This window comes from Pseudomonas sp. LB3P58 (genome assembly GCF_054897895.1).
The window spans coordinates 1,984,335-2,099,076 of record NZ_JBUBVE010000001.1; the positions used below are offsets into that span (position 1 = coordinate 1,984,335).

Annotated in this window: 98 protein-coding genes and 4 pseudogenes (2 of these 102 only partly in view); 59 read left to right on the forward strand and 43 right to left on the reverse strand. The window is 58.0% G+C overall.

The annotated features are described in order from the left end of the window. The 8 genes from catC to ACYZTZ_RS09340 all read left to right on the forward strand — a co-directional run. A protein-coding gene (catC, locus tag ACYZTZ_RS09305) for a muconolactone Delta-isomerase (RefSeq protein WP_046047438.1) crosses the window boundary here: on the forward strand, positions 1–104 show its final stretch. The gene continues 187 nt to the left of window position 1, outside the view; 104 of the gene's 291 nt are visible here — the last part of the coding sequence; its start codon lies off the left edge, out of view; it ends in the stop codon at positions 102–104. A gap of 55 nt (positions 105–159) precedes the next feature. Next, positions 160–1,089: a catechol 1,2-dioxygenase gene (gene catA / locus ACYZTZ_RS09310; protein WP_056744826.1), complete on the forward strand. Its 930-nt coding sequence runs from the start codon at positions 160–162 to the stop codon at positions 1,087–1,089. A gap of 190 nt (positions 1,090–1,279) precedes the next feature. Further along, complete coding sequence (locus tag ACYZTZ_RS09315) at positions 1,280–2,239, forward strand: AraC family transcriptional regulator (protein WP_056740468.1); 960 nt, start codon at positions 1,280–1,282, stop codon at positions 2,237–2,239. A gap of 311 nt (positions 2,240–2,550) precedes the next feature. Continuing rightward, positions 2,551–3,915 (forward strand): benzoate 1,2-dioxygenase large subunit, encoded by a 1,365-nt coding sequence (gene benA / locus ACYZTZ_RS09320; protein WP_461997946.1) that lies wholly within the window; start codon positions 2,551–2,553, stop codon positions 3,913–3,915. Beyond that, a complete protein-coding gene (gene benB / locus ACYZTZ_RS09325; protein ID WP_046053501.1) occupies positions 3,912–4,400 on the forward strand; it encodes a benzoate 1,2-dioxygenase small subunit in 489 nt (162 codons plus the stop codon). The genes benA and benB overlap by 4 nt, the downstream gene beginning before the upstream one ends. A gap of 10 nt (positions 4,401–4,410) precedes the next feature. After that, entirely contained in the window at positions 4,411–5,424 is a 1,014-nt protein-coding gene (benC, locus tag ACYZTZ_RS09330) for a benzoate 1,2-dioxygenase electron transfer component BenC (protein WP_461997947.1), read from the forward strand. A gap of 24 nt (positions 5,425–5,448) precedes the next feature. Continuing rightward, the gene (locus tag ACYZTZ_RS09335) at positions 5,449–6,222 is read left to right on the forward strand and encodes a 1,6-dihydroxycyclohexa-2,4-diene-1-carboxylate dehydrogenase (protein ID WP_461997948.1); all 774 of its coding nucleotides are present in this window, start codon (positions 5,449–5,451) and stop codon (positions 6,220–6,222) included. Positions 6,223–6,263: 41 nt separating this feature from the next. Then, positions 6,264–6,962 (forward strand): alpha/beta hydrolase, encoded by a 699-nt coding sequence (locus ACYZTZ_RS09340; protein WP_461997949.1) that lies wholly within the window; start codon positions 6,264–6,266, stop codon positions 6,960–6,962. A 6-nt stretch (positions 6,963–6,968) separates the two neighbouring features. Here the strand turns inward: ACYZTZ_RS09340 and ACYZTZ_RS09345 are convergent, their stop codons facing one another. Next, entirely contained in the window at positions 6,969–7,331 is a 363-nt protein-coding gene (locus ACYZTZ_RS09345; RefSeq protein WP_461997950.1) for an NUDIX hydrolase, read from the reverse strand. 211 nt (positions 7,332–7,542) lie between these two features. Here ACYZTZ_RS09345 and ACYZTZ_RS09350 point away from each other — a divergent pair, with 211 nt between their 5' ends. After that, positions 7,543–7,746, forward strand: a complete 204-nt coding sequence (locus ACYZTZ_RS09350; RefSeq protein WP_111452175.1) for a DUF2188 domain-containing protein — start codon at positions 7,543–7,545, stop codon at positions 7,744–7,746. Positions 7,747–7,803: 57 nt separating this feature from the next. Here the strand turns inward: ACYZTZ_RS09350 and osmE are convergent, their stop codons facing one another. Together osmE and ACYZTZ_RS09360 are read right to left on the reverse strand one after the other, a co-directional pair. After that, positions 7,804–8,157 (reverse strand): osmotically-inducible lipoprotein OsmE, encoded by a 354-nt coding sequence (osmE, locus tag ACYZTZ_RS09355; RefSeq protein WP_461997951.1) that lies wholly within the window; start codon positions 8,155–8,157, stop codon positions 7,804–7,806. 13 nt (positions 8,158–8,170) lie between these two features. Beyond that, positions 8,171–8,410 (reverse strand): hypothetical protein, encoded by a 240-nt coding sequence (locus tag ACYZTZ_RS09360; protein ID WP_134417118.1) that lies wholly within the window; start codon positions 8,408–8,410, stop codon positions 8,171–8,173. 170 nt (positions 8,411–8,580) lie between these two features. On the opposite strand from ACYZTZ_RS09360, the gene ACYZTZ_RS09365 reads away from it, so the two are divergent. The 3 genes and pseudogenes from ACYZTZ_RS09365 to ACYZTZ_RS09375 form a co-directional block, all read left to right on the forward strand. Beyond that, positions 8,581–8,799 carry a hypothetical protein gene (locus ACYZTZ_RS09365; protein WP_056740484.1) on the forward strand — a complete coding sequence of 73 codons (219 nt, stop codon included), beginning with the start codon at positions 8,581–8,583 and terminating at the stop codon, positions 8,797–8,799. 70 nt (positions 8,800–8,869) lie between these two features. After that, positions 8,870–9,205, forward strand: a complete 336-nt coding sequence (locus ACYZTZ_RS09370; protein WP_056740486.1) for a hypothetical protein — start codon at positions 8,870–8,872, stop codon at positions 9,203–9,205. A 19-nt stretch (positions 9,206–9,224) separates the two neighbouring features. Further along, positions 9,225–9,410, forward strand: a pseudogene (locus tag ACYZTZ_RS09375) (NAD(P)/FAD-dependent oxidoreductase); the annotation flags it as partial. On the opposite strand, the gene ACYZTZ_RS09380 reads toward ACYZTZ_RS09375, so the two are convergent. Then, complete coding sequence (locus ACYZTZ_RS09380; RefSeq protein ID WP_461997952.1) at positions 9,367–9,615, reverse strand: hypothetical protein; 249 nt, start codon at positions 9,613–9,615, stop codon at positions 9,367–9,369. The pseudogene ACYZTZ_RS09375 and the gene ACYZTZ_RS09380 sit on opposite strands and share 44 nt — an antisense overlap. Between ACYZTZ_RS09380 and ACYZTZ_RS09385 the strand changes: the two genes are divergently transcribed. Genes ACYZTZ_RS09385 through ACYZTZ_RS09395 form a run of 3 tightly spaced genes read left to right on the forward strand, consistent with a single transcriptional unit; the run spans position 9,571 to position 12,811 of the window. Beyond that, positions 9,571–10,860 carry an NAD(P)/FAD-dependent oxidoreductase gene (locus tag ACYZTZ_RS09385; protein ID WP_461997953.1) on the forward strand — a complete coding sequence of 430 codons (1,290 nt, stop codon included), beginning with the start codon at positions 9,571–9,573 and terminating at the stop codon, positions 10,858–10,860. The genes ACYZTZ_RS09380 and ACYZTZ_RS09385 overlap by 45 nt on opposite strands. A gap of 25 nt (positions 10,861–10,885) precedes the next feature. Continuing rightward, positions 10,886–11,440, forward strand: a complete 555-nt coding sequence (locus ACYZTZ_RS09390) for a helix-turn-helix domain-containing protein (protein WP_008154577.1) — start codon at positions 10,886–10,888, stop codon at positions 11,438–11,440. 24 nt (positions 11,441–11,464) lie between these two features. After that, the gene (locus tag ACYZTZ_RS09395; protein WP_461997954.1) at positions 11,465–12,811 is read left to right on the forward strand and encodes a glutamine synthetase family protein; all 1,347 of its coding nucleotides are present in this window, start codon (positions 11,465–11,467) and stop codon (positions 12,809–12,811) included. Between the two features lie 258 nt (positions 12,812–13,069). Here ACYZTZ_RS09395 and ACYZTZ_RS09400 read toward each other — a convergent pair whose 3' ends face one another. The 5 genes from ACYZTZ_RS09400 to ACYZTZ_RS09420 all read right to left on the reverse strand — a co-directional run bounded on the left by ACYZTZ_RS09400 (position 13,070) and on the right by ACYZTZ_RS09420 (position 17,056). Next, complete coding sequence (locus tag ACYZTZ_RS09400; RefSeq protein ID WP_461997955.1) at positions 13,070–14,434, reverse strand: purine-cytosine permease family protein; 1,365 nt, start codon at positions 14,432–14,434, stop codon at positions 13,070–13,072. 5 nt (positions 14,435–14,439) lie between these two features. After that, positions 14,440–15,117, reverse strand: coding sequence for a cysteine hydrolase family protein (locus ACYZTZ_RS09405; protein ID WP_461997956.1), 678 nt, complete (start codon positions 15,115–15,117; stop codon positions 14,440–14,442). A gap of 91 nt (positions 15,118–15,208) precedes the next feature. Beyond that, complete coding sequence (locus ACYZTZ_RS09410; protein ID WP_177338838.1) at positions 15,209–15,361, reverse strand: hypothetical protein; 153 nt, start codon at positions 15,359–15,361, stop codon at positions 15,209–15,211. 63 nt (positions 15,362–15,424) lie between these two features. Beyond that, positions 15,425–16,468, reverse strand: coding sequence for an LLM class flavin-dependent oxidoreductase (locus ACYZTZ_RS09415; protein ID WP_461997957.1), 1,044 nt, complete (start codon positions 16,466–16,468; stop codon positions 15,425–15,427). A 102-nt stretch (positions 16,469–16,570) separates the two neighbouring features. Then, positions 16,571–17,056 carry a flavin reductase family protein gene (locus tag ACYZTZ_RS09420; protein ID WP_056740501.1) on the reverse strand — a complete coding sequence of 162 codons (486 nt, stop codon included), beginning with the start codon at positions 17,054–17,056 and terminating at the stop codon, positions 16,571–16,573. 325 nt (positions 17,057–17,381) lie between these two features. Here ACYZTZ_RS09420 and ACYZTZ_RS09425 point away from each other — a divergent pair, with 325 nt between their 5' ends. Continuing rightward, positions 17,382–18,788: a purine-cytosine permease family protein gene (locus ACYZTZ_RS09425; protein WP_461997958.1), complete on the forward strand. Its 1,407-nt coding sequence runs from the start codon at positions 17,382–17,384 to the stop codon at positions 18,786–18,788. Between the two features lie 826 nt (positions 18,789–19,614). On the opposite strand, the gene ACYZTZ_RS09430 is transcribed toward ACYZTZ_RS09425, so the two are convergent. From ACYZTZ_RS09430 to ribBA, 5 genes are all read right to left on the reverse strand, one after another. Then, complete coding sequence (locus ACYZTZ_RS09430; RefSeq protein WP_461997959.1) at positions 19,615–20,766, reverse strand: ABC transporter ATP-binding protein; 1,152 nt, start codon at positions 20,764–20,766, stop codon at positions 19,615–19,617. 17 nt (positions 20,767–20,783) lie between these two features. Further along, positions 20,784–21,593 carry an ABC transporter permease gene (locus tag ACYZTZ_RS09435; RefSeq protein WP_046053519.1) on the reverse strand — a complete coding sequence of 270 codons (810 nt, stop codon included), beginning with the start codon at positions 21,591–21,593 and terminating at the stop codon, positions 20,784–20,786. Between the two features lie 6 nt (positions 21,594–21,599). Further along, positions 21,600–22,544: an ABC transporter permease gene (locus ACYZTZ_RS09440; protein ID WP_461997960.1), complete on the reverse strand. Its 945-nt coding sequence runs from the start codon at positions 22,542–22,544 to the stop codon at positions 21,600–21,602. Beyond that, positions 22,541–23,566 carry an ABC transporter substrate-binding protein gene (locus ACYZTZ_RS09445; protein ID WP_046049778.1) on the reverse strand — a complete coding sequence of 342 codons (1,026 nt, stop codon included), beginning with the start codon at positions 23,564–23,566 and terminating at the stop codon, positions 22,541–22,543. Before ACYZTZ_RS09445 ends, ACYZTZ_RS09440 begins: the two co-directional genes overlap by 4 nt. 227 nt (positions 23,567–23,793) lie before the next feature. Next, positions 23,794–24,903 carry a bifunctional 3,4-dihydroxy-2-butanone-4-phosphate synthase/GTP cyclohydrolase II gene (gene ribBA, locus ACYZTZ_RS09450; RefSeq protein ID WP_461997961.1) on the reverse strand — a complete coding sequence of 370 codons (1,110 nt, stop codon included), beginning with the start codon at positions 24,901–24,903 and terminating at the stop codon, positions 23,794–23,796. Between the two features lie 71 nt (positions 24,904–24,974). On the opposite strand from ribBA, the gene ACYZTZ_RS09455 reads away from it, so the two are divergent. Continuing rightward, positions 24,975–25,268 (forward strand): DUF1330 domain-containing protein, encoded by a 294-nt coding sequence (locus ACYZTZ_RS09455; RefSeq protein WP_461997962.1) that lies wholly within the window; start codon positions 24,975–24,977, stop codon positions 25,266–25,268. Between the two features lie 6 nt (positions 25,269–25,274). Here the strand turns inward: ACYZTZ_RS09455 and ACYZTZ_RS09460 are convergent, their stop codons facing one another. The 9 genes from ACYZTZ_RS09460 to ACYZTZ_RS09500 form a co-directional block, all read right to left on the reverse strand. Next, positions 25,275–25,838 carry an NUDIX hydrolase gene (locus tag ACYZTZ_RS09460; RefSeq protein ID WP_019690464.1) on the reverse strand — a complete coding sequence of 188 codons (564 nt, stop codon included), beginning with the start codon at positions 25,836–25,838 and terminating at the stop codon, positions 25,275–25,277. 2 nt (positions 25,839–25,840) lie between these two features. Continuing rightward, a complete protein-coding gene (locus tag ACYZTZ_RS09465; RefSeq protein WP_046049782.1) occupies positions 25,841–26,593 on the reverse strand; it encodes a GntR family transcriptional regulator in 753 nt (250 codons plus the stop codon). Between the two features lie 88 nt (positions 26,594–26,681). Beyond that, the gene (locus ACYZTZ_RS09470; protein WP_461997963.1) at positions 26,682–27,071 is read right to left on the reverse strand and encodes a carboxymuconolactone decarboxylase family protein; all 390 of its coding nucleotides are present in this window, start codon (positions 27,069–27,071) and stop codon (positions 26,682–26,684) included. A gap of 132 nt (positions 27,072–27,203) precedes the next feature. Then, on the reverse strand, positions 27,204–27,689 hold the full coding sequence (locus ACYZTZ_RS09475) for a flavin reductase family protein (RefSeq protein ID WP_033057760.1): 486 nt from the start codon (positions 27,687–27,689) through the stop codon (positions 27,204–27,206). A 12-nt stretch (positions 27,690–27,701) separates the two neighbouring features. Continuing rightward, a complete protein-coding gene (locus tag ACYZTZ_RS09480) occupies positions 27,702–29,183 on the reverse strand; it encodes an aldehyde dehydrogenase (protein ID WP_033057762.1) in 1,482 nt (493 codons plus the stop codon). Further along, the gene (locus ACYZTZ_RS09485; RefSeq protein WP_046049786.1) at positions 29,180–30,013 is read right to left on the reverse strand and encodes an alpha/beta fold hydrolase; all 834 of its coding nucleotides are present in this window, start codon (positions 30,011–30,013) and stop codon (positions 29,180–29,182) included. The genes ACYZTZ_RS09480 and ACYZTZ_RS09485 overlap by 4 nt, the downstream gene beginning before the upstream one ends. Positions 30,014–30,056: 43 nt before the next feature. Continuing rightward, entirely contained in the window at positions 30,057–30,647 is a 591-nt protein-coding gene (locus ACYZTZ_RS09490; protein WP_003182108.1) for an amino acid synthesis family protein, read from the reverse strand. A gap of 189 nt (positions 30,648–30,836) precedes the next feature. Next, positions 30,837–31,469, reverse strand: a complete 633-nt coding sequence (locus ACYZTZ_RS09495; RefSeq protein ID WP_033057767.1) for a response regulator — start codon at positions 31,467–31,469, stop codon at positions 30,837–30,839. A 33-nt stretch (positions 31,470–31,502) separates the two neighbouring features. After that, positions 31,503–32,870, reverse strand: coding sequence for a cache domain-containing protein (locus tag ACYZTZ_RS09500; RefSeq protein WP_461997964.1), 1,368 nt, complete (start codon positions 32,868–32,870; stop codon positions 31,503–31,505). Positions 32,871–33,659: 789 nt separating this feature from the next. On the opposite strand from ACYZTZ_RS09500, the gene ACYZTZ_RS09505 reads away from it, so the two are divergent. Both ACYZTZ_RS09505 and ACYZTZ_RS09510 read left to right on the forward strand, forming a co-directional pair. Beyond that, the gene (locus ACYZTZ_RS09505; RefSeq protein ID WP_046049790.1) at positions 33,660–35,717 is read left to right on the forward strand and encodes a carbon starvation CstA family protein; all 2,058 of its coding nucleotides are present in this window, start codon (positions 33,660–33,662) and stop codon (positions 35,715–35,717) included. 14 nt (positions 35,718–35,731) lie between these two features. After that, complete coding sequence (locus tag ACYZTZ_RS09510; protein WP_007900300.1) at positions 35,732–35,929, forward strand: YbdD/YjiX family protein; 198 nt, start codon at positions 35,732–35,734, stop codon at positions 35,927–35,929. A gap of 99 nt (positions 35,930–36,028) precedes the next feature. Here the strand turns inward: ACYZTZ_RS09510 and ACYZTZ_RS09515 are convergent, their stop codons facing one another. Both ACYZTZ_RS09515 and ACYZTZ_RS09520 read right to left on the reverse strand, forming a co-directional pair. Beyond that, on the reverse strand, positions 36,029–36,742 hold the full coding sequence (locus ACYZTZ_RS09515) for a metallophosphoesterase (RefSeq protein ID WP_461997965.1): 714 nt from the start codon (positions 36,740–36,742) through the stop codon (positions 36,029–36,031). Positions 36,743–36,871: 129 nt separating this feature from the next. Beyond that, positions 36,872–37,075 carry a hypothetical protein gene (locus tag ACYZTZ_RS09520; RefSeq protein WP_461997966.1) on the reverse strand — a complete coding sequence of 68 codons (204 nt, stop codon included), beginning with the start codon at positions 37,073–37,075 and terminating at the stop codon, positions 36,872–36,874. Between the two features lie 542 nt (positions 37,076–37,617). On the opposite strand from ACYZTZ_RS09520, the gene ACYZTZ_RS09525 reads away from it, so the two are divergent. From ACYZTZ_RS09525 to ACYZTZ_RS09560, 8 genes are all read left to right on the forward strand, one after another. After that, positions 37,618–38,019 carry a YfeK family protein gene (locus tag ACYZTZ_RS09525; protein ID WP_461997967.1) on the forward strand — a complete coding sequence of 134 codons (402 nt, stop codon included), beginning with the start codon at positions 37,618–37,620 and terminating at the stop codon, positions 38,017–38,019. 874 nt (positions 38,020–38,893) lie between these two features. After that, positions 38,894–39,874 (forward strand): quinone oxidoreductase family protein, encoded by a 981-nt coding sequence (locus ACYZTZ_RS09530; RefSeq protein ID WP_056740523.1) that lies wholly within the window; start codon positions 38,894–38,896, stop codon positions 39,872–39,874. Between the two features lie 14 nt (positions 39,875–39,888). Continuing rightward, positions 39,889–40,737: a TauD/TfdA dioxygenase family protein gene (locus tag ACYZTZ_RS09535; protein ID WP_461997968.1), complete on the forward strand. Its 849-nt coding sequence runs from the start codon at positions 39,889–39,891 to the stop codon at positions 40,735–40,737. Between the two features lie 87 nt (positions 40,738–40,824). Then, positions 40,825–41,877: a beta-keto acid cleavage family enzyme gene (locus tag ACYZTZ_RS09540; protein WP_046049436.1), complete on the forward strand. Its 1,053-nt coding sequence runs from the start codon at positions 40,825–40,827 to the stop codon at positions 41,875–41,877. A gap of 92 nt (positions 41,878–41,969) precedes the next feature. Continuing rightward, positions 41,970–43,298: an MFS transporter gene (locus ACYZTZ_RS09545; protein WP_461997969.1), complete on the forward strand. Its 1,329-nt coding sequence runs from the start codon at positions 41,970–41,972 to the stop codon at positions 43,296–43,298. Further along, positions 43,295–43,957, forward strand: a complete 663-nt coding sequence (locus tag ACYZTZ_RS09550) for a DsbA family oxidoreductase (RefSeq protein WP_461997970.1) — start codon at positions 43,295–43,297, stop codon at positions 43,955–43,957. Before ACYZTZ_RS09545 ends, ACYZTZ_RS09550 begins: the two co-directional genes overlap by 4 nt. After that, positions 43,954–44,280 (forward strand): Rieske (2Fe-2S) protein, encoded by a 327-nt coding sequence (locus tag ACYZTZ_RS09555; RefSeq protein ID WP_150655558.1) that lies wholly within the window; start codon positions 43,954–43,956, stop codon positions 44,278–44,280. Before ACYZTZ_RS09550 ends, ACYZTZ_RS09555 begins: the two co-directional genes overlap by 4 nt. Then, positions 44,277–45,287: a YeiH family protein gene (locus ACYZTZ_RS09560; RefSeq protein ID WP_461997971.1), complete on the forward strand. Its 1,011-nt coding sequence runs from the start codon at positions 44,277–44,279 to the stop codon at positions 45,285–45,287. The genes ACYZTZ_RS09555 and ACYZTZ_RS09560 overlap by 4 nt, the downstream gene beginning before the upstream one ends. A 151-nt stretch (positions 45,288–45,438) precedes the next feature. On the opposite strand, the gene ACYZTZ_RS09565 is transcribed toward ACYZTZ_RS09560, so the two are convergent. Beyond that, positions 45,439–46,497, reverse strand: coding sequence for an AraC family transcriptional regulator (locus tag ACYZTZ_RS09565; RefSeq protein WP_461997972.1), 1,059 nt, complete (start codon positions 46,495–46,497; stop codon positions 45,439–45,441). Positions 46,498–46,851: 354 nt separating this feature from the next. Between ACYZTZ_RS09565 and ACYZTZ_RS09570 the strand changes: the two genes are divergently transcribed. The 7 genes from ACYZTZ_RS09570 to ACYZTZ_RS09600 all read left to right on the forward strand — a co-directional run bounded on the left by ACYZTZ_RS09570 (position 46,852) and on the right by ACYZTZ_RS09600 (position 58,170). Then, positions 46,852–47,418: an RBBP9/YdeN family alpha/beta hydrolase gene (locus ACYZTZ_RS09570; RefSeq protein WP_461997973.1), complete on the forward strand. Its 567-nt coding sequence runs from the start codon at positions 46,852–46,854 to the stop codon at positions 47,416–47,418. Between the two features lie 127 nt (positions 47,419–47,545). Next, the gene (locus ACYZTZ_RS09575; RefSeq protein WP_461997974.1) at positions 47,546–49,558 is read left to right on the forward strand and encodes a DUF1302 domain-containing protein; all 2,013 of its coding nucleotides are present in this window, start codon (positions 47,546–47,548) and stop codon (positions 49,556–49,558) included. A 41-nt stretch (positions 49,559–49,599) separates the two neighbouring features. Next, positions 49,600–50,958 carry a DUF1329 domain-containing protein gene (locus ACYZTZ_RS09580; protein ID WP_461997975.1) on the forward strand — a complete coding sequence of 453 codons (1,359 nt, stop codon included), beginning with the start codon at positions 49,600–49,602 and terminating at the stop codon, positions 50,956–50,958. 123 nt (positions 50,959–51,081) lie between these two features. Next, on the forward strand, positions 51,082–52,155 hold the full coding sequence (locus ACYZTZ_RS09585; RefSeq protein ID WP_461997976.1) for a WD40/YVTN/BNR-like repeat-containing protein: 1,074 nt from the start codon (positions 51,082–51,084) through the stop codon (positions 52,153–52,155). Positions 52,156–52,186: 31 nt separating this feature from the next. Further along, complete coding sequence (locus ACYZTZ_RS09590; RefSeq protein WP_461997977.1) at positions 52,187–54,709, forward strand: efflux RND transporter permease subunit; 2,523 nt, start codon at positions 52,187–52,189, stop codon at positions 54,707–54,709. A 7-nt stretch (positions 54,710–54,716) separates the two neighbouring features. Further along, complete coding sequence (locus tag ACYZTZ_RS09595) at positions 54,717–56,495, forward strand: acyl-CoA dehydrogenase C-terminal domain-containing protein (protein WP_461997978.1); 1,779 nt, start codon at positions 54,717–54,719, stop codon at positions 56,493–56,495. A gap of 31 nt (positions 56,496–56,526) precedes the next feature. Beyond that, positions 56,527–58,170, forward strand: coding sequence for a fatty acid--CoA ligase (locus ACYZTZ_RS09600; protein ID WP_461997979.1), 1,644 nt, complete (start codon positions 56,527–56,529; stop codon positions 58,168–58,170). Between the two features lie 59 nt (positions 58,171–58,229). Here the strand turns inward: ACYZTZ_RS09600 and ACYZTZ_RS09605 are convergent, their stop codons facing one another. The 5 genes from ACYZTZ_RS09605 to ACYZTZ_RS09625 form a co-directional block, all read right to left on the reverse strand. Beyond that, positions 58,230–61,325 (reverse strand): efflux RND transporter permease subunit, encoded by a 3,096-nt coding sequence (locus ACYZTZ_RS09605; RefSeq protein WP_461997980.1) that lies wholly within the window; start codon positions 61,323–61,325, stop codon positions 58,230–58,232. Beyond that, positions 61,322–62,434 (reverse strand): efflux RND transporter periplasmic adaptor subunit, encoded by a 1,113-nt coding sequence (locus tag ACYZTZ_RS09610; RefSeq protein ID WP_461997981.1) that lies wholly within the window; start codon positions 62,432–62,434, stop codon positions 61,322–61,324. Before ACYZTZ_RS09610 ends, ACYZTZ_RS09605 begins: the two co-directional genes overlap by 4 nt. Positions 62,435–62,463: 29 nt before the next feature. Beyond that, on the reverse strand, positions 62,464–63,969 hold the full coding sequence (locus ACYZTZ_RS09615) for an efflux transporter outer membrane subunit (protein WP_462000657.1): 1,506 nt from the start codon (positions 63,967–63,969) through the stop codon (positions 62,464–62,466). 117 nt (positions 63,970–64,086) lie between these two features. Then, positions 64,087–64,302, reverse strand: a complete 216-nt coding sequence (locus ACYZTZ_RS09620; RefSeq protein WP_461997982.1) for a hypothetical protein — start codon at positions 64,300–64,302, stop codon at positions 64,087–64,089. A 121-nt stretch (positions 64,303–64,423) separates the two neighbouring features. Then, positions 64,424–67,321 carry an AAA family ATPase gene (locus ACYZTZ_RS09625; protein WP_461997983.1) on the reverse strand — a complete coding sequence of 966 codons (2,898 nt, stop codon included), beginning with the start codon at positions 67,319–67,321 and terminating at the stop codon, positions 64,424–64,426. Between the two features lie 265 nt (positions 67,322–67,586). On the opposite strand from ACYZTZ_RS09625, the gene mhpA reads away from it, so the two are divergent. Both mhpA and ACYZTZ_RS09635 read left to right on the forward strand, forming a co-directional pair. Beyond that, positions 67,587–69,245: a bifunctional 3-(3-hydroxy-phenyl)propionate/3-hydroxycinnamic acid hydroxylase MhpA gene (gene mhpA / locus ACYZTZ_RS09630; protein WP_461997984.1), complete on the forward strand. Its 1,659-nt coding sequence runs from the start codon at positions 67,587–67,589 to the stop codon at positions 69,243–69,245. Between the two features lie 2 nt (positions 69,246–69,247). Continuing rightward, positions 69,248–69,892 carry a TetR/AcrR family transcriptional regulator gene (locus ACYZTZ_RS09635; protein ID WP_461997985.1) on the forward strand — a complete coding sequence of 215 codons (645 nt, stop codon included), beginning with the start codon at positions 69,248–69,250 and terminating at the stop codon, positions 69,890–69,892. A gap of 16 nt (positions 69,893–69,908) precedes the next feature. Here ACYZTZ_RS09635 and ACYZTZ_RS09640 read toward each other — a convergent pair whose 3' ends face one another. Next, a complete protein-coding gene (locus tag ACYZTZ_RS09640; protein ID WP_461997986.1) occupies positions 69,909–71,144 on the reverse strand; it encodes an NADH:flavin oxidoreductase/NADH oxidase family protein in 1,236 nt (411 codons plus the stop codon). A 227-nt stretch (positions 71,145–71,371) separates the two neighbouring features. Here ACYZTZ_RS09640 and ACYZTZ_RS09645 point away from each other — a divergent pair, with 227 nt between their 5' ends. From ACYZTZ_RS09645 to ACYZTZ_RS09695, 11 genes and pseudogenes are all read left to right on the forward strand, one after another. After that, complete coding sequence (locus tag ACYZTZ_RS09645) at positions 71,372–71,986, forward strand: TetR/AcrR family transcriptional regulator (RefSeq protein WP_461997987.1); 615 nt, start codon at positions 71,372–71,374, stop codon at positions 71,984–71,986. Between the two features lie 84 nt (positions 71,987–72,070). Next, entirely contained in the window at positions 72,071–73,162 is a 1,092-nt protein-coding gene (locus ACYZTZ_RS09650) for a VOC family protein (RefSeq protein WP_461997988.1), read from the forward strand. 10 nt (positions 73,163–73,172) lie between these two features. Beyond that, a complete protein-coding gene (locus tag ACYZTZ_RS09655; RefSeq protein ID WP_461997989.1) occupies positions 73,173–73,355 on the forward strand; it encodes a hypothetical protein in 183 nt (60 codons plus the stop codon). Beyond that, on the forward strand, positions 73,337–74,293 hold the full coding sequence (locus ACYZTZ_RS09660; RefSeq protein ID WP_461997990.1) for a fumarylacetoacetate hydrolase family protein: 957 nt from the start codon (positions 73,337–73,339) through the stop codon (positions 74,291–74,293). Before ACYZTZ_RS09655 ends, ACYZTZ_RS09660 begins: the two co-directional genes overlap by 19 nt. After that, positions 74,293–76,194, forward strand: a complete 1,902-nt coding sequence (locus tag ACYZTZ_RS09665; protein ID WP_461997991.1) for an acyl-CoA synthetase — start codon at positions 74,293–74,295, stop codon at positions 76,192–76,194. The genes ACYZTZ_RS09660 and ACYZTZ_RS09665 overlap by 1 nt, the downstream gene beginning before the upstream one ends. A 157-nt stretch (positions 76,195–76,351) precedes the next feature. Then, positions 76,352–77,671, forward strand: coding sequence for an outer membrane protein transport protein (locus tag ACYZTZ_RS09670; RefSeq protein WP_461997992.1), 1,320 nt, complete (start codon positions 76,352–76,354; stop codon positions 77,669–77,671). A gap of 189 nt (positions 77,672–77,860) precedes the next feature. Further along, positions 77,861–79,024: pseudogene (locus tag ACYZTZ_RS09675) on the forward strand (methyl-accepting chemotaxis protein); the annotation flags it as partial. Positions 79,025–80,222: 1,198 nt separating this feature from the next. Further along, positions 80,223–86,075: an ATP-binding protein gene (locus ACYZTZ_RS09680; protein ID WP_461997993.1), complete on the forward strand. Its 5,853-nt coding sequence runs from the start codon at positions 80,223–80,225 to the stop codon at positions 86,073–86,075. Beyond that, entirely contained in the window at positions 86,072–87,943 is a 1,872-nt protein-coding gene (locus ACYZTZ_RS09685) for a hypothetical protein (protein WP_461997994.1), read from the forward strand. The genes ACYZTZ_RS09680 and ACYZTZ_RS09685 overlap by 4 nt, the downstream gene beginning before the upstream one ends. A 464-nt stretch (positions 87,944–88,407) precedes the next feature. Continuing rightward, on the forward strand, positions 88,408–88,626 hold the full coding sequence (locus ACYZTZ_RS09690; protein ID WP_461997995.1) for a hypothetical protein: 219 nt from the start codon (positions 88,408–88,410) through the stop codon (positions 88,624–88,626). Positions 88,627–88,864: 238 nt separating this feature from the next. Then, complete coding sequence (locus ACYZTZ_RS09695) at positions 88,865–89,680, forward strand: HNH endonuclease (RefSeq protein ID WP_461997996.1); 816 nt, start codon at positions 88,865–88,867, stop codon at positions 89,678–89,680. A 360-nt stretch (positions 89,681–90,040) separates the two neighbouring features. On the opposite strand, the gene ACYZTZ_RS09700 is transcribed toward ACYZTZ_RS09695, so the two are convergent. Beyond that, on the reverse strand, positions 90,041–90,400 hold the full coding sequence (locus ACYZTZ_RS09700) for a hypothetical protein (protein ID WP_461997997.1): 360 nt from the start codon (positions 90,398–90,400) through the stop codon (positions 90,041–90,043). A 116-nt stretch (positions 90,401–90,516) separates the two neighbouring features. Between ACYZTZ_RS09700 and ACYZTZ_RS09705 the strand changes: the two genes are divergently transcribed. From ACYZTZ_RS09705 to ACYZTZ_RS09715, 3 genes are read left to right on the forward strand one after another with little or no spacing between them, the layout of a single operon-like run. Further along, the gene (locus tag ACYZTZ_RS09705; RefSeq protein WP_461997998.1) at positions 90,517–92,082 is read left to right on the forward strand and encodes a recombinase family protein; all 1,566 of its coding nucleotides are present in this window, start codon (positions 90,517–90,519) and stop codon (positions 92,080–92,082) included. Then, on the forward strand, positions 92,079–92,993 hold the full coding sequence (locus ACYZTZ_RS09710; RefSeq protein ID WP_461997999.1) for a plasmid partitioning protein RepB C-terminal domain-containing protein: 915 nt from the start codon (positions 92,079–92,081) through the stop codon (positions 92,991–92,993). The genes ACYZTZ_RS09705 and ACYZTZ_RS09710 overlap by 4 nt, the downstream gene beginning before the upstream one ends. 2 nt (positions 92,994–92,995) lie before the next feature. After that, positions 92,996–93,901 carry a plasmid partitioning protein RepB C-terminal domain-containing protein gene (locus ACYZTZ_RS09715; protein ID WP_461998000.1) on the forward strand — a complete coding sequence of 302 codons (906 nt, stop codon included), beginning with the start codon at positions 92,996–92,998 and terminating at the stop codon, positions 93,899–93,901. 146 nt (positions 93,902–94,047) lie between these two features. Here the strand turns inward: ACYZTZ_RS09715 and ACYZTZ_RS09720 are convergent, their stop codons facing one another. The 5 genes and pseudogenes from ACYZTZ_RS09720 to ACYZTZ_RS09740 all read right to left on the reverse strand — a co-directional run. Then, complete coding sequence (locus tag ACYZTZ_RS09720) at positions 94,048–95,115, reverse strand: tyrosine-type recombinase/integrase (RefSeq protein ID WP_461998001.1); 1,068 nt, start codon at positions 95,113–95,115, stop codon at positions 94,048–94,050. A gap of 2 nt (positions 95,116–95,117) precedes the next feature. Continuing rightward, positions 95,118–95,354, reverse strand: coding sequence for a DUF4224 domain-containing protein (locus ACYZTZ_RS09725; protein ID WP_116254740.1), 237 nt, complete (start codon positions 95,352–95,354; stop codon positions 95,118–95,120). After that, a complete protein-coding gene (locus ACYZTZ_RS09730; protein WP_461998002.1) occupies positions 95,341–95,697 on the reverse strand; it encodes a pyocin activator PrtN family protein in 357 nt (118 codons plus the stop codon). Before ACYZTZ_RS09730 ends, ACYZTZ_RS09725 begins: the two co-directional genes overlap by 14 nt. A 158-nt stretch (positions 95,698–95,855) precedes the next feature. Continuing rightward, the gene (locus tag ACYZTZ_RS09735) at positions 95,856–96,140 is read right to left on the reverse strand and encodes a phage antirepressor KilAC domain-containing protein (RefSeq protein ID WP_461998003.1); all 285 of its coding nucleotides are present in this window, start codon (positions 96,138–96,140) and stop codon (positions 95,856–95,858) included. A 10-nt stretch (positions 96,141–96,150) separates the two neighbouring features. Further along, positions 96,151–96,579, reverse strand: a pseudogene (locus ACYZTZ_RS09740) (hypothetical protein); the annotation flags it as partial. Here ACYZTZ_RS09740 and ACYZTZ_RS09745 point away from each other — a divergent pair. The 3 genes and pseudogenes from ACYZTZ_RS09745 to ACYZTZ_RS09755 form a co-directional block, all read left to right on the forward strand. Then, a pseudogene (locus ACYZTZ_RS09745) lies at positions 96,515–98,026 on the forward strand (VapE domain-containing protein); the annotation flags it as partial. The pseudogenes ACYZTZ_RS09740 and ACYZTZ_RS09745 overlap by 65 nt on opposite strands. Further along, positions 98,019–98,378, forward strand: coding sequence for a PA0613 family protein (locus tag ACYZTZ_RS09750; RefSeq protein ID WP_461998004.1), 360 nt, complete (start codon positions 98,019–98,021; stop codon positions 98,376–98,378). The pseudogene ACYZTZ_RS09745 and the gene ACYZTZ_RS09750, both read left to right, overlap by 8 nt. A gap of 529 nt (positions 98,379–98,907) precedes the next feature. Further along, positions 98,908–99,240, forward strand: a complete 333-nt coding sequence (locus ACYZTZ_RS09755; protein ID WP_461998005.1) for a phage holin family protein — start codon at positions 98,908–98,910, stop codon at positions 99,238–99,240. A 138-nt stretch (positions 99,241–99,378) separates the two neighbouring features. On the opposite strand, the gene ACYZTZ_RS09760 is transcribed toward ACYZTZ_RS09755, so the two are convergent. Next, entirely contained in the window at positions 99,379–99,579 is a 201-nt protein-coding gene (locus ACYZTZ_RS09760) for a KTSC domain-containing protein (protein WP_461998006.1), read from the reverse strand. A 221-nt stretch (positions 99,580–99,800) separates the two neighbouring features. Here ACYZTZ_RS09760 and ACYZTZ_RS09765 point away from each other — a divergent pair, with 221 nt between their 5' ends. The 4 genes from ACYZTZ_RS09765 (at position 99,801) to ACYZTZ_RS09780 (ending at position 103,110) form a co-directional block, all read left to right on the forward strand. Then, a complete protein-coding gene (locus ACYZTZ_RS09765; protein WP_461998007.1) occupies positions 99,801–100,403 on the forward strand; it encodes a terminase small subunit in 603 nt (200 codons plus the stop codon). 329 nt (positions 100,404–100,732) lie between these two features. After that, entirely contained in the window at positions 100,733–101,071 is a 339-nt protein-coding gene (locus tag ACYZTZ_RS09770; protein WP_461998008.1) for a hypothetical protein, read from the forward strand. Then, positions 101,068–102,024, forward strand: a complete 957-nt coding sequence (locus ACYZTZ_RS09775; protein ID WP_461998009.1) for a hypothetical protein — start codon at positions 101,068–101,070, stop codon at positions 102,022–102,024. The genes ACYZTZ_RS09770 and ACYZTZ_RS09775 overlap by 4 nt, the downstream gene beginning before the upstream one ends. A gap of 456 nt (positions 102,025–102,480) precedes the next feature. Continuing rightward, complete coding sequence (locus tag ACYZTZ_RS09780) at positions 102,481–103,110, forward strand: hypothetical protein (protein ID WP_461998010.1); 630 nt, start codon at positions 102,481–102,483, stop codon at positions 103,108–103,110. A 433-nt stretch (positions 103,111–103,543) separates the two neighbouring features. Here the strand turns inward: ACYZTZ_RS09780 and ACYZTZ_RS09785 are convergent, their stop codons facing one another. The 4 genes from ACYZTZ_RS09785 to ACYZTZ_RS09800 form a co-directional block, all read right to left on the reverse strand. Further along, complete coding sequence (locus tag ACYZTZ_RS09785; RefSeq protein ID WP_461998011.1) at positions 103,544–108,418, reverse strand: RHS repeat-associated core domain-containing protein; 4,875 nt, start codon at positions 108,416–108,418, stop codon at positions 103,544–103,546. After that, the gene (locus ACYZTZ_RS09790) at positions 108,418–109,155 is read right to left on the reverse strand and encodes a DUF4123 domain-containing protein (RefSeq protein ID WP_461998012.1); all 738 of its coding nucleotides are present in this window, start codon (positions 109,153–109,155) and stop codon (positions 108,418–108,420) included. The genes ACYZTZ_RS09785 and ACYZTZ_RS09790 overlap by 1 nt, the downstream gene beginning before the upstream one ends. Further along, entirely contained in the window at positions 109,145–111,187 is a 2,043-nt protein-coding gene (locus ACYZTZ_RS09795) for a type VI secretion system Vgr family protein (RefSeq protein ID WP_461998013.1), read from the reverse strand. Before ACYZTZ_RS09795 ends, ACYZTZ_RS09790 begins: the two co-directional genes overlap by 11 nt. 132 nt (positions 111,188–111,319) lie before the next feature. Then, positions 111,320–111,835, reverse strand: coding sequence for an Hcp family type VI secretion system effector (locus ACYZTZ_RS09800; protein ID WP_054051032.1), 516 nt, complete (start codon positions 111,833–111,835; stop codon positions 111,320–111,322). A gap of 552 nt (positions 111,836–112,387) precedes the next feature. Here ACYZTZ_RS09800 and potE point away from each other — a divergent pair. Together potE and ACYZTZ_RS09810 are read left to right on the forward strand one after the other, a co-directional pair. Next, the gene (gene potE / locus ACYZTZ_RS09805; protein WP_461998014.1) at positions 112,388–113,797 is read left to right on the forward strand and encodes a putrescine-ornithine antiporter; all 1,410 of its coding nucleotides are present in this window, start codon (positions 112,388–112,390) and stop codon (positions 113,795–113,797) included. Further along, positions 113,794–114,742 carry the 5' portion of an Orn/Lys/Arg family decarboxylase gene (locus ACYZTZ_RS09810; RefSeq protein WP_461998015.1) on the forward strand. 1,337 nt of this gene lie beyond the right edge of the window, so 949 of the gene's 2,286 nt are visible here — the first part of the coding sequence; it begins with the start codon at positions 113,794–113,796; its stop codon lies off the right edge, out of view. The genes potE and ACYZTZ_RS09810 overlap by 4 nt, the downstream gene beginning before the upstream one ends.

Here is a 114,742-nt window from a genome sequence, read left to right on the forward strand (position 1 = left end):
AACTGCACGACCTGCTCATGCAATTGCCGCTGTTTCCGTACATGGCGATCGAGGTCGACGCGATGTGCCGGCATCCTTCTTCCATTCGCGAGGATGACCGCTGAACCCAGCCTGTTCAGTTCGCTACGCTAATAATTACAAGATGAGGAACCCACCAAAATGAACGTCAAGATTTCCCACACTGCCGAAGTCCAGAAATTTCTCGAAGAGGCCAGCGGCCTGCTCAACGACGCCGGCGACCCGCGGACCAAGGCATTGGTGTACCGCATCCTGCGTGATTCGGTGAACATCATCGAAGACCTGGCCGTGACCCCGGAAGAGTTCTGGAAAGCCGTCAACTACCTCAACGTGCTGGGTGCGCGTCAAGAGGCCGGGTTGGTGGTGGCCGGGCTCGGTCTGGAGCATTACCTTGACCTGCTGATGGACGCCGAAGACGAGCAGGCCGGCAAGGCCGGCGGCACGCCGCGGACCATCGAGGGCCCGCTGTACGTGGCGGGTGCGCCGCTGTCGGACGGCGAAGCGCGACTGGATGACGGCGTCGATCCGGGTGTGGTGCTGTTCATGCAGGGCCAGGTCAAGAACACCGCCGGCGAACCGTTGGCCGGCGCGGTGGTGGATGTCTGGCACGCCAACACCGGCGGCACTTACTCCTACTTCGATACCACCCAGTCGGAGTTCAACTTGCGTCGTCGGATCGTCACCGATGCCGAAGGTCGTTATCGCTTTCGCAGCATCGTGCCGTCGGGCTATGGCTGTCCGCCGGACGGCCCGACCCAGCAACTGCTCGATCAACTGGGCCGTCATGGGCAACGGCCGGCGCACATTCACTTCTTCATCTCCGCGCCGGATCATCGTCACCTGACTACCCAGATCAACCTTGATGGCGATCAGTACCTGCACGACGATTTCGCCTATGCCACCCGTGACGAGCTGATCGCTAAGATCACCTTCAGCGACGATCAACAGCGTGCGGCGGCCCATGGTGTGAGCGGTCGCTTTGCCGAAATCGACTTCGATTTCACCTTGCAGACCTCCGCGCAACCCGACGAGCAGCAACGCCACGAGCGGGTCCGCGCACTGGAGGACTGACAGCGCGACAGGATCCACTGTGTGGGAGCGAGCCTGCTCGCGAAGGGGCCATCAGTTTCAACATCAATGTTGACTGACACTCCGCTTTCGCGAGCAGGCTCGCTCCCACATGTCGGTCAGCTGACACTCTGTTGCGAGCAGTGCCTTAGAATGGCCCGGCGCAACCTATAACAACAATGAGAGTGACCCGATGATGCAAGCGCAACTGTTGAGTCAGCGCAGCACTGTATTCGACCATGCCGACCCTTACGCGGTGTCGGGGTACGTCAATCAGCATGTCGGGAACCATTGCATTCTGATGCCCCGGGCCGGGCGACCGCTGGCCAGCCTCAATCACCGCAAGTTTGCCAGCCTCGACCTGTGCCGCATCAGCTATGGCGGCAGCGTACGGGTCACCTCCGGTGCGCTGGAAAGCATCTATCACCTGCAAGTGTTGCTGCGCGGCAACTGCCTGTGGCGCGGCCACGGCCAGGAACACTACTTCGCCCCCGGCGAGTTGCTGCTGATCAATCCCGATGATCCGGTGGACCTGACGTATTCCGACGATTGCGAAAAATTTATCCTCAAAGTCCCCACCCCGTTGCTCGAATCCGTGTGCGATGAGCAGCGCTGGCGCTATCCGGGGCAGGGTGTGCGGTTTCTGGAAAACCGTTATCAGCTCGATGAGCTGGAAGGCTTTGTCGGGCTGCTGGCGATGATTTGCCAGGAAGCCGAGGCCACCGAGCAGATTCCCAAGGTGCAGGAGCACTACGCACAGATCATCGTCAGCAAGATGCTCAGCCTGATGAAGACCAATGTCAGCCGGATCAGTCTCGGCTCACAGACGGCTACGTTCGAGGTGATTGCCGACTACATCGCAGGCCATCTCAAACAGGACATCGACAGCGAAGAACTGGCACGCCAGGCGCGGATGAGTCTGCGCTCGTTGTACGGATTGTTTGAACGCAACGCCGGCACCACGCCGAAAAACTACATCCGGCAAAAACGCCTTGAGCGCATCAACGCCTGCCTGAGCGACCCGACCTGCAACGTGCGCAACGTCACGGAAGTGGCGATGGATTACGGCTTCCTGCACTTGGGCCGGTTCTCCGACAGCTACCGCAAACAGTTCGGCGAATTGCCGTCCGACACCCTCAAGCGCCGCCATTGATCTCGGACCTACATTCACTATTGATGTCGCGTGACCTGACGCCATCGCGAGCAAGCTCGCTCCCACAGGGGGCAGAGGCTGGACGTACATCTCGACCCAACCGAAATTACTGTGGGAGCGAGCTTGCTCGCGATGGGGCCGGTACATTCGCCATTGATGTCGCCTGACACGACGCCCTCGGGAGCAAGCTTTGCTCCTACAAAAAATCCCATTGCACAAAACGGATACAGGTCTGCACCCAGCGGATAGTCCGCCCCATCCCCCCGTCCTAGCATGGCCCTGCCTGAATAAAAACAATGGAGGCGGCGGCCATGTCCCTGCGACCCGAATACCTTCACTCCCTGCTCGAAGATGACAAAGAACAGGGCATCTATCGCTGCAAGCGCGAGATGTTCACAGACCCGCGGCTGTTCGATCTCGAGATGCAGCACATCTTCGAGGGCAACTGGCTGTACCTGGCCCACGAAAGCCAGATTCCCAACAAAAACGATTTCTACACCACTACCATGGGGCGCCAGTCGATCTTCATCGCGCGCAACAAGGACGGTGAGCTCAATGCGTTCCTCAACGCCTGCAGCCATCGTGGCGCGACGCTGTGCCGGCACAAGTCTGGCAACAAGAGCTCGTACACCTGCCCATTCCACGGCTGGACCTTCAACAACTCCGGCAAACTGCTCAAGGTCAAGGATCCGGCCGAAGCGGGTTACCCGGCGAGCTTCAACTGCGAAGGCTCCCACGACCTGACCAAAGTCGCGCGTTTCGAGTCTTATCGCGGCTTCCTGTTTGGCAGCCTCAAGGCCGATGTCTTGCCGCTGGTCGAACACCTGGGCGAGTCGGCGAAGATCATCGACATGATCGTCGACCAGTCCGCCGATGGCCTGGAAGTGCTGCGCGGTTCCTCCAGCTACATCTACGAAGGCAACTGGAAGCTCACCGCCGAAAACGGCGCCGACGGCTATCACGTCAGCTCCGTGCACTGGAACTACGCCGCCACCCAGAACCAGCGCAAGCAGCGCGAGGCCGGCGATTGCAATCCGACCATGAGTGCCGGCAGTTGGGCCAAGCAGGGCGGCGGTTTCTATTCCTTCGACAAGGGCCACATGCTGCTCTGGACCCGTTGGTCCAACCCCGAAGACCGTCCGCTGTACGAGCGTCGCGATGAACTGGCCCAGGACTTCGGCAAGGCCCGCGCCGACTGGATGATCGAGAACTCGCGCAACCTGTGCCTGTACCCGAACGTGTACCTGATGGACCAGTTCAGTTCGCAGATTCGCATCGCCCGGCCGATTTCGGTCAACCGCACGGAAATCACCATTTACTGCATCGCCCCCAAAGGCGAAAGCGACCACGCCCGTTCGAGCCGGATTCGTCAGTACGAAGACTTCTTCAACGTCAGCGGCATGGCCACCCCGGATGATCTGGAAGAGTTTCGTTCCTGCCAGACCAGTTATCAGGGCAGCGTGACCGCCTGGAACGACATGTCCCGTGGCGCCGAACACTGGATCGAAGGCGCCGATGAGGCGGCCAAGGAAATCGACCTGCATCCGCTGCTCAGCGGCGTGCGCACCGAAGACGAAGGCCTGTTCGTGCTGCAACACAAGTATTGGCAGCAGACCATGCTCAAGGCCTTGGCCGCCGAGCAGTCCGAACTGATTCCTGTGGAGGCCGTGCAATGACCATCACCTATGACGCCGTACGCGATTTTCTCTACCGCGAAGCGCGCTACCTCGATGACCGGCAATGGGACGAATGGCTGGAGCTGTACGCCCCGGACGCGACGTTCTGGATGCCGTCCTGGGACGACAACGACGAGCTGACCGAAGACCCGCAGCGGGAAATCTCGCTGATCTGGTACGGCAACCGCACTGGCCTGGAAGACCGCGTTTTCCGCATCAAGACCGAGCGTTCCAGCGCCACCATGCCGGACACCCGCACCTCGCACAACATCAGCAACATCGAGCTGCTCGAACAGGCCGACGGCTTCTGCAAGGTGCGCTTCAACTGGCACACCCTGAGCTTTCGCTACAAGACCGTCGACAGCTATTTCGGCAGCAGTTTCTACACCCTCGATGTGCGCGGTGAAAACCCGCTGATCAAGGCCAAGAAAGTGATCCTGAAGAACGACTACGTTCGCCAGGTCATCGATGTCTACCACCTGTGAGGCAGCGGTCATGACTCATTCCATTGCATTCAATTTCGAAGACGGCGTCACCCGATTCATCGACGCCAATGTCGGCGAAACCGTGGCCGATGCCGCGTATCGCCAGGGCATCAATATTCCACTGGATTGCCGCGACGGCGCCTGTGGTACCTGCAAGTGCTTCGCCGAGGCCGGCCGTTATGATTTGGGCGAGGAGTACATCGAAGATGCGCTCAGCGCGGAAGAGGCCGAGCAAGGTTTCGTCCTGACCTGCCAGATGCGCGCCCAGAGCGATTGCGTGGTGCGCGTGCCGACCTCATCCGAAGTGTGCCGCACCCGTCAGGCCAACTATGACGCCACCATCAGCGCCGTGCGCCAGTTGTCCGACAGCACCATCGCGCTGTCGATCAAGGGCGAAGCCCTGAGCAAACTGGCGTTCCTGCCGGGGCAATACGTGAACCTCGGGATTCCCGGCAGCGAGCAGACCCGCGCCTATTCGTTCAGCTCGTTGCAGCGCGACGGCGAAGTCAGTTTCCTGATCCGCAACGTGCCCGGCGGCTTGATGAGCAGCTTCCTCACCGGCATGGCCAAGGCCGGCGACAGCATGAGCCTGGCCGGGCCGTTGGGCAGTTTCTACCTGCGCGACATTCGCCGTCCGTTGTTGCTGCTGGCCGGCGGTACGGGGCTGGCACCGTTCACGGCGATGCTGGAAAAAATCGCCGAGCAGGGCAGTGAGCATCCGCTGCATTTGATCTACGGCGTGACCAACGATTTCGATCTGGTGGAAATGGATCGACTGGAAGCGTTTGCCGCGCGAATCCCGAACTTCAGCTTCAGTGCCTGCGTCGCCAACCCGGACAGTCAGCACCCGCTCAAGGGCTACGTGACCCAACACATCGAGCCGCAGCATTTGAACGAAGGCGACGTCGATGTCTACCTGTGCGGCCCGCCGCCGATGGTCGAGGCGGTCAGCCAGTTCATCCGCGAAAAAGGCATTGCGCCGACAAACTTTTACTACGAGAAATTTGCCGCCAGCGCGGCTTGAGCCGCGCTGTTGTGGGAGAGAGACATGAACAGATTCCACGAAAAAGTCGCGCTGATCACCGGCGCCGCCCAAGGCATCGGTCGGCGCGTTGCCGAGCGCATGGCGGCGGAAGGGGCGCGGTTGATTCTGGTCGATCGCTCCGAGCTGGTGTTCGAGGTTCAGCAGCAATTGGGGCAGCGCAGCCAGGTGCTGGCGCTGACCGCCGATCTTGAGCAATACAGCGAATGCAGCCGCGTGATGCAAACCGCCGTCGAGCGTTTCGGGCGTCTGGATGTGCTGGTCAACAATGTGGGCGGGACGATCTGGACCAAGCCTTTTGAGCATTACGAAGCGTCGCAGATCGAGGCCGAAGTGCGCCGTTCGCTGTTCCCGACGCTGTGGTGCTGTCATGCCGCGCTGCCGTTCATGCTTGAGCAGGGGAGTGGCGCCATCGTCAACGTTTCGTCCATCGCCACGCGCAGTGTCAATCGCGTGCCGTACGGTGCGGCGAAGGGTGGGGTCAACGCGCTGACCGCTTGCCTGGCCTTCGAAACCGCCGGTCGCGGGATTCGGGTCAATGCCACCGCGCCCGGTGGCACCGAAGCGCCGCCGCGGGTGATTCCGCGCAACAGCGCCGATCAAAGCGAGCAAGAGAAGGTCTGGTATCAGCAGATTGTCGACCAGACGCTCGACAGCAGTTTGATGAAGCGCTATGGCACGCTGGATGAACAGGCAAGCGCTATTCTGTTTCTGGCCAGCGACGAAGCGTCCTATATCACCGGCATGATCATGCCGGTCGGTGGCGGCGACCAGGGCTGACGCGACTTGCCAACAACCCATCCTCAATCGGAGTCATCGTGATGAGCGACAAACCCACAATCGTGCTGGTCCATGGTTTTTGGGGCGGTGCTGCCCACTGGAACAAGGTCATCGCCGAGTTGATTGACAAGGGCATTACGAACATCCGCGCGGTGGAGATGCCGCTGACTTCATTGGCCGACGATGCAGAGCGCACGCGCAAGATGGTCGCCCAAGTGTCGGGGCCCGTGTTGCTGGTGGGGCATTCCTATGGCGGCGCGGTGATTACCGAGGCCGGCGATCAAACGAACGTGGTGGGGCTGGTGTACATCGCTGCCTTCGCGCCGGACGCCGGTGAAAGTCCAGGCGGCATCACGCAACGGCATCCGCCCGTTGCGGCGGCCAACCTGGCTCCCGACAGCGACGGCTATCTGTGGGTCAAACCTGAGCTCTATCACGAAAGCTTCTGCCAGGACCTGCCCAAGACCGAAGGGTTGGTGATGGGCATCACCCAGAAAGCGCCGCTGGCCAGCACCTTCGGCGACACCATCAACACGGTGGCGTGGAAGAAGAAGCCGTCGTGGTATCAGGTTTCCACGGATGACAGGATGATTGCACCGCAAAATCAGCAATGGATGGCAGAGCGGCTGAACGCCAGGGAGATCCTGACCCTGAACGCCAGCCATGCGTCCCTGGCGTCGATGCCGGTCGAGATTGCAGCGTTCATCGATAAGGCCGCGACGGCGTTGGCCGCAGGATAGAGAGCCTTACAGGCGACGCTGAAACGCTTTGATGATTCTGAGCGTGGCGTCGCTTGTGTTCAGGTTCTGGACCGCGTCCAGCGGATACCAGATGCAATCGAAAATTTCGTTTTGCGGGCGGGCCTCATTCGCGTTCGCCACTGAGGCCTCGTACACATGGTGTCGAGTGCTGCCCGTTTGCAACTCCATCAGATACAGCAACCCGTCGACCCCAAGCCCTGTCTCTTCCTGAAGTTCTCGCGTGGCGGCGTCGGCAATGGCTTCACCACGCTCAACCTTTCCGCCGGGCAGCATCCAGCGACTCCTTGGCTTACGCACCAGGAGAATGTGCCGGTCCTGCTCGCAAATGACGGTCGCGCGTACTTTCATGTGTTACTTGATTGCCGTTTGTCATAAATCAGTCATAAAAAAGCAATATTCGAGCCGGGGCGTCTGTCTCAATGGTTGGAGTGATGGACGCGGTTGAAAGTGCAACCGGATGTCGGAATTCCGGCGCGACGTCTGGTTGGCACTTCATGGAAGGTCGGGTGTAAGGTATTCAAGTGAATCCAGGATCATCACTGCCGAAATGGAGGTGACTATGAGCGTTCCGATGCTGACCAAAATGCACATGAACGGTTATGACGTACTCAGCGTGAACAACGGCCCATGGCGGGTGTGCACCAAAGGTGACCGGCTTGGAGCCTTTGGCAGTAGAGAGGAAGCACTGGCCTTTGCGGCCGCTCTTCCCGGCTACAAGGCCAGGGCAAGTCGGCCTGCACGCAGCCAGAAATCAGATAAATAGCGTACTTGCAGCCCCGGTTCGCCGGGGCTTTTCTTTGGTGTGCGCTGAGTTCTTGGGCTAATAACCGCCACCACCAGTGCTGCGGGAAGGCTCTCGGGCTTTTTGCTGCGCGTTACTCCATTCTGCGCAGGTCATGAAACTTTTATGGTCGACCTTGCCCCTGCCATCGAAACTGACGTTGTACGTTTGCTGATGGCCGGCCTGCGTCAGCTTGTAGTCAAAGCAAGTGCCAGGCTCAACGGTGCGATCAGTGATGGATAAAGGCTGGCCGCCAATCTGCTGGACTTGATCCTTGCTCATGCCGGTCTCGACCTTTGCGACCAGCGGTTGATCGCGATAGACACGCGATTCGGTGCTGCAGCCACCCGACGCGGCCAGTACGACGACCAGCACGCATAGAGGCTTGTGCATGGCAGTGCTCCTGCTAATGAGCTTTCGTTCGAGTGATCACCTTGGCTTTCACTTCCTCGGCATAACCCTTCAGTCGTTCTTCATCTCCCTGAAATAACTCGCACAGTTTTAGGGTTGCTTGCGCATCCACATCATTGCCGGCCAAGCGTAACTGCTCTGCGATGCGCAAAAGCTCTACCGCTGACCATCTCAAATCCGACGCAACGCTTTGCAGGTTACGCCGAAGTTCGTTTTCAGATTCGTTAAGCCACATGATGACCTCCTGCCAATCCCCGCTACGAAATTTTAGTCCCATTTCACAGGTCAGGGCGTTTTGTTCGTCTGGGTCGTGGGTGCAGCCTTTTGTCGGGAAAATGAACGCGAATCCGTAGATCTGATGTCGTAGTGAGGTAGTGACATTTCGCTAGGGCGAGGCAACTTCAAATGACGGCTACTGATGACTTTAGATTTCATGCCCATGAGCTGATGGTTGATCTGGACGCGGCCACCACGGAAATGATGAAACTGATTTCTGCACATCAGCTGAGCGGCCCGGAATGGGAGCGGGTCACTCAATGGCAGCATGAAGCGTATGAAAGATGGATGACTTATCTGAACGAGAGGTCGTATCCGGATCCCGGTGAGCACAACGCCCCTTGCTGAGTTCAGTCCAGCGGATGGATGTCTGGACAGCGACGCGCTACATTTCCCTTTTTCGGGATAAGGAAGCGTCATGCGCAAGTTGATTGGGGGAGTAGGGTTGGCGTTGCTGGCGGGCTGTTCGTTGCCCGCGTCCCTGGTGCCAGGTGAGCCCAATCTCAGCAAGTACAGCGACAAGGCGCCAAAAGACTATGCCGCGTGCGTTCTGCCGGCGTGGCAGCGGGAGATACCCAATACCACTCAATCGGCGATTTCCAATGGCTACAGGGTCACGGCGCCGAGCATCATCACGGCCGACGAGATCGTGGATATCGTGAAATCGAAGGATGGCAGTCACGTATCGCTTTATCAGGGGCCGCCCTGGGCGAAATCAGGCGCGTTGCGTCAGGCCGTGCGTGATTGTCTGTAAGGTTTAGTCGGTGATATCGGTCACCTGTCTGGATCTGGGCGCCTGGGGCGCGGTCTACACCGAGGGTTGGGACCGCCAGGTGAAGTTGGTCAAAGAGGAAGCCAAAGCGCTGAAAACCCAGATCAACACAATGTGGATCTACCCGCCCGCGGCTGATCGTGTCACTGCGCTGGCTTCAGCGGATCCGATGATTCCTGTCGCCTGAAACGTCGGCAGCGTTGCTTCGATAACGCTGCCTGTTTAGAAAAAAATCCCGCCCGGGTTCTCTTGGGCGGGATTTTTTTTGCGCCTTGAACGGTTGCGGACGTGAAATTTAACGTGTATTTTTTCATGAAAATATAAGTATAAAAATTCACGAGGCCTGCATGTTTCAGCAATCTACCCAGCACGTCGCCAGCTATTACGCCCACACCTGCGCAGATCGCTTGTTGGATCGAGCTGTTCTTGAGGGCGAGCAGGACACCGAGGTGTTGATCATTGGGGCCGGCTTCAGTGGGTTGCATACAGCGTTGCGTCTGGCCCTGGCCGGAAAACGCGTGACGTTGCTCGAAGCCAGTCGGGTGGCCTGGGCCGCCTCCGGTCGCAATGGCGGTCAGGCCATTCTCGGTTGGTCGTGTGACATGCCGCCGTTGGAGTCGGCGCTCGGTTATGAGCGAGCGCGCCGGTTATGGGACAGCATGCGCTGGGCTGCCCGGGAGTTGCGAGATTTGCCCGCGCGCCATGCTTTTGATTGTGACTATCGGCCCGGCCACCTCTGGACGTCGGTGATGCCGCGTCGGGTGAGTATGCTGACAGAATGGCAACACGAGGCCAGCCACAAGTGGGGGCACGATGGTTTGCAGTTCATTTCGCGCGAGGCGTTGCCTGATTGGGTTGCCAGTGAGCGCTATCAGGCGGGCCTGTTCGATCCTGAAGGCGGGCATTTGAATCCGCTGAAACTGGCGCTCGGCCTGGCCGCTGCGATTGAACAGGCCGGTGGACGCATTCATGAACAGAGCAAGGCGTTGAGTTATCGCGAAGACGGCGATCGTTACGTGGTCACCACTGAACGCGGTCGCATTCGCGCCGACGTGCTGGTGCTGGCGTGCAATGCCTACCTTGATCGGCTTGATCCGAAGCTGTCGAGTTGCGTGTTACCGGTTGGCACTTATCAGGTGGCTACCGCGCCACTTTCAGAGCAACAGGCGACCGCGTTGCTACCCAGCAATGTGTGCGTCACCGACAACCAGTTTGTCCTCGATTATTTCCGCCGTACGCCGGACAACCGCCTGCTGTTCGGTGGTGGTTGCACTTACCTGGGCGGCATGCCGACGGACATCGCCGCTGCGACACGGCCCTATCTGGAGCGCGTGTTCCCCCAGCTCAAGGGCGTCGAACTGGACTTTGCCTGGGGAGGACACATCGATCTGACCCTCAAGCGCACGCCTGATATCGGCCGACGTGGCGATCTCTACTGGCTGCAGGGTTACTCCGGACATGGCGTGCTGCCGACATTGGCCGGGGCGCGTGCCGTGTCCGACGCAATACTTGGCCAGACGGATGAGCTGGCGTTGTACCAGGGTTTGATCAACGGCAGTTTTCCCGGTGGAAAGTATTTGGCCGCACCGCTGGAAGCCATCGGCAAGGCCTGGTATCGGCTGCGCGACAGTATTTGAAGCATCAATTTCGGGAAGCCTTTAGATGGACATGCAAGAAGAAATCTCGGCACTGGCGATCCTGATCCAGGACCTGCGTAAACACAAAAAATACACGCTGAAGGAGCTGGCGGACAAAATCGGGCGTTCGGTCGGGTTTCTCTCGCAAGTCGAGCGGGGGTTGTCACGTCCCACGGTGGCGGACTTGACCGCCATCAGCGAAACCCTCGGCGTGCCGACTACCTATTTCTACAGCTTGCCCAAGCCCATGGCATTGCCTTGGGTGACCCGTCCGGATGAGCGACGCACGCTGTATTACGCCGACGGGATTACCGACATCCTCGTCTCTCCGAAGATGAGGGCGTCCTTTTCAATGCTTGAAAGCCAACTGGAGCCCGGCGCCAGCAGTGGTGATCGGCACATGAACGACAGCTCGGAGCAGGGTGGCTATGTCCTCGAGGGGGAACTGACGCTGTGGCTGGATGACGATAAGCCGGTGACATTGCGCACCGGCGACAGTTTTCAGCTGGCCAGTCATACACATTGTCGCTACGGCAACCTCTCGGATCAGCTCGCCCGGGTGCTTTGGGTTTACACCTGATAAAAACAACAAGGAACACTAACGATGGATGCTGTCTGCTCTGATCTGGTTGCTGAGGTTCGCGCGTTTCGCCAGCGCTTCCCGCAGGTGCGTTACGTTGACCTGATTTCCCTGGACATCCCCGGGCATTTTTACGGTAAGCGCTACCCGATAGAAATGCTCGAGAAGGTCGCCGCAGGCAGCGCGCTCAAGCTGCCGCAAAACTGTGTGTTGCTGGGCACGCAGGGCGGTCTGTTCAAAATTGGCGACTACTGTTTCAACGACGGCGACCCGGATGCTCCGCGCCGCCTGGTGCCCGGTACGCTCAAGCCCGTGAGCTGGGAAAAACAACTGCTGGGGCAGATGCTGATTACCTCAAGCGGTACTGAAAAGCCCATCGTCTTCGAGCCGCGCGAAGTGTTGGCGCAGGTGCTCGAGCGCCTTGGCCGAAAAGGGATTTTCCCCGTTGTCGCGTTCGAACTGGAGTTCTATCTGTTCGATCGCCAGCTTCGTGACGGCTTGCCACAGTTCCCTCGCGATCAGCTGACCGACGATGCCGATGATCAGCCGAATATGCACATCGAACGGCTGTCGAGATTTTCACCGGTACTCGATGACATGGTCGAGACGGCGCGGGCGCAAGGCATCGATGCCACGGTGATCACTGCGGAATTGGGCCCGGGCCAGTTCGAGATCAATTTCGGTCACCTTGACGACGGTTTGCGTGCGGCCGACTGGGCGGCCCTGTTCTGCCGCAGCACACGGGGCGTGGCCCTCAAGCACAACCACCGCGCCAGCTTCATGGCAAAACCCTACTTGCAGCATCCCGGTAGCGGCATGCATGTGCATGTGAGCCTTTACGACGAGGCGGGAACCAACCTGTTGGCGGCTAACGATCAGCAGGCGTTGCGCCACGCAGTGGCCGGTTGTCTTGAAGTGTTGCCGCATTGCATGCCGATCTTTGCACCGAATCACAACGCAATGCGGCGCTTGAGCGGCACGGTGAATGTCGCGACGCGCGCCAGTTGGGGCTTTGAAGATCGTGACGCGTGCCTGCGGGTGCCTGAGTCGGACGCTAAGAATCTGCGCATCGAACATCGCCTGGCGGGCGCGGATGCCAATCCTTATCTCGTGTTGGCGGCGATTCTGGTCGGGCTGGAGCAAGGGCTGGAAGTGGGGCGTGAACCGATTGCACCCCTCAACGAAGATCGTGGCAGCGGAATCGACTTCCCGCTGGAGATGCTGGAGGCCGTGCGTTCGATGCAAAACAACGTGCATCTGCGCGAGGGTTTGGGGGCGGAGTTCGTGGATGTCTACTGCGAAAACAAGCGCCAGGACCATTTGGCATTCCTGCAGGACATCAGTGCGCGGGAGTATCGCTGGTACCTCTAAATCGGCCCCTGTCGGTGTTCGGCCATAAAAAAGGTGTGGATATTTAAGGAGTTAGAAGATTTAGTAACTGGATAGTGAATCAAAATATCTTGTTACAGGCAGAAATATTAAGTAATATTCGTCCCGCGTTCACCACCACGGTTTATGCATTTTGAGTCCCAGGCGTCCATCAGCTGCCTGGGATTTTTTTTGCCTGAAATTCGGCTTTATTGATTCGAGCGACACAACGCCGACCGTGCCGGCGTTGTGCTCAGCGATTTACTGCGACGCTTGACCCACCATCGGCGCACGCTTGGCGAGTTTCATCAGCCAGTAGTAGCTCAGGGCGGGCACCAGCAACCCGACGATCCAGGCCAGGTCTACGCCATCCAGGGCGTTGGCCACCGGGCCGACATACAACGTGGTGTTCATGAAGGGGATTTCCAGGGCGATTGCCAGCACGAAACTGCCGCAGGCGATCCAGTTGACGCGCCCGTAGATCCCGTCCTTGTCGAAGATGTCATCGATCCGGTACTGGCCTTTGCGCAGGCAGTAGTAATCCACCAGATTGATTGCCGTCCAAGGGATCAGGAAATAGCTCATGAAGAAAATGAAGTTGAGGAAGAAGGTGATGAAGTCGTCCTGACTGATGGTGCACAAGGCCGTGGCCACCAGGCTGATCACCAGCATGAACAGGCCGCGTACCCGAGGCGTCACTTTGAGCCGGGCAAAGGGTTCGATCACGGTAATGGTCGACATGAAGGCGCCGTACAGGTTGAAGACATTGATCGATACCTGGCCATAGACGATGAAGGCGAACAGCAGCAACGCGCCGCTCCCAAACAGCCCGGCGACATGGCTGCCGACGTTGCTTGAAAAGTCGGTGATGCCGACGCTGAGGATCGCCCCGAGAATCATCATCCAGGCACCGCCGCTGACCGTGCCGGCGTAGCTGTACCAGAACACTTTTGCGGTTGGCGTGCTGCTCGGTAGGTAACGCGAGTAGTCGGCTACATACGGCGCGTAGGACAGTTGCCAGGTCACGGCAATGCTCACCGCCACCAGAAACTTCGACAATGAGAAACCCGTTGCCAGCCATTGTTCGGCCGGGATCGGCAGCTGCAAGGCGAGCACCGTAGCGGCGATGAACACCAGCAGCGAAAGCAGTGACAACACTTTCTGCAGACGATGGATCAGGCGATAACCATAGAGCGCGACGACAAAGCACAACGCCCCGATCAGGTAGATATTGCCGGTGGCCGGCAATGGGCTGACGGACTCCAATGCCTGGGCGGCGAGCAAGGTGTTGCTGACGAAGAACCCCAGGTAGATCAACATCACGAACAGCAGCGGCAACACCGCTCCCAGCACGCCGAATTGCGCCCGGCTCTGGATCATTTGCGGGATGCCGAGTTTTGGCCCCTGGGCAGAATGGGAGGCCATGAAAATCGCCCCCAGCAGCGAGCCGATGATGATCGCCAATGCGCTCCAGAACAGATTGAGCCCCATCACCACCGGCAACACACCGGACGCGATGGTCGTGATGTTCATGTTGGCGCCGAACCAGATGAAAAACAGCGAACCCGGTTGGCCATGGCGTTCGGTCTCAGGGATGAAATCGATGCTTCTTTTTTCGACTTGCATGGCGATTACTCCTGAGTCCGGGCGAGGTGGGTTTGCAAACGGGCGATGGTGCTTTCCAGCTCATGGGGCTGGTGGGCGAACAGGTCCGGGCGCTCGGGGATCAGGCTTAGATACTCGCGGTTCTCCAGCGCTCGCAGGCATTCGGCGCAGGTCAGGATTTCCAGGGCGTAGACCCAGTTGGCCATGATCAGCAACGCCGAGTAATGTCCGGCCAGTGTGGTCGTGGTGCAGGCATCGCTGACCAGCCGAATGTGATAACCCAGGGCGAAGGCGTCGAACACCGTGCTGAGCACGCAGACATCGGTCAACACGCCGCAGACGATCAGGGTATCGACCCCGAGCGCTTTGAGTCGGGCATCCAGGTCGGTGCGATGGAAGGCGCTGTAACGGCCCTTGTCGATAATGAGTTCATCAGGCTGCGGCGCCAGACGTTCGATGATTTCCACTTGCCGGGTGCCGGCGCGATAACTGCTGGGGCCGCCGTCGGCCGCTCGCGGTTCGCCGCGCGGCAAGTCACTGCCGTCGGCCTGATTGATGTGGCGGGTATAGATGACAGGCACCCGCTGACGGCGGGCGGTCTCGAGCAGGGTGGCGGTGTTGGCCACCACCGTGTCGAAGTGTTCCAGGACGAAACCGTCCTCCTGCTGCATGTCGATGATCAACAGCGCGTTTTTATTGTTCATTGAGCAAACCTGATCATGGGCCGAAGCACAATGCACCAAGCACGCCCCGTGATGACGGGACGTGGGTGCGTGAATTCCAGTTCGGGTGGGCTCAGTGAACGGGTTGCCAGAAACCGTTCTGCTTGGCGGTAACGCTGGCGCGCAGGCGCTTGAAATGGAGATGCGAAGCGGTCCATTCGCCGCGCAGGTAAGCCTGCTCGGCGCCGGAGGGAAGGGCGAGTGATGGGCGGCGATCATTGATCATTGGAATCGACCCTACACGTCAGTCAGCCCCCCGGCTTCGCGTCCGAGGGGCAGGGTGGTGGACTCAGCGGAACGCCGGGACCACGTGTTTGATGAACAGCTCCAGGGATTTTTTCTTCTCCGCGTGGGGCAGGCTGTTATCGCACCAGAAGCTGAATTCGTCGACCCCCAGTTCCTGGTAGTACTTGATGCGCGGGATAATTTCTTCCGGGGTACCGATCATGGCGGTCTTGTGCAGGCTCTCCAGCTTGAACTCCGGGCGCTCGGCGAACTTCTCTTCCGGGCTCGGCGCCAGGAAGCCGTTGACCGGCACTTCCTTGTTGCCGAACCAGGCATCGAAGGTGCGATAGAACCTGGAGATCGCCTTGGCCCCGACTTTCCAGCCCTCGGGGTCATCGACCGCGTGGACGTGGGTGTGACGCAGCACCATCAGTTGCGGGCGTGGTACGTCCGGGTTGTTGTCCAGGGCAGCCTGGAATTTGTTCTTCAGGTCGAGGACTTCTTCGTCGCCCTTCATCAGCGGCGTGACCATGACGTTGCAGCCGTTGGCCACGGCGAAGTTGTGCGAATCCGGGTCGCGGGCGGCGATCCACATCGGCGGGTTAGGCTTCTGGATCGGCTTCGGCACACTGGTGGACGTCGGGAACTTCCAGATATCGCCATTGTGGGCGTAATCGCCTTGCCACAGGGCGCGCACCACCGGAACCATCTCGCGCAGCGCCTGGCCGCCGGAGGAGGCGGGCATGCCGCCGGCCATGCGGTCGAACTCCACCTGATAGGCGCCACGGGCCAGACCGACTTCCATGCGGCCGTTACTGATCACGTCCAGCAGTGCGCATTCGCCGGCGACCCGCAACGGGTGCCAGAACGGCGCAATGATGGTGCCGGCGCCGAGGTGAATGGTGGTGGTCTTGGCGGCCAGGTAGGCCAACAGCGGCATCGGGCTCGGCGAGATGGTGTATTCCATGGCGTGGTGTTCGCCGATCCAGACGGTACTGAAACCGCCGGCTTCGGCCATCAGGGTCAGTTCGGTCAAGTCTTCGAACAGCTGACGGTGGCTGACACTTTCGTCCCAACGTTCCATGTGCACGAACAGGGAAAACTTCATGACGCTTACCTCGGATCTTTTATTGTTGGCCTGTCGATCGGGAGTCGGCTGGCTGATTATTGGCGTATCGAAATTCGCACGATGCGCAAAATATTTTCTGGATCAGGCGAGCACGGGCAGGGCGCCCATTTTGCCGTGGCAATACACCAGTGGCCCGGCGTTCTGCTGGGGCACGATCAGGTTCTTCACCGCGCCGACCATGATCGCGTGGTCGCCCCCTTCGTATTCGCGCCACAACTCGCATTCGATCACCGCCGTGGCGTTGGCCAGAATCGGGTTGCCCAGTTCGCTCAAGGTCCATTCGATGCCTTGCGCCTTGTCTTTGCCTTTGCGCGCGAAAGCATAGGCTTCGCTCTGCTGGCCGCCGGACAGGACGTGAATGGCAAAGCGTTTGTTCTTGATCAGTACCGGATAGGAATCGGAGCTGTAGTTGGGGCAGAACAGCACCAGGGCCGGGTCCATGGACAGCGAGCTGAAGGCGCTGGCGGTCAGGCCGACGATTTGGCCATCGTCATCCAGCGTGGTGATCACAGTCACCCCGGAAGGAAACGAACCCATCACTTGTTTGTAGATGGCGGCATCGATCATGGGACGGTCCTCTGGCGGTGTAATGCGGGTTTTTATGTGTTTGTAGGTCTGATGGTATACCGTAATACATAGTTTGCAAGGGCTTTTTTTTTGACCCGATAAACGTACGTCTTTGGTCTTGTAGTCAATGTTTACTGGGCTTGTAGCCCGTTTAAACGGGCGCTGATGCTTGAGGATTGCGGCTCAGATGGGCGCTAAAAGACCGGATCAGTCTTGTTAAAAAGATGGAATACCATAATATGACCGGCATCTGAGGGGCAGCCAAAGAGCTCCCCCGGTTTGGCTTCGTACAACTATAAGATCAGACAAACTAGAGTTCATGCACATGTCCCAGATGTCCCGGCAAGACCCCCTGATCGAGAATCACACGGTCGATTACGTCCCACTCGCGGAACGCCACGGGAAGGCCCGCGACCTTTTCACTTTATGGTTCAGTACCAACATTGCGCCGCTGCCCATCGTGACCGGCGCCATGGTGGTTCAAGTGTTCCACCTTGACCTGTTCTGGGGGCTGTTGGCGATTGCGCTCGGACATATGGTCGGCGGTCTGGTGATTGCCCTGGCGTCGGCGCAAGGTCCGCGCATGGGGATTCCGCAGATGGTGCAGAGCCGCGGCCAGTTCGGCCGTTACGGTGCGCTGCTGATCGTGTTCTTTGCGGCGATCATCTACATCGGCTTTTTCATCTCCAATATCGTGCTGGCCGGAAAGTCCATTGTCGGCATCGTGCCTTCGGTTCCGGTGCCGGCGAGCATCCTCATCGGCGCCTTGAGCGCCACCGCGATCGGGGTGATCGGTTACCGCTTCATTCACACCCTCAATCGCATCGGGACCTGGGTCATGGGCAGTGCCTTGCTCGCTGGTTTCCTTTACATCTTCGCCCATGACTTGCCGGCTGACTTCTTCACCCGCGGCGGTTTCAACTTGTCAGGCTGGTTGGCAACGGTGTCGTTGGGGATCATCTGGCAGATCAGCTTCTCGCCTTATGTGTCGGACTACTCGCGTTACCTGCCGGCGGATATCGGGATTGCCCGGCCGTTTTTCGCTACGTACCTGGGCGCGACGCTGGGCACCATTCTGTCGTTCACTTTCGGCGCGGTGGCGGTGTTGGCCACTCCAGAAGGCACCGAGGCGATGGTTGCAGTGAAGCAGTCCACCGGCTGGTTGGGGCCGATTTTGATGGTGCTGTTTCTACTCAACATCATCAGTCACAACGCCTTGAATCTGTATGGCGCGGTGCTGTCGATCATCACCTCGATCCAGACCTTTGCTAGTCAGTGGACGCCGAGCATCAAAGTGCGCGTGGTGTTGTCGAGTGTCGTGCTGGCGGGTTGCTGTTTTGTCGCATTGGGCGCTTCGGCGGATTTCATCTCGCAGTTCATCGGGTTGATTTTGGCGCTGTTGCTGGTGCTGGTGCCTTGGGCGTCGATCAACCTGATTGATTTCTATCTGATCAAGCGTGGCCATTACGATATCGCCTCGATCTTTCGTGCTGACGGCGGGATTTATGGGCGTTTTAATCTGCATGCGATCGTTGCGTATTTCATCGGGATTATCGTGCAGCTGCCGTTTGCCAATACGTCGTTGTATGTCGGGCCGTATGCCAATCTGGTGGACGGGGCTGATTTGTCGTGGCTGGTGGGGTTGGTGGTGACTTGTCCGTTGTATTACTGCCTGGCTACGCGTGGGCAGGGGCAAGAGAGCAAGGCCGCGAAACTGGGTTACACAAGCTAGCGTCTGACTTGAGTTCGTCTGGAATGCCCGGCCTTTGCCGGGCATTTTTTGTTTGCGGGAGGTTGTGTGTGTATCCGTTTCTGCGGTGATGGCTGATTACGGTTTCGCTTTTACAGCGAGTCACTTTCGAAAAGCGCGAAAGTAACCAAAGCGCTCTTGCCCCTGTCGTTCGGTGCCTCGCCTAGGCTCGGCATGCCCTCGCTCCGGTCCTGCTCCGTGGGCCCGCCGCCATCGGCCATCCATGGCCGGGGGCGGCTAACCCGGCATCCATGCCGGGTTGCCCACTGCGCAGAACCTCCACTCGGCCTCTCGATGGGGCGGTGCATCAAGATCAAAAGCTGCAGGCGAGCTAACGCTCGGCCTGTTGAGTGGTGAGGAGCGTGCGTATACCCCTTCCCTCGGTAGGAGCTGTCGAGTGAAACGAGGCTGCGATCTTTTGATCTTGCTGTGGCTGTGGCTGTGGCTTTTGATCTACTGCCCCTTTCCCAGAGGCCGAACGCAGGCGTTGCGCAGGGGGCACCGCGGCAAGGATGCCGCGGTAGCCGCCCCCGGCCATGGATGGCCGATGGCGGCGGGCCCCCGGAGCAATGCCGGAGTGAGGGCATGCCGAGCCTAGGCGAGGCACCGAATGGCGGGGCAAGAGCCCTTGGTTACTTGGGGCTCTTCCAAGTGACTCGCTGTAAAAGCGAAACCAATAGCCGCCGCTACCAAAAAAACGGATATGCCCACAAACCAAAGCGCAAAAAAAAGGCCGCCACAACCCGACGTTGCAGCGACCCGAGGGTGACAGATAAATCACGGCCCACTGGCATGGACCGTCGCCAAATCAATGAGCCCCAGCAGCCTTGTTCAGATCGCTTTCAGCCCATTCGGTATACACGCAAGCATCCGCAGTGGCCCAGCGCACCCGAACCGGATCGCCAGTCTTCAGCGGCATGCCGGCGGCGGAGAGCGCCTTGACGGTCATCGAGGTGCCACCGGAAGTCATCACAGTGCAAGTCTGGCTTTCACCGAGAAACAGCACTTCGCCGACAATCGCCGACACTTCATTCCAGCCTGCCGCCAGCGGTTCCTGAGCCGCTTGCTCAACACTCAATGCCAAAGCCTTTTCGGGACGAACCATCAACAGCACATCCTGATGGGTTTGCAATCCTGCGGTCAGTCGAATCGACAACGATTGCCCTTCAAACGTAGCGACCGCATTGCCCTGGGCCTTGAGCTTGAGGAAGTTGGAGTTGCCGAGAAATGAAGCGACAAACGCATTCGGCGGATTCTGGTACAGGTCGTAACCACTGCCCAAACCGACGATCTTGCCGTGACTGAAAATCGCGATGCGCTGGGACAGGCGCATGGCTTCTTCCTGGTCGTGGGTCACGTAAACAATGGTGATGCCCAGACGCCGATGCAGCTGGCGCAGTTCATCCTGCAAGTCTTCGCGCAGTTTCTTGTCCAGCGCGCCGAGCGGTTCGTCCATCAGCAGGATGCGTGGTTCATAAACCAGCGCCCGAGCAATCGCCACACGTTGCTGCTGGCCGCCGGACAGTTGCGAAGGGCGGCGATGGGCGAACTGTTCCAGTTGCACCAGTTTGAGCATCGCATCGACCCGACGCTCGCGCTCGGCGGTGGCCAGTTTGCGAATGGCCAGCGGGAATGCGATGTTGTCGCGCACCGACAGGTGCGGGAACAGCGAATAACGCTGGAACACCATGCCGATGTCGCGCTTGTGCGGCGGCACGTTGACCAGCGATTGGCCATTGACCAGGATCTCGCCGCTGCTCGGGGTTTCGAAGCCGGCGAGCATCGACAGCGTTGTACTTTTACCAGAGCCGCTGGAACCGAGGAACGTGAGGAATTCACCGTCCTTGATGTCCAGCGAGATGTCGTCCACGGCGGCGAAATCGCCGTAGTACTTGTTCAGATTGCGCAGGCTCACCAGCGGTTGGTCGCTCTGCGCGGAATCTTTGATCACTGCACTCATGTCGTACTCCTGGGCGCTCAGGCGCTGATTTCATTGCGCCGGCGAAGGGCGGCGGCGATCACCATGACCAGTACCGAGAGGCCAATCAGCAGCGTCGAGGCGACGGCGATCACGGGCGTCAGGTCCTGGCGCAGGGTGGTCCACATTTTCACGGGAAGGGTTTGCAGGGTCGGGCTGGCCATCATCACGCTCAGCACCACTTCATCCCAGGACACCAGGAACGCAAACAGCGCGCCGGCCACCATGCCCGGACGAATCGCCGGAAAGGTCACCTTGAACACCGCCTGCAAGCGCGAAGCACCGCAGATCACCGCGGCATCCTCGATCGACTGATCGAACAGCTTCAGCGAGTTGATGATCGAGATGATGGTGAACGGCAACGCAACGATCACATGGCTGACCACGAAGGCGAACATCGTCCCGGTGTAGCCTAATTTGAGGAACAGTGCGTACACCGCCACCGCGATGATCACCAGCGGCACGATCATCGGCAGGGTGAACAGACCGTAGAGCATTTCACGGCCAGGGAAGCGCCCGCGCACCAGTGCAAAAGCGGTCGGCAGGCCCAGCGCCACGGCGAAGAACGTGGTCAGTACCGCGACCTTGAGGCTGGCCACGGCCGCGTTCATCCAGTCGGCGTTGGAGAAGAACTGGCTGTACCATTTCAGCGTCCAGCCCGGCGGCGGGAACACCAGCCACTGGGAGGAACCGAAGGACAGCAGCACGATGAATACGATCGGCAGCAACAGGAACAACGCGATCAATCCGGTCGTGAAGTACAGGCCGAAGCGCATGCGCCGGCTCATGGCATTGGGGGTCAGGAGCATGACGGCTTACCTCGCGTTGCTGGCGCCAACCGGGGATTCCGGCTGGAGCTTCAGGTAGAAGTAGAACAACACCAGCGTAATGACGATCAGCAACGCGGCGCCGGCGCTGGCCAGGCCCCAATTGAGGAACGACTGCACCTGCTGAATGATGAACTCGGGCAGCATCATGTTCTGCGCTCCACCCAGCAGCGCCGGGGTGACGTAGTACCCGAGCGACATCACGAACACCATCAGGCCACCGGAGAACAATCCCGGCCGGCACAGCGGCAGGAACACCCGGAAGAAGTTGGTCCAGGGGCTCGCGCCGCAGATCGAACCGGCCTGCAGGATCATCGGATCGATGGCCTGCATGGTCGCCTGCAGCGGCAGCACGATGAACGGGATCATGATGTAGCTCATGCCGATCACCACGCCGGTGAGGTTATGCACCATCTCCAGCGGCTGATCGATGATGCCCATCGCCATCAGCGCCTTGTTGATCACCCCGGAGGCTTGCAACAGCACCAGCCAGGAGTAGGTCCGGGCGAGGAGGCTGGTCCACATCGACAGCAACACGATGTTGAGGATCCAGCGACCCCAGCCGCGTGGCACCAGGGTGATCGCCCAGGCCAATGGAAAGCCGAGCAACAGGCTGAACAATGTCACCAGTCCGGCCACCGAGAAGGTGTTGAGCAAGACTCGCGCATACGCCGAGTTGGCGAACAACTGCTCGTAGTTGCCCAGCCCCGGTACCGGCTCCAGCACGCCACGCAGCAGTAGCCCGATCAGCGGCGCCAGAAAAAACAGGCCGAGGAACAGCAGGGCGGGGATCAGGTTGCTTGAACCGCGCCAGCGCTGTGCCATGGAAGGGGATTGGTTCATCGCAGCCGCCTTGCCGAGTGCCGAGCCGGCAGCGCCAGTGGCGCTCCCGACCTGCGTGGGTTGACGGGACGCGGTTACCGTCATTTTCATTTGACCAGCCATTCGTTCCACCGTGTCGCGATGGCCGGACCGTTTTTGGCCCAGTACGCGAAATCAAGAGTGATCTGATCCTTAGCGTAGGCAGTCGGCAGGTTAGGGGCCAGCACCGAATCCAGGCGCGCCACGCTGTCGACGTTGACCGGCGCATAGGCGGTCAGGTTGGAGAAGTCAGCTTGTCCTTTGGCGCTGCTGGCGTTGGCCAGGAACTTCATGGCTGCGGCCTTGTTTTTTGTCCCTTTGGGCACGACCAGAATGTCGGCCATGACCAGGTTCTGTTTCCAGCTCACGCCCACTGGCGCGCCGTCTTCTTGCAGGGCGTGGATCCGGCCGTTCCAGAACTGCCCCATGCTGGCTTCGCCCGAGGCGAGCAACTGTTGCGACTGGGCACCGCCGCCCCACCAGACGATGTCTTTCTTGATGGTGTCGAGTTTCTTGAAGGCGCGATCCAGGTCCAGCGGATAGAGCTTGTCGGCGGCTACGCCATCGGCCAGCAGCGCCAGTTCCAGCACGCCCGGGCTTGGCCATTTGTAGAGGGCGCGTTTGCCGGGATAGGTCTTGGTGTCGAACAGCGCGGACCAGTCCTGAGGTTTGCTGGCGCCGAGCTTGCCTTCGTTGTAGCCGAGGACGAAGGAGAAGAAGAACGAGCCAACGCCGTGATCGGAGACAAACCGCGGGTCGATTTTATCGCGCTGGATGACCGTGAAATCGAGGGGTTCGAGGAGGCCTTCGGCGGCGGCGCGCAGGGCGAAATCGGCTTCGACATCGACCACGTCCCACTGCACATTGCCGCTTTCGACCATGGCTTTGAGTTTGCCGTAGTCGGTTGGGCCATCCTGGACCACGGTGATGCCGCTGGCTTTGCTGAACGGATCGGCCCAAGCCTGCTTCTGCGCATCCTGGGTGCTACCGCCCCAGCTGACGAAGTTGACGCTTTCGGCCGCCATCAATGCCTGGCTGGTCACGCTCAGCAGTCCCGCAAAAAGTATTGCGGTTGCACGTTTGTTCAACACCATTTTCACGCCCTCATTGTTGTGTTTATGAGCGGGGCTTTTAGTGCCCGCCTATCGGGAGCAGTAGGTCCGTCGGGCCAGTGATGGTCGTCCGGTCTATGGAATATCATATTATGGTATTCCAAACTTTGTGCAAGCACTTTGCCTTACCGGCTATCAGCCGAAAGTGCTTTTTTTTACCGTCAGGCCACCGGACAGTGACCTTCACTTTGATAGAGAAAAGCCCGGAATCATTCGGTGAAGGGGATGCTTTCCACCACTTCCAGGTCGTAACCGGTCAAACCCGCGTACTTCAGCGGAGGACCAAGATGACGCAGCTTGCCCACGCCAAGATCCTGCAGAATCTGCGCCCCGGTACCCACTTCAGAATAGATGCGCGACTGCGAACGGCTGAACTGCCGTGGCGGCTGAGTCAGCTGCGGCACACGCTCCAGCAGCGCTTGCGACGACTCATGATTGGCGAGCACCACCACCACGCCACGACCTTCCTCGGCGACTCGTTGCAGCGCTGCCCACAACGTCCAGTTGGACGGGCCGCTGTATTCAGCGCCGACCAGATCGCGCAGCGGATCGATCACATGCACGCGCACCAGCGTTGGTTCGTCCCGGTGCAACTTGCCCATGACCATTGCCATGTGGACGCCGCCTTCGATGCGGTCTTCAAAAGTGATCAGCCGGAAAGTGCCATGCACCGTCGGCAGTTCACGTTCACCGATACGCACCACGGTGTGTTCGGTGCTGAGGCGATAGTGAATCAGGTCGGCGATGGTGCCGATCTTGATCCCGTGCTTGCGTGCGAACACTTCCAGGTCCGGGCGGCGGGCCATGGTGCCGTCATCGTTCATCACTTCGACGATCACCGAGGCCGGGGTGCAGCCGGCCAGGCGTGCCAGGTCGCAACCGGCCTCGGTATGACCGGCGCGAGTCAGTACGCCGCCTTCCTTGGCGCGCAGCGGGAAAATGTGGCCGGGTTGCACAAGGTCGGCGGGCCCGGCATTAACGGCGACGGCGGCTGCCACGGTACGCGCCCGGTCGGCGGCGGAGATGCCGGTGGTCACGCCCACGGCGGCCTCAATGGAAACGGTGAACGCGGTGCTGAACACGCTGCCGTTGCTCGGCACCATCTGCTCCAGCCCGAGGCGCTGGCAGTGGTCGTCGGTCAGGGTCAGGCAGATCAGACCGCGCGCTTCCCGGGCCATGAAGCTGATCGCCTCGGCCGTGCAGCAATCGGCGGCCAGCAGTAGGTCGCCTTCGTTTTCCCGATCCTCGTCATCGACCAGGAGCACCATTTTGCCTTGTCGATAGTCTTCGATGATTTCTTCGATGCTGTTGAAGGCCATGCTGGGATTCTCAGTGTTTGATGGAATTATTTATTGGTATACCATAATACAAAATAAACCGAGAGGTCACTATGAAGGCGTACTGGATTGCTCATGTAGATGTCACCGACCCCGATCAATACAGCCAATACACCCAGCGGGCGCCGGCGGCCTTCGCGTTGTATGGCGGACGGATGTTGGCCCGGGGCGGGCGCAGCGAAGCGCTGGAAGGCGGGCCCACGCCGCAGCGCAACGTGGTGATTGAATTCGACTCGTACGAACAGGCGCTGGCCTGCTACCAGTCGGAGGAATATCAGGAAGCGAAACGGCGCCGTGAGGACGTGGCCCGGGCCGAGATCATCATTGTCGAGGGCGTGGCGCCCTAAGGGCTGTCAGCGGATGAAGTGGATCTTGCCGGTATCGTCGTTGCCGATGTAAATGCCATAGACCCCGGCCTGGCGTTCCTCGATATAGCGTTCGAGGATCTGCCGGATCGCCGGGTAGTAGATGCTGTCCCAAGGGATGTCCTCGGGTGCGAAGAATTTGTAGTCGAGGGTTTCCGGCCCGTACTGGCCGGTGATCTCCAGGGCGATGGCGCGGAAGATGATGTACACCTCGCTGATCTTCGGCACGCTGAAGATCGAGTAGGGCGAGAGAATTTCCGCGCGCACGCCGCTTTCTTCCCAGACTTCGCGCAGCGCTGCTTGTTCGGTGGTCTCGCCGCCTTCCATGAAGCCGGCCGGCAGCGTCCAGGTGCCAGGACGCGGCGGGATGGCGCGCTGACACAGCAAATACTTGCCGTCCTGCTCGATGATGCAGCCGGCAATGATTTTCGGATTGACGTAATGGATGTAGCCGCAGCCGCGGCACATCAGGCGCTCGTGCGTATCGCCCGGCGGCAGCTGAGACCTGAGGTCATTGCCGCCGCACTTCGGACAAAAGCTCGGGCTGAACATCTTTAGCGACCTATGCGCGGTTCTTTAAGCGCGATCGGCAGGGTGATCTCAGGAATTTTCCCGGTCTCTTCCTGTTTGCGCTTGAGGTAATCGAGGGCGACGGTTGCGGCGGCGCGCACGTGGTCGACGCAAGCCTGGTGGGCGGCGAGGGGGTCGCCACTCTTGATCGCCTCGACCATGCGTTCCATTTCCTGATTGCTCGCGCCGCGACGGTTCTCCTGGGACACTGAAGTCGCCCGCAGGTAGCTGATTCGTGCCTGCAACTGACGCAGCTGAGTGGCCGCGACATGGTTGCCGGAGCCTTCGAGCAATACATCGTAGAAGCCCTGAACCGAATCGATGACCTGTTGCAGCTCGCCGTCCTTGAGGGCCTTGCGGTTTTCCTCGAGGGCTTTTTCCAGGGCCTTGATGTCCTTGGCCTTGGCGCGCAGGGTGAACAGCTGGACGATCAGGCCTTCGAGCACGCAACGCAGCTCGTAGATATCACCGGCGTCAGAGAGGGTAATGATGGCGACCCGTGGGCCCTTGGCGTCGGCGAATTCCACCAGGCCTTCGGATTCCAGGTGACGCAAGGCTTCGCGCACGGATGTGCGGCTGACGCCCAGGCGATCGCACAGATCGCGCTCGACCAGACGGTCTCCCGGCAGGAGCTGGAAGTTCATGATGGCGCTTCGCAGTTTATCCAGCACGATTTCGCGCAGGGTAACGGGGTTGCGATTGACCTTGAAGCTGTCGTCGAGTGGCAGGCGTTTCATGGGGTCCGCTCTGAGTGTGGCTGTCCATGCAAAAAGAGCACTTCGATCGCAAGAATCTCAGTGCTCGGTCAGATCAAACAGCCAAGGGTTAACTGGAGGCCTCGGCATCGGCTTCGGCGAACGCTTCACGGGCGAGCCGGAAACTGTCTACGGCAGCGGGGACACCGCAATAAATACCGACCTGAAGCAGAATTTCGCGTATTTGTTCACGAGTCAGTCCGTTACGCAAGGCGCCACGTACATGCAGCTTGAGTTCGTGAGGCCGGTTGAGGGCCGAAATCATGGCCAAGTTTATCATGCTGCGCTCTTTAAGCGACAAACCCTCACGGCCCCAGACATGGCCCCAGCAGTACTCGGTGACCATTTCCTGCAGCGGCCGAGAGAAGTCGTCGGCGTTCTCGATGGAGCGTTTCACGTAGGCTTCGCCCAGCACCTGGGTGCGGATTTTCAGCCCTTTTTCGTACTTTTCATTGTTCATCATCATCCTCTCACCGCAGTCCCTTGTGGGAGCGGGCTTGCTCGCGAAAGCGGTGTGTCAGTCTGCATCAATGTTGAATGTGCGACCGAATTCGCGAGCAAGCCCGCTCCCACAGGGTTTTGAGTAAACCCGTCAGGCCAGGGCGGGCAAAGGGCCCAGCTTGCCTTTGTGATAGATCATCGGCGTCACCGGTTGCTCGGGCAGAATCAGGTTCTTCACCGCGCCGACGATGATCGCGTGGTCACCGCCGTCGTATTCGCGCCACAGTTCGCACTCGATGATCGCTGTGGCGTTGCCCAGCAGCGGATTCCCCAGCGCGCTCAAGTGCCAGTCGATGCCATTGGCCTTGTCCTTGCCTTTGCCGGCAAACGCATAGGCTTCGGCGGTCTGGTCGGCGGACAGCAAGTGAATCGCGAACTGCTTGCTGTCGCGCAGGATCGGGTACGTGTCAGAGGCATAGTTGGGGCAAAACAGTACCAGTGCCGGATCGATCGACAGCGCACTGAAAGCGCTGGCGGTAATACCGACGATGCCGCCGTCCGGGTCAAGGGTGGTGACCACCGTGACCCCGGATGGGAACGAGCTCATGACGTCTTTGTAAATGCCGGGTTCGATCATTTCGTCAATCTCCTAGCGCATCACGAAGGGGTCAGGCATCGGTGCCTGGGAGAGGTTGATCCACACCGTTTTCAGCTCGGTGTAGGCCAGCACCGAATCGATGCCGCTCTCGCGTCCATAGCCGCTGTTCTTGAAGCCGCCGATTGGTGCCATGGCCGACACGGCGCGGTAGGTGTTGACCCAGATGATCCCGGAGCGCACGTCCCGGGCCAGGCGATGAGCGCGGCCCAAATCGCGAGTCCAGATGCCGGCGGCGAGGCCGAACTGCGAGTCGTTGGCAATCGCCAACGCTTCGGCTTCATCCTTGAAACGAATCACCGAGGCCACTGGACCGAAGACTTCTTCCTGCATGATCTTCATCGAGTTGCGGTCGCATTCGAACAAGGTCGGCTCGTAGAACCAGCCATCGCCCAGATTCTGCGGACGCTTGCCGCCCAGGCGCAGGCGCGCCCCTTCGGCGATGGCATCGGCCACCAGGCCTTCGACCACGGCCAGTTGCTGCGCGGTGGCCATCGGGCCCATTTCGCTGCTGTCTTCCTGCGGGTTACCGATGCGAATGCGTTTGGCGCGTTCGACCAAACGATCGACGAACTCATCGTAGATTTCGTCCTGCACCAACAATCGCGAACCGGAGACGCAACTCTGACCGGAGGCCGCGTAGATCCCGGCAATCGCGCCGTTGATCGCACTGTCGAGGTCGGCGTCGGCGAAGATAATGTTCGGCGATTTGCCGCCCAGTTCCAGCGACAGCTTGGCGAAGTTCTCGGCGCTGCTGCGCACCACATGCCGAGCCGTCGCGGCACCACCGGTGAAGGCGATTTTGCGGATCAGCGGATGACGGGTCAGGGCCGCGCCAGTGCTTGGGCCGTAGCCGGTGACGACGTTGACCACACCCGGCGGGATGCCGGCTTCCAGCGCCAGACGGGCCAGTTCGAGAATGGTTGCCGAAGCGTGCTCCGACGGTTTGATCACGATGGTGTTGCCCGCCGCCAGGGCCGGGGCGAGTTTGATCGCCGTCAGATAAAGAGGGCTGTTCCACGGAATGATCGCCGCGACCACGCCCATGGCTTCGTGCACGGTGTAGGCAAACAGGTCCGGCTTGTCGAGGGGCAGGGTGCCGCCTTCGAGTTTGTCGGCCAGGCCCGCGGTGTAGTGGAAGAACTCCGGCAAGTAGCTGACCTGCCCGCGGGTTTCGCGGATCAGCTTGCCGTTGTCACGGCTTTCCAACTGCGCCAGGTGTTCCTTGTTTTCGGCGATCAGATCGCCCAGGCGCCGCAGCAGTTTGCCGCGGGCGGTGGCGGTCAAACCGCGCCAGGCCGGGCTGTCGAAAGCCGTCTGCGCCGCTTGTACTGCGCGCTCGACGTCGGCTTCGTCGGCATCGGGCAGTTCGGCCCAGGCTTGAGCCAGGGCCGGGTTCAGGCTTTCAAAGGTCTTGCCGGACAGGGCATCGACCCATTCACCGCCGATGCACATCTGGAAGCGTGCGAGTGTCATGCAACGATCCCCTTTATTTGGTTTTGTCGGGAGTGCGCGGTGTCGAGAAACTCCAGCAGCAGCTGGTTGACCAGGCGCGGTGATTCTACGGGCATCATATGCCGCTGCTCGGCGAGCACGGCAACTGTCGCACCGGGAATGCGTGCAGCCAATTGCTCGGCCATTTCCGGTGTCGAACCCGGGTCCAGTTCACCGGTGGCGATCAATGTCGGCACCTGAATGCTGCCCAGATCGTCAGCGCGGTACATGTCCTGGGTCGCGAACAGCTCATAGGTAGTCAGGTAACCCTGCGGGTCATTGTCTGCCAGGGTTTGGCGCAAGGCCGCAATCTGCGCCGGATTGGCCGCCTGATATTCGCGGCTGAACCAGCGCGACAGGGCGGCTTCGGCGTTGGCATCCGGTCCGTGCTCGGCCGCTTGAGCGGTGCGGGCGATGACGCCGGCACGCTGTTCGGGGCTGCGATTGAACACGCTGTTGAGCACCACCAGGCCTTGCAGGCGTTGCGGGTAATGCAAGGCAAAAGCCCGCGCCACCAGGCCGCCCATGGAAAAACCGATCACTGTCGCCTGGGGCAATTGCAGGTGATCGAGCAGCTCCAGCAGCTGGTCGGCATAGCCGAGCAGGGGGGTGCCGCTTTCCGGGCGCGGGCTGGCGCCATGGCCGAGCATGTCGTAGGCAATCACGCGGTACTTCGTGGCCAGGCCAACGACCTGGCCGCCCCACATTTCTTTGTTCAGGCCCACGCCGTGGATCAAAACCACGGGCTGGCCTTGGCCGGTCGCCAGGTAACTGGTGCCAGCCGGGGTGAGTTCAGCGGTGAGCCGAATCATGGAGCGCTCCTGCATGCCTTTTTGTTGTTCTTACCGACCTTGATTACTGGGCGTTTTCAGCGGCCAGCTCTTCCAGATCGATGTAACGGTTGCCGATGCGTGGGTGCAGGCGGCCGCCATCGGCGCAACCCAGTACCACCACGATTTCGTCGGCACGCGGTGCATCTTCGATTTGCATTTCCAGGGTGATGTAGTGCGAACGCAGGCCTTCGTCGTCCTTGTGCATCATCGGAATCTGGATCGAAGTGCCCGGGCCGCCACGCTTGTTGGTAAAGCTCAGGTAGCTCTTGGCTTTCACCGCTTCGCGGTAATGGTTACCGAAGCGCAGGGTGTGGATGACGGCGGAGGCGTGTTCGATTTCACCGTCGGCGCCCACGACAGCGGCCTTGCCGTAAGCCTCGATCTTCTCGGCGCCGCCGATGATGCCGACCAGACGCTCAACCATCAGCGCACCGAGGTCGGAGCAGTTGGCGCGAATTTCCGGTTTCAGGTCTTCGACAAAGCCGCGACCCAGCCAAGGGTTTTTCATCACGACGGCCAGGCCGACCATGGTCACTGGTTTATCGGTGGCCTTGCCGCCTTCGATAAAGGTTTCTTCGACATAGCTGACGATCTTGCGGATTTCGAAACTCATGAGCTGCTCCGTGTAGGGTGAGAGTGTCTGTGCGTCTGATGGTATACCATAATACCGGTAGCGCAAGTCCCTGAAATGAGTTTCTGGTCGGACGGTGGTGAAAAGGGAGAAGGGAATGGCTGTTGCCAATAAAAAACCAAAAAAAACCCGGCTGATAAGGCCGGGTTTTCCATTGAGTATTAATGTCTGCTACCGCGAGATGATCCCGTGATCGATCGCGTATTTGACCAGGGCCGCCGGTTTGTCGATGTTGAGTTTGCGCCGGATGCTCAGGCGATGGGTTTCTACCGTGCGAACGCTGATGTCCAGTTCGCGGGCCATCTCCTTGTTGTTCAGCCCTTGAGCCATCTTGTACAACACCTGGCTCTCGCGCGGTGTCAGCTCGTTGTCGGTATTTTTATCGGCGATGAGCCGCTGGGCGATCTCGGCGCTGTAGAACGTGCCGCCACTGGCGATGGCTTCGATTGCCGCGATGATTTCCCGCGACGGTGAGTTCTTCAGTACATAGCCGCTGGCCCCCGCGCGAACGGACTCACTCACGTATTCATTATTGTCGTACATGCTGAGCACCAGCACCTTGAGCGACGGGTACTGGCTGCGCAACACCCGGGTCAGCTCGAGCCCGTTCATGTCCCGCAGGCTGATGTCGACCAGCAACAGGTCCGGCTGGCAGCGTCCGACCATTTCAATGGCATCCGCGCCACTCTCGGCTTCGCCCACCACTTCCAGCGGGGCCATGACCGCCAGCAGTGCTTTGATCCCGTCGCGGACCAGGGCGTGATCGTCGACCAGGGCGACGCGGATCGGGTAGGGCAGGTTCATCGCGGGTATTCACTCTTATTGTCAGGGGGTGAGTCAGCGTGTTGTACCGGGCATTTTCATTGGCAGCCAAACGTCCAGCTCGCTTCGTCCCGGCATCGAGATCAGGTCGAATCGTCCACCAAAATGCTCGACCCGCTCACGGATATTACGCAGGCCAATGCCCGCGTGACGACGTTCGACCTGGGCGACGTTGAAACCGATACCGTCATCGACCACCGTCAACCGTATGGCATCTTCGGACCCGTGCAGGGTAATGGAGACGTTTTTAGCCTGGGCGTGTCGTTCAATATTAGTCAGGCCTTCTTGCACGATGCGAAACAGCGAGACCGCTGCCCCGTCGACTAAATGACAGTCGAATTCGTTGTCGTTGTAAGTCACCACCAGGCCGCTGCGTTGCTCGAATTCTGCGGCGAGTTGACCGATCGCCGCCGGCAGGCCCAGGGTGTCGAGCAGCGAGGAACGCAGGTCGTGAGAGAGGCTGCGCACCTCGCCAATCGCTTCCCCCAGGCGTTCCGTGGCATCTCTCAGCGTACTCAAACCCTTGTCGTGTGCTTGCCCATTCTCGAGCAGATGGCTGGCCAGTTCGAACTGGAACTTAATGGAGACCAGTAGCTGGCTGATGCCGTCGTGCAGTTCGCGGGAAACCCGTGAGCGCTCTTCCTCTTGCAAGCTGACGATACGCTGAGTCAGGCGCTGAAGTTTTTTGTCGGCCAGACGATGCTCGCTGACGTTCAGCGTCATGCCGCTGGCGAAGACAAACAGCACCGCCACGAGGGCCACCGCGGCAATCGCCAGCATGGTTTTACGAATGCCCTGGGCCACTTCGTCACGTGCCTGTTGGGTTGCGCGCTCAACGTCTTCAAGGTAGATGCCGGTGCCGAGCATCCAGCCCCAACGATCCAGCATCACTACATAGGCGAGCTTGTCGGTCACCTGGCCGGAAGAGGGTTTGTTCCAGGCGTAGCGTTGAAAGCCTTCGCCCGATTGCGCGCTTTTGAGCAACGCCTGGATCACGGGTAAACCGTGAGGGTCCTTCATGTCCCACAGGTATTTGCCCACCAGTTCCGACTGGCGCGCGTGCATCAGGCTGCGGCCTTCGTGGTCGTAGACGAAGAAGTAGCCATTGATGCCAAAGCTGAGCTTGCGCAGTTCTTCCAGCACTTTTTGCTGTGCGTGTTCGTCACCGTGGCCGTCGTCGTACAGCGGCTCGATCAGGCTTTGCGCCATTTCGACGTAGTTCTTCAGTTCTGCGCGCTTGCTCGCCAGAATGCTGTCTTCGATCAGTTGCGCCTGTTGTTCACCCAGTTGCCGGTTCATGGAAATCACCAGCGCGCAGATGACGGCGATGGCCAACACCAGCGGCAGAATCCCGAGCGCGACGATTTTGTGTTTGAGCTGCATCTTGGCTCCTGACCGGACTGAGGGGAGGCTAAGGCCCGGCATCATATGCCAAAGATACGCGCGTCCAGTAGCGGTGCTGGACGGAATGACCTGTGGCTGGGGTGTCAGTCAGTCTGTAGGAGCTGAGCTTGCTCGCGAAGGCGGCCTGACAGCCGACCATTTTCTTTGAGGTGTACATATCCATTTCTGCGGTAACGGCCGCTAATGGTTTCGCCCTTACGGCGAGTCCCTTTGGCAAACGCCCCAAAGGAACCAAAGGTCTCGCCCCGAGCGTCCGGCCCCTCGCTTAGGCTCGGCGTTCCTTCGCTCCGGTATCCATCCGGGGACACTGCCCTCCGGTCTGCTTCGCGACGACCTACATGCAGCGTGTTCGACTGCGTCGAACGGCGCTGCGCGCCACTCCCCGGATGAACACCTCCACTCAGCCTCCCGAAGGGGCGGGTGGATCAAGATCAAGAGCTGCAGGCGAGCTAACGCTCGGCCTGTTGAGTGGTGAGAAGCGAAAGGCGAACACCAATCCCCTGTGGGAGCGAGCCTGCTCGCGAAGGCGGTATATCAGACGACATCAATGTTGAATGACAGATTGCATTCGCGAGTAAGTCGGATCGCCGCACCGCCGCTCCTACAAGGAGATCAGTGTCATCTACGTAGAACTACGTAGACACCGCGTACGTAGTAACGCGGATTTATTTGTAGACGGCATGCGGGGATATTGGGCCAGCTCCGCACAGCGGACACAATTATAAAAATTACCGCCGCAGTCCACTGGCTGTCGGCAGGAGACACGCTATGCCCCGTCTGGCTAAACACCTCGCCTGGTTTGCCGTGGCTGTCCTGGGAGCGTTTGCGCTAAGTGTCGTGGCCCTGCGCCGCGGCGAAGCGATCAACGCACTCTGGATCGTAGTCGCAGCAGTCGCTATTTATCTCGTCGCATACCGCTACTACAGCCTGTTCATCGCCACCAAGGTGATGCAACTCGACCCCAATCGTGCCACGCCGGCTGTCGTTAACAATGACGGTCTGGACTACGTGCCGACCAACAAACACGTACTTTTCGGTCACCACTTCGCCGCCATTGCTGGTGCGGGGCCGCTGGTCGGTCCGGTCCTGGCGGCGCAGATGGGTTACCTGCCCGGTACGCTGTGGCTGATTGCCGGCGTGGTGCTGGCCGGCGCCGTTCAGGACTTCATGGTCCTGTTCATGTCCACCCGCCGCAACGGCCGTTCCCTGGGCGACATGGTCCGTGAAGAAATGGGCCGCATCCCCGGGACCATCGCGCTGTTTGGCTGCTTCCTGATCATGATCATCATCCTCGCGGTGCTGGCGCTGATCGTCGTGAAAGCCTTGGCCGAAAGCCCTTGGGGTATTTTTACGGTGATGGCGACCATCCCGATCGCGATGTTCATGGGCATTTACATGCGCTACATCCGCCCGGGTCGCATCGGTGAAATCTCCGTTGTCGGCGTGTTGCTGCTGCTCGGTTCGATCTGGCTGGGCGGGCAGATTGCCGCTGATCCGGTCTGGGCCAAAGCCTTTACCTTCACCGGGCTCCAGATCACCTGGATGCTGATCGGCTACGGTTTCGTCGCGGCAGTATTGCCGGTGTGGCTGATTCTGGCGCCGCGCGACTACCTGTCGACCTTCCTCAAAATCGGCACTATCGTGGCGCTGGCTATCGGCATCCTGATCACCATGCCCGACCTGAAAATGCCGGCACTCACCCAGTTCGTCGACGGCACCGGGCCGGTGTGGAAGGGCGGGTTGTTCCCGTTCCTGTTCATCACCATCGCCTGTGGCGCGGTTTCCGGTTTCCACGCGCTGATTGCTTCCGGCACTACGCCGAAGTTGCTGGCCAGCGAAGGCCATGCCCGTTACATCGGTTACGGCGGCATGCTGATGGAATCCTTCGTCGCCATCATGGCCATGGTTGCTGCGTCGGTGATCGAACCAGGCGTGTACTTCGCCATGAACAGCCCGGCGGCGCTTGTCGGCTCTGATGCTGTTTCGGTGGCTCAGACCGTCAGCAGCTGGGGCTTTGCGATTACCCCGGAAGCGCTGCAAGCGGTGGCCAAGGACATCGGTGAAACCACCATCCTGGCCCGTGCCGGCGGTGCGCCGACCCTGGCGGTTGGTATCGCGCAGATCCTGCACCACCTTCTGCCGGGTGAAAACACCATGGCGTTCTGGTACCACTTCGCGATCCTGTTCGAAGCACTGTTCATTCTGACCGCCGTCGATGCCGGTACCCGTGCCGGACGTTTCATGCTGCAGGACTTGCTCGGCTCCTTCGTGCCAGCGCTGAAACGCACCGAATCCTGGACCGCCAACCTGATCGCAACCGCCGGTTGCGTGGCGATGTGGGGGTATCTGTTGTATCAGGGCGTGATCGATCCGCTGGGTGGCATCAACACCTTGTGGCCGTTGTTCGGTATCTCTAACCAGATGCTGGCCGGTATCGCGCTGATGTTGGCGACCGTTGTGCTGATCAAAATGAAACGCCAGCGCTACGTCTGGGTCACCATGTTGCCCGCTGTGTGGCTGCTGATCTGCACCACCACCGCCGGCTTCATCAAGCTGTTCGATGCCAACCCGGCGATCGGTTTCCTGGCCTTGGCCAAGAAGTACAGCGATGCCCTGGCCAACGGTCAGATCCTCGCCCCGGCGAAGAGCATCGACCAGATGCAGCACGTGATCTACAACGCCTACACCAACGCAACGCTGACCGCGCTGTTCTTGCTGGTGGTCTTCAGCATCCTGTTCTTTGCACTCAAGGTCGGTATCGCCGCCTGGGGCACCAAAGAACGTACGGATAAAGAAGCGCCATTCCAGGCACTGCCGGACGCTTGATCGAGGATTGCAGCATGTTCAATGACCTGAGTCGCCTCGGTAAATACCTCGGTCAGGCCGCGCGCCTGATGGTCGGGATGCCCGACTACGACACCTACGTCGAGCACATGCAAACCAAGCACCCGGACAAACCGGTGATGAGTTATGAGGTGTTCTTTCGGGAACGCCAGGAAGCTCGTTACGGAAGCAAGGCTGGGCCGAAGTGCTGTTGATGGTGGGTGGCAGTGATGCCACCTGAGTAGCTAATAAAAAACCCGGCTGATGAGGCCGGGTTTTTTTTGAGTGAATGGCGTTGGCCGATCCGTGTTGAGTCAGCTTGCGGGGATGGTTTCGAGCGTTTCGAGATCCAGCAGGGTGAAATAACCACGGTCCGGCCTCCAGCCACCCGTATCGATGTGAATCACATTGCCAAGGCTGACGGGCATATAAAGCGGCGTATGCCCTACGACCAGTGCGCGCAGGCCTTCAATGCCATGCGTCTCCTGCTGATCGATCCGCCTTCGTGACCACATGCAGTAGTGCTGGACCTCCTGCAGACGCCTGTGGTTTTCCGGCGACTCCAGTTCCTTTCGCAGCTGCTGCCATGATGGAAATGGACAATCGGCGTGCACGATGCCGATCAGGCCGTGTGCTGTTTCAACTTCGATCGCGATAGGGAGCTTGGCGAACTGCGCCGCGAATGCTTGCTTCTCGATCAACGACAGGCCCGTGAACCATGAGCCCCCGTTGAGTATCCAACTGTCGATGTCGCAGGTATCGAAATACACCACGTAGTCGTCATGGTTGCCTAGCACCGGGTGGAACCATGGTTTGTCCAGCCAATCGAGCGCGTCATGGCACTCGGGCCCGCGGTCAATCAGATCGCCAACACTGAACAAGCGATCTACCAAGCGGTTGAACCCGGCTGCATCCAGAGCGTCCTGCAACCGAGTGAAATGGCCATGAATGTCACCGACCGCGAAATCTCTGCCGGCAACGTTTGCGGCGAAGTGCTTCACGCGCGACATCTCTACAGTTTCGAGCATGGGAATGCCACTCCGGCAGCTCCCCAACGGGCTAGTCAGTTGAGTTTAGGCCAAGAAGTGGTACTCGACCTTACCGCGCCGGCAGGCAGACCTTACCGCCTGCCCAACGGCTGCCCGGATCAAACACCGTCAGAGCAAGTAGGCCGTTGCTTGCCCGAAATGGTTGTCCTGCACTCCGGCGATAAGGTGCAGAGGCATGTGTTGCGCATCCATGGATGGAACTTCGAAACTGTCCACAATCTGGGTGTGGCGATCACTCAGCCCGGTCGACTCTTCGACAAGAGCCTTGGCCATTCTCGCGTGGTTCGCTGCGATTTCGTTGAGAGTTGACACGTTACATCTCCCGGTGACTGACCAAGCGCATCGCTGGCGTCCTAAGCGTTAATTAAAGTGCTACCGCGTCAGAATTACGTCGTTCTGGGGCTGCTACGAGCGTCTTCTGCAAACCTTAAGCCAGAAATAGTCAAAAAAATCGCGCAGCGTTTCTGATGCGACGAATGGTGGTGGCTGGCTTCTAAGGGGATATTTCCTGAGCCTATAAGGAGCCTATAAGACCGGGAAAAAGGTGATTAGACGTGCCGAAGTTGTTTTGTTAAAAAAATAGTGCATGGCTGCTAATGACACGCCAATGCATCTCCATTCGGTTAGATGGAAATCGCCCAACATTGAGCTGGGCAACGATCAATGAGTCTGATGCCGATACAGGGATAAGTAACTGCGACTTTGGCCAACTGCTCGCGCACAGACATTGGGCTCATTGATCCCCTTTCCCTTCCGCAGGTTGATCCTTTCGAACGAACCACATCGCACAGCGTTCTGCTGGTTGCTCGGGTGACGCCGCGCTACAGTTACCCTTTTTTGGACAAGGAAGAACCATGTGGATTTTGAAAGTAGCAGTGACTCGGCCGATTTTCCGCCAATGGCTGATCACTGCTTCTATCGGCTTTTTTGCAGTGGCGGGCGGTGCACAGGCTCAAACCTCTCCACAGGCGAACCAGGAGATAAAGGGCTTGCTGGATTTTGTGGAGCGCAGTGAGTGCAAGTTCGTGCGCAACGGCAGTGAATATCCTGGGCCCGAGGCTCGGGCACATCTCGAAAAGAAGCTGAATTATCTCGAAGGCAAGAACCTGGTGAGTAGCGCAGAAGACTTCATCGATCTCGCTGCCACTAAAAGCAGCATGAGTGGCAAAGCCTATGAAGTGCGTTGCTCAACAGGCGTCCAGCCGACGAGCACCTGGCTGAAGACAGAGCTTCAGAGGCAACGCCAGCAGCATTGAACCTACTCCTGAAACCAGGGTACATATCCGTTTCTGCGGTGATGGCGGCTGGCGGTTTCGCTTTTACAGCGAGTCACTTGGAAAAGCCCCAAGTAACCAAGGGCTCTTGCCCCGCCATTCGGTGCCTCGCCTAGGCTCGGCATGCCCTCACTCCGGCATTGCTCCGGGGGCCCGCCGCCATCGGCCATCCATGGCCGGGGGCGGCTACCGCGGCATCCTTGCCGCGGTGCCCCCTGCGCAACGCCTGCGTTCGGCCTCTGGGAAAGGGGCAGTAGATCAAAAGCCACAGCCACAGCCACAGCAAGATCAAAAGATCGCAGCCTCGTTTCACTCGACAGCTCCTACCGGGGAGAGGGGATGCACGCACGCTCCTCACCACTCAACAGGCCGAGCGTTAGCTCGCCTGCAGCTTTTGATCTTGATGCACCGCCCCATCGAGAGGCCGAGTGGAGGTTCTGCGCAGTGGGCAACCCGGCATGGATGCCGGGTTAGCCGCCCCCGGCCATGGATGGCCGATGGCGGCGGGCCCACGGAGCAGGACCGGAGCGAGGGCACCCTGAGCCTAGGCGAAGGGCCGAACGTCAGGGGCAAAGCGCTTTGGTTACTTTCGCGCTCTTCGAAAGTGCCCCGCCGTAAGGGCGGAACCCTAAGCAGCCGTGACCGCAGAAACGGATATGTCCCCCAACCTTAAGGAACAGCATCAGGCCCACTCGCCGGGCTTTCTCGTTTCCGGGATTCGTACACGCACGCAGTTGTCATGAAATGAAAAGCCATTGTCGTCTGATGAGAAGCGACTCGTCAGACGGCGTCCTACAGTCCAATCAGCGCAATTCGACGCAGCACGCCCATCTTGCAGATTGGAGAATAAGAAAAAATGGCCAAAGCCGTACGCTTCTACGAAACCGGTGGTCCCGAAGTCCTCCGTTATGAGGAAGTCGAAGTGGGCGATCCCGGTCCAGGCCAGGTTCGACTTCGTCATGTGGCGGTCGGCCTGAACTATGCCGACACCTATTTTCGCAATGGCACTTACCCGATCCCGATGCCCAATGGCATGGGGGTTGAAGCCTCCGGTGTGGTCCAGGCCATCGGCGAGGGGGTTACCAATGTCCGTGTGGGTGATCGCGTCACCTACACCGGTTTTCTCAATACATTGGGGGCCTACAGCACCGAGCGTCTGATCCCGGCCGCGCCGCTGATCAAACTGCCGGAAACCATCAGTTTCGAGACCGCCGCGGCCATGACCATGCGCGGCCTGACGTCGTCGTACCTGATGCGGCGCATTTACGATTTCAAGGCTGGCGACAGCATTCTGCTGCACGCCGCTGCCGGTGGTGTGGGCCTGATCGTTTCGCAGTGGGCCAAGCTGCTCGGCCTGACCGTCATCGGTACCGTGTCCACCGAGGTCAAGGGCGAAATCGCCCGGGCCCATGGCTGCGACCATGTCATCAACTACAGCCATGAAGACGTCGCCCAGCGCGTTCGCGAGCTGACTGATGGCGTCGGTGTCAACGTGGTGTTCGACAGCGTCGGCAAGAACACCTTCATGGGTTCGCTGGATTCGCTCAAGCGCCGCGGCCTGATGGTGTGCGTCGGCACGGCATCCGGTCCGATCCCGGCCTTCGACCCGGTGATGCTGGCGATGAAAGGCTCGTTGTTCATGACCCGCCCGGCCCTGGCCGACTACATCGCCGACCCGGCGGAAAAAGCCGCGTTGGCGGGCGAGTTGTTCGACCATGTCGGCAGTGGTCGGATCAAGATCGAGATCAACCAGCACTACGCCTTGCAGGATGCCGTCCAGGCCCATCGCGACCTGGAATCACGCAAGACCACGGGCTCGTCGATTTTCGTCATTTAAGGGAGTCGTCTGCCATGAAAGTCGAACAATTGACCTGCAGCATTGGCGCCGAACTGATGGGCGTCAACCTTGCCGACGCGGTGCATGACGATGGCCTGTTTGCCGAGATTCGTGCGCAATTGCTCAAGCATCGCGTGGTGTTCCTGCGCGACCAGGACATCACCCGCGCCGAGCACGTGGCCTTCGCCCGCCGCTTCGGCGAGCTGGAAGATCACCCGGTGGCGGGCAGCGACCCGGATCATCCGGGGCTGGTGCGCATCTACAAGAACCCGGACCAACCGGCGGACCGCTATGAAAACTCCTGGCACAGCGATGCCACCTGGCGTGAGGCCCCGCCGATGGGCTGCGTGCTGCGCTGTGTGGAGTGCCCGCCAGTGGGCGGCGACACCATGTGGGCCAACATGGTCGAGGCCTATGCGCGCTTGCCGGAAGACGTGAAGGTGAAGATTGCAGACCTGCGCGCGCGCCACAGCATCGAAGCCAGCTTCGGTGCGGCCATGCCGATTGAAAAGCGTCTGGCACTGAGGGCGATGTACCCGGACGCCGAGCATCCGGTGGTGCGCACTCACCCGGAAACCGGGGAGAAAGTGCTGTTCGTCAACGCCTTCGCCACTCACATCAGTAACTACCACACCCCTGAGCGGGTGCGTTTCGGCCAGGACGCCAACCCGGGCGCGAGCGAGTTGCTGCGCTACCTGATCAGCCAGGCCTACATCCCCGAGTATCAGGTGCGCTGGCGCTGGAAGCCCAACAGCATCGCCATCTGGGACAACCGCAGTACCCAGCATTACGCCGTCATGGATTACCCGCCGTGCCATCGCAAGATGGATCGCGCCGGAATCGTCGGCGACAAGACTTACTGATCGATCCCTTCTGCATTCGCACTCGTAAAGACGTCTGCCCGGCACGATCCCGGGTGGGCGCGACAATCATAAAAACAGGAGTAACTCATGCAATTCTTCGACGATTCCCTGCACCCGGAAAACATGGAAAAGGTGGTCATCACCGTGGCCCCGTACGGCCCGGAATGGATGCCGGAAGACTTCCCCGAAGACATCCCGCTGACCATGGACGAACAGGTGCAAAAAGCGGTCGAATGTTATGAGGCCGGTGCCACGGTTCTGCACCTGCATGTGCGCGAACTGGACGGCAAGGGCTCCAAGCGCCTGTCCAAGTTCAATGAGTTGATCGCCGGTGTGCGTGAAGCCGTGCCGGACATGATCATCCAGGTCGGTGGTTCGATTTCCTTCGCGCCGGAAAGCGATGGCGAAGCCGCCAAGTGGCTGTCGGACGATACACGGCACATGCTGGCCGAGCTGACGCCAAAACCGGATCAGGTCACGGTGGCGATCAACACCACCCAGATGAACATCATGGAACTGCTGTATCCGCAATACCTGGAAGGCACGTCCCTGGCCAATCCCCTGTATCAGGCCGCCTACAGCGAAATGACCGTACCGGCGGGCCCGGCCTGGGTCGCCGAACACCTCAAGCGTCTGATGGACAACGGCATCCAGCCGCACTTCCAGCTGACCGGCATGCACGCGATGGAAACCCTCGAGCGCCTGGTGCGCAAGGGCGTCTACAAGGGCCCGTTGAACCTGACCTGGATCGGCATCGGCGGTGGTTTCGATGGCCCCAATCCGTTCAACTTCTTCAATTTCATCCACCGCGCGCCAGACGGTTGCACCCTGACCTCCGAGTCGCTGCTCAAGAACGTCATGCCGTTCAACACCATGTCGATGGCCATGGGTATGCACCCGCGTGTGGGCAATGAAGACACTATCATTGATCACAAGGGCGATCGTTTCGGCTCAGTTGCGCAGATCAAGCAGACCGTGCGTATCGCCCATGAACTGGGTCGCGAAATCGCCACCGGCAAAGAAGCCCGTGAGATCTACCGCATCGGCGTGCAGTACCAGAGCATCGAAGAAACGCTGCTGGCCAACGGTATGGCCCCCAACCGCAAGGCTGGGCAGAAAGGTGTGCCGCAACGCGGCTGATCGGCAGACGAAGCGGGAGGTCAATGGCCTGCCGCTCGCTGCACTGCAACACGCTTGATAACAACAATAAAACGAAGCTTTGAGGAGGCTGCATGGCCTTTCACCCAATCGCCGCAGACGATGACGACTGTGCTGTCGGTGTTGCGCGTCCGTATGCCTGGATCGTCTTCGCACTGACGTTCGGGCTGTTGATTTCCGATTACATGTCGCGCCAGGTGCTGAACGCAGTGTTCCCGATGCTCAAGGTCGAATGGGCCCTGAGCGACGGCCAGCTCGGCCTGCTCAGTGGCATTGTCGCGCTGATGGTGGGGCTGCTGACATTTCCCCTGTCATTGCTGGCGGATCGCTTCGGCCGGGTCAAGAGTCTGGCGCTGATGGCCTTGCTGTGGAGTCTGGCGACGCTGGGCTGCGCAGTGGCGCAGGACTATCAGCAGATGTTCATTGCACGGTTCATGGTCGGCGTCGGCGAAGCGGCGTACGGCAGCGTCGGCATCGCGGTGGTGATTTCGGTGTTTCCCAAACACCTGCGTGCAACGCTGACCAGTGCCTTCATGGCGGGCGGTATGTTCGGTTCGGTATTAGGCATGGCGCTGGGCGGTGCAATCGCCGCCAAGCTTGGCTGGCGCTGGTCGTTTGCCGGCATGTCGCTGTTCGGCCTGCTGCTGGCAGTGCTTTACCCGGTCATCGTCAAGGAAGCGCGCATTGCGCCGCAACGTGCCTCCCTGGCGGCGAACAAGGCAGCGGCAGCGGTCAAGCGTCCGTTGCGTACGCTGTTTTCCAGCCGCTCGGTGATCGCTGCCTACATCGGCAGTGGCTTGCAACTGTTCGTCGGCGGCACCGTCATTGTGTGGATGCCCAGTTACCTCAATCGTTATTACGACATGGCCACGGACAAGGCGGGCGGTGTCGCGGCGATCATCGTGCTGTGCAGCGGGGCGGGGATGATCCTGTGCGGCATGCTCAGCGATCGACTGTCGCGTCATGCGCCGGAGCGCAAAGTCGCCTTGGCCATCGCCTATTGCCTGGGCAGTTGCCTGCTGTTGTCGGCGGCGTTCGCACTGCCGGCAGGGCCTGTGCAATTGGTGCTGATCTGCCTGGGCATGTTGATTGCTGCCGGCACGACCGGCCCTTGCGGAGCGATGGTTGCCAACCTGACCCATTACTCGGTCCACGGCACGGCCTTCGCTACGCTGACCCTGGCCAACAACATGCTGGGGCTGGCGCCTGGGCCGTTCATCACCGGCAAGGTGTCCGACCTCATTGGCTTGCAGGCTGCTTTTCAGTGGGTGCCGCTGGTCAGCCTCGCGGCTGCGCCCGTGTTCTTTTATGCCAAGTGTCATTACCACAAGGACATTGCCCGGCTTAAGGGCGAGCAAGTCCACGATTCGATGAGCAAAGCAGTGTTAGAGGTGAAGGTGTGAGTGGTCGTTTACGTATTGATGTGTTCTTCGATTTCATCTGTCCCTGGTGCCTGATCGGCAAGCGTCAACTGGAGCATGCGCAGGTACAGTTTCGCAGTCGCCACCCGGATGTGCAGATCACCACGGTGTGGCATGGCGTGCAGCTGCTGCCTCAGTTGCCGGTACAAGGTGAGCCCTTCGCCGATTTCTACCGCAAACGTCTGGGCAATGCCGACGCTATGACCATGCGCCAAGCCCAGGTACAGCAGGCTGCCGCGGCGGTTGGACTGACCCTCGACCTCAGCCACATCGAGACGATGCCCAACACCGCAGACGCCCACCGTTTGTTCGAACGAGTCAGCGTACTGGGCAATGCTACTCAGCGTGAAATGTTGCTCGAACGGCTGTTCACCGCTTATTTCCGCAGACGCGAAAACCTGGGGTGCCGCGAGACCTTGCTCGCCATTGCCCGCTCCTGCGGCGTCGATACAGACGCGGTGCTCGATTGCCTGAAGGGCGACGCCACGCCATTCGATGGCTTCCCCGGCGCGACCAGTGGGGTGCCGAGCTTTCAGTTCGACCGCCGCATGACGGTGATCGGTGCACAACCTGCTCAGGCATTGCTCGGGGCCATGAGCCAGGCACTGAAAGAAAGTGATTACGAGCGGCAACCGGCATGAGCCTTCGTATCCCTGTGCCTGCCGGAAAACTCCCGCAGGCGGGCGGTCGTGCACTGTTCGAATTCGATGACAAAAGCCTGGCGTTATTCAACGTCGAAGGTGACGTGTTCGCCATCGACGACAGTTGCCCGCACCAGGGCGCCTCGCTGTGTGGCGGGCGCCTTGAGGGGCGGGTGATTCAGTGTTGCGCCCACGGCCTGCGCTTCGATCTGCGCAGCGGTTACTTGCTCAATTCCACCGCAGTCAAAGTCGCCAACTACCCGGTCGAGATCATCGACGGCCAGGCATTCATCGTCATCGTTCCCGAGGAGGCCGCGCCATGAGCGCCATCGCTCTCACCCGTATCCACAGCCGAACGCGCGAATTGGCGCCAGGTTTTGTCGTCAGCTTGATCGTTGCTGCCGCAGCGTCCTTTTTGTCCGAGCACTACGGCGCGCCGGTGATGTTGTTTGCCTTGCTGTTGGGCATGGCGCTGAACTTCCTGGCCGGTGACGGCGTCTGCAAGGCCGGCATCGAGTTCACTGCGCGCACTGTGTTGCGCATCGGCGTGGCGTTGTTGGGTATGCGCATCACGCTCGAACAGATTGCCGCGCTGGGCTGGAAGCCTGTGGCGCTGGTGGTGATTCTGGTGGTGGTGACCATCGGCGTTTCAGTGATCGCAGCCAAGGCCATGGGATTCCAGCGTTTGTTCGGCATGCTCACCGGTGGGGCCACTGCAATTTGTGGTGCGTCGGCGGCGTTGGCGCTGGCGGCAGCATTGCCGAACCATCCGCAGAAAGAACGCGCAACGTTATTCACGGTGATCGGGGTGTCGGCGCTGTCGACCCTGGCGATGATCGTGTACCCGATGATTGCCAATTGGCTGTCGTTGTCACCACAAGTGGCGGGCGTGTTCCTGGGGGCGACCATCCACGATGTCGCCCAGGTCGTCGGTGCCGGTTACAGCATGTCGACCGAGACCGGCGATACGGCCACGGTGGTCAAGCTGATGCGGGTCGCCATGCTGCTGCCGGTGATCGTCTGCGCCGCCATGATCACCCGCATGCAGGGCGCCGACCCGACCGGCAAACGACCGCCGCTGCTGCCATGGTTCGCCGTCGGGTTTCTGATTCTGGCCTGTATCAACAGCACCGGATGGGTGGCCCCGGCGGTGCAGGGATCGGTCAATGAATTGTCGCGCTGGTGCCTGGTGGTTTCCATCAGCGCCTTGGGTATGAAGACCCAGCTCAAGGAGCTGGCGGCGGTGGGCATCAAGCCGATCCTGTTGATGGTGGGGGAGACGGTGTTCCTCGTCGTACTGGTGCTGTTGTTGCTGCGGTGGGGGCTTTAGAGCCTGACGCAAAACGCTTTATGGCAGGGCTGCACTGCGGTCGACTCCTAGTCGCAGTGGGGCTCCCGACCGGTGTCACAAACATCGGTTTTTTGCGGCGACTGTACCAGCAGTCGCCGCTTTTTTTTTTGTGGAGATCCCAGGGTTCCTTTCAGTCGTCCCAGGGTTCCGTGGAGCCGGGCAGGGTGCTTGGCTCGCTGAGTGCCTTGGGTTGTTTTTGCGCGCTGCGCCAAGCCGCCGGCGGCATACCGAACTGGGTGATGAACCAGCGTGTGAAGGAACTCGCCATGGAGTAGCCGAGCATGTCAGCGATCCGGCCCAACGAGTAATTCGGGTTTTCCAGGTAGCGCAGCACCAGGTCGCGGCGTACGTCGTTGATCAGGTCGTTGAAGGCGCAGCCGTCGTCTTTGAGGCGTCGTTGCAGGGTCCGAACGTTCATGCCCTGGGTCTGGGCGATCTGTTCGATGGTGGCGCGTCCCATCGGCAACAACAGGTAGATGGCTTTGCGCACTTCGAACAGCATCGAAGGGCCTTCGTGGTTCAGCAGCGAGTCGAGGTAACTCTGGGCGTAGCGCGCCATGGCCGGGTCGGCATGCGGGTTGGTCATGTCGAGGCTGGCATTGGGACAGACAATGCCATTGAACTCGCTACCGAACTCCAGCTTGCAGCCGAACAGACGGCGATGCAGTTGCAGGTTGTCGGGAGGCTGGTGCGTGAAGTTGACACTGTAGGGATGCCAGTGTGCGCCGAGCAGGGCGGCGCACAGGCGAAACATCACGCCGATGGCCAGTTCATTGGCTTGTCGGCAGGGCATCGGCGATTCGGTGACCACCTCTTCGCGAATGATCACCATCTTGCCCGCCTCCTCGATGAAGAGGGCCAGCGAATCGTTCATCAGATGCCGGTAGTGCACCAACACTTGCAACGTATCGCGCAGCGTACGCTGGTGGCTGAGCAGCAGACTGACCACGCCGAAGTCCGAGAGCTGGCGCGACTCGGCCATGCTCAGGCCGAAGCTCTGGCAGCCACTGGCGACGGCTGAATCCTCCAGCAGACGCACGGCGGCATCGATGGGAATGCGATGCTCAGGGGCTTGCAGCTTGGCTTTGCTCAAACCGACGCCGGCCAGTACATCGCGCGGGTTGAACCCCAGGTACTGAGTGACTTCCAGGTAGTTGGTCAAGACGGCGGCGCGAACAAGCTTGGGCATGCGAAGGTCCTTCCTGGGCCGGTTGCGATTCAAATTTGCGTGGCGACTATATCCAGCACATCAACAATTGAACAGTTGTGACGTTGTCGAGGGCGCTCGCCCAATGCTGTCCAAAATCACACCGTTGTTGTGCAGCAATCGATGCTCACCCATTGATTACAGTGAGCTGTAGAGAACCTGCGGGGATATTCGACCAATGGTCGCGGCTCGCCAACACCTGGAAATTTGTCATGAAAAGAAAAGTGCCTGACGTCCAATGAAAAGCGCCTCGGGCGGGCGCTCTTTAATGTCAGTCCTACAAAAAGCCCCTGGCGATAGAGCCAGTCGAGTCATCGAGAAAGCGAAGGTGTTGAAGTGGACAAACTGCAAACTGCCGCAACCGTTCTGATCGTACCGGGTCTGCGCGAGCACGTTGCCGAACATTGGCAAACGTTGCTGGAAACCAGGCTGTGCAAGGTGCGCAGTGTGCCGCCGCTGGACACCGACAAGCTCGATTGCGCCAAGCGGGTCGAAGCGATTCAGCATGAATTGGAACAGATCGACGGGCCGGTGATTCTGGTCGCTCACAGCGCCGGCGTGTTGATGGTTGCGCACTGGGCTGCCCTGCACAGTCGGCCGATCAAAGGCGCGCTGCTGGCCGCTCCGCCGGACCTTGATGCCCAATGGCCGCAAGGCTACCCCTCCGTTGAAACCCTGCGTACCCAGGGTTGGGACCCTCTACCCAAAGGCCGGTTGCCGTTCCGCAGCCTGGTGGCCGCCAGTACCAACGACCATCTCGCCAGCCTGGACGCCGCCACGCGCATGGCCGAAGGCTGGGGCAGCGAACTGCTCAATCTCGGCGAAGTCGGTCATCTCAATCCTGCTGCCGGGTATGGGCGCTGGCCACACGCCGAAGCACTCATCCTCGAACTGGACCGCTAATTCAGGCGTCGGTTGGCCCGCGCCATCCGGCATTTGCCCTCATTCCTGAAAACGTAAACCCCTGGAACAAGGGGTTGCGCGAGGGCGGCTGCGCTTAAAACAAATACAAAAAGGCGGAGACAACGCAATGCACAACAATAAGAGTCACGGGTTCGCACCCTCGCGTTACACCTTGTTGGCCTCGGCCATTCTGGCCGCCGCCGTGCCGGTCGCGCAGGCGGTCGAGCTCGACACCGGTAACCCGGACTGGACCGTGCGTCTTGATAACACCGTGAAGTACAACTACGGCGTACGCACCGAAAGCGCCGACAAACGCATGCTGGCAACGCCGAACAACAACGACGGCGACTACAACTTCCGCAAGGCCGGGACCAACATCACCAACCGTGTTGACCTGTTGACCGAGATGGATGTGGTCTACCAGAACCACATGGGTTTTCGTGTCAGCGCCGCCAGTTGGTACGACAAGGCCTACGAGAACACCGGTTCCAATTCCAACCCGTTCGTCAACGGCAACGACGCAAGGTCGGGGCTGGTCGCCAACGACCCACGTCTGGCCGGGGTCACCGGCGACAACGTCGGCAACGGCAGCCCGCACCTGAGCAACTATGCCCAGCGTTACTACACCGGTCCGTCCGGCGAAATCCTCGATGCCTTCGTGTTCTACAGCACCGAAGTGGGCGAGGAGTCGCTGCTGAGCGTCAAGGCCGGACAGCACAACGTGTTCTGGGGCGAGACCATTCTCAACCCGGTGCACTCGATCAGCTACGGCCAATCCGGACTGGACCTGGCCAAACTGGCTGCCTCGCCCGGAACCGAAGCCAAGGAACTGTTCGTTCCGCGTAATCAGCTGTCGATGTCATTCACGGTCAATCCCGAACTGACCGTGGGCGCCCAGTATTTCCTCGATTGGGACGCCGCGCGCCTGCCGGAAGCCGGCACTTATTACGGTGGTTCCGATCTGGTCGGTTTCGGTGCGCAGTCGTTCCTGCTGGGCAACACCAATGGCGTGGTGCCGGGCAGTCCGCTGGGTTGTGGCCTGGCACCCTGCAACGGGTTGACCAATGTGCGTCGCGGTCATGACCTTACGCCGGACAAGCGCGGTGACTGGGGGATTATGGCCAAGTGGTCGCCGGCCTGGCTGGATGGCACCCTCGGCGTTTACTACCGCGAAACCTCGGAAATCCTGCCGCAAGCGTGGCTGGATGCCAGAGGCCTGAGTTCGGCCAACCCCAACGGCACCCCGCCAGCGGGGCAAGTGCCTGCGGTGGTCAATACGCTCAACTCGCTGAGCACCGCCACCTATCAAATGGCCTATGCCGACAACATCAAGATCGTTGGCCTGAGCCTGTCCAAGGATGTGGGCGGGGTGAGTGTGGGTTCGGACCTGAACATTCGTCACAACATGCCGCTGGCCAGTATTCCGGCGATTGTCAGCACTAACAGTCCGCTAGGCCTGGGCGCGGGTCTTGGCCTGTTGCCAGCGCGTACGGCTGCCACCGGTGTGGTGTATGACACCCCGGAGAGGGGCGACAGCATGGCCGCCACCGGCGACACCTTGCACTGGACGCTCAACGGTCTGATGACCATTGCTAAAACGCCGGTGTTCGATTCGGCAACCCTGCTGGGCGAGCTGTATTACAGCAACCTGCTCAAGCTCGATAGCAAGAACGAGGCGCTCTACAAGGGCAAGGACACCTATCGCGGCATCGACCAGCCGACCCGGGACAACTGGGGCGTCGCGGTCAACTTCACACCAACCTGGTACCAGGTGTTTCCCGGCGTCGACCTCAATGCACCGATGTCCGTCAACGTGGGCCTTGCCGGAGTGTCGCCAGTGTCCGGTGGCGGTGCCAAAGACACCGGTAACTACGCCATCGGCCTCGGGGCAGTTGTGTACAACAAATACTTCGTTGATCTGAAGTACGTGGACTCCTTCGGCAAGACCGACAAGTGCGACGCCAGCGGTCTGAGCACCGGCGCGGCCAATGCCGGCAGCGGCGACGGCTCCACACCCAATGCCTTTAGCGGCAATGAAAACTACGCCTGTTACGGCGGTGGCTACTCGGCCTTCTCCGGTGGTGGTGCAACGACTGAGGACCGTGGCGCCGTTTACCTGACGATGAAAACCACTTTTTGATTCACCACTGATTTGCTCAATGCAAGCAGGAGAATAACAAGATGAAATTCGCCAAAACCGTGTTGGCCGCTTCGCTGGCCATGGTCCTTGCCGCCCAGGCACAGGCCGCTGTTTCACCTCAGGACGTTGCAAAACTCGGCAGCAGCCTGACCTTGGTGGGCGCCGAAAAGGCCGGGAACGCTGATGGTTCCATCCCCGCCTACAGCGGTGGCCTGACCACGCCGCCGGCCAGTTTCAAAGCCGGCGACAGCATGCGTCCGGACCCGTTCGCCAACGAAAAACCGCTGCTGGTGATCGACGGCAAGAACGTCGATCAGTATAAGAATATGCTCAGCGCCACCACGGTCGAACTGGCCAAGCGCTTCCCGACTTTCCGTGTCGATGTGTTCCCGACTCACCGCACCGTCTCGCTGCCTCAAGCCATCCTGGATAACGGCGTGAAGAACGCCAGCGGCGCCAAGTCGCTCGAAGGTGGACTGGCCATCGACAACGTGCTGCCCGGCGCACCGTTCCCGATCCCGCAGTCGGGCAACGAAGCAATGTGGAACTTCCTGTTGCGTTATCAGGGCGTGAGCATCAACACCAAGTACGACTCGTGGAACGTCGATTCCGCTGGCGTTGCGAGCCTGGCGATCACCGGGCAGGCGTTCATTTCCTATCCGATCTACGAAAACCTGACGCAGCCGATCAGCAGCGCCGATGTGTACTACCAGATGAAGCTCTCTTACACCGGCCCGGCGCGCCGGGCCGGTGAAGCGATCATGCTCAAGGACGCCGCCAACCCGTTGCAGCAACCACGTCGCGCCTGGCAGTACTTGCCGGGCCAGCGTCGGGTGAAACTGGCGCCGAACCTGGCCTACGACACGCCGAACCCTGGCACCGCCGGCGCGGGCACCTACGATGACGTGTTCGTGTTCAACGGGGCGCTGGATCGCTATGACTGGAAGCTTACGGGCAAGCAGGAAATGATCGTGCCCTACAACACCTACAAGCTGACCTACGTCCAGGATCCGAAGTCGCTGACCACCGCCAATCACCTCGCGCCGGACTTCGTGCGCTGGGAAAAACACCGCGTGTGGGTCGTCGAAGGCACCCTCAAGTCCGGTGCTCGCCACATCTACGCCAAGCGCCGCTTCTACCTCGACGAAGACAGCTGGACCGCTCTGGCTTCGGATCAATACGACGCCCGTGGCCAGCTCTATCGCGGTTCCTTCGCCTTCCTCAGCCAGAGCTATGACAAGCAGGTGCCGGACTCCACGCCGTTCATGATCTACGACCTGGTCGGCGGCACGTACAACATCAACGGAGTGGTCGGCCCTTACGGCGGCATCAAGTACATCGACCCGCTCTCCAAGGCGCAGTGGTCGTCGGAGTCCCTGGCCGGCGCCGGTATTCGCTGAGCCAACCGCAAAAACGCCCGCTCGACTCACTGCTCACGAGGCGGTGGGGGCGAGCGGGCGCCAGGTTTCAACGTCAGGCACACGGACGTGTGTCCCGGCGCGGTTTTCCGAAGAGGACGCGGTATGTGTTCGTATAAATATTGTTTGCAGCTGGCGTTTGGCGTTGTGCTCGGCGTGTTGCAGGGCATCACCCACGCAGCCGACTACGTCGATGTGCTGGACCTGCCTGTCAGGGTCAGCACCTTGGCCGTCAACAGTCCGTTGTCCGGTATGGCCCGCGCCGGTGAGCGCGTGATCGCCGTCGGCCAGCGAGGCCATATTGTGTTTTCCGATGATTCCGGTCAGCACTGGCAGCAGGCCGCTGTGCCGACCAGTGCCGACCTTACTGCGGTGAGTTTTCCGACCACCACCCAGGGCTGGGCGGTGGGTAACGACGGCGTGGTGTTGCACAGCAGCGACGCGGGTGCGACCTGGCGCAAGCAACTGGACGGCCGCGAGATCGGGGCCTTGCTGGTCAAGCATTACCAGGCGTTGGCCGGTGCAGAACCTGGCAACGAACAATGGCCGCTGCTGGTCGCCGAAGGTGAGCGCCTGGTGGCGCAGGGTGCCGACAAACCCTTGCTCGATGTCTGGTTCGCCAACGACCGCCTCGGCTATGTGGTCGGGGTGTTTAACCTGATCCTGCGCACCGAGGATGGCGGCCAGAGCTGGACGCCGTTCCAGGACCGCACCGACAACCCGCAGGGTTTTCACCTCAACGCCATCGCCTCCACCGGCGATGCGCTGTACATCGCCGGCGAGCAAGGCTTGTTGTTGAAATGGAATGACGCCCAACAGCGCTTCGCCGCCATGCAGACACCTTATCAGGGCAGTTTTTTCGGTGTTATCGGAAAACCCGGGGAAGCGCTCGTCTACGGCTTGCGCGGCAATGTGCTGCGCAGCACCGATGGCGGTCTCAGCTGGACCCCGCAGGACAGTGGACTGCACGTCAGCATCACCGCCGGCATCGTCGATGCGCAGGGTGATTACCGCTTGTTCACTCAGGGCGGGCAGATGCTGGTGAGCCAGGGCACCGGTGCGCAAATGCACTGGGTGCAGCAAGCCGAACCGGTGCCGGTGACGGGCGTCACGCGCGCCGCCGACGGTGCGTTGGTGGTGGTTGGCAGCCGTGGTGCACGGACGCTGTCCGTTGAATAAGCCCTCGAACCCTTAGAGCGAGAACCCAGACATGGGCCATACCAAACAAGAAACCATGCCGGTGATCCGCGATCTGCGGGACTTCGACCGCCAATCCGGCAATCGGCTGGAGCGGCTGGTGTTCAACTACCGTCCGCTGTTCATGCTGCTGATGGCGCTGGCCACCGTGGTGTTGGGCTACATGGCCGCGACGCGCCTGGAGCTGCGCCCCAGCTTCGAGAAAATGATTCCGCAGAGCCAGCCGTACATCCAGAACTTCCTGGAAAACCGCCAGTCGTTGCGCGGTTTGGGCAACTCGGTGCGGGTGGTGGTGGAGAACACTCAGGGCGATATTTTCGACCCCGGTTACCTGGATGTGCTCAAGCAGGTCAATGACAAATTGTTCCTCACCGAAGGCGTCGACCGCGCCTGGATGAAGTCGTTGTGGAGCCCGGCGGTGCGCTGGACCGAAGTCACCGAGGAAGGTTTCCAGGGTGGCCCGGTGATGCCCGATACCTATGAGGGCAAGCCTGAGCAAATCGAACAGCTGCGCCAGAACATTTCCCGCGCCGGTATCGTCGGCAGTCTGGTGGCCAGCGACTACAAATCGAGCATGCTGATCGTGCCGCTGCTGGACAAGGCCACGGCCAGCGGTCAACGCATCGACTACCACGCCTTTTCGCAGATGCTCGAGGAGCAGTTGCGCGACAAGATCGAATTCACCGGTGACAGTGCTGCACGCAAAGCCGGGGAGGAGGGCAAGGGCCAGTACAAAGTCCGGGTGATCGGTTTCGCCAAACTGATGGGCGACCTGATCGACGGGCTGATTCAGGTGATGATGTTCTTCGGCCTGGCGGTGGTCACTTCGCTGATCATCATTTACGCCTACACCCGATGCGTTCGCAGCACCTTGCTGGTGGTCGGCTGCTCGCTGATCGCGGTGGTCTGGCAACTCGGCATCGTCGCCTGGCTCGGCTATGCCATCGACCCGTACTCGGTGCTGGTGCCTTTTCTGATTTTCGCCATCGGTGTGTCCCATGCGGCGCAGAAGATGAACGGGATCATGCAAGACATCGCCCGTGGCACCCACAAGCTGATCGCCGCACGCTACACCTTCCGCCGTCTGTTCATTGCCGGCGTCACGGCGCTGCTGGCCGACGCTGTCGGATTCGCGGTGCTGATGCTGATCGATATTCCGGTGATACGAGACCTGGCGATCACCGCCAGTATCGGTGTGGCGGTGCTGATTTTTACCTCGCTATTGCTGATGCCGGTGGCGCTGTCTTATGTCGGCGTCGGCGTCGGTGCCTGGGCTGCCGAGCGTGCGCTGAAAATCGACACGCGCGCAGAAGGGCACAAAGGCTTCGGCAAACTGTGGGACTTGCTCGACCGCTTCACCACGGCCAAATGGGCCACGGGCGCGGTATTGGTCGCGGTGCTGATGGGCATCGGCGGCTTCATGGTCAGCCTGCAACTGAAGATCGGCGATCTGGAAAGTGGCGCACCGGAGTTGCGTGCCGACTCGCGCTACAACCGTGACAACGCCTACATCACCAGCCACTACGCGCTGTCCAGCGACCTGTTCGCGGTGATGATCAAGACCGCACCGGAAGGCTGTCTGAACTACAAGACGTTGATTCTCGCCGACCGACTGGCCTGGGAGCTGCAGCAGTATCCGGGCGTACAGGCCACGGCTTCGTTGGTCAACGCGGTGCGCCAAATCACCGCCGGCACTTATGAAGGCAACCCCAAGCTCAACAGCATCCAGCGCAATCAGGACGTGCTGAACTACGCCGCGCAACAAGCCTCGGTCAACTCCCCGGAGTTGTTCAACACCGATTGTTCGCTGATGCCGGTGATCACCTTCCTCAAGGATCACAAGGCCGAGACGCTGGATGCGGTGGTGGGCATCGCCGAAAAGTTCGCCCGGGAGAACAACAGCGAAGATCGCCAGTTCCTGCTGGCGGCCGGATCGGCCGGGATTGAGGCGGCGACCAACATTGTGGTGCGCGAGGCCAATCGCACCATGCTGTTGTACGTCTATGCGGCGGTGACGCTGTTCTGCCTGATCACCTTCCGCAGTTGGCGCGCGACCCTGGTCGCCCTGCTGCCACTGGTGCTGACGTCGATCCTCTGCGAAGCGTTGATGGTGGTCATGGGCATTGGCGTGAAAGTCGCGACCCTGCCGGTGATCGCATTGGGCGTGGGAATCGGCGTGGATTACGCGTTGTACCTGCTCAGCGTGCAGTTGCATTACCAGCGCCAGGGCCTGCCGCTGTCTCAGGCTTACCGCAACGCCGTGTCGTTTACCGGCCGGGTGGTGGGCCTGGTGGGCATCACCCTGGCGGCTGGCGTGGTGTGCTGGGTCTGGTCGCCGATCAAGTTCCAGGCCGACATGGGCATCCTGCTGACCTTCATGTTCCTGTGGAACATGCTCGGTGCGCTGATCCTGATTCCTGCCCTGTCTTACTTCCTGCTGCGTCACCCCGTTCCGCAAGCCCAAGTGGCACAAGCCGGTGCAACCGGCACATCCCAACGCCAGGGCATGCCGCATGCCCTGACCACTTCCGAGTAAGCCAACGATGTCTGATTACAAAGCTCCTTTGCGCGATATGCGCTTCGTACTCAACGAAGTCTTCCAGGTGTCCCGGCTATGGGCCCAATTGCCTGGCCTGGCCGAGGTGATCGATGAAGAAACGGCCGCCGCGATCCTTGAAGAGGCTGGCAAAATCAGTGGCGAAGTTATCGCACCGCTGAACCGCAGCAGCGACGAACAGGGCTGCACCTGGAACAACGGCGCGGTCCAGGCACCGGACGGTTTTGTCGCGGCTTATCAGGCATTCGCCGAAGGCGGTTGGGTGGGTGTTGGCGGTGATCCGCAGTTCGGTGGCATGGGCATGCCCAAGGCCATTTCGGCTCAGGTCGAGGAGATGGTCAACTCGGCCAGTCTGTCGTTCGGCCTGTACCCGATGCTGACCGCCGGTGCGTGCCTGTCGATCAATGCCCACGCCAGTCAGGAACTCAAGGAACGCTATCTGCCGAACATGTACGCCGGCACCTGGACCGGTTCGATGTGCCTGACCGAGGCGCATGCCGGCACAGACCTGGGCCTGATTCGCACCCGAGCCGAACCTCAGGCCGACGGCAGTTTCAAGATCAGCGGCAGCAAGATTTTCATTACCGGCGGTGAGCACGACCTGACCGAAAACATCATTCATCTGGTACTGGCCCGGTTACCGGATGCGCCTGCCGGTCCCAAAGGTATTTCGCTGTTTCTGGTGCCCAAGGTGCTGGTCAATACCGATGGCTCGCTGGGCGAGCGCAACTCGCTGTCCTGCGGTTCCATCGAGCACAAGATGGGCATCAAGGCCTCCGCCACTTGCGTGATGAACTTTGACGGGGCGACGGGCTGGATCATCGATGCGCCGAACAAGGGCCTGGCGGCGATGTTCACCATGATGAACTACGAACGTCTGGGCGTGGGTATCCAGGGCTTGGCGCTGGGTGAGCGTTCGTACCAGAACGCCGTCGAATACGCCCGTGACCGTCTGCAAAGCCGTTCGCCGACGGGCGCGCAGAACAAGGACAAAGCCGCCGATCCGATCATCGTTCACCCGGATGTACGGCGGATGCTGTTGACCATGAAGGCCTTGAACGAAGGCGGGCGGGCGTTTTCCAGCTACGTGGCCCTGCAACTGGATACCGCCAAATACAGCGATGACGCGGCAACCCGCACCCGCGCCCAGGAACTGGTGTCGCTGCTGACCCCGGTGGCCAAGGCCTTCCTCACCGACATGGGGCTGGAAACCACGGTGCATGGCCAGCAGATCTTCGGCGGCCATGGTTACATCCGTGAATGGGGCCAGGAGCAATTGGTTCGCGATGTGCGCATCACCCAGATCTACGAAGGCACCAACGGTATCCAGTCACTGGACCTGGCCGGGCGCAAAATCGTCGGCAGCGGCGGGGCGCTGTACCGGCTGTTCGCTTCGGAAATCCGCACCTTTACCGCCAATGCCTGCGCTGACCTCGGCGAGTTCACCAAACCGTTGAGCGCCGCCGTCGACACCCTCGACGAACTGACCGCATGGCTGCTGGACCGAGCCCAGAACAACCCGAATGAAATCGGCGCGGCTTCGGTCGAGTACCTGCACGTGTTCGGCTACACCGCGTACGCCTACATGTGGGCGCGAATGGCCAAAACCGCCATGAGCACGCATTCCAAGGACGCTTTCTATGCCAGCAAACTGGCCACCGCGCGCTTCTACTTCGCCCGTCTGCTGCCGCGTATCCACTCGTTGAGCGCGTCGGCCAAGGCTGGCAGCGAATGCCTCTATCAATTGGATGCAGAGCAGTTCTGAGCCCACGTAAAAAGGACCGGGAACCACAACCATGATGGCGACAAAAATAATTCCGCCCGCCGACGGCGCCTATGCCTATCCCTTGTTGATCAAGCAATTGCTGCTCTCAGGCGTGCGCTACGAGCCGGGCCGGGAAATCGTGTATGCCGACAAACTGCGCTACAGCTACCAGACCCTCAACCAGCGGATCCGCCGGCTGGCCAACGCCTTGACCGCTGCCGGCGTCAAGGCCGGGGATACGGTGGCCCTGCTCGACTGGGACAGCCATCGCTACCTGGAATGTTTCTTTGCCGTGCCGATGATCGGCGCGGTTTTGCACACCGTGAACATCCGTCTTTCGCCGGATCAGGTGCTCTTCACCATGAACCATGCCGAAGACGACCTGGTGCTGGTGCATGATGATTTTCTGCCTCTGGTTGAACAGATTCAGGGGCAGCTCAAAACCGTCAAAGGTTACCTGCAGCTTACGGACGACACAGCCACTCACACGTCGCTACCGGTGCTGGGGGAATATGAAAACCTGTTGGCCGGGTCGGCCGACCAGTACGACTTTCCCGACTTCGATGAAAACTCCGTCGCGACCCTTTTCTACACCACGGGCACCACTGGCGCCCCCAAAGGCGTGTATTTCACCCACCGCCAATTGGTCTTGCACACCTTGAATGCCGTCGGCACGTTGGGCGTCTATCAGGGGTTGCCGCTGCTGCGCTCCGATGACGTCTACATGCCGATCACGCCGATGTTTCACGTGCATGCCTGGGGTGTGCCCTATGTCGCCACCCTGATGGGAATCAAGCAGGTGTACCCCGGCCGCTACGAGCCCAACAGCCTGGTCAGGCTGTATCGAGAGGAGAAAGTCACGTTCTCCCATTGTGTGCCGACCATTCTGCAAATGATCCTGAACTGCGAGGAAGCACAACGGACTCGTTTCGATGGCTGGAAAATGCTCCTGGGCGGTAGCGCGCTGACATTAGGTATTGCCAGCGAAGCGAGCGCCAAAGGCATTCAGGTGCACAGCGGTTACGGCATGTCGGAAACCTGTCCGTTGCTGTGCCTGACTTACCTGCGAGACGAAGACCTCGATCAATCCACGCAAACTCAACTGGCCACCCGCATCAAGACGGGTACGCCGGTGCCGATGGTCGACCTGAAAATCATCGATGCCAGCGGCAATGACGTTCCTCATGACGGTGAGTCCCTGGGCGAGATCGTGGTGCGCGCGCCTTGGCTGACCCAAGGTTATTTGAAGGAACCCGAAAAGGGCGCCGAGTTGTGGCACAACGGCTGGTTGCACACCGGCGACATGGCCTCTATCGACGCGTTGGGTGGAGTGGAAATCAAGGATCGCATCAAGGATGTGATCAAGACAGGCGGGGAGTGGATCAGCTCCCTGGAACTGGAAAGCCTGATCAGCGAGCACTCGGCCGTGATGTCGGTCGCGGTGGTGGGCATTGCGGACGAGCAATGGGGCGAACGGCCGATGGCGCTGGTGGTGTGCGAGCCTGGGCAGTATCTCGACCGCAAGATCCTGGAGACGCACCTTCAAGGATTTGTCGAGCGTGGCCGGATCAATAAATGGGCGATTCCCAAGCAGTTCAAATTCGTCGCCGAGATTCCTAAAACCAGCGTCGGGAAGATTAACAAGAAGCTCATTCGGGAAATTGAATTGGGCTGAAAAAGGTGCGGGGGGCTACGTCAACCCTACCCGCACGTCGCGAGGTGTTCTGTTTCAGATCAGTCAGAAGCGAGCGCGGCGTCACCTCTCACCGGTTGGGTGTCAGCGACCGTCTGGCGACCCACCTTGAACCATGCAGCGTACAACGCCGGGACGAAGAAAATCGTCAGCAGCGTCGCCACGGTGAGGCCGCCCATGATCGCAATTGCCATCGGTCCCCAGAACACACTGCGCGTTAGCGGGATCATTGCGAGCACGGTAGCCAGCGCCGTCAGCATCACCGGACGGGCTCGGTGAATGGCGGCATCCAGCACAGCATTCCACGGGTCACGCCCTTCGGCGATCTCGGTTTGTACCTGATCGATCAGGATCACCGAGTTGCGCATGATCATGCCACCCAGTGCGATGATACCCAGGATCGCGACGAAGCCCAGCGGCGACTGGAACACCAGCAGCGCCGGCACCACACCGATCAGGCCCAGCGGTGCGGTCAGCACCACCATCCACATGCGAGAGAAGCTCTGCAGTTGCAGCATGAGCAACAGCAGGATGCTGATCATCATCAGCGGGGCCACCGCCAGCAGTGCCTTGTTGGCTTTGTCACTTTCCTCCACCGCGCCGCCCACGTCGATGCGGTAGCCAGACGGCAGCTTCGCTTCGATATCCTTGAGCAACGGCTGGATCTCCTGCGTCACCGATACACCTTGCTCGCCATCCTTCACGTCGGCACGCACCGTGATCGCCATGTCGCGATTGCGGCGCCACAACACCGGCTCTTCCAGCTCAGAGCGCACCTGTGCGACTTGCGACAGTGGCACCACCGTGCCTTGGCGCGTGTAGAGGTTGATGTCTTTCAGTGTGTCGAGACTCAAGCGCTCTTCAGGTACGGCACGGGCCACGATGTCGATCAGGTCCTCGCGCTCACGCAACTGCGACAGGGTTGCGCCGTTCATCACGGTCTGGGTCGCCAGCGACACGTCGGCCGGCGTGAGGCCCAGCGCGCTCGCCTTGTCCTGATCAAGCTCGACCTTCAGCGTGCGCACCGGGTCGTTCCAGTCGAGCTGGAGGTCGCGCACCTTCGGGTTGGCCCCAACCACTTTCTCCACGTCGCGGGCGATCTGGCGCACTACCTGGGTATCGGGGCCGACGACGCGGAACTGCACGGGGTAGCCGACAGGCGGCCCCAACTCGAGTCGGGTTACGCGCACCCACGCCTGCGGGAATTGTTGGTCGGCCGAGGCCACCAGCCGCGCACGTACTCGCTCGCGTGCATCCAGATCTTTGGTCATCACAACGAACTGGGCAAAACCCGGATTGGGCAGCTCGGGGTTGAGCGAGAGATAGAAGCGCGGTGCGCCAGCGCCGGTGTAGGCGGTATAGAAACGCACGTCCTCGTCTTTCGCCAGGATCTCCTCCATGTGCTTGACCTGCTCGGTCGTCGCGGCGAACGAGGCGCCTTCCTTTACGCGCAGGTCAATGACCAGTTCAGGACGCGAACTGTTGGGGAAGAATTGCTGCGGCACCAGCTTGATACAGACCAGGGCAAGCACCAGAGCGCCAAACGTCGCACCGATGACCACCCAGCGGCGCTCGATGGCGGCGTCGATCAGGCGGCGCAGGTTGCGGTAGAACTTCGTGTCGTACAGATCACCATGCTGGTGCTTGCCCAAGTCGTTGGGCAGCATCTTGACCGCCAGGTACGGCGTGAAGATGCCTGAACAGATCCACGAGAACAGCACCGCGGCGCCGACGATCCAGAAAATGCCGCCCGCGTACTCGCCGGTGGTGGACTTCGAGAGGCCGATCGGCAGGAAGCCCACGACGGTGATCAGAGCGCCGGTCAGGCGCGGCATGGCGGTGGACTGATAGGAGAAGGCGGCCGCCTTTACGCGGTCCATGCCGGTTTCCATCTTCGCCACCATCATCTCGATGGCGATGATGGCGTCATCCACCAGCAATCCCAGCGCGATAATCAGCGAGCCGAGCGAGATACGCTCGAGGTTCCAGCCCATCGCCAGCATCACCAGCGCCACGCCGCCCAGCACCAGCGGCACCGTGGTCGCGACCACGAGGCCGGCGCGCCAGCCCAGGCTGGCGAGGCTCACCGCGATCACGATGATCAGCGCCTCGGCCAACGCGTGCCCGAAGTCCAGGATTGCATCCTTCACCGTGGTCGGCTGGTCTGCCACCAGCTCCAGCTCCACGCCGTGCGGAAGTTCCGACTGGATCTTGGCGACTGCCGTGTCCATCGCCTTGCCAAGGTCCACGATGTTGCCGTCGCTGGTCATCGTGATGCCGAGCATCAGCACTGGCTGGCCGTTGTGGCGCACCGTGTAGGTCGGCGGATCCTCGAAGCCACGTGTAACGGTCGCGATGTCGCCGAGCTTGATCAGCCGGCCGCCTGCAGCGATGGGCACGTTGCGGATAGCCTCTTCGCTGGCGAACTGGCCGCTCACGCGCACCATGACACGGTCGCCGTGGGTGTCGATCTGACCTGCGGGCACCATGGCGTTCTGGCTCTTGAGGCTTTCGGCGATGGTCAGCGGGGTAATGCCCAGCGCTGCCAGGCGTTCGTGCGAGAACTCGACGTAGACACGCTTGGCCTGCTTGCCGATGAGATCGATCTTCTTGACCATCGGCACCTTAAGCATCTGGCGCTTGATGTCCTCGGCCGCGTCCGACAGGTCGGCGTGACCGACGCCGTCGCCCTTGATGGCGTACATCAGGCCGTACACGTCGCCGTATTCGTCGTTCAGGATCGGGCCGATCACGCCGTCAGGCATCTCGAGGCTCAGGTCGTTGAGTTTCTTGCGCGCCTGGTACCAGGCCTCGCGCTGGTCAGCCTTGGAGGTGCCGCCGCGCACGGTGAGTGTCATGCCGGCGTAGCCTTGCCGCGCGTAGGTGACCACCTTCTCGAAGTTGTCGATCTGCTCGAATTTCTTCTCCATGCGGTTGAGGACCTGGTCCTGCATCTGCTGGGCGGTGGCGCCCGGCCAGATGACCATGGCGGTCATGGAGGGCACGGAAAAGTTCGGATCCTCGAGCTGACCGAGCCGGGTGAAGCTGAAGGCGCCGGCCACTGCGACAATGAGGAGCATGAACAGGACGATGGCGCGATGGCGCAGCGCCCAGTCGGTGAGGTTCAGGTTGTTCATCGGGTGGCCTGCTGCGTGGTGTTCGCGTCAACAATCGCTGCGCCGGGAAGCGCGACCTTCAGTCCGGATGCCATCTTCTGCACTCCGGCGGTGACGACCAATGCGCGGGCCTGCGGCCCGGAGACGAGCACCTCGTCGTTGCGGTAGCCCAACACCGCCACTTGCACCAGTTCGACGACGCCTACCGGATCCTTGCCCTCGGGCGTGACCACCCACAGCGCAGGCTGGCCGCCGCTTTGCGTCAGTGCCGTGGCTGGCACCGCTGCCACCGAGACACTGGTCATCACGCGCTCGGCCGTTACCGTGGCAGTGGCGCCCAGCGGCAGCGCCTGCATCGGTTTGAGCCGCGCGCGATAGGTGCGCGTTTGCACCGCTGCCTGCGGCGACAGCTCGCGCAGCGTGACATCGAAGATCTCGTTCGGTGTACTGGCCAGCGAGGCCTTGAAATGCGCCTCCTTGAAGTCGGACAGCTGATCCTCGGGCACATCGATGACGATCTCGGATTCATCCGGATTCGCGATCGATACAACCGGTTGGCCCTCCGGAACGACCTGCCCGGCCTCAAAGCGCACAGCCGTGACGACGCCGCTACGCGAAGCGCGCAGCACGGTGTACTTGAGCCGGTTGCGCGCGAGCTCGAGCTTTTGCGCCTCCGCCTCGGCGGTCGCATGCGCGGTCTGGGCATTTGTATGTGCGCGCTCGTCGTCGGCCACACTGACCGAGCCGTCAACCTTCAGTGCAGTCAGGCGTTGGCGGTCCGAGTCGGCCTGGCGCGTCTGCTCGACGGCGACCGCCCATTGTTGTCGTGAGGCTTCCTCAGCGAGGCGGTAGTCGCTGTCATCCAGCACAGCCAACACGTCGCCTTCGCGCACAAACTGGCCAACATCGACCTTGCGCTGGGCGACTTTGCCGCCCACGCGGAAGGCCTGGTCGACTTCATGTCGCGACTGTACGGTGCCCACGTAGCGACTGATGTCGCGGGCATTGTCGTAGCTGATTTCAACGGTGCGTACCGGTCGTGGTGCCTGAACGGTCGGCTGGTCCGGGCTGCACGCGGACAGCATGACGGCCACGGCCAAAGCGCCGGCCGCAGTAAGGGAGGTTTTCAAGGCGGTTCCTCTTTGAAAAAGGCAGTTTCTTAAGAAAGTGGTGGCCGGTCGGCTTTGGTGGCGGCGGTGGGAGTGGCGGGTTGTTCGAACACCTGCCAACCCCCGCCCAGTGCCTTATAGAGCTGCACGCTATCGAGCAGCAGCTGGGTATTGCTTTCGTTGGAGTTCAGGCGTGCCGCCAGGCGCGCCCGCTGCGAATCCAGCAGCGGCAACAGGTCGATCTGCCCGCGGTTATAGAGCGACTGGGCGCGATTCTGCGCAGACTCCGCGGACGCGGCGGCCAATTGCAGCGACCCGGCGCGGCGGCGTTCCTGCGCCAGCGTGACGAGAGCGTTCTCCACATCCTCGAGTGCCCGTACGATGCCGTCTTCGGCGCGCAGCACCGCCTCTTGTTGAGCACTTTCGGCAGCGTCGTTGATCGCTTGCGTGCGCCCGGCGTTGAAGATCGGCATCGCCAGCAGTCCCGCCACGTTGGTGAAGCGCGCAGCGCCGAGATCGACGCCGTTCAGGCTCAGGCCCTGTTGGCCGAAGGACGCGCCGAGGAAGAGCCGCGGGAACCACTCGGCCGCGGCCTGCTGGCGGCGCGCATTGGCTGCGTCGAGCTGCGCCATCAGCGCCAGTACGTCAGGTCGGCGTTGCAGCAGCTCGGCGGGTTGGCCCGGCTTGGCCTCGGGCACCTGCGCATCGCCATTCGCGGGCTGGATGTTCGCGGTATTGAACGACTGATCGGCGATCAACACCGCGATACGATGGCGCGATACAGCCGCCAGCGTTTCCAGCGGCGGAATCTGCGCCCGTGCCGACAAGGCGTCGGTCTGCGCGCGCTCGACGTCGAAGGCGGATGCCAGCCCCACTTGCTGGCGCGCGGTGACCAGACGCAGCGTCTCGTCCTGCATCGCCGAGATGGCACGCAGCGTCGCGGCCTGGCGCTGCGCGCCGACCAGTGTGAAGTAGTTTCTGACAACGTCGCTCATGACTAGCAGGCGTACGCCGCGCATGCTGTCCTCCGCGGCCAGTGCATCGGCGTCGGCCGCCGCTGCGCCGGCGCGCAGGCGGCCGCTCAGGTCGAGCTCCCACGAGACGTCCAGGCCTACACTGGTGGTCTTGGTATCCGGATAACCCTGTTTCGTGGCCGAGTTGTAGCCGCTGCTGCGATCACTGCCGGAGGCGGATGCGCCGACGCTCGGGAGCAGCCAGGAACGGCTGACCGTTTCGCCGGCACGTGCGGCGCGCAGGCGCTCGGCGGCAATCTTGACGTCGCGGTTCTCGTGCGCTGCCCGGTGCACCAGATCTGTCAGCATCGGGTCGTGGTAGACCTCCCACCATGCCGCCTCGGGTTCCATCTCGGAGGCTGTGCTCGCGGCGAAGTTGCTCGGCAGGTCGACCGACGGCTTGACGACCGGCGTGGAGCAACCGGCCAGGGCGAGGGCGATCGAAGTGGCAAGGGCGGCCGCAACAACGGCGAGCCCGGCCCGTTGCAAGGTCGGCCGACCGGTGTGGAGGGGCAGTGGGAAGGAAACTGGAAGTCGCGGCATCGCATTGGACTCGTGTGGATTCGAGATGGCATCAGCGTAGGGCCCGGTGTGCGCGAAGTCGTCAGCGAAACGTCGCCGTTCGGTCGCCATATCGAGCGCTCATTCATGTTGGAGGCGTCACTCGCCGTCGGTATCTGCCACGTGTTCGCTGGCCGCCGACGTGAGGTCCGAGTCAATCGACTCCAGTAACTCATCGGCGGACGAAAACTCGCGTTGACGCCCGGTGACCAGGTTTTCGAGGCGGCCCACGAGGGCGCCGGGCGTGGCATCGCTACGCAGCTTCACGACGTACGAGCGGCGGCTCGGGTACTTGGATTCAGGGTTCAGACTCATCACAGACCAGGGGCAAGAAAGTTCGACGACAGCGTAGGCCGTCCCCTGGGTCGAGTCGTAAGCGAAAGGTCAGACTTCGGTCGGGACAGCGCCGCTCCCACAGGTCTGTGCCCTTAACTTGTCAGTCAGACTTTGCCGCCTGAAGCAGCGAGCGCGCTCGTCTCACCAGCTCGGTTCCATCCGTTTCGGGCAACTGGTCAAGCAGCGCCGCCAAGGCCTGGCGGTCCTCGGCCGTAGCGTCGTGGTGCCCACACAGTTCGACTAACGCCTGCAGCTCCAGCCACGGTGCTTCCTGGGCGCGAGCCTCCTCAACCGCACGCCGCACCGCGATGCAGCCGGCATCGAGCCGGCCCTGCATCCGCGCAATCGATGCCTCCAGCAGCAACAGTTGCGGCAGGTACACGCGCTCGCCCAGTTCTTCCCCCACCCGTAGGGCTTCCTGTAGCTCGACTTGCGCAGCGTCGCAATCACCCGCCAGCAGCAACGCTTCGGCGGCGTAGCCGAGCACCTCACTGGCACCGGAGCGCATACCGAGTCCGGTGTGTTCTTCATAGGCCTCGCGGATGTTGCGGTAGCCGTCGCGCGGTGCGCCGTTGCGCGCGTCGGCCCAGCCGCGCCACCAGCGGCAAGCTGTGCGTCCCAGTGCGAGCGAATACTCGTCGACCAGCGTCTGCATGTCGTCGGCCAGCGCTGCCACACGTACAGGGTTCCCCATCCGCACCTCGATCAACACCTCCTGCCAGGTGGCGACCAGCCAGGTCATAGGCTGGCGAAGCGTTTGTGCGCGGGTCCGCGCCTGCTGCATGTGAGCTCGGCCTTGCTCAACCAGGCCAGAACGCACAAGTTCTATGGCCAACATGCCGTGCAGCATGACCTGAGGATCGACCGCAAAGATCTCGTTCGCCCCGATGTCTAGCGGCTCGGCGATTGCGAGTGCGCGCTCCAGCCAGCGGCGGGTCGCCTGCGTACGTCCCTGGAGATGATGCACCTCGCCCTGCACGATGCACGCCACCAGCATGAGCGCTGGATCGGTTGCCTCGGACGAGAGGGCTTCGGCGCGTTCCGCTACCGCCAGCGCCTGCGTATAGTCGCCGCGCAGACCGAGCAGATAGCCGAATCCATGCAGCAGGCGACCGCGCATCGGATGCTCGGGTACATCCGCTAGCAACGTGTAGGCGCGTTCGAACGCGTTCCTGGCTTCGCTGCCGACACCGAGTGTGTGGAAAGCCGACACGCCCTGCAGCGTGGCCAAGGTGATTTCGAGGGTATCGCGCTCTATCCCTTCTGGCGCTTGGCGCAGCAGGACCATCGCGCGCTCAGTGAGGCCGATGCACAAGGCCGGGCTGAAGTGCAGCAGCGCGGCTTCCGCGGCCTCGGCGTAATAGCGCAGCGCGGTCATCGGCTGCCGGGCCCGGTCGAAATGCGTCGCCAGCTCCGAGGCCGCAACCGGCACACCGGCCGTGCGCTCGCGTTCGAGCGCAGTGCCAACCTGGCGATGAAGGTGGGTGCGCAATGAGCGCGGCGTGCGGTCGTACAGTACCTGGCGGAAGAGGGCATGCCGGAACGAGTGGGGTAGCTCCATCGCCTCTTCAAGTTCGGTGGCCCGCGACCGTGTGAGCCATACCTGCTCGCGCACCAGTTCCTCGCAGGTGTCGGCCACAGAAGCGAGGTCGCGCTCGAGGGCCAGCGAAACTGTCTCGACCCGGAATTCGACTCCGCATACCGCTGCCGCCGAGAGCAGTGTGCGCTGCTCCGGCCCGAGCTTGCTGATGTAGTGATCAATGATGGCCGCGAGGTTCTCGGGAACCGCCATTCCCGCCAGCCGGGCCTCGATGGTGGCGTCGTCGTCCGTGGCGTCCATCACCTCACTGATGACTGACGACACGAACAGCGGCACGCCGTCGGTGCGCTCGTGCAGGGCACGCACGAAGGCTTCATCGCGGGCCAGCGAAGCCGAACTCAGCGCGACATAGTCTGCGACCTCGGTTTCCGAGAACGGATCGAGCACCACTTCCTCGCACAGACGTTGCAGGCGCAGTTCGTGGCGCAATGAGCTGAGGGGGTGATCGAGCGCAACCACCTCGGCGAGGCGGAAGCTCGACAGCCACATCAGCCGAGTGCGGCCACGTCGCCGTGCCACATAGTTGATGAGCTGGACCGTCGCCCGATCGCTCCAGTGCAGGTCTTCGGTCACCAGCATCAGCGGGCGCTGCTCGGTGTAGCGGTCCAGCAACTCGCCCATTTCCCTCAGCATGCGATCCGGACCGATGCCGGCAAGCTCGCGCCGCAACGCGTCTCGCTCTTGCGCGGTGCTCAGCCACGGCAATTGCAGCAGCCAAGTCGGCGCCACGGCGCGCAGCAGCGCCGGCAGGGCGGGGTCACTGCGGCACAGATCGGCCAATGCCTCCAGCACCGGCAGGTACGGCTCGCCAGTGCCATGGTGCTCCACGCAATGACCGCGTGCGCAGGCGACGCCGCCAAGGCTGGCGAGGAAATGCTCGATCAACGTGGTCTTGCCAATCCCCGGTTCTCCGGCAAGCCAGACCACTGCACGTTGGCCGCCATCCGCCCGCTCCCATGCCCGTTGCAGTCTTGATATCTCGTCGGTGCGACCGATGAATGGCGGTGACGGATGCGCATTGGCCGCTGGCACCGTCGCGGGTGCCGGTGGCATCGAAGGAGCAGGAGAGGGCGCAGCGATAAAGCGATAGCCGCGCCGCGACACAGTTTCGATGAAGCGAGGCTGCCTGGGGTCATCGCCCAGCACCTTGCGCAGATCGCTGATGGCCGTCTTCAGCACTGAATCGCTGACGAACCGATGCCCCCACACGGCATCAAGCAAGGCATCTTTGGTCACCAGCGATCCCGGCTGGCGTGCAAGTACGCACAGCAGAGTGAAGGGCGTTGGCGCCAGCGCCACGGTTTCTCCGTTACGCAACAAGCAGGCGTTGGCCTCGTCGAGCTCGAACTCGACGAAGCAGAGCTGGACTGGGTTCGGATGGGGCTGCGGACGCGCCACGTTGGATTCCTGAAGACAAAAACATAGTTTCTAGCAATGGACCATTACTCCAATAACAACGCTGATCTGCTCAGAAGCCAAGCCTCACCGGTCGGAAACTGGCCCTCGGCATAGCTCACATGACCTCATCACGGTGCTGTAATGATCCAAAAAAAGTAGTGACGAAAATTTCAATATTGAAATATGTCTCAATTTTACATACCTTCACCTTGCCTGACGATGAGATCTCCACGTCTCACGACTTCAATCACAACAAGGGCTCGAGATGAACAACAACAAGAAAGTTTGCGAATTGCCTCCCGCCGCCGTCGACGTGCTGGTTATCGGTTATGGTCCGGTAGGTGCGACAATCGCGGCGCTTCTGGGCCGCTATGGGGTCACGACCCTGGTACTGGACAAGGTCCATGACGTCGTACTGATGCCCCGCGCCATCGCTCTGGACAACGAGGCGCTTCGCATCCTGCAACTCGCCGGATTGTCGGAAGATGCTTTCGAGAAGATCGTTATCCCTGAAGTGAAGATGCACTCCCCGGTCCTCGGGCAATTTGGTCGAGCCAATACTGAGGGGTGCATCGACGGCCATCCGAAACTTGTGACGTTCTATCAACCCGACCTCGAACACGCGATGCGCGGCCAGGTTTCCCGGCTTAAAACCGTAACCAGCCTGGGTGGCTTCGAGCTTGAGAGTCTGGTCGAGGAGTCGGATTGCGTCGTCGCCTCCGTACGGGATCAGAATGGGCACTCGCATTCTGTTCGCGCCCAGTACCTGGTCGGTGCGGATGGCGCTAGCTCCAGGGTCAGGGCTCTGATTGGCCAGGAGTTCGAGGGGCAGACCTATGCGGAGGATTGGCTGATTGTCGATGTCATGAACCGGCATAAGTCAGCGATTGATCACATTGAGTTTCTCTGTAATCCGCAGCGCCCAACGCCGCACATGCCCGCACCCGGCGGAAGGGAGCGTTGGGAGTTCATGCTGCAACCCGGTGAATCCCGGGAAGAGCTGGAAAGCCCGGAAAGCATAGCCCGGCTCATCGCGCCATGGATCAACCCGCAAGAGTTGCAAATCGAGCGCAAGGCGGTGTATCGATTCCACGCGCGCTGCTGCAACAGATTCAGCAAGGGACGCATCTTCCTCGCCGGCGACGCAGCGCACATCACCCCTCCTTTTGTCGGGCAAGGCCTCGTAGCGGGACTTCGAGATGGCGCCAACCTTGCCTGGAAACTGGCCTGGGTCCTTCGCGGCCATGCCGCGCCTTCAATTCTCGATACCTATGACGTAGAGCGCCGTCCCCATGCCCAGGCGATGATCAATCTAGCGAAACTCATGGGCCGCATGGTGATGCCCAAGAACAAGATTGCAGCTTTCTTTATCCACGGCCTGATGCGCACGCTGGCGTTGACTCCCGCTACCAGAAGGTACTTCGAACAGTTGGACATCAAGCCGAAGAACACCTTCAAACACGGCCTGTTCGTGCCGCATCGCCGGGGCGACAAACTGGTACGTGGCAGCCTGTTTCCCCAGACCTGGATTCGTAACATGCAAAAGCAGGTCAAACTGAGCGACGATTCTCTTGGAGACAACCTGACCCTGGTTGGATTCGGTGTTGACCCGTTGTCCCTGCTAACCACTGAGCAGATCGTTTCCTGGGAAAAAATGGGAGGCCACTTCTTGGAGGTCAGAACACGCGGTCAACGCTCCGGCGGCAGCTGTGACTTCATCGAAGACATGAACCATGACATCCTGCCGCTGGCCCCCAAAGGAACGCTCGTCGCGGTTCGTCCCGACCGGATCATCATGCACCACGCTCCCGGCGCAGAGGCAGGCAGTCTCCTTCGAGACTGCAGGGGCCTGTTGGCTAGCGCCGACACCACTGCCGATAGCATTTCCATTACCATCAACGAACCCCCTCGATTAAGAGCCTGAAGATGCCTTCCCCCACTTTTCCTTCAGAAGCAACTGAGCAAGAGCCTCTCACTCGGGGCCACAAGAAGCGTGAACGCACCCGTCGCGGCTTGGTGGATGCGGCATTGCGTCTTGTCGCGCGTAAGGAGGTGGGGGAGATTGCACTGCTCGATGTCGCCTCGGAGGCCGCGGTATCCAACGGCACCATCTACAACTATTTTCGAACGCGTGATGAAGTTCTCGAGGCGGTTGGCATCGCCATGGCGAGCGAGTTCTCCGATGCCATTTCCGCCCTGAGTTCGGACGTGCACTGCGGTGCACAGCGGCTTTCGATTGGTGTGCGCATGTTCGTCTGTCGGGCCGCGTACGACCATCAATGGGCCAACGCACTGCTGCGCATCATTCATTCCGATCAGGCCATGCGCTCGCGCTTGGCTGCCCATGTGCTGGGCGATCTGCGTGAAGGTTTGCGCGCGGGGACTTTCGCTTACGAGGACGAAGGGATTGCCCTGGACATGGTCGTATCGTGCACAACCGGCGCCATGCGCTCGGTTGTCGAAGGGCGTGTGGTCGCGGAGCATGACCAGCGAGTCGCCGAGATGATTCTCAAGGCTCTGGGCGTAACACCTGCCAGAGCCAAGAGAATCGCCGGTAAGCCGCTACCCTGATGCCATCCTCGACCGGCTAAACCCGGCCAATCCATTGCCGATAGTTCTTCGCTTGGCGACGAGATTTCAGCTGATTGCCGATCAATGCCATGAGTGGCGACGTCCCAGGTTGTGTGCGTTTCCCTTGGCTCAGCAAGCCAAGCTGCTTCTTGATCACCGACGCCACTGCAAGCGATGCCAGCGCCTTGTTCTTCCAGTGAACGACAATGGGCTCCACTTTGATGTCCCGACCTGCCATCCACTGTCTCGGCAGGGCTGGCTCGATTGCCAGCGCAGTGGCAAGTCCGACCATCGACACTGAGCCGCTCACCACGCGTTCCGCGACCTCCTTTCTGCGCACGCCGCCGGTGACCATCAGCGGCATGCGCGCTATTTCTCCTATTTTTTCCGCACACTCGAGAAAATACGCTTCTCGAGCCAAGCGGCTGCCATCGCGGGGTTGCCCCTGCATCGCCGGGCTTTCGTAGCTGCCACCGGACAACTCGACCAGGTCGACCGCCTTGGCGTTGAGCATTTCCACCACCCGAGCCGCATCTTCGGCATCGAAACCACCGCGCTGAAAGTCTGCGGAATTGAGCTTCACAGCGACGCAAAAAATCGGTGCCACTCGCAGGCGTATTGCGTCGATGGTTTGCAGGAGAATCTGCGCACGATTTTCCAGGCTGCCACCCCAGCGGTCGCTACGCCGGTTGGTCAAGGGCGAAAGGAATTGGCTGAACAGGTAACCATGCGCTGCATGAATCTCCACGCCAGTGAATCCGGCGCGCTCTGCCAACACCGCCGCTTGGGCATAGCGCTCAATCAGCTCTTCGATCTCCTGCTCATCCAAGGCCCTGGGCGGCACAAAAGCTTTTGACAGTCCGGGGATATCGACCGCAACGGCGGAGGGGCCCCTTGCCGGTTGCCCCATTGAAGCCAATAGCTGTCGTCCGGGATGATTGATTTGCATCCAGGCCTGGCCTCCACGGCTGCGGCAAGCATCGGCCCATAGCTTGAATTTTCCCAGGTTCCGATCATCCTCAAGCACCACACCAGCCGGTCCGGTCAAGGCGTGGCGATCAACCATCACGTTGCCAGTGATGATCAGACCGGCACCACCCTCCGCCCAACGCTGGTAGAGCTTGACCAGCGCTTCCCCTGGAGCGTGTTCCTCATCCGCAAGGTTCTCCTCCATGGCGGCCTTGGCGATTCGGTTTGGAATCACCGTGCCGTTGGGCAATAGAAGCGGTTTGAAGAGATTTGAGCCGGTCATGTTCTGTCCTTCAACTGATAAAAGTCGGCCAACATAATTGAACATGCGTGTTCAATTATGTCAATGTGCAGGACTTTTGTTGACCCAATGACATCGATCATGGCGTCCATATTGTTAGGTTAACGGTCGGTTTTCGGACATAAAATCCAACATGCTAAAAAATAGTGTTGACGTAAAATGAACACGAGTGTTCAATCGAGCCATAAGGTAATCCTGGAGAGAGAACCGTGGAATCCCTGAATCCAACACAGCGCCGCATTCATCAAGCCGCCTTTCGCCTGTTCGCTGAAAGAGGCACCTCACAAGTGAACATTCTTGACCTCGCACAAGAGGCAGGCGTGGCGCGCGGAACGGTCTATAGCAACATCGACAGTATGGAAAGCCTGTTCGAGGCGGTCGCCAGCCATCTCGCGAAGGAGATGCATGAGCGCGTCAACAAGAGCTTCAATTCCCTCACTGATCCGGCTCAGCGCCTTGCCAATGGCATTCGATTTTTCATTCGCCGAGCCCACGAAGACTCCCAGTGGGGCGCGTTCATCCATAAATTCGCCATGAGCAATTCTGCGTTGCGCGAAATGTTCAGCAGCCAAGCGACCACGGATCTTCTGAGCGGACTGTCCAGTGGGCGGTACACGTTTGAAAAGGAGCAATTGCTCTCTGTACTGACGCTGATATCGAGCAGCGTTCTCGGTTCGATTTTCCTGGTGTTGGAAGGGCACAGAACGTGGCGCGAATCGGGCTCTGACACGGCCGAGCTAGTGCTGCGGGCGTTGGGAGTACCGCCAGAGGAGGCTCGTGCGCTGGCGACCACAGAGTTGCCGGCACTTCCTTCTATCGACTGAGTTAGTTAACTGACCCAACCAGACACCCCTGATTTTCAGGAGTGCGGGGACAGCTTTGCCCTAAAAACCCGGAAAACAACAACAATGAACAACAAAAACGAATTGCACCGGTTGGCGACACCACACCCCGCGCGGCATCCGCAGCCGACGGTAAAGGCTCAGGATCTGACTCACCTGATCTTCCAACGGCCAGACTTGAATGAGGCAGCGCGTTTCCTGACTGACTTCGGCCTGACGGTAAGTCGGCAGGACGCCGATACGCTCTATCTAAGAGGCACCGACGCCACTTCATATTGTTACCGCGTCCATCGTGCAGAACATGCACGTTTTATCGGGTTCGGACTGGCAGTCCAGTCGCTCAAGGATCTGGAAAAACTGACGCGAATCCCGGGCGCGTCACCGGTCGAGAAATCGGACCATCCTGGTGGCGGGTGTTACGTCAGGCTGACCGATCCTTCCGGCTTCATTGTGGAAGCTATTTGCGACCAGATTCCTGGTAAAACGCTGGTACACAGAGCTCCTCTGTCTTGGAATCTGGCGCAGGAGCAGCCGCGAATCAACGCCACGCAGCGTCCGCCGATTGCTCCACCTGAAGTCCTCAAACTGGGCCACATCGTTATCGAAGTGGCCGACTACCAGGCGACCTGTGCCTGGTATACGGAGCATTTCGGGTTTATTCCCAGCGATGTGCAGGTACTCCCCGACGGCACGCCTATCGTCACCTTCATGCGTCTCGACCTCGGTGATGTTCCTGCGGATCACCATACGCTCGCGATAGCGCAAGGGTTCATGGCCACCTACAGCCATAGCGCCTATGAGGTCGTCGATGCAGACGCTGTGGGCATGGGGCAGCGCGTCCTGCGCGAGTGCGGTTGGGAGCACTCATGGGGAATCGGCCGCCACATTCTGGGCAGTCAGATCTTCGATTATTGGCAAGACCCATGGGGCGATAAGCACGAGCATTACTGCGACGGGGATCTTTTCACGGCCGCTCGGCCGACTGGCATTCATCCGGTAAGCCCCGAGGCAATGGCCCAGTGGGGGCAGCGCATGCCCAAGAGTTTTACAAAACCCAAGATAAGTTTAACCAGTCTGCGTGCGCTGATCCGCAACCTGCGACGTAGTCCGGACTTGAGCATTCGCAAGTTGATAACACTCATGAGGATGTTCGGGTAGAGCTGCCGCCATGTCGGGAAACTCAACCCAGTATGGCCGTCGGGATGTGCTCAAAGCCGGCGCCTTGATCGCCGGCGGCTCGTTGGTCTACAGCGTTGCCAGCCCCCATCAGAACAACACCACAGTTCCCACGCCACCGAACGCGGGACAAACGCCGCTCCAGGAGTACCTTCAATGTCTGCTGTACACGTAGTCCGCTTTGAATTTGAGAACGGTATCCATTGGGGCGTGCTTCGCCAGGGCCGTATTACGGTTGTCCCCGGTGTTTTTGAAACCACCGGTGACTTCCTTCGCCAGAACAGTATCGACGACCTCGCTCAACTGAAAGGCTCTGAGCTGGAGGAGGGCGAAGTAAAACTGCTGTCGCCGGTGACCCGTAACCAGCAGTTCGTCTGCCAGGGCGCCAACTATCGGCAGCACATGATCGAGTCGGGCATGGACCCGGATGCGAAGAAATTCAACATGATCTTCACCAAGGCGACGAGTTGCCTGGTGGCGGCTGACAGCGACTTGATCAAGCCGCGCCACGTGCGCTTCCTTGACTACGAGATCGAACTGGGCCTTGTGATGAAGCGCTCGATCACCAGCGCAATTGCTGTCACCGACGCCAATCTGCATGAGTTCATTGCAGGCGTCGTGATCGTCAATGACTACTCGGCGCGTGACATTCAGATTCCCCAGATGCAGTTCTACAAGGGCAAGAGCTACCGCACGTTCGGCCCGGTCGGCCCGTACCTCTGCCTTCTGGATGCCTCGAACATTCATTACCTGAAAGACCTGCAACTGCGCCTGACGGTCAACGACCAGGTGCGACAGAACGACAGCACGGCCAACCTGGTTTATGGCCCCGCTGAAACCCTGACCGAACTCTCCGCCTTGCAAGATCTCGCCGTTGGAGACTTGATCGCCACCGGTACGCCTGCCGGCTGCGCTCTAACGATCCCTTCGCCCGGCAAAATGCGCATTGCAGCCCTTTTGCCAGAAGCCACCAAGTGGAAGCTTTTCCTCAAGGCACAAGAGGGCCGGTCGCAGTACCTCAAGCAAGGTGACGTGGTCGAGGCGCGTATTCGTAGCGCTGATGGTGTGATCGACCTCGGTGTGCAACACAACCGAGTCGTGGGGGAAGCCTGATGGTTGTGCAGACTTTGAACGACATCGAAAGTCTTGAACGAGTCCCCTTGTCGGAGCGTGGCCTGGCTTCCAGCACTTTTGAAGCGCTGCGACAGGCGGCCGAGTGCAACCCCCAGGCACCAGCGCTGAGTTTCTTCGCCGATGCTGCCGATTTCAAGCGCACCCATGAGTGGAACTACTCCCAGCTCTTCGCGGATATCACCCGTGCGGCCAATGCTTTCCATGACCTGGGCATAAAACCGGGAGAAGTGATTGCCTTTATTTTGCCAAACCTGCCGGAAACCCACTTCACGATATGGGGTGGGGAGGCGGCGGGGATCGTGATGGCGATCAATCCTCTGCTTGAGGCCAAGCAGATGGCTGGCTTGCTGAATGCCGCGAAGGCATCCGTGGTGGTGACACTCGCGCCGACTCCAGGCAGCGATCTGTGGCCCAAACTGGCTTCGCAGCTGGATCAGTTACCCACGGTCAGGTCTGTCGTTTGGGTCAGCATGGAACCCTATGTCGCCGAACCTGTGCGTGAGGCTCTGAAAGCCGCGGCACTGAAGGAGCAAGACTTACACAGCGGTATCGCGATCTACGATTGGCGATCGCTGATGAGTACTCAGCCGCACACATACCTGAAGAGCGGTCGTCAAATCCGCCAGGATGAGTGCTCTTCTTACATTTGTACTGGCGGCACCACCGGACTCCCCAAGATCGCCGCCCGTACCCATGGTTCGGAAGTATTCAATGCCTGGGCTGTGTCCGCTCATTTGCAGCCACGCAGTGGTGGTCAGGTTATCTTTTGTGGTCTGCCGCTGTTCCATGTCAATGGACAAATGGTGACTGGCCTGATGCCTTGGACTCAAGGCGACCATGTGATTCTCGGGACGCCTCAAGGATATCGTGGCGAGGGGGTGATCCCACGATTTTGGGAGATGGTCGAGCACTTCGGTATCAACCTCTTTTCCGGCGTGCCTACTGTCTATGCTGCACTTCTGCAAAATGAATGGCAGGGCCGCGATCTGTCCAGTCTTCGCTTTGCCATGTGTGGCGCGGCACCCATGCCGGCTGAGCTTTTCCGGGAGTTCGAGCGCCGGACCGGGGTGAAGATCCTTGAAGGTTACGGTCTTACCGAGGGTGCCTGCGTCTCTTCAATCAATCCACCCCATGGCGAGCGCCATATCGGCTCCATCGGGATACGGATCGCCTACCAGAATATGCGCGCGGTATTGCTCAACGATTCGGGAGAGTACCTGCGCGACGCCAACGTGGATGAGATTGGCCTCATCACGATCAGTGGACCGAACCTCTTCAAGGGCTATCTGGAGGAGCGTCATAACCTGGGCCTCTGGATCGATATCGACGGTCAGCGCTGGCTGAATACGGGCGATCTGGGTCGCCAGGATGCGCAAGGTTACTTCTGGCTGACCGGACGCAAGAAGGAGTTGATCATCCGCGGCGGTCACAACATTGATCCCAAGCAAATCGAGGAGGCTCTGCAAGCCCATCCAGCGGTGGCGTTGGCGGCTGCCATCGGTAGCCCGGATGCCTACTCGGGTGAAGTGCCGGTCGCCTATGTTCAACTGCGTCCCGGGCAAGTTTGCAACGCCGAAGAACTTGAGGCGTTCGCGCATCTCAATATCAGCGAGCGGGCAGCAGTTCCCAAGCGCATTGAAATCCTCGAAGCGTTGCCACTGACTGCCGTGGGCAAGATATTCAAGCCCGCCTTGCAGCAGCGGGAGATTGCCAAAGTAGTCCGGCAGGAAGTGGAGCGTATGTGTCTGCAGGAAGTTGAGGTAGAGGTGGTACAGGATGGACGACGCGGGCTAGTCGCATGCATCCGGGCGGGAGGCAATCAGGAGTCCCTGGCCCTTCTTCTGGGGCGCTATAGCTTTCAAGTGGAGTGGCTTCAATGAGTGCGAGTTCGCCTTCGTAAGTTAAACAAACATGCCCTGGTACTAATCAGCCAGGGCCCTTTTCACAACTTCGATCAACTCCAACCGGCACTGACATATGCACGGGAAGGCGAAGTTTTGCCTGCGTGCAACCAACAAAAAGAATAAGAGGTGGACAATGAAAGTGAATAACCGTGCGATCCCGTGTTTCTCTGTTCAGCAAGCATTTGCTTCCTGGATAAAGTTAACCGGCGCCGTAGCCATACTCAGCGCTTCAACAACCGCGGGCGCCAATGGCATTGCCTTAAACGAACAAAGTGCAAGCAGTGCGGGAACGGCTTATGCGGGAAGGTCATCTTCCGCGCTGGACGCCAGCACCATCTTTGGCAATCCCGCAGGCTTGACCAAGTTGAAGCGTAGTGAGATTTCCGGCGGAGCCGCGGTTGTCTCGGTGAGCGACGACATTAGTGATGCGCAGAGCAGTGTCGCAGGAACTAATAAAGGGGACTCTGTACCTTTGGGGGTCGTGCCCTTCGCTTATATGTCGACGCCACTTGATGATCGCTTTTCGATTGGTCTCGGCCTCTATGCTCCAAGTGGTTTGATCAATGATTACGAGAGCACTTTTCAGGGTCGCTACCATGGCTCCTATAGCACGACCAAGGAAGTAACCCTGCAGCCCACCATTGCCTATCGGATCAATGATTACGTGTCTATTGGTGGCGGACCGACCATAAACCGTTTCAATGCAAAGCTTCAGAATTACCTGGCCACCGGCGCCCTGAACAACGGCGAGGACACACGGGTCACCATCAAAGGCGATGACACGGCACTTGGCTACAACGTCGGCATCTTGGTTGACTTTACTGAGGCAACCCGTTGGGGGATCAACTATCACTCGAAGGTGGACTATGAACTCGAAGGGCATACTGAGGTTTCTGGCTCCCCGAGCGTTATCCCGCTGGACGGAAAGTATGACAACAAGATAGACCTCACTATGCCCGAGTCCGTGGACACATCGATCACCCATCATTTCAATAGTCGCTGGACGGGCTACCTGGGGACCACCTGGAAACGTTGGAGCCGGATCCAGAAGGTCGAGGCAGTCAACAGCGGTCTTTCTCCCGTGGGCCAAGCGGCTGGCATGGGACATGTGATCGAAGAAATGAACTGGCGCGACACTTGGAGCACCGCAGTTGGCGCCTCCTATCAATTGAACGAACAATGGCTGCTGCGCGCAGGCTACGCCTATGATCCTTCGCCAATCAGAAATGCCGATCGCAGCGTGCGCATTCCGGTCGGGAATCGCCAAGCCGTGACCTTGGGTGGCGCTTATTCGCCGAACTCCGATCTGACGATAGACTTTGCTTATGGTTATCTCTGGGATTCCAAAGTCTCGGTAAAGCAGGCGAACAACTCCGGTCTTCAACCTGAATACAGCGCCAACTACGACAATAGTGCGAATGGAGTTTCTGTACAGGCTACCTATCGGTACTAAGCGAAACGACTTCATTTTTAATAAAGTCGTTTTTTGCGAGGCTTCATTAAGGTTCACCTTTAATCGTTAATCAACTATCCAGCGGAGGGGGATGCAGTTCCGTTTGTCTATCAGCACCCACTACCGCGAATACTTTCGCGGTAGTGGTCGTTTTCCAATTAATCACCTCCAATCCATCGAGTTTGCCACGTGAACCTTCTGAATCAGTCCAAATTCTCCACCAAGCTTTTGACCTCGTTCGTCATCTGCGCCCTGATCACCCTCGCCGTAGGTGGGTTGGGAATGGTGGGGATCAGCCGTTTGGCCACTGCACTGTCGTTGACCTTTTCCAATAGCCTGGTCTCAGTGGGCAACATCAACGAGACCCAGACCAGCCTGGTCGCTCACAACCGCGGACTCTACCGGTTGCTCGACGCTCACGCCGGCGACGTGTCCGAAGCGGACAAGACGCGTGTTCGCCAGAACCTGGCGACGGATCTGACTCGGGCAGAAAATGCCTTCGCGACCTACCGTGCCACGCCTCTGGCGGTTGATGAGAGGGCAGCGGGGGACAAGTACGAAACACTGTGGCCCGGTTATGTGGCAGGCGCCCAGAAAGTCATTGAGTTGATAGACGTCGGCAATCTTGCTCAGGCACGCATTCGCTTGAACGCGCTGTCGGTTGACGTGTTCAATCATGCCCGCGAGCACCTGCGGGCTATGATCGATTCGAACAAGCGGCAGATCAAAGAAGGTGCCGAGGCGGCGCAGGAACTCGAAGCCAGCGCCACGCTGATCCTGCTGGTCGGGATCGTGATCGCCTTTCTGGTGGCCGCCGCTCTGGGCATTCTGATTACGCGAATGATCACTCGCCCATTGGCGGTGGCAGTCGCGAGTGCCCAGCGCATTGCCAGTGGCGATCTGACCCAGAGCGTTTCCACTACCCGTGGCGATGAAGCAGGGCAACTGCTCAATGCCTTGGCGGACATGCAGGGCGGCTTGAAGCACACCATTGCGCAGATCGCCAGCGCCTCGAACCAGTTGGCCTCGGCCGCCGAAGAGCTGAGTGCGGTGACCGAGGAAAGTACCCGGGGTCTGACGCGGCAAAATGACGAAATCCAGCAGGCGGCCACCGCGGTCAATGAAATGACTGCAGCAGTCGAGGAAGTGGCGCGCAACGCCGTGTCGACCTCCGAGGCCTCTAAAGCCGCGACCGAAGACGCCGCTCATGGCCGCAGTCAGGTCGACCATACGCTCATGGGCATCAGCACCATGGTGGAAGAATTCACCGAGTCGACCGAGACGGTGACCGAACTGGCCGGGCACATTCGAGAAGTCAGCAAGGTACTGGACGTGATCCGCAGCATCCTTCAATGCCCTGGTCGCGCAGTTCAAGCTTTAAGGGGAACTAAACCCAGTTTAATTAACCCTGAACACTGAGCAAACACACCTGACATGGCGGTGAAATTCGCTGTTTTCATTGATCTGCTTTTCTGAGGGGGTTGCGGAAATGGCTAAAAAGAAGATGCGGAAACGATTGCATCACAGGGGGAATCCAGCCACCAAACCCCAGAAACGACAAAGCCCTGAATAATCAGGGCTTTGTCGGTACAAATATGGCGGAGGCGATGGGATTCGAACTCATGGACCTGTTACAGTCGACGGTTTTCAAGTCCGAAGACTAATCGTTTTATTTCAACAAGTTAAGTTGTATTTGTTTCCGCAGGGAGTATTTCGCTGATGCTCTAGGGACCTCTGAAATCAAGGGGTGAAAGTTTATTTGCGGAAACGAAATTGGCCGGTTTGGCTTGTGAAGTGAGTTCACGATCGCCCTAAATTTCGTAGCTACGACGAGCGATTGTGCTTGGTGGAAAGCGGTCGCATTTGAAGGGGGATATGGAGCCACCCCCGGTCAGTCGTGACAGGCACAAAACGGCCAATAGCGAACCCTCGTCCGGATCTGATTCTGGCCGCGAATGCGGGGTTTCGAACCCATGCTGCTATTTGGTTGTTGGCGACAGCCGTGATCAGAGCGGGGCGGGCCATACTCGGCGAACTCGACTCTTCAGCTAGGACGCCAACGAGCGTGTTGTCGCGCAGATGGCGCGCTGACAAGCTCAATATACCAGCATCATAGGGAACCAAGGATGGTCCCGAGGGGGACGATAAAGTCATATGGGGCAAGACTTGCAGGGTAAAAATATTAGTAGGGATACTGGCTGGGATACAGGACATTTTGTGCTTGACCTTTCCGGTTCCTTAGCACGTTTCTCTTGTGCGCGTACCCTTCGATGATATTGGAACGAAATTCAGAATATCGAGCAGTTCGACGGCTCCCTGGAGGATTGGAGGTAGCGCAATTTTGTAAAAATCAGCCATGCTTCTCTCTCATCGAAGGCAAAAAGCCATTAGGCGTCAACCTTTGCTTCCTAGGCACAAATGAATCGGATACAGTCGATCACAAAATAAGCTCGTATCGGATTTCAGTTCCATAAATTAATGAAAGCTGGAGCCTGTATCAAAAGCTTCCGCTAGCTAGCACTATTCTAAAATTAGGGGAAAGGGACGCTCCATGAGTAAAGCCATTCAGCTTTTAAATTTGGTCAATCTACCAAAAGTATTCGAAAGCAAACCTGGTGAAATTGATGTTTCCCTTCTTAAAAGTATCTGTAATGTGTGGCCGAAATCGTCGAGCCATATACGGGGTATTATAGAAAGCTTTACCGGAGAAAAGCTAAAGCCCAAAGAAGACACGTATGAGCGATTGAGTAAGTTGGTTTTTTTGGCTGATTTTAGAAAGCGCTGGGAGAACTCTAGAAAATCCGGTTTTCCTTCTTTCGATAGATTGGTTTTTTTACATGTTACAAACAAGCATAAAAATCTCCACTTCGATGCTGTGGAGTTGTCTGGTTTTTACGATAAGAAAACAAAGGCAAATAAGCGCTTTCCAATACTTGAAAATATAAGTTTGCTTGTGGCGCAAATATGCTCGCCTTCCGTTGATAAGGCTTCTGCTGCTTTGTTTGCTTGGAGTATGTTTGAGTCCTGTCAGCTACATTTGCTAGAGACGCCAGACGAAGAATCACTTCAAAACCTTGAAGCAACACTTCGTTCGAAGCTGGCGGAAGAACAAAAAAACGAAATATTAGAACTATTGTCAGTAGGTAATTGGCAAATACCTTCAGAAAAATCTAAGCAGAAGGTTATACCCGGCGACGCTCCTGCTTTGAATGATCCGATTTATATCGACCCAAAAAAAGAAGACGATAAAAAACATGTGCACTCTAACCATCTAGAACTAAGTTCCGATCTATTTGAGGTTCGTGATTCTGTCAATAAATTAAAATCTTTCAGCGAGGGGATAGCTCAAAAGTCTATCGCGCTGCTTAGTAGTAGTAATACGAAACTAGTATTGGATGGAATGCAAGAAGCTCTAGATGGAGCAAATGGCCTATTAGAAATTATTGAGGAAAAGCGAAAAAATATTATCTCAGTGCTAAAAAAGCCTTTAACGGCAGGTTATGCCAAGCTCGAGTTGTCTGAAGCACCATCTCTATCCGCCCTATTCAGTCTGAGTGGATTTAACGACTGGGCCGTGAAGGTGGAAGAATCGGAAAAGCAAGTAGCGCAACGGGCAGAAAAACTTTCCCGAATATTAAGCAAAAGTGAAAAGACTGTAAGTGATCTGATTTTATACAAGCGGGATTGGAGTCCAGTTCTGTCTGGTGACGAATTATTAGACAAGCTCGTTAAGTCAGCCGAAAGTATCGAAGGCGGAATTAAATCAGAGCAAGAGCTTTATAGGTCAGTAGAAGAAAACTATAAGGATTTAGACTGGAATCCATTGTTAGATGCTGGGCTTGTTAATGTCTGGCGGCAGCTAGGACTTTATTTGATTCAAAAAAAATCGATAAATAATCTTCTGGGTGTTTGCGTCAGAAAAGAATTCGAACTTTTGTTGGATGAGTTTGTAGGCTTAATAGTCTCGGTTTTGAAAGATCATGATAGTGCAAAAATTTCGGCTATTATTTCGGTGGCCTCATGGCTCACCCTCGGGCAAAAAGAAGAAATCGCACGAAGAAATGAAAAGTGCATTCCCATAATAGCTTTGGCGCAGTTACAGGCATATTTGAACAGCGGGAGGGTGAATAGTATTGATCGCTACTCGTATTGGAGTGCCTATCCATTACATGATGTTGCCAGTAATCCTTTAAGCCTCTTCGATGAGTTTTTTTCCGCTTTATATATTTGCACTGTTGAAAATGGATCCGAGATTGATGTTCGGTTTTTAGTCCAGTACGTAGCTAAAGCTGAGATAAAAAATGGGGAGAAAAAGAACAGCACAAACGTCGAAGCTGAAATGCGAAATAGGTTGTTTAGTATATTGGAACAACATCGAAAAGGGGGGAGCAATACCTATGCTCATATTTGGAACGCTGCTTACAATGAGCTTTTTATGCCCCTCTACGAAGTTGCTGAAAAGCAAGGGTTGGTGGAGTTTGTCAAGGAGTATCGAAAGTTTACAGATGGTTTTGAAGTTGAAAATTATTTAGCGGGTTGGAAGCAAGAAATTCCGGAGCATTTGAAGAAGCGGTCAGAGTACGATAAGTTTATCCGGAATCAAGTAAGTATAAAGATAACTGAAATAAGTGACTGGGCTGCTCTATTCTCAACTTCAAAGTCATCATGTAGTGCTGAGCCAAAACATGAGGGCCTATTAAATAAGATCTGTATGGTCCTCGAATCCACCGACTCAGACGTGAGAATATTGAAAGGGTGGTTGCTTACGTTGCATGAAAAAAAGGAGTATTTTCAGCGCGCATGTTTTGAAAAAAGTTTGGATGGAGCGTTCGGGACATGTTTTGAGGGTGACGACGTCAGTGCATTTTTCCCTCGCGTCTTCTCTAAGGTTCTTGAAGATAAGAGCACCACGCACAGTGATATAGTGGCTGATGTTGTAATTTCTGAACTTGGATTTAACACACATTCACAGCTGAGTAAGATATACGCTGAACGGCAAATGTTTGAAGCATTTTCTGCACTTACAAGTGAATCTAACGAAGCAGTCCTCCCTAACATTGAGAGAGTTGTAGAAAAAGATCTTGAAGAGCTTGAAGTAGTCCAGCAGGCCAAAATTAATGCTATTAGAAAACGAGTCAAAGCGTTGGGTTCTCCTTCTGAAGAGTTCGCCGATACCTTGGGCAGGGCAGAAGAATTATTAAATACTCACCAGTGGAAAAAGTTAGAACGAGAATTGTTTGAGATTGATCAATACATTTCTCTTGAGGAAAGTGAATTACTTGAGGCGAAGGAGCGTGACGTTTTAGCTGAAAAAATAACTTCTCTCGGGGGAGTAACAAACATCAATGAAAGCGTTTTCATTCTCAGAGCAAAATTGGAGGCGATTCTTGAAAAGAATAAACCTCGTCGACTCCATATTGAAAAAATCAACAAGCTATCATTCATTAGATATCTAGACGAATCTATATTGGTCGCAGTTTCTAGCTGTATTTCAGAGTTGGATAATAGACTCCCTTATCCCGATGCTCAAACGTCGGATCTCCTGGCATATTACTTTCAGCAAGCTGTCGATCCGCTTTCCCTTGAGCTAAATAGGATTAGGACGTTATTGCCTTCTTATGGAAAAAAGCTCAAATTACTTACGCTGACTCTTCTGCACAACATTGTAGTGGATAAAGAATGTCTAGATGAGCATTCAAGCCTCGTGCTAGCATTAATTGATACTGCCGAAATGTGGAAGGAGTTAGGTTCTTTAGGCGAGAGTTGTGTCGACTCAATTTTGTCGGTTTTCGAATCCAAAGGTTTGGATACCAAAATCGAGTTGGAAGCTGAGGTTTTAATCCCGGTCGCTGAACTGACTGAAAGAAATTTCGCCCCGAATAAAGAAAAAAATATTCCAGAGGATGAGAGGTTTAATGCAAAACTCGATCATCTTGTAAGAAAAGCAAGACTGGTTTCTGACGGTAGAAATCAAGTTGTTGAGTCTAATCTGTCGCTTTCTGATCTCGTTGAGAACAAGAGATGGATGGACGTAGGTTCGGTTGCTTTAAAAGGTGTTCTAGGTGGGCACACCGAACACTCAGCTAACTGGCTAGAGTCATTGACTGACTGGAGTGTGAGTCAAGTCCTGAATGACCGGCATTCATTTAATGTCGCCGAATACTCCGCATGCCTATACCTCATAAATAGTGTGAAGAACTCCACTGTAGTTAAAGCGATAACACCAACAAAAAATATGAAGGGTATGATCGGCGAAATAGCTTGCGACTTTGTTGGGCGCATGCTCGATGAAGTATCCGGAGGAAGTGCTCCAGGAGGAAGAGCTATACTAGCCGATAGGATTCAGTCAGTATCGAACAGTGTCGAGTTGTTTTCGCAATTCTCCAATGATTTCAATACCGCTTTCAGTCTGAAAGGTAATGGTGACAGCATCGTCACAAGGGCTCTTTGGGATTATTTTTCTGGCGACACGCGGCAAGCAGAAGCGCGCGCAGCGTTCATGAATATCGCTTGGCGGCTTCATTGTCCTGCTGTCACTGCCGCTTGTTTGGCTTATGCTCCGATCGATATGGAGAGAAGAAGAGCTATAGCGCTGGCTGAAATTTCGAATAAAGCGCTGATAGATGGGAAGCATGAGCTACTTCAAGGTTTCGTAGATTTACGCAAAAGCATTCAAGCTAAGCCATTTCAGTTATTTGTTGAAATGGTCATGAGACAAGCTCCAATTCACACGGAGAACCAGGCACAATTATCTATGGCTGGCAATCTTGAATTTGTTTCTGGCGGTGTTCTCCGAGGCATCTTGAATATAGTTCCTCGAAAAGTAGACTGTCCTGATTTGATTGCGATACTTTTAAGCCCGACAGCGCCGATTAGATTTAAGGGCGGAAGTTTAAAACTTGAGCTTGTAGGGCCGTTCTTCTCGGAAACATCTCGTTCTGTGGAGTTTGAGCAACTGCACGAAAATGCGGAACAGTTTCGGATTGAAGTGGATTGCGAATCTACGTCTATAACTGGCAGTCGAAATAGATTCAGTCAAATTCTTGAATTAAAGATAGCGGGTCGTGAAATCTTCGAACCGTTGACTCCTGATTTAATTGATGATGCGTTTGACAGTTTTCCCGAGCAGCAAATGCGCTATGAAGCTTATGTCGCACGGGCGGTTGATGAGCAAAAAATTGAGAAGGCTCTATTCAATAGCAAAGTTGTTCGAAGTCTTTGGATTTCGAGTCCGCGTCGGTCGGGCAAAACATCGATGCTGTACAGAATATTAGATGCTTTTTCCCATAAAGTTGGTCGAGATAATTTTGTAGTTTATCTTACGCTGGACGAGAGTTTCTTATCTGGGTTAGATTTCAATAAATGGGTTTGGAAGCGTCTTTGCAGTATTCTTGCCAACAAAGAGTTGCGTGAACTGTATAACGATTTCGACACTATGGGGAAAAGTCTATCCTTTGATGCTGACGCGGGAACTTTTATCGGACAGCTTTCAGATTTGCTGATGGATAATAGTCCTCAGGGAAGCCGCGTAATCTTCCTTATTGATGAAATCGATCGTTTTGCTGCAATGTTTTTTGAAGGTGGCAGCAGGAAAAAACTAGCGACTGATATTTTATGGCAAATTCGGCATTTCATTGCTGAGCGTAGAGACATAGGGATTGTTTTTGCAGGATCGTCAGCCGCCAGGGAGGTTTTCATTAGTAACCCCGAGTCGCCTTTCTACAATAGCATTGAGCATTTAGAGCTGTCGCCATTTTCGACTAAAACAAAACAGCAAGAAGTTAGCAGTAGGCAAATAATAGAGCCTGGGCAAATTCGATACCGTCATGTGATATCCAAAGAAAGCCTTGAACATCTGGTCTGGGTTTGCTCGGGCATTCCGTATTACATGAAGCTTGTTGCTGGAGCTACTTTTGCAGTAGCTACTCAATCTCATATTCTGGTTTCGGATGTGAATGCTGGCTTGCGTGCACTCCTGTCAAAAAGTACGGGTGTATCAAAGTTAGATGATATGGGCGGCGATCCTGGAGCAGATGATCTGAGAACTACTGTAACGCTTGAGCGAAACAGCGATGGTGTGTTGGTTAGAGCTGTGCTTTATGCTGTTGCAGACTTACATAGCCCTATAAGTGGTCATAGGGTGTTGAGAGGGCGGGTGAGCTCTAAGGAAAGCAAGTTATCACAACACTATCGTTTGCCGAAGGAGTTGATTGAGAGGGGCGTCGAGATTTGTTTAAAACTTGGGTTGCTAAAGCTCGCTGCCTCAGACTCATCTCAAGAGCTATTTTTTGCTATCCCAATACTCGGGGAGTCGCTGAGAAACTCCTCATCTAGGCATTGGGCATTAATCGATCACGAGTTGAGTGCGATTTCGGCTAATGTATTGGAAGGAGCCAAGCTATGAAGCTACCAGAAACTCATATGACCCTATGTAAAGAAATCATTGAGTCTTGGTTGAAGAAGCGAAGCAACTATATAATTGTTTCACCACCTATGTGCGCATCGCGACAATTTTTCAAACATCTTTCGCAAGCGGAAGTTATATTCGATTTTATAGGGCAACATTTATATACGTTATCAATCGCCAAGATGGATACCGAGGACTTCCGAAGTGAGATCGTGTTCGCACGTAAAGTGGCAGAGAAATGGGGTGTGTTGAGCTCCGTGAATTTATCGGAAGCCGATCCGGTTACCATATTAAATGCTGCGACTATCGCAGTCAAAGAAGCAAATCGAATCCCAATTATTATAATTCATAGATTTCATGAGGCTCTGCAGAATCTTGGAGAAAGTATCGGCACGGTGTTGCGAAATTTAGAGCATGATATGGGCTTGAAAACCGTTGTCGAGCTGCCAATTTCCTTACCTGTTCTTCGAGAACGCTGGGAGTTGGCTAACAAAACGAAGTCACCTTTTTTAGCCTCTGATTGGGGGCAAGGTCATCGTAGTAAATGTCTCAAAGGATTAAATGAGGCGGAAGTTGCTACAGTGCTTACCGCTAACGGTGTTAATGCTGAGTTAGCATCTGATGTGAAACGAATTACTGGCGGCCTGACCGAAATAGTTAATGATCTTGTTGAAGATTTGGCTCGTATGAATCGCGGCGGACTAGAACCTTTCATAAAAAGCCGAGCCAAGGAGCTTTGTGAGCGTCTCGTCGATTGGCTTGATGCGTCTTCGGAAAATCACACATATAAAAAATTAGTTGCTAAATCGTTAGCTCGAAAACTTGATGCTAAAGATGGGGCGACGCTATTAAGTCACGATTGGGGAGACCTTATTTTGAACAAAGATGGCTCTCTAGGTTTCAAAATGTTGGGGTGGGAATGTTTGGCTAGACTTTCTTCGGTAGTCGATAATCCGGCTGTTTTGTCATTGGAAGAGTTAGTTATTAGCCGCGATTACCGAGGGGCGCTAGATCTAATCAGTCTGTATGATCGTGTTGACGCGGTAGATGCGCCTGCTTGGGTGTTGATGAATAAGATAACCTCCGCGTGTAAAGTTTTAAGTAATATATTTGGTAACGACGATGATTGGCGACAAGCGAAGGAATTAATTTGTGAGCTACAGATCCTTGAATCCTCCTCCCGGTTTGGCTTTGATGCCAGTATCAACTCGCTAGTACGATGGCTTCCTCTGACCGAATTGATGTGCGATTATTTCTTAAAGTCAAAGATTGATAACAAGCTTCGGTTTGAACAATACGTCTGTGGTGAGCTCGGTGAAAAAGGGAGGTTAGCATTCTGGCAATTATTGCACATGCGGCTGGAGATTGCTAAAGATATGCCTGCATTCCAGGCGTTGCAGTCTGTCGTTACGCACCCTGAATCGATGCTGCAAGTTTATGCTAAAGATAAGTTGAAAGTTTGTTTCTGGAAGGCAGAAAAGCTGGCAGATGATGAGGTTCTCCAAATATCGAAATTTATTAAAATGCCGTTTCGTGCTCCTTCTAATAATGCGGTGTTGGGGTTTGCTGAGTTAATTTATATAAGCTCTTGTCGTGAGTCGCTGCTGCCGCTTGAAGAAAGATTGATATCTGATTTTGAGGAAATGCAGAAGTATCTAGAGTTGTACGAGGTTAGGAAGCGCCAGGTGCATAGCACATCTTTTGTAAGTGCAAATGATTGGACTAACTATTCGGATCTATGTGGCGCTATGTTGATAAAGATTTCAAAGTTGTGCGGCGAAAATCCAAAGAATATTGTTTTGCCATCTGCTCAATCTATTCTATCTAACGCGTTGGGTTCCCTTAAAGCGGTGTCAAGAGCTTAATAGCAGTTATCATTTCGGCTAGAATAACTGAGACTAAAGTGCCTGTAGAAAATTTAGATGGAGTAAACCGGCCAGTCTGATAACCGTGTAGGGCCCCTCTTCGGGAGGATCCGTAAAATAAGCCGCTACGGTCATCTCGCTTGGGATGAATCAGGCAAAGCAATTGGCGGATTTGGAGCAATCCGCCGCGCCCTTTCTCGCTGAAGGTTCACGCCTTGAAAAGGGGCGAGGGGTGCGCTAATGCATAGCTGAGGAAAAAGCGGTGTTCCAGTGATGTTTTGGGTCGTTCACGGTCCGTCATGTTTGCTAAGGGGGCAGGTCAAATCCGCTGCAGATGGCTGTTTAGGTGGGTAATTGGGTGGTCAAGCATTGCATTTACTTCGGTGCCAACGGATCTGGAGATTTGGCTCCACCAGCGGCGAGTTCAGCTAGTCTTTCCGCACCAGTTGCTCAGGATCATACCCATGTCAGATAACTCTGAAGCCAACATTGCCACAGCGGACGCCCTCACACTGCTCCTGCACAACCAGCACGCCGTAGGTGCGGCCATTGAAGAGGTGACAAAGTGGCTCACTGAGAATGGAGTGGGGAGTGTCGCTGCTAACGCAATTGCGGCCATGGAAACGCTGGACACGAATGCTCAAGACATCACAGACGCTATCATGCGACTACGGCAGTTATAGGCATCATCTAGCGCCCCGCGGCCGCTCCTTCATGAGCAACTCCCTGCCCAAAGCGGACAATCCCGGCGGCTGAACGCAGTCTTCCACGAAGGGCCGCTTTTGGCCGGTTGTGGACGTCCGCGAACGACAGCTTTGGCTCGTTTTGGCCTACCATCACTGGTAGCTCTGGGTCGGTTGCAGCAAGTGTTGACAGTCTGCGATCGGCCAACTAGCGGCTCCTCAAACTTGGAGAATTCCATTGGCAAACTTTACATTCGTCGTCGGCCAACGATACACAAAGGATGACATCTATAGAATCTGCCGCGTTCCGCCGGACAAGCAGAAGGGCAACTGGAACACGGGTTATACCCAATGGAGCGGTGATTGGTTCATCTTCTGCAATATTGGCATAGCGGGCCGAGCGGGTCCTGACCATGGAAACCACTTTGAAGAAGGTCTTCTCCATTGGCGCGGGAAGAACGCGTCGCATGTGGGACAGGAGTCCATTAAAAGTCTCCTGAGCCGTCAGGGGGAAGTTCATGTTTTCTATCGAACCGACGATAGAAGCCCCTTTAAATATGCTGGCGAGGCAGCCCCGACTAGTTTTCAGCGGACGACGCCCGTACAGATCACTTGGTCATTTCAAGGTGGGGCACCGCAGCACGGATTCACAGATACAGCTGAGGTTGAAAGACAACCGGAAGCATCTCAAGAGTCAGACGAATTGCAGTTCCCAGAGGAGGTCGCGGGTGCTGCAACCTATGGGGAAGGCGCTGTAAAACAGGTTTCGGTAAACGCATACGAGCGGAGCGCTAAGGCAGTTTCAGCGTGCAAAGCACATTACGGCACCGCGTGTGTCGTATGCGACTTTGATTTTGGCAGGGTGTACGGTGAAATTGGCCGCGGGCACATTCACGTCCACCACCTCATGCAGCTTGCTGATATCGGCAAAGATTACAAGGTGGATCCGGTAAAGGATCTTCGACCGGTGTGTCCAAACTGCCACTCAATGCTTCATCAGCGTCGACCACCGCTGACTATCGGTGAACTGAAGAAGATGATCGGTCGCAGCTAACCATTCTCTGCAGGCGCGGCGCCCTTGTCTGGTCGCGGCCTGAAGGTGATGGTGTTCGTTTGAATAGTGGGCAACAGCATCCCATGATACAGCTCGAATTGAATGGACGACGCGAGCTACTTGTAGTGGGTAACGTCCGTCAAGGTGACGCGCGCATTGTCAGCGACACCTCGCTGCTCAACCCATTTATGAGTTCCAGAATGCCGCTTCCAGGGCGAGTTGGTTTTCATTGAGCTTGAAGAGCAGTGAAGGGAGCAGGTCTGACTTTGGCATCGCGATTCCTCATTGGAGTGGAGATGTAATGACATCTTTGGAGGACTATACGAACCGACGACCATTAGAGTCCAAAACAAAACCACGTTAATCCGGCTCCGGTTCGTTCACAGCGGACAAACAACAGTCAATTGCACTCACCGCCCGCATCAGATCATTCCTCAGTGATGGAAGTGTTGTGTGCATTACAGAGCTGTTTCGCTTGGCCATCTCGAGGAAAGTTGCCAATACGGCGTCGGAGTGCTGAATAAGACGGGCTAGATGTTCCCCACGTGGGCCACAAGTCCCTTTTAGCCAGTTTTTGGCAGTCCGTTCGTTTGCATTCGTCCATCTCATCAGTGTCTTCACGGCCTGGTGCGTCGAGCCCAGCTCACCTTGTAATGCTACTGCCAACCCCGACGCATACTCTTGTCTGTCCGGAAAAGTTTTGCCCTTTTTAGGAAACATTTTTCCCCCTTTAATCCTCTATGGTTGAAAGACACACCGCTTGCTTGAGTAGCCAGCAGAACGGGTACGCCTCAACGGCGCACGTCCAGTGTGGATGCACGCAGGGGCTATTGCGTATGCGAAGTCGTAAAAGTGCTCACTCAGAAAACTGGCGCCAAGACCCAGGTTTGGCAGCGGCTTATGTCCGGATGTCCACAGAGCACCAGCAGTACTCAACTGAAAACCAGCTAGACACAATCAAGCTTTATGCGGCGGCGCACTCCCTCGAAATCGTCAGAATTTATACGGACGCTGGAAAAAGTGGTCTTCGCCTGGAAGGACGTGATGCGTTGATTCAACTCTTCAGCGATGTTGAGAGCGGAGTGCTCGGTTTTTCGACCATTCTCGTATACGACGTTAGCCGTTGGGGACGCTTTCAAGATCCGGATTTGGCCGCTAGCTTCGAGGTCCGTTGCCGACAAGCAGGGGTCTCAGTTCATTACTGCGCGGAACAGTTTTCCAATGACGGCTCACCCGTTTCTAATATCGTCAAAAGCCTCAAGCGAATGATGGCTGGCGAGTACAGTCGGGAGCTGTCCGTCAAAGTCTTTGCGGGACAATCTCGCCTCATCCAGTTGGGCTATCGACAAGGTGGCATTGCCGGCTACGGGCTGAGGCGTCAGTTGGTCGACGCGTCCGACAATCCCAAAGTAGAACTAACAATTGGCGAACACAAAAGTATCCAAACTGACCGCGTAAGGCTAGTTCCTGGACCGCGGGAGGAGGTAGCCACCGTCCATTGGATCTACCAACGATTTGTTGAAGCGGGTTATTCAGAGACCGAGATCGCCCAACAACTGAATAGTCGAGGACTCCAGAATGACTTGGCCAGGCCATGGACCAAAGGTGGTGTCCATCAGGTCCTAACCAATGAAAAATACATCGGCAACAACGTCTGGAACCGCTCCTCCTTTAAACTTAAACAGGAACATGTGCGTAATCATCCAGACCAATGGATACGGGCGGACGGTGTCTTTCCGGCCTTAGTCGACAACGTACTATTTGCCGCGGCCCAAGAAATCATCCAGTCCCGAAGCTATCGAATGCCCGACGCCGAAATGTTGGAGAGACTCAAAAAACTGTATGAGAAAACCGGTTGTTTATCGGGCCTGATCATCAATGAGTCTGAGAACTGTCCCTCCAGCACAGCCTATCAATACCGATTCGGCAGCCTTTTGCGCACGTACTCGCTCATTGGCTACACCCCTTCGCGCGATTACAACTATGTCGCCGCCAACCATCAGCTTCGACTGATGCATCCACTGATGCTGGCTCGAACGGTGGAGCACATTCAGCAAGTTGGGGGACGAGTCGCCATCGACCCCATAAGCGACCTACTCCAAATCAATGAAGAACTACTGATTTCTCTTGTCCTTTGCCGCTGTCAGTACAGTGGTTCGGGAGCAAATCGTTGGAAAATACGCTTTGATCATGGCCTCTCTCCGGATATTACCGTCGCCGTACGAATGGAGCCTGGCGAAGAGATCGCCCGCGACTACTACATTTTGCCGACACTCGATATTCAACAGCCGCACATTCGGCTTAATGAGTTCAACGCCTCTAATCTGGAAATATATCGCTACGAGAACCTCGAAGCCCTCGCGCAACTTTCTCGGCGTACTGTCGTGGGGAGAGCCGCATGAATATGCCGCATCATCCTCGAAGCCCGCTCCACGTCGGAGAAGCCACCACAGTCCAGATGGTCAGACTGGATCGTATCCGCGTCCTCAATCCAAGAGCGCGTAATAAGCAAGTATTCGCAAAGTTGGTTGAGAACATTTCAAATCTGGGTTTGAAACGCCCAATTACGGTCACCCCCAGCAGCGATCAAGAAAATACTGGATTTTTTGAACTGGTTTGTGGGCAAGGCCGATACGAAGCCTTTTGTGCGCTGGGCGAGCGAGAAATACCTTGTGTTGTGGTGAGTGCCAGTGAAGCCGACCGGTTTCTCATTAGTCTGGTCGAAAACCTTGCCCGCCGTAAGCACACAAACAGGGACTTGCTCTACTCCATCCAAATCTTGTCAGAGCGCGGCTACACGACCAAACAGATCAGCGTCAAAACTGCCCTGGATCCCGCCTATATCAACGCCATCCTCCTGCTCCTACGTCAAGGAGAGGAACGGCTCATCGCCGCTGTCGAGAAAGGTTGGCTACCCATCAGTGTCGCGACCGAAGTCGCTAGATCTAGTGATACCGAAGTACAAGTCGCCATGGTCAAGGCCTACGAGACAGGTGTCTTGAAAGGTGACCAGTTGATTAAGGTCAGACGCCTGATCGATAGACGTCGGTTCTTGGGGAAGCACTACGGACAACAACGATTGGCCGTCGACCAGCCGACGACGCCTCAAAAGCTCCTGAGCACCTACCAAACAGAAGTCAGGCGCCAGCGAGTCATGATCAAAAAGGCCGATATTAACGAGCAGCGCGTATTGATCATCGTCACCGCCATGCGCCGGCTGCTCGCCGACGACTATTTTTGCACGCTGCTTCGCAGCGAAAACATCGCGGACATGCCTAAGTCGTTGGCTGACCGTATTCAAGGTGAGGGATGATCATGGGGCAGGTGAAGCAAGGCTTTGAGCGGCAGATCATCCCGGTCCCCCTCGACCGAATACTTCCGACCCGATCTGTGGATAAGGATATAGAGCAGACCAAAAAATACTTAACAATTCTGACCTCGATTCGGGAGTTGGGCGTCATTGAGCCGCTCGCGGTGCATCGGCAACAGACCAATGTGGAGGGGGCGTTAGCATACGTGTTGCTCGATGGCCACCTTCGCCTGCACGCACTTAAAGCACTGGGCGCAACTGAGGCACTGTGTCTGCTGTCGATAGATGACGAAGGTTTTACCTACAACCGACAGATCAACCGCCTAACCCCTGTGCAAGAGCACAAGATGATTCTCACCGCTGTCCGTAAAGGCATTTCCCCAGCCCTTATCGCCAAGGTATTGGGCATTAACATTGAGCGCATCCATGAACGGCAACACCTGCTCGATGGCATTGCGCCCGAAGTGGTGGAAATGCTCAAAGTCAAAATGGTCAGCCAAGGCGTATTCCGGACATTGAGAAAAATGAAACCAATGCGCCAAATCGAAACCGTGGAGCTGATGGTCTCCGCCAACTGCTTCACCCAAGCCTACGCCGACATGGTACTTGCCGCTTCACGCCCGGAAATGTTGATCGAAAAAAAAACCAAGCTCTCCGCTGAGGTCAGCGTAGAAGAAATAGCGAGGATGGAACGCGAGATGGAAAAGCTGTTTCACGATTACAAGGTCGTGGAGGATACGCTGGGGGAGACGATGCTGTTTTTGGTCGTTGCCAAGGGTTATCTCGCCCGTCTGCTGCGCAATGAAACCATATCGGGTTACTTAAACCGTTGCCACGGCGAACTTCTAGATGAATTGACCGCGATCATGGAAGCTGTCAGCTCCGACGCCAGGAAGCCTGAACGGGAGTGATCGACCTAGTGAGCGTATAGATTTTTTCAGAGTCCCCAGATGGATTTGGACTTCTGACCGAGAGCCGCCCGTCGCGAAGGGCGGCTCTCAGTCTTAAGTGAGTGGTCAAGAAAACTCGTGTACGAATTTAATCGATTTTGTTGGGCTCATCGTGTGGGCTTCACGATCTCACCGACGCGTCGATAAACCGTTTCTGTTATGCGCTTATCGGTATGTCCGAGCAGTCTGCTGGCATGCCCAAGATCGTCAATCTCACTGGCTGCCTTCGGCCGGATATCCCTGAACTGGAATTGTCGGATGTTCGAAGCGAGTTGCACATCTTCGTCCTCTAGAGCTTTCGCGATTGCAACATTTCGCGCATCGTCGAACCGAAGGCGAAGCATTGGTGCGGTCACCTGGCGACCGTCCTCCGTGACGATCAAGTACGGGTTTCGGACTGCGCGCGCCTTCCTCTGTGCGAGCAGCTTTTCTATCAGCTCACCCAAGCCGTTAATGATCTCGCCGGCATCGAGCCGAATGCGGAGCTTTTTCGAGGTCTTGCCCTGGGCAACCTGAAGAAAGCTGTCGGTGACATCCGTAGCGCGCATGGACAGAACATCAGCAGGGCGTTGGCCAGTAAGATAGGCCAGGTCCATGGCGTCTTTGAGTTCTGGCACGGCAACGCCGTAGACGGCATTCCATATCGTGGCATCAGCGTAAAAGTCACGTGGGGTCTCTTTGTTCTTGCGCACACCGGAGGCTGGATTTTCCTTGTCGGTGATACCCCATTCCCTGGCTATGTTATAGATGTGCGAGAGCAGTGAGATCTCGCGATTCGCCCGAACCTTCCCGGTCCGCTTGTCGCGGTACTGGGCTATCACCTGTGGTGTCACCGCATTGATCGGCGCTTCACTAAATGCTTTCCTGAGTTGCGTCAGCGAAAGCAAGTTGTCCTTTTGGGTTCGAGGCTTTTTCCCTGGAATGATCTCGGCCTCGTATCGGTCGAAAACTTTTCCCAGCAGGGTGTGCTTTTGCGGAATTGGCTTGCAGTCGAGTTTGGCCCATTCCGCCTTGGCGACATCCAAGTCGCCACCCAGAGGGATTTCCTTCCTCTTGCCCTGTTCATCCCTCCCGTCGTAGTAGTACCCGACCCACTCTGAGCCGCTTTTCATTGACCTGACCCGCCTGATCATACGAGGTGGCAGATCCCGATTTGCTACCTTTCTTGGTCGCATTTTCACCCCACGCGTGAAAGATCTAGCGACCAGGCTTCAGCCGCAATATTGTCAGATGAAGGCTTTACACCGGAGAGTTTCATTCGGGCGTATACGCGGCCTACAACGGGTCGTCTTGCACCCGTAAGTACGTATTTCCAGCCATTACGATTGAGCCAGTCCAGTTGCAATGACGGTCGTTGATATCCGGTGATTGCGACCAGCTCGTCCTCGGCAAGAGTTTCGCTATGAATTTCCATATTCATCCCTATCTAAATTCACTTCTGCTTGTTTGGTTCCGTCCTGTTGGCATTGCATGCTCTCGTCGGCCTTGTAGGCGCGAATGTCGATCAGCGATGCGATGTGCCGGATGTGGGCGTACTTGAGTGCCTTGCGGCTGGTGTCCAGCGTGGTGATTGGAAGCTGGATCCGGCCGTTGTATATCTCGGTCACGAACAATTGTGAGTTGAGGTTGCGGAAGTACTTCTCGCGGACTTTTTCCAGCGGGACCAGCACGTCACCGAAGATTCGGTAGAGCAGCTCAACGGTTGCCGGCTCAGGTGCCGGTTTAAGTCGTATTGAGGTTTGTCCTGTATTACTCATGATCGTGTTGGTCCTTCTTGCGATGTTTTCGTGCTGGATGGTTCCAAGCGTTCAGGCAGTGACGTCTGGTCAGCTCGCGCAGATGTTCGGGCACTTCGAGGAGCGCGGCATTGCGCTCATCACGTGTCCGAATGACGATGATCTGGCGGGCGTATTCTCTAGGCCACGTCACGGCGGTCTGCCGCAATGGCAGGACGATCGATGCCCAACTGGTCGGCCAGCCAGCGGATGCCCGCAAGTTTGACCTTGGTCGGCTGGCTGTACTGCAGTCCGTACTTCTCGTGGAACCACTGGCCGTCTTTAACCCGCAGATACTCGCGGTCGCGGGTCGGGTAGACCGGCAATCTGCGTTCGTTGAGCAGACCTTTTTCCTGCATAAAAGCAATCAGTTCTTGTCGGGTCAGGCCGAGCAGGGTCGCGGCTTGAGCGAGGGTGCGTTCCATGGCGTCCTCCTCATGCAGCGTGCGCGGCAGGAGTTGCCGCTGCAGCGAGGTAGTTGATGGACTCGGTCACCTTGCCGTAGATCTCGACATCGGAGCCGCACACGGTGAAGCATCGTGTGTGTGGGCTTTTGTTGCCGATGCTCAGGATGGCGGTGACGCCGGAACGTGTGTGGGTTCGATGCAGCGCCACGTGCAGGGGGAGGTCGAAGCCCATGTTGAGGCTGAGCACGCCGCCAGTGCGTACGAGTTCGAACACACGCTGCTTGTCCTGGACTTCAAAGCGGCCGTATTCGCGATCAGCATGGGGGCGATGCACTAAGTCGCTGGTGTTGCTCGGATCGAACGGACCGTTGGCGATCTCTTCGATGAAGTCGGCCATGCGCGAGCGCTTTGCCGGCTGTCCACTGATCATTTGCCGCGACGATGACTGGAAGACCACCAAGCCGAATGGTGATGCCTGGAACCCGGGCGAAGAGAAAGCCAGCAACGCCGCCTTGATCGTCGGTGCCCAAGTGGTCGCGCCGACTTTCTCGGTCGAGCGTCACGAGAAATGGACCGACTTCAACGACCTGCACGTCGCCGAAGGCCTCGAGGCAGTGCGTCGTCAGGTGCTGGCCGTGGTGCGTCCGCCGGCTGCTGGCGGCTGGAAAGATCTGCTGGCCCGCAGCGACAGTGGCGCGCTGATCGCGCACATGCAGAACGTCGAACTGATCCTCGCCAACGATGAGCGCTGGGCTGGGGTGATCAGCTACAGCGCCTTCAGTTCGAAGATCGTCAAGCTGCGTGCCGCGCCTTACGGCGGCGGTACTGGCGAGTGGGCCGACATCGACGACGTGCGGGTGATGAAATGGCTCGCGCAGCAGTACAACCTGCGTGTGAAGTCCTCGCACGTGATCGAGGCGGTGAGTGTCGTGGCGCATGACCACGCGTTTCACCCGGTGCGCGAGTACCTGAAAAAACTGGAGTGGGATCGGGTGCCGCGCCTCGAAGCTTGGCTCACCGACGTGATGGGTGTACCGGCTTGTGATTACACCGCCAAGGTCGGCAAGCGCTGGATGATCTCGGCCGTGGCGCGGGTGATGAAACCTGGCTGCAAGGCTGACTCGGTGATGATTCTCGAAGGCGCGCAGGGCGCCGGTAAGTCGACTGCGATGAGCGTGCTGGGCGGTGAGTGGTTCATGGACACACCGTTTGCCCTCGGTGACAAGGACGGCTTTCAGGCGATCCGCGGTAAGTGGATCGTCGAGCTCGGCGAGCTGGACAGCTTCAACAAGGCCGAGAGCACCAAGGCCAAACAGTTCTTCTCGGCCTCGACCGATACCTATCGCGAAAGCTACGGCCGCAGAACCATGGACGTGCCACGCCAGTGTGTGTTCGTCGGTACCACCAACCAGGACGAGTACCTTAAAGACGCCACCGGCAACCGCCGTTATTGGCCGGTGGCCTGTACCAAGGTCGACGTGGCGTTGCTGCGTGAGATCCGCGACCAGCTCTGGGCCGAAGCGGTGTTCTGTTACGAGGCGGGCGACTTGTGGTGGGTGACGCCGGACGAAGCGCCGATGTTCGCCGAAGCCCAGGACCAGCGTTTCGTCGTCGACGAATGGGAAGGGCCGATCCTGACCTGGCTGGAGGAATCGCAGATCGGTGAGACCGCCACCGGCAGTGAGGTGATGAGTCAGGCACTCAAACTCGATCCCGGTCATTGGGGCAAACCCGAGCAGATGCGCGTCGGCGCGATCATGCACCGGCTGGGCTGGCGACGGTTCCGGTTGGGCGCCTTGAGCAAGAGCGGTCAGCGGCCATGGGCGTACAAGAAACCGGAGCATTGGGGCAGGGCGCCTGCGCTGCAAAGGGATGAATTCGAGGAGCCGTGCTTCGATGATTAAGGCGATCGATATGGCCCTCAAACAGTGGGCACAGGAGCTGCACAGCGATGAGGTTGCAGCCGGTTACTCGGGCGGCAACATGGTCGCGATGATGATGGAGAGCGGTGGTCAGCTCGTGCGCGGCAGGCGCGGGAGCAGGGTGCCGCTGGAAGCTTCTCTGGACATCGAGCGCATCGTCAAGAAACGCCTCGATCCCGAGCTGATGGCGGTGGTGCGAGTGCATTACTGCCAGCCCGATGCGCCTTTGGCTGCGCGTCTGGCGCAGAGCGGCTGCACACGCAACCTCTACTACCAACGCCTGCATGACGCCCACATCGTGGTCGAGCACTTCCTCCTGGGGGAAGCGGCTTGATCGTGGGCATCCCTTTGGCTCATGCCGTCCCACCGGCCTGCCTCCGTCCCACCGCTTTTTGCGGTGGTGGGACGGGCGCAGGCCGCGTCGTTGTTGGGCTGTCCCACCGTCCCACCTTTTTCAGGCCTCCCGCCCGTGTGTGCGTAGCGGGTACAGGTACGCGCGTTTACGCGCACGCGTGCTTTTTAAATTTCTCTCTTTACACGAGAAAGGAGAGATAAAAGTAAGACGGTGGGGCAAAGCCCCAATCTGCGAGGCTTTCAGACGTCCCACCTTGTTTTGAGAAGGTGGGACGCATGGGACGCCACAAAAGCAAAAGACAGCCGGGATAGATATTCACCGACATTCGCCAGCCGTTCACCGGGCGTAACCCACACATTCACCGGATGGCATTAAAACGGTCTTGCTGCCACCAGAATCGACCTGTAAAAAGGGGCCATCTTCGATGGGAGCGACCGCAAAGCGCGGTAGGCAATCCACCACCTGACCCGGCCATTGCGCCGGGTATTTTTGTTTAAGGGGCAGGGGAATGACGAACGAGCAACAGGCACTGGCAGAGATGCCGATCTGGTTGGTGATTGCCCTGTCATTGGTTGGCGGCGTGTCCGGCGAGATGTGGCGCGCTGACAAGGATGGGGCACGAGGCTGGGCATTGCTGCGTCGCCTCGCACTTCGGTCCGGTGCCTGCATCGTGTGCGGCGTGTCAGCGATGATGTTGCTGTTTGGTGCGGGCCTGTCGATCTGGACAGCGGGCGCCCTGGGTTGCCTGACGGCGATGGCCGGCGCCGATGTCGCCATCGGCTTATACGAACGCTGGGTGGCCAAGCGGCTAAACATGAGCGAGGCCGAACCGAAGGCATGAGCCGGGTAGGCCGGGCGGGGCGCCGATTTTTACGGGTCCTCCCTGAGGGGTGCCCCCTACACGGGTTATCGAACTCGCGGATTCTCTCTAGCTAAAACGTGCGCAGGGATGTCCGTCTTTCCAAATGGAAGACGTCACTCAGCACTGATAACGATCACGTATGTGCCGGTTGTAGTACGAGCCTTTGGATGTGGCCGTCATCAAACCCTGATGCACTGCTGAGGGAACACCGCAGAAGTCGTAGGAGTGGCCTTGTTCAAAGCGGATCTTCATTCGTCTCGTTGCTGGATCGTAGCCAACGGCGTTCATCGCACTGGAACGCACGGCAATCATTTCCATTACTTCTCTCCCTCTGACAGATCGTCAACAGATACTAGTCGAGCGCGGCGGATCTGCAGCTCAGGTCACCGAAAAGGCGCCGGGGACCCTGAGGACTTTCAAAGGACACGGGGTCGGAAACCCGCGGGATCGCGTTAGTGGGAGGCCCGCCAGCTTACTGAAATTTCAATCCATTGAAATCTTGAAAGGATTCATTGAAAAGCCGCTGAAAAGGAGGGCTTATGAGCGCAACCCCGTACCTGTCCAAAAGCGCCTTCGCCGCGCACATCGGCCGGTCACCGAGTTACATCACCTGGCTTAAGGAAAACGGCCGACTGGTCCTGTCTCCCAATGGCAAACAGGTCGACGTGCTGGCCACCGAAGCGTTGATCCGAGATACCGCCGACCCGAGCAAGGCTGCCGTCGCTGCTCGCCACCAACAGGAGCGGCTTCAGCGTGATGTGTACAGTCATGTCTCAGCGCAGTCCGAGCCGACTAACATGGCTGCGCCGCCGCCCGCTGATGCAGCCCTGGGGCAGTCTCCGGACTTTCAGAAAGCGCGGGCTCATCGTGAACATTACTTGGCGCGGATGGCGGAGATGGAGTTTCGCAAGGCGCAGGGAGAACTGGTGGAAGTCAGCCTCGTGCAGAAGGCTGCTTATGAAACGGCCCGTTCGCTCAATCTTTCGTTGATGAGCCTGTCACCGCAACTGGCACCGCAACTCGCCGCGCTATCAGATCCGTGGGAAGTGGAGAGGCAGTTAACCGCTGCGCTGCGCCAACGGCTTAACGAAGCAGCTCAGGTGTCCAGCGACGACTTCGGCTTTGCATTGGATGAGTGCTAACGAAATTCGCTGATTGGACTTCATTCGGCTGGCGACGCAATTGAGTGCCGTCTGCTCTCAGCCATCGCCACCCATTCAAACGTGTCTACGAAACCCGGGCGATTCACCTATTGGTTTTTTTGAATCAACGTGCCTGAAGCCGAATGAGCAGTGGGCCTGTCGCACCTCATGTGCGCGTTAATGTACTCTCATCGCGTTAGGCTAGATGTACCTTGCGCAGTAGCTGTCTGCAGTGGCGGTAGGGATACTGCCCAGCCCTTAATTACAGGAGTTCAAAATTGAATAGAAGCTCGCATAAGACGCCCGCACGATTGGGAAGTGTCCGGAAGATGGCGGTAGTGACGGTCACACTGGTAGTTTTGATTGGAGGCATGGCCGTCTCAGCGCTTGTTCAAAATCGCGGGCTGCATGTTGAAGTAAATCCCAATCAGATAGGTTTGACGCTGCAACCAGCAGAGCAACCGAGCCCTTCTATCTCTACCTACGGCGACGCTTCTCCCATCATCACCGCACCTGATGCGCATGTCGTAACTGAAGCCAAAGGACCAAACAGGCAGGCGCCTGCATATACCTCTCCGAAGAGCGGAATATCCACCCACGGTGCGGCCTCACCAATCGTGACCGGGCAAGGCGCTGTGGTTAAATCCACTGTCGATACGCGGCCATGATGAAGGAAAAACTCCGCCGTGCGGTGATGATGCTTTCGGTGATTGCATTGCCTCAGCTTGCTCTGGCGCAATCCCAGAATATGCAGACAACGGGCCCGTGCTCGTCGATCGTTACCGGTGCGGGCGCATCGGGAAATAGTACTTGCATCGGCGTCACGGACGAAGTGCTGAAGCGCTTGACCGATATCACTGCCGCGAGCCAGGGCCGGAGGCTCTTTGTTGCGGAGGCTTGGCTCAGTCCAACTGAGATGTTCGGACAACCTAACAGTGGTAAGCAAACCGTAAATGAGCAGGTCTATATTTCAGTCCGCGTGACCAATATTACGGCGGCGCCAATTCTCCTGACGTCAGCTAAGTGGGAGATCGTGCAGGCGAGAAATCTGTCGAAAGGTGGCGCCTCATACTTCTCCAAGAACTTGTTGTGGCCCGTGATTTCGATGAGCAAGCCGATCAAAATCGATACTGGAGAACAGGTAGATGTCGAGTTCGCTGAGGGATTGGAGCTGAACGGGATGGCTAGCCGCATCCGTAAGAATCGAGACCTGGACGCTGCTTATACGCTGCCTGGCGCCCCAACACGGATCAACGGCGACCAATACGTCAATTGGTTCGCCGAACAGATGGGCCTGCTGTACGGCGACAAGGCAAAGCTGCGGCTCACGCTTTATGAGGGCGACTACAAGCCTGCCGCCAGCGTTTTAGTGCCACTTACCCAGGGCGTGGACTTCTTCTACCACGGCGAAGCGGTGGACCAGAAAGGAAACGTTCAGTACGCGCCCCGTCTGGCTTACGACGCCTTCCTAGGCCAGTACCTCGAAATGCGTGAGAAGATGGAGCCAGGGTTTAGTATCAATACTCCGCCGACGAGGGTGATCGAGGTGATTCCCGATCCTACCGTGTGGGGTAAGCAAAGGTATCGAGATCTCGGAGTTCAAGAGCAGCCGGAGGAGTAACGTGCTGCGTTGGAGTTTAAGGATCAAGCTGCTAGAGAACTGCAGCCGCTGCATTCAGTCTGGTTACTCAGACTTAAAGCTGAACCTCATGATGATGGTTCGCTCGCCCCCCATGAAATTCATTCAGAAATATCCTGTCGCCAAACGTATCGTGAAACCCTCTGCAGTAATCGATAACTGCACCAGCAGTGATCCCCGCGCTTCTAGCTATGGCATGAATGACCGCCATTAATAGCTTGCCGACTCCGCAACTTCAGTAGGAGCACGAGACTCATCTCTTTTTTTGGTTACTTGCGGCGATCGTCAGGATTCCAGTAATCTACCAACAGGCACATTCGGTAGGTGCCCGCCGTCCACTCTGGCAAAGCATTAGCGCTATCGTGATTTCACCCGTTTCATACCAACCCTGTATTGGGTTCTCGTAGTGGACAACAGGCCCAGCCTTTGGAGGCTGATATGCAACACGCCCTTACTTTCGCTGACGTACAAAGCGTCAAGCGTCTCGCGAAGCAACTCAAACAAGCACATCCTGAACTGCCTCACGGCAAGCGGCTCGACTTTGCCGCGGCTGACCTTCTCGGTCTTCGCAACTATCACGAGCTGAACCGCCGGTTTCAGGCAGTGATCGATCAGTACCTGGATTCACCAAGTGGCCCGAATGCGGTCGCGCATTGCCTCTACTGTGACTTTCGATTCGCTGCTGATCTTAAGGGCGATCAGAGGGAGCACCGCGAGATTCATGAGCGGATCATGGAGGTCCACGAGATCACTGGCTATCGCCCGGGAACCTACGTGGAGCGCGAAACCTTGAAAAAGGATGGCCACACCAAGGCGCGCAGTGTCGACTTCCTGGAAGATCGTATTGAGGGGGCGCTGTTGGTTTTGCGCGGATGGTTTGATCGTTCATATCACAGCGCTATCGAAGCAGGCCAATGGCGTAAGCATCCGTCCTTCGAGGTATACGTGGCCATGATGGTCCCGTATATCGAAGAGCTTTTCCCTGAATTGGCTCCCTCTCTGGCGCAGTGCTACGGCCGTACTCCTGGCGTGATTGCTCACGGCCAGACCAACTGGCCGCTGCAATAGCATGCAAACAGGGCCCAGCTTCGGTTGGGCTTTTTCGTTATGGAAAGATTCTTTCCGGGCTGTGTTCGCTGATAAGTCTCTCAGTCAGGGCTATCAATACTTGCCAGGGGGCATGCTATTTGAAGTCTGCTGAAGAGGCTGCGCAATCACACTGCTTGATTGATGCTTCCGCCCCTTCCTGGGCTGAAGACCTTAGGTCGGAGAGCGCTCTATCCATACATGTACAAAAGGTCGTCGATCAGCTCAAGCTCCTGCTGTGTGTACTGGACCTTGTTGTACTGTCTAATGTCCTCAAGTACACCTCTGATCGGAACTTGCCGCGAAGGATCCTGAACGATTTCGATCAAACGGTCGTAATCGGGATCTCTTCCCTTAAGATATTTTTCGATCAGTTCTTTGAGCGCTACGCGCGCCTGTAAATCGGTTAGCACTGTTACTTCTCCGGCAAAATAGTGACTTCATCCGCTTTGATGATAGTGGTGGTACCCGGTTTGGGGATGAGTTGCTGCGCACCGCCCGTTCCGTAGTCAGGGTACGCTTTCGTGAATGGCTCCAGGTTCGGACCTTTACCACCAAGCTCATGCGGCACTGTAACGCCTGGCACTCCGTCCTTATAGAGTTGCAGCGTGTCGAACTTCAATCGCAGGCGACCATCACTCCATGCAGGGTCGGGGTCAGCAGGAGTGACGTGCTTCGGTGCTCGCATCTGCAATGCTTCCGTAGCAGCGTCTCCGGTCTCAAATTTATCGAACCCGAAATACGACAGTCGTGCTTCGCCGGTGTTGATTGTGTTCTGCGCGTGAGTGTTTACGGTTCCGTCGGCATTGTTGTAGCCCATGTATCGGTAACCCGTTGCAGGCAAAGTCGAGTCCGGCCCGGATGGTCCGACATAGAAGTCAGGCTTCGACTCAATGACTGCGGGTGGGTTGACATCTCCAGTCTTTACGCTGGAATCTGCGAGGGTAGGGGTGGTGTTTGGAGACGATGCTCCTCCGGGTTTGGGGCAGTTCGCAGAGGGTTTCAGCGGAGCCCTCTTGGCCACACCGGAAACAGCTTTCGTAATTACCCTGAACATCAGGCCGAGCGGATCTACCCAGCCAGTAGGGTTGGGTGCGTACTGGTAATGGTTTAGGCCACCTGCAAGCTTCACCGGGTCTGGGGTCAGAAACCGTCCTGTACTCGGGCTGTAGTAGCGATGGCGGTTGTAATGAAGTCCCGTCTCTGCATCGAAATACTGGCCTTGAAAACGCAGCGGGTTATCGATCTCCGAGACATCCAATGCAGCCAAGTTACCATAGGCTCGATACTTGGCCGACCACATGATCGCACCGCTGTAATCAGTGAGCTCCTGGGGTGTGCCCAAATGATCGAGCTGGTAGTAGAACGGCGTGGCTTTCAGTGGACCTTCACCGTCGAGCATCGCCAACGGCCGGAAGCTGTCCGGCTCATAGACATAGGTGCGATACCGATTGTCACCATTTTCTACGACCAGACGTTCGCCTTGCCAGAGGAATTCGGTGGTGTGTCCATCGACCGTTTTCTCGATGCGTCGACCGAAGGCGTCGTACTTGTAGGCCGCGATACTACCGCCCGGTAGGCTGACGCCGATCAAGCGATGCTGGCAGTCATATCGGTATTCAGTGACGAGCTTTTGTCCGGTACCTCGGCGCTCGCGAATCATATTTCCGTAGGCGTCGTAGTCGTAGTGACGGTCGCCCTTCATGAGCAGACGGTTGCCCTTGATGTTGACCAAGTTGGCAGAGGGCACGTCATTTTGGCCTAGCAGATTGCCGGCTGGATCGTGCGCGAAGCTCTCCGGTGTTGCACCTCGAATGCTGATCAGGCGATCAAGCGGATCGTAGTGAAAACTGCGGGCACCTTTAAGGCTGTCATTGATGCCTGCAAGGTTGCCTGCCGCGTCGTAGTTATATCGGCGCTGCAGCAGGACGCTATCGCGTTGGCTGACACTGTGGGCCTGCAGTCGGCCCTGATCGTCGTATTGATACTGACTCAACAGCAAGCCTTGCTGACGTTGCTGTTCACGACCAGCCTTGAACTGGTGAGATGTGAGGCGAGAACCGTTGAGGTCAATGCTGCTGAGATTGCCGCCGGGCAATCGGCGATAGTCGAGCTTGCTACCGTCAGGTAGACGGCAATGCTTGAGTTGGCCGACGCTGTCGTACTCGTAGCGCAGGGTGCCCCAGCCCTGATGTTCGGTGATCAGTCGATCTTGGGAGTCGTATTCATAGGCCAGTGGCCAGTGACCGTCATCGACGTTGACCAAGCGACCCAGAGCATCATAGCTGTAGTGAATTTCTTCACCATCAGCCAACGTCTTCACGAGCAAGCGGCCAGCGGAGTCACGCTGGTATTCAGTGACCAGTTCGCCACCGTCGTCGCCGTACTCGGTTTTTTTCAGCAGGTTGCCATTCAGGTCATATTCGTAGGCACTACGGCGACCGTCGAAGCCGGTTTCCTGCTGGATCAGGCCGTTCGGGAAATAGTCGAGGTGGTAATGCTCGCCGCGTTCGTTTTCGATCTCAGTCAGCAGCAGGCGTGAATTGTCGTAACGATAGCGCAGCTCACTGCCGTCTGGGTTGATGCGGCGGCTGACAAGTTGCAGGTTGTCGGCGTATTCGTAGCGGGTGATACGGCCCAGTTCATCGCGCTCAGCTGTAACCTTGCCGTAGGCGTTATAGGTGTAAGTGCGTGTCGCACCGCCAGGCTGTGTGGTCTGCGTCAATCGGCCAGTCGCATCCCATTGGTAATGGGTAATGGTGCCGTGTTCGTCCTGACGGGTGATCTGACGACCCAGTGCGTCGTAGCGGTATTTACGCCGACCACCATCAGGCAATGCTTCTTCGAGCAATTGACCCAGTCCATTCCAGACGAGCTGATGCTGTCCGCCGTCTGGATTAATGATCTCCAGCACGCGACCTTGAGCATCGTAGCTGTAGCGAGTTTCATTGCCGTCAGGATCTATCTGGTGGGTGATATCGCCTTGGCTGTTTCGCTGGTATTTCCAGCAGGCTTTGCCGCGAAGAATCTCACTCACAAAGCCATGTCGATATTCGTAGAATGTCGGCGCATCTTCAGGAGGAATAACAACGGCAAGCAGGCCGGCGTCGTTGTAACGGTATTCAGTGATGGCGCCGAGAGGATCCTTTTCTTCGATCAGACGACCTTTGTCGTCATAGGCTTTCTGTGTTTCAGCGCCGTCCGCAGCGGTCTCGCTGATGAGCCGAGCATTTTCGTCATGCACATAAACCTGCTCGCTTCCATCCGCGTTTGTAACGGTCACTTTGCCGGCATCGTCCCAAGCGTACTGCGAGTCCATCTGCGAAAAGTTGGCCCAGTGACGGATGCTGCGTGACGATTTACCTTTGTTTTCCCACTCCCAGAAAAAGCTCGCACCGCCGGCCAGTTGTCGTTCCAAAATGACGTGCTGTTCGTTGTAACGGTAGTGTTCAGTTTCACCGGCAGCATTGGTGGCGCTGATAAGTTGGCCTTGCGCGTTGTACCGATAGGTCACCAGCGTTTGTACGGTGATCCATGGTTCCTGCCGTTGACCTTGATCCGTGTACTCGGCACGGCGCTGCTGATAATCCACCGCAATGATATGACGGTCTTCGTGGCGAACTAGCAGGGAGCGTCCGGCGTTGTTGTCTATACGTTGAATACGGCCAGCAAAGTCGTAGCTCAACACTAACTGGTTGTCGTACGCGTCACTGATAGTGATCAAACGGCCCGCGCGGAAATGATAAAAGCGCGGATTCTGCCCGGCCTGCGTCAGGATGAGTTCGCCTGGGGTAGACCCCAGGTAGATGGCCGCTTTCGACAGGCTATTAGTGATAGCGGGGCGCTGTTGTGTCGGCATCGGAAAACGAGTGGTTCGGTTTTCGTTATCCGTCCAAAGGACGCCTTCATCATCCAGATCCAGCCGATGAGAAAGAACGTGGCTCCATCCATACCCAACACGACTGTCGATCTCAACCGCACTGCTGCGATAAAGGCGCGTCCACTCAAACGGAAGCAGACCGTCGAGTTGGCCATCGGTAAGAGTCAGTAGTTCCTCACCCGTGACCATCGAAACCGGACAGCCGTTGGTGCAAGTGTCCTGCGCCGGTGCCGCGCTTTTTTCGTCGGGGTTTTTTGATTGTTTCGAGGCGTCATCAGGACGCTTTCCGTGTTCAACGGTCGCATTACGTTTGCCATCAAAGCGTAGCTGCGCGACTCCCTTTTCTATCCGAGTCGCTACTCCACGAGCGGCGACAGCGACGTATTTACCGACGTAACCCATGAAGCCTTTGATGATGTTGAACAACGACTTCACGAATCCGGTAACAGCCTTGACGATGATCTGGCCGTACTTCGCTAAACGTGCGGCCAGGTAAAATAGCCCGGCGCCTTCGGCTGCGACGGTCAGTACGACCGAAATCACGATGTCGATGAGAATTCCGATAACGGCTGCAGATGTCATCTTCGCCGTTTGGCCAGCCGCTTGCGTCGGTGGCAATGCTGAAACCCAGATAGAAGCGCAATGCACCATCAAGAACAGTGCGGCCTCATCGCTAGCAAGCAACATGGCCTGTTTCATCACATCTGGCGCCTCTTTGGCCAGCTTGATCAGTTCCTCGGTACCGGCCCCTAAATCCTCTGCGAACTTTTTAGGGTTTTGAAGGATGTCCAAAGCCTTTGAAATGCCATCCCAGACGCCTTTGATGGCTTCCCATCCGCCTTCGAGAATACCGACCCCAATTGCCATCGCTTTGGCTGACGCACTTTGATTCGACCACTGTGGTTTGAAGCCTGCCCATTCCTTGCGCAGAAACCCTTCCAGATCGACAGCTAAGCCGTCGTAGGATTTGAACAGGGTGTCGATCTGCGCAGGCGTCACCTGATCGTGGACGTGGATCTTATAGGATTTTCCAGGCTGGCCCTGAAAGCTGCCTTTACCCTGTTTATCCAGGGTAATCGTCGACTTGGCGCCTCCATCTACCGCAATGATGTCGACCTTGATATCGCCGATAGGGATGTCGAAAACCGATTCGAACTTGCTCTCAATCAGCAGCGGACCTACAAGTGGACACTTGGCGACGTATGAAAAATCACCATCAGTCAAGCTGACAGACTTGTTGGAGTCGCCGGCCTTGATCACGCGCTCCATACCAAGAAGAGAGGGCATGTCTGCAGCTCGGCTGGCTTTGTCAGCAAGCTGCGCGTACCAGTTCTTGGTTTCTTCACGGTACAGCTTCAGGCTGTTTTTGAAGGAGTCCAATTGTGTTTCGATAGTGGCAACGCGATCCATCAGCCTTGCTCCAGAATCAGGTGGTTTAACAGTGCTTCTTTAAGGTTTTTCGGCGCATCCGGGCGGCGCACGAAACGGCTGACTTTCAGCTTCAGGTTGTTCTCTGGCCAAGCGTTGTAAATGTCCGGACGTTCTTCTTCGAGCCACTGCAGGAGATTGCCAATCAGTGTCGAAGGGTTTTCCTTGGCCAAGCCATCCAGCAAATCCTTCGGCACCTCCCACCAAGGCCAATCCTTCACCTTCGGCAGCACCCTCGTCCCAACCTCGAGCGTTTGGCCGTTAATCAGATAGCGCTCAAACACCGGCAGCACTTCCCCGGCCTTGTCGCCCAATCCATGCAGGATCGGGTAGATATGCCGCCCATCCCAGAAGCGGAAAAACACTTCAGTCCCGTCCGGCATCTTCACCTGCGTCAGGCTGCGCAGGTGTTCGAACACGTCATTCGGTTCGGCGCGTGATACCGCCAGCCAGCCCCAGTCGAGGGCGTCGGTTTCGGCGATCCATGGCAGGAACGGTGAGTTGGGGCTGAGCTCAGTGACGTAGGGCATCACCGGTTGCCAGGTGGAGTAGGACGTGCCGCCCCAGATGGGCAGGAGCTGGGTGGTGGGTTCAGTCAGGTACAGGGTTTTCAGCGCATCGGCATCACTTGCCGCACTGATCACCAGATATAAATGCTCGCCAGTCTGCAGCGGCTGTTGTGCCAGCCAGTCCTTGGGTGTCAGTCGATCAGATGGCACAGGCACCTGCCTTGCATTTTTCGCATTCTTCGCAGAACGGCGCGTTACGTTTGAGGGTGTTGATCTGGGCCGGGGTCAGGACCTGGCCGGCCTTGTCGGCGTCGGCCTGTTTCAGGATGCCGGGCATCAGCGGGGCCGAGCCGGTGCCGCTGCCGGGGCTGCCACCGGAGTTCATGTTGATCACCGGCCCGCTCATGGTCACGCCGCTGGCGTCGATCTTGATGAAGCTGCCACCGCCGATCAGGGTCAGTTCACTGCCGGCTTCCAACACGACTTTCATGCCGCTGCTCAGGTGGATTTCCTGGCCGGCTTCGATGAATTGGCCAGTGCCGACTTTGATGTGCTGGTTGACGCCCACAGTGAGATGGTCGTTGGCGCGGGTTTCGACTTTGCGGTCGGCGTAGACGGTGTGGTGTTCTTCGGCTTTGAATTCGCTGTAGCTGTTTTGCTCGACGGTGTCGTGGCGTTCGTTGCCGACGCGGATTTTCTGGTCGTGTTCGACGTTTTCGTCCCAGTCGCGTTGGGCGTGCAGGAAGATTTGCTCCTGGCCCTTTTTGTCTTCGATGCGCAGTTCGTTGTAACCACCGCCACCGGGGGAACTCAGGGTTTTGAAGGTGCTGCGGGTCTTGTTCGCCGGCAGGGCGTACGGGACGACGTTTTCCTTGTGGTACAGGCAGCCGCTGATCAGCGGTTGATCGGGGTCGCCTTCGAGGAAGGTGACGAGCACTTCCATGCCGATGCGCGGGATGGCGATGCCGCCGTAGTGGGCGCCGGCCCAGGCGGAGGAGACGCGCAGCCAGCAGCTGGTCTTGTCGTCGGCCTGGCCTTCGCGGTCCCAGTGGAATTGCACTTTGACGCGACCGTATTGGTCGCAGTGGATCTCTTCACCCTTGGGCCCGGTGACCACGGCGCTTTGGCTGCCGAGGATGCGCGGTTTCTTTTGCGTCAGGGGCGGGCGGTTCGGTACGTCCCACGGGGTGGCCTGGAAACGGTTGCGGTAGCCCTGGTGGAAATCGTCTTTCAGGTTAGTGGTGTTGCTGGTGACCGACTCTTCCAGCACTTGCGGCTGTTTGCCTTCGTGGAGGATTTCGGTGAGCAGCCACAGGTCGTTCCATTTGGCCTTGGGGTGTTGGGTCAGGGCCAGGAAATGGCCGCTGACCAGCAACGGCTGATCGCTTTTGCCTTCCGCGAGCTGGAAGTCGCTGCGGTGACGTTCGAGGGCGCGTTTGGCCAGGTGCTTGCCGCGTTCGCGGTCGATGAAGCGGCCGGGGTAGTCGTAGTCTTCGAGGTCGGGCAGGGCGTCGCCGCGGTTCTCGCTTTCCAGGGTCAGGCGCGGTTTTTCGAAGTCGTAGTCGCGGCGGGTGGTGCGGCTGGTGCGGGTTTCCAGGCGCAGGTCGAAGCGCTTGATCACCGGGTCGTTGGCGACCATGCCGGAGTCTTGCTGGTAGGCCACGGGCGCGAGTTTCGGGAACACCGTCTGGTCATCGCCGAACACCAGTTTGTGGGCGGTGGCGCTGTGCTGGAAGTGGTAGTGGATACCTTCTTCCTCGCACAGACGCTGGACAAACTGCAGGTCCGATTCATCGTACTGAACGCAGTAAATGCGCTCCGGATAAATCGCCCCGACTTTGAATTCGTAGGCATTGCTTTGGATGCCGTGCTCTTCGAGGACGCTGCCGATGATTTTCGGCACGTTAAGGTTCTGGAAGATGCGTTGGTTGATGCGGTGCGCGAGGTAAGACAGGTGCGGGCGCAGGGTCACCGCGTAGCGGGTCAGGCGTTTGCCGGAATCACCCTGGGCGGCGCGGTAGATCTGGCCATGAATGCCGCTGCCGTCGGGCGAGAGCTGCAAGAAGGCCGGTTTGTGCAGCAGAGTCTCGAGGTCCAGGGACGGCTGTTCACTGACCAGCTCCACCTCAAACACAAAAGGCTGGCTGATGGCTTCCCGACCTTGCAGGGAGAAAACCTGGAAGTCGCTGGAAAGACCTTCGATGGTCAGGGCAAAGTGAGTTTGATTGGCCGGCGCGAACATCCCTTGTTCCTCGTGCAGTGCAGCGGCGCTCGCCGGCACCCGTGCAGGGAGCTTGCGGACGCGAAAATTCTGGAAAGGCGAAAACAACATCGACCAGCAGAGCTGGCCGATGCTTGAGACGGTCGGCCTGAGTTAGGCGACCGGCTGACGCCAGTCATCGGAACCCGAAGTGCCGGATACTTCGTGGGTCCAGGTGATTTTGCGGTAGGTGAACTGCACTTCTTCCAGGTGAGTGAAGTGCGAGTTCGACGGGTCCTGGCAGTTGTGCATTTTGTTGTTGATGGCGACGATGATCGCGTCTTCCAGTTTGGTGGTGTAGTAGTGCTCTTGGGTACCTTGAGCCGAGGTGCGGTACCACTGGATAACGATTTCGCTCATGCGCTCGCCGGAGGTCAGAGCTGCTTGCAGCAGTGGCGAAGCCTTGTCGTACACCTTGGTGATCACGACTGGCTTGTGGACGCGCTGACCGGTCGGTTGGCCGGACTGCGGGTCACGCGGGATGATCACGTCGTGGCTGAAAGCCTGAACCATGACCTGGTCTTCGTGACCTTCCTGGTAGGTGTTGCCAACCGAGTCGGCGGTGAATGCGCCGGCAGTGATCAGACCTTGTTTCTCGCCAGTGACGGACATGTACGCTGGTGTAGCCATGGATGTGCTCCTTGCTAAAAGTTAGGGTGCCCGGGAGGCGGTATCGCCCGGTGGGTGCCTGACTGTTATCAAGGTCCGTGCCAGAAGCGGTTAAGGCTATATAAATCAGTGGGTTGAGAGAGTTTTCAGAGCTCGCGAAGGATGTTTGGCAGAGATCGCCGGTGAATGTGCGCAAGAAGTTGCGCAGTACTGCGCAACTTCTTGCGCACTTGGCTGGAAGCCTTGATCAGCGAGGCTTGCAGCGGTTTTCAGGGGGGATATTACGTATAACTGCGCAACTTCTTGCGCAGCATGGCGTTAGGCCATGTTTGGCGAATGTATCGTTCTACCGTCCTGAACAATGTGACGGGGGGCTGGCTGCTTTCGGCCAATAGCAGCCGGTCGCGAAAAGCCGCTTTCAACCCAAAGCGGTCCCCCGGAAAGTACAGAAACTGTAAAACTAGAGCCATTGCCGCCTGGAGTCCAACAACCACCTACCGATAGGGCTTTCTTGCGACATTTCAAACTTTTGCTATAGCTAACATTCTCTCAGCCAATTAATGAGGCACCAGAATGTCAGTCGCAAAGAAAATGACAGTGGGGCAACTGACGATGTTGACAGCCGTCAACATGTTGGGCTCAGGCATTGTGCTGCTCCCCACAAAACTGGCCGAAGTCGGCGGTATTTCCATCCTTTCCTGGCTGATCACGGCCACTGGCTCCCTGGCGCTGGCCTATGCCTTTGCGCGCTGCGGGATGCTCAGCCGAAAGACCGGGGGCATGGGCGGCTATGCCGAATACACCTTCGGCAAGGCGGGCAACTACATCACGAACTACACCTATGGCCTCTCGCTGTTGATTGCCAACGTGGCGATCAGTATTACCGCGGTCGGCTATATCCAGGAGCTGTTCCACATCAAGCTTGATTCACTGCAAGTGGGTCTGGCGACCATCGCTCTGTTGTGGATCACCACGTTCGCCAACTTCGGCGGCGCGCGGATTACCGGCCGGATCGGTGCGATTACGGTCTGGGGGGTGATTGCGCCGGTGGTGCTCGTATCCACCGTTGGCTGGTACTGGTTCGACAGCAGTGTCTACGCCGCAGGCTGGAACCCGCACAACATGGGCTGGTTCGAAGCCGCAGGAGCATCGGTGGCGATCACCTTATGGGCATTCCTCGGTCTGGAGTCGGCGTGCGCCAACACCGATGCCGTGGAAAATCCGGAGAGGAACGTACCGATTGCGGTACTCGGCGGCACCCTCGGCGCGGCGGTGATCTACATCGTCTCCACCAACGTCATCGCCGGTATCGTCGATAACCCTGAACTGGCCTCCTCCACTGCACCGTTCGGGCTGGTCTTTGCCAAGATGTTCACCCCTATGGTCGGTGACATTGTGATGGCCGCGATGGTCCTCGCCTGCATCGGTTCGCTGCTGGGTTGGCAATTCACCATCGCTCAGGTCTACAAAAGCTCCGCGGACACCGGTTATTTCCTGTCGATCTTTGCCAAGTCCAACAAGGCCGGTACGCCGATTGTTGGCATGCTGGTGCTGCTGGCAGTGCAGACGGCACTGGCTTTTCTCACCATCAGCCCTGACCTGAGCAAGCAGTTCGACACACTCGTCAACCTCGCGGTGGTCACCAACCTGGTGCCCTACATCCTCTCCATGGCCGCGTTGATGACCATTCAAAAGGTCTCCAACGTTCCGGCGGGCACGGCGCTGATAACCAACATCATTGCGTGGGTGGCGGCGGCTTACAGCTACCTGGCGCTCTACAGTTCGGGCGCGCAGGCACTGATGCTCGGCGGCGTGGCGACCATCTTCGGTTACACGCTGTTCGGCTTCGTCAACAACCGCCTGATCCGCCTCGAGGCGCTCAATAACAGCGTACCGACGCAGACCGTCAGCGCTCAACACATCACTGGCGAACCAGTGCCGGTCAACAACTTGCAAGCAGTCACAGTGGAGGCTCAATCATGACGGAATATAGACACACGCTCGGGATGCTCTCGCTGTTGGTCAGCAGCCCGCCGGACAAGCGCACCGTCTTCGGTCGCGCCCTGCATCAGTTGATCAACGATGTGGAGGAACGCGCCGTCCGGGTGCTGGCGTCGGAAACCCTGAGCGACGCCACGTCGATCCTGCGTTCGGACCCGGCCGTTCAATGCGTGCTGCTCAGCTGGGAAATGGATACAAGCGAAGGCCACGAAGAATGCATCAAATTGCTGGTCAGTCTGCGCGAGCGCAACACTCGGGTGCCGGTCTTTTTGATCAGCGACCGCAGCACCGCGTCGAGCATTCCGCTGGTGGTCATGCAGCACGCCGATGACTTTATCTGGCTGCCCGAGGACACCAGTCGCTTTCTCAGCGGGCGCATCCTGGCGGCCATCGAACGCTATCGCCAAGCCGCGCTACCTCCCATGTTCGGGGCGCTGGTGAAGTTTTCCCGAACCTATGAATACTCGTGGCACACCCCTGGTCATGCGGGCGGTACGGCGTTTCTCAAGAGCACGGCGGGACGGGCATTCTACGAGTTCTTCGGGGAAAACCTGTTGCGTTCCGACCTGTCGATTTCGGTTGGCGAACTCGGTTCGCTGCTCGATCACAGCGGCCCCATCGGCCAAGGCGAGCGCTACGCCGCCAAGGTCTTCGGCGCGCACCGCACCTACTACGTCACCAACGGCTCGTCGATGTCCAACCGCGTCATCCTCATGGCCAGCGTCACGCGCAATCAGATCGCCCTGTGCGACCGCAACTGTCACAAATCCGCCGAGCATGCGATGACCCTGTCCGGTGCCATTCCGACCTATCTGGTGCCGACCCGCAACCGCTACGGCATCATCGGCCCGATCCTGCCGCAAACCCTGAGCGCCGAAGGCGTGAAAGCCGCTATCGCCAGCAACCCGCTGGTCAAGCAAGGCATCG

Excerpts from the sequence above, each read along its gene's own strand:
- catA (WP_056744826.1), top strand. The coding sequence starts at position 160 with ATGAACGTCAAGATTTCCCACACTGCCGAAGTCCAGAAATTTCTCGAA.
- ACYZTZ_RS09315 (WP_056740468.1), top strand. The coding sequence starts at position 1,280 with ATGATGCAAGCGCAACTGTTGAGTCAGCGCAGCACTGTATTCGACCAT.
- benA (WP_461997946.1), top strand. The coding sequence starts at position 2,551 with ATGTCCCTGCGACCCGAATACCTTCACTCCCTGCTCGAAGATGACAAA.
- benB (WP_046053501.1), top strand. The coding sequence starts at position 3,912 with ATGACCATCACCTATGACGCCGTACGCGATTTTCTCTACCGCGAAGCG.
- benC (WP_461997947.1), top strand. The coding sequence starts at position 4,411 with ATGACTCATTCCATTGCATTCAATTTCGAAGACGGCGTCACCCGATTC.
- ACYZTZ_RS09335 (WP_461997948.1), top strand. The coding sequence starts at position 5,449 with ATGAACAGATTCCACGAAAAAGTCGCGCTGATCACCGGCGCCGCCCAA.
- ACYZTZ_RS09340 (WP_461997949.1), top strand. The coding sequence starts at position 6,264 with ATGAGCGACAAACCCACAATCGTGCTGGTCCATGGTTTTTGGGGCGGT.
- ACYZTZ_RS09345 (WP_461997950.1), bottom strand. The coding sequence starts at position 7,331 with ATGAAAGTACGCGCGACCGTCATTTGCGAGCAGGACCGGCACATTCTC.
- ACYZTZ_RS09350 (WP_111452175.1), top strand. The coding sequence starts at position 7,543 with ATGAGCGTTCCGATGCTGACCAAAATGCACATGAACGGTTATGACGTA.
- osmE (WP_461997951.1), bottom strand. The coding sequence starts at position 8,157 with ATGCACAAGCCTCTATGCGTGCTGGTCGTCGTACTGGCCGCGTCGGGT.
- ACYZTZ_RS09360 (WP_134417118.1), bottom strand. The coding sequence starts at position 8,410 with ATGTGGCTTAACGAATCTGAAAACGAACTTCGGCGTAACCTGCAAAGC.
- ACYZTZ_RS09365 (WP_056740484.1), top strand. The coding sequence starts at position 8,581 with ATGACGGCTACTGATGACTTTAGATTTCATGCCCATGAGCTGATGGTT.
- ACYZTZ_RS09370 (WP_056740486.1), top strand. The coding sequence starts at position 8,870 with ATGCGCAAGTTGATTGGGGGAGTAGGGTTGGCGTTGCTGGCGGGCTGT.
- ACYZTZ_RS09385 (WP_461997953.1), top strand. The coding sequence starts at position 9,571 with ATGTTTCAGCAATCTACCCAGCACGTCGCCAGCTATTACGCCCACACC.
- ACYZTZ_RS09390 (WP_008154577.1), top strand. The coding sequence starts at position 10,886 with ATGGACATGCAAGAAGAAATCTCGGCACTGGCGATCCTGATCCAGGAC.
- ACYZTZ_RS09395 (WP_461997954.1), top strand. The coding sequence starts at position 11,465 with ATGGATGCTGTCTGCTCTGATCTGGTTGCTGAGGTTCGCGCGTTTCGC.
- ACYZTZ_RS09400 (WP_461997955.1), bottom strand. The coding sequence starts at position 14,434 with ATGCAAGTCGAAAAAAGAAGCATCGATTTCATCCCTGAGACCGAACGC.
- ACYZTZ_RS09405 (WP_461997956.1), bottom strand. The coding sequence starts at position 15,117 with ATGAACAATAAAAACGCGCTGTTGATCATCGACATGCAGCAGGAGGAC.
- ACYZTZ_RS09410 (WP_177338838.1), bottom strand. The coding sequence starts at position 15,361 with ATGATCAATGATCGCCGCCCATCACTCGCCCTTCCCTCCGGCGCCGAG.
- ACYZTZ_RS09415 (WP_461997957.1), bottom strand. The coding sequence starts at position 16,468 with ATGAAGTTTTCCCTGTTCGTGCACATGGAACGTTGGGACGAAAGTGTC.
- ACYZTZ_RS09420 (WP_056740501.1), bottom strand. The coding sequence starts at position 17,056 with ATGATCGATGCCGCCATCTACAAACAAGTGATGGGTTCGTTTCCTTCC.
- ACYZTZ_RS09425 (WP_461997958.1), top strand. The coding sequence starts at position 17,382 with ATGTCCCAGATGTCCCGGCAAGACCCCCTGATCGAGAATCACACGGTC.
- ACYZTZ_RS09430 (WP_461997959.1), bottom strand. The coding sequence starts at position 20,766 with ATGAGTGCAGTGATCAAAGATTCCGCGCAGAGCGACCAACCGCTGGTG.
- ACYZTZ_RS09435 (WP_046053519.1), bottom strand. The coding sequence starts at position 21,593 with ATGCTCCTGACCCCCAATGCCATGAGCCGGCGCATGCGCTTCGGCCTG.
- ACYZTZ_RS09440 (WP_461997960.1), bottom strand. The coding sequence starts at position 22,544 with ATGAAAATGACGGTAACCGCGTCCCGTCAACCCACGCAGGTCGGGAGC.
- ACYZTZ_RS09445 (WP_046049778.1), bottom strand. The coding sequence starts at position 23,566 with ATGGTGTTGAACAAACGTGCAACCGCAATACTTTTTGCGGGACTGCTG.
- ribBA (WP_461997961.1), bottom strand. The coding sequence starts at position 24,903 with ATGGCCTTCAACAGCATCGAAGAAATCATCGAAGACTATCGACAAGGC.
- ACYZTZ_RS09455 (WP_461997962.1), top strand. The coding sequence starts at position 24,975 with ATGAAGGCGTACTGGATTGCTCATGTAGATGTCACCGACCCCGATCAA.
- ACYZTZ_RS09460 (WP_019690464.1), bottom strand. The coding sequence starts at position 25,838 with ATGTTCAGCCCGAGCTTTTGTCCGAAGTGCGGCGGCAATGACCTCAGG.
- ACYZTZ_RS09465 (WP_046049782.1), bottom strand. The coding sequence starts at position 26,593 with ATGAAACGCCTGCCACTCGACGACAGCTTCAAGGTCAATCGCAACCCC.
- ACYZTZ_RS09470 (WP_461997963.1), bottom strand. The coding sequence starts at position 27,071 with ATGAACAATGAAAAGTACGAAAAAGGGCTGAAAATCCGCACCCAGGTG.
- ACYZTZ_RS09475 (WP_033057760.1), bottom strand. The coding sequence starts at position 27,689 with ATGATCGAACCCGGCATTTACAAAGACGTCATGAGCTCGTTCCCATCC.
- ACYZTZ_RS09480 (WP_033057762.1), bottom strand. The coding sequence starts at position 29,183 with ATGACACTCGCACGCTTCCAGATGTGCATCGGCGGTGAATGGGTCGAT.
- ACYZTZ_RS09485 (WP_046049786.1), bottom strand. The coding sequence starts at position 30,013 with ATGATTCGGCTCACCGCTGAACTCACCCCGGCTGGCACCAGTTACCTG.
- ACYZTZ_RS09490 (WP_003182108.1), bottom strand. The coding sequence starts at position 30,647 with ATGAGTTTCGAAATCCGCAAGATCGTCAGCTATGTCGAAGAAACCTTT.
- ACYZTZ_RS09495 (WP_033057767.1), bottom strand. The coding sequence starts at position 31,469 with ATGAACCTGCCCTACCCGATCCGCGTCGCCCTGGTCGACGATCACGCC.
- ACYZTZ_RS09500 (WP_461997964.1), bottom strand. The coding sequence starts at position 32,870 with ATGCAGCTCAAACACAAAATCGTCGCGCTCGGGATTCTGCCGCTGGTG.
- ACYZTZ_RS09505 (WP_046049790.1), top strand. The coding sequence starts at position 33,660 with ATGCCCCGTCTGGCTAAACACCTCGCCTGGTTTGCCGTGGCTGTCCTG.
- ACYZTZ_RS09510 (WP_007900300.1), top strand. The coding sequence starts at position 35,732 with ATGTTCAATGACCTGAGTCGCCTCGGTAAATACCTCGGTCAGGCCGCG.
- ACYZTZ_RS09515 (WP_461997965.1), bottom strand. The coding sequence starts at position 36,742 with ATGCTCGAAACTGTAGAGATGTCGCGCGTGAAGCACTTCGCCGCAAAC.
- ACYZTZ_RS09525 (WP_461997967.1), top strand. The coding sequence starts at position 37,618 with ATGTGGATTTTGAAAGTAGCAGTGACTCGGCCGATTTTCCGCCAATGG.
- ACYZTZ_RS09530 (WP_056740523.1), top strand. The coding sequence starts at position 38,894 with ATGGCCAAAGCCGTACGCTTCTACGAAACCGGTGGTCCCGAAGTCCTC.
- ACYZTZ_RS09535 (WP_461997968.1), top strand. The coding sequence starts at position 39,889 with ATGAAAGTCGAACAATTGACCTGCAGCATTGGCGCCGAACTGATGGGC.
- ACYZTZ_RS09540 (WP_046049436.1), top strand. The coding sequence starts at position 40,825 with ATGCAATTCTTCGACGATTCCCTGCACCCGGAAAACATGGAAAAGGTG.
- ACYZTZ_RS09545 (WP_461997969.1), top strand. The coding sequence starts at position 41,970 with ATGGCCTTTCACCCAATCGCCGCAGACGATGACGACTGTGCTGTCGGT.
- ACYZTZ_RS09555 (WP_150655558.1), top strand. The coding sequence starts at position 43,954 with ATGAGCCTTCGTATCCCTGTGCCTGCCGGAAAACTCCCGCAGGCGGGC.
- ACYZTZ_RS09560 (WP_461997971.1), top strand. The coding sequence starts at position 44,277 with ATGAGCGCCATCGCTCTCACCCGTATCCACAGCCGAACGCGCGAATTG.
- ACYZTZ_RS09565 (WP_461997972.1), bottom strand. The coding sequence starts at position 46,497 with ATGCCCAAGCTTGTTCGCGCCGCCGTCTTGACCAACTACCTGGAAGTC.
- ACYZTZ_RS09575 (WP_461997974.1), top strand. The coding sequence starts at position 47,546 with ATGCACAACAATAAGAGTCACGGGTTCGCACCCTCGCGTTACACCTTG.
- ACYZTZ_RS09580 (WP_461997975.1), top strand. The coding sequence starts at position 49,600 with ATGAAATTCGCCAAAACCGTGTTGGCCGCTTCGCTGGCCATGGTCCTT.
- ACYZTZ_RS09585 (WP_461997976.1), top strand. The coding sequence starts at position 51,082 with ATGTGTTCGTATAAATATTGTTTGCAGCTGGCGTTTGGCGTTGTGCTC.
- ACYZTZ_RS09590 (WP_461997977.1), top strand. The coding sequence starts at position 52,187 with ATGGGCCATACCAAACAAGAAACCATGCCGGTGATCCGCGATCTGCGG.
- ACYZTZ_RS09595 (WP_461997978.1), top strand. The coding sequence starts at position 54,717 with ATGTCTGATTACAAAGCTCCTTTGCGCGATATGCGCTTCGTACTCAAC.
- ACYZTZ_RS09600 (WP_461997979.1), top strand. The coding sequence starts at position 56,527 with ATGATGGCGACAAAAATAATTCCGCCCGCCGACGGCGCCTATGCCTAT.
- ACYZTZ_RS09605 (WP_461997980.1), bottom strand. The coding sequence starts at position 61,325 with ATGAACAACCTGAACCTCACCGACTGGGCGCTGCGCCATCGCGCCATC.
- ACYZTZ_RS09615 (WP_462000657.1), bottom strand. The coding sequence starts at position 63,969 with ATGCCGCGACTTCCAGTTTCCTTCCCACTGCCCCTCCACACCGGTCGG.
- ACYZTZ_RS09620 (WP_461997982.1), bottom strand. The coding sequence starts at position 64,302 with ATGAGTCTGAACCCTGAATCCAAGTACCCGAGCCGCCGCTCGTACGTC.
- mhpA (WP_461997984.1), top strand. The coding sequence starts at position 67,587 with ATGAACAACAACAAGAAAGTTTGCGAATTGCCTCCCGCCGCCGTCGAC.
- ACYZTZ_RS09635 (WP_461997985.1), top strand. The coding sequence starts at position 69,248 with ATGCCTTCCCCCACTTTTCCTTCAGAAGCAACTGAGCAAGAGCCTCTC.
- ACYZTZ_RS09640 (WP_461997986.1), bottom strand. The coding sequence starts at position 71,144 with ATGACCGGCTCAAATCTCTTCAAACCGCTTCTATTGCCCAACGGCACG.
- ACYZTZ_RS09650 (WP_461997988.1), top strand. The coding sequence starts at position 72,071 with ATGAACAACAAAAACGAATTGCACCGGTTGGCGACACCACACCCCGCG.
- ACYZTZ_RS09655 (WP_461997989.1), top strand. The coding sequence starts at position 73,173 with ATGTCGGGAAACTCAACCCAGTATGGCCGTCGGGATGTGCTCAAAGCC.
- ACYZTZ_RS09660 (WP_461997990.1), top strand. The coding sequence starts at position 73,337 with ATGTCTGCTGTACACGTAGTCCGCTTTGAATTTGAGAACGGTATCCAT.
- ACYZTZ_RS09665 (WP_461997991.1), top strand. The coding sequence starts at position 74,293 with ATGGTTGTGCAGACTTTGAACGACATCGAAAGTCTTGAACGAGTCCCC.
- ACYZTZ_RS09670 (WP_461997992.1), top strand. The coding sequence starts at position 76,352 with ATGAAAGTGAATAACCGTGCGATCCCGTGTTTCTCTGTTCAGCAAGCA.
- ACYZTZ_RS09680 (WP_461997993.1), top strand. The coding sequence starts at position 80,223 with ATGAGTAAAGCCATTCAGCTTTTAAATTTGGTCAATCTACCAAAAGTA.
- ACYZTZ_RS09685 (WP_461997994.1), top strand. The coding sequence starts at position 86,072 with ATGAAGCTACCAGAAACTCATATGACCCTATGTAAAGAAATCATTGAG.
- ACYZTZ_RS09690 (WP_461997995.1), top strand. The coding sequence starts at position 88,408 with ATGTCAGATAACTCTGAAGCCAACATTGCCACAGCGGACGCCCTCACA.
- ACYZTZ_RS09700 (WP_461997997.1), bottom strand. The coding sequence starts at position 90,400 with ATGTTTCCTAAAAAGGGCAAAACTTTTCCGGACAGACAAGAGTATGCG.
- ACYZTZ_RS09705 (WP_461997998.1), top strand. The coding sequence starts at position 90,517 with ATGCGAAGTCGTAAAAGTGCTCACTCAGAAAACTGGCGCCAAGACCCA.
- ACYZTZ_RS09710 (WP_461997999.1), top strand. The coding sequence starts at position 92,079 with ATGAATATGCCGCATCATCCTCGAAGCCCGCTCCACGTCGGAGAAGCC.
- ACYZTZ_RS09715 (WP_461998000.1), top strand. The coding sequence starts at position 92,996 with ATGGGGCAGGTGAAGCAAGGCTTTGAGCGGCAGATCATCCCGGTCCCC.
- ACYZTZ_RS09720 (WP_461998001.1), bottom strand. The coding sequence starts at position 95,115 with ATGCGACCAAGAAAGGTAGCAAATCGGGATCTGCCACCTCGTATGATC.
- ACYZTZ_RS09725 (WP_116254740.1), bottom strand. The coding sequence starts at position 95,354 with ATGGAAATTCATAGCGAAACTCTTGCCGAGGACGAGCTGGTCGCAATC.
- ACYZTZ_RS09730 (WP_461998002.1), bottom strand. The coding sequence starts at position 95,697 with ATGAGTAATACAGGACAAACCTCAATACGACTTAAACCGGCACCTGAG.
- ACYZTZ_RS09735 (WP_461998003.1), bottom strand. The coding sequence starts at position 96,140 with ATGGAACGCACCCTCGCTCAAGCCGCGACCCTGCTCGGCCTGACCCGA.
- ACYZTZ_RS09750 (WP_461998004.1), top strand. The coding sequence starts at position 98,019 with ATGATTAAGGCGATCGATATGGCCCTCAAACAGTGGGCACAGGAGCTG.
- ACYZTZ_RS09755 (WP_461998005.1), top strand. The coding sequence starts at position 98,908 with ATGACGAACGAGCAACAGGCACTGGCAGAGATGCCGATCTGGTTGGTG.
- ACYZTZ_RS09760 (WP_461998006.1), bottom strand. The coding sequence starts at position 99,579 with ATGGAAATGATTGCCGTGCGTTCCAGTGCGATGAACGCCGTTGGCTAC.
- ACYZTZ_RS09765 (WP_461998007.1), top strand. The coding sequence starts at position 99,801 with ATGAGCGCAACCCCGTACCTGTCCAAAAGCGCCTTCGCCGCGCACATC.
- ACYZTZ_RS09770 (WP_461998008.1), top strand. The coding sequence starts at position 100,733 with ATGGCGGTAGTGACGGTCACACTGGTAGTTTTGATTGGAGGCATGGCC.
- ACYZTZ_RS09775 (WP_461998009.1), top strand. The coding sequence starts at position 101,068 with ATGATGAAGGAAAAACTCCGCCGTGCGGTGATGATGCTTTCGGTGATT.
- ACYZTZ_RS09780 (WP_461998010.1), top strand. The coding sequence starts at position 102,481 with ATGCAACACGCCCTTACTTTCGCTGACGTACAAAGCGTCAAGCGTCTC.
- ACYZTZ_RS09785 (WP_461998011.1), bottom strand. The coding sequence starts at position 108,418 with ATGGATCGCGTTGCCACTATCGAAACACAATTGGACTCCTTCAAAAAC.
- ACYZTZ_RS09795 (WP_461998013.1), bottom strand. The coding sequence starts at position 111,187 with ATGTTCGCGCCGGCCAATCAAACTCACTTTGCCCTGACCATCGAAGGT.
- ACYZTZ_RS09800 (WP_054051032.1), bottom strand. The coding sequence starts at position 111,835 with ATGGCTACACCAGCGTACATGTCCGTCACTGGCGAGAAACAAGGTCTG.
- potE (WP_461998014.1), top strand. The coding sequence starts at position 112,388 with ATGTCAGTCGCAAAGAAAATGACAGTGGGGCAACTGACGATGTTGACA.